Source organism: Micromonospora sp. SYSU B005 (assembly GCF_055362685.1).
In genome coordinates this window covers 339,419-454,336 of the sequence record NZ_JAXCFU010000001.1, presented here as the reverse complement: position 1 = coordinate 454,336, position 114,918 = coordinate 339,419, and the positions used below count along the sequence as shown (strand labels likewise).

Genomic DNA, 114,918 nt, shown 5'->3' with positions numbered 1-114,918 from the left:
CGGCCCCGCCCGCGCCGTCGCGCGTCTAGGCTCGCCGGGTGAGACGGGGGCGGGTCTGGGCGGCAGGGCTGGTGGCGGTGGCGCTCGCGGTGAGCGGATGCACCGGCGGCGACGAGAGCGGGTTCCGGCCGGGCGCGGCGGACGCCGGTGACCCGTACGTGCCGGGAGCCGGCAACGGCGGCTACGACGTGGGCCACTACGCGCTGGACGTGCGCTACGACCCGGCGAGCGACCGGCTCACCGGCACCGCAAAGCTGACCGTCACCGCCACCCGCGGGCTGTCCCGGTTCCAGCTCGACCTGGCCGGGCTGGACGTCGAGCGGGTGCGGGTGGACGGCGAGGCGGTGAAGCACCGCCACGACGGCGCCGAGCTGATCGTCACCCCGTCGGGCGGGCTGCCGTCGGGAAAGCGGTTCACCGTCGAGGTCGCGTACGGCGGGGTGCCGCAGCCGCTGCCGAACGCCGAACTGGGCGACGGCGGCTTCCACGCCACTGCGGACGGCGCGATAGCGCTCGGTCAGCCCGAGTCGGCGAGCACCTGGTACCCGGTGAACGACCACCCGTCGGACAAGGCCACGTACGACCTCGCGGTCACCGTGCCGGACGGGCTCGCCGCGCTGTCCAACGGCGTGCCGGAGGGCCGGACGTCCAGCGGCGGCTGGACCACCTGGCGCTGGTCCGAGCGCGCGCCGATGGCCAGCTACCTGAGCACGCTGGTGATCGGCGACTACCGGGTCAGCAGCGGCACCCACGCCGGCAAGCCCATCGTCACCGCCGTCGCCGCGGCGCTGCCCGCGGACGGTCCGGCCGCCGCGTCGGTGGCCCGCACCGGCGAGGTCGCCGACTTCCTGGCCGGGCACTTCGGGCCGTACCCGTTCGAGGCGTACGGCGGCGTGGTGGTCGCCGACGAACGCATCCGGTACGCGCTGGAGACGCAGAGCCGTCCGGTCTACGGGCCGGCGTTCTTCCGCGGCGACCGGCCGAACACCGAGGTGGTCGCGCACGAGCTGGCCCACCAGTGGTTCGGCGACAGCGTCTCGGTGGCCCGGTGGAGCGACATCTGGCTCAACGAGGGCTTCGCCACGTACGCCGAATGGCTCTGGGCCGAGCACGACGGCGGGCGAACCGTGGCGCAGACAGTCGCCGAGCGGTACGCGGCCACCGACTGGTCGAAGCCCACAGTCGACCCGGGCCGGGCCGGGATGTTCGGCGACGCGGTCTACCAGCGGGGCGCGCTCGCGGTGCACGCGCTGCGCCGCGCGGTGGGCGACGAGACGTTCTACCGCGTGCTGCGGGGCTGGCTGGCGCAGCACCGCGACGGCAACGTCACCACAGCGGATTTCGTCGGGTACGCCGAACGCACGTCGGGGCGGCCGCTGCGGGCGCTGCTGGACGCCTGGCTGGTCGGCGGCACGCCGCCGGGACTGCCGTGACGCACGCGTGACCGCCGCTGGGTAGGCTGCCGCGTCGGAGCGGCCCGTGGGCGGGGGCCGCCGAACGGCCCCGGGAGGGATCGAGGCGATGACGCGGCGCGGCGCACGACGACGGATCGGGTTGCTGACCTGCGGCACGCTGCTGGTGGCCGGCTGCGGTTCGGCCGAGCCGGACCCGGGTCCGTCGACCCCGGCCGGCCCGGCGCCGGCGACCTCGCGCAGCTTCGCACCGGGCGCGGCCGGCGCCGGCGATCCGTACTTCCCGCGCTACGGCAACGGCGGGTACGACGTCGCGCACTACACGGTCAAGGTGCGCTACGACCCGGAGACCGACAAGCTCAGCGGCACCACCACGCTGCGGGCCACCGCGACCGCCGACCTGTCCGCGTTCAACCTGGACCTGGCCGGGCTGACCGTCCGCTCGGTCACAGTGGACGGCGCCGCCGCCCGGCACAGCCGCACCGACGACGAGCTGGTGATCACCCCGGCCATCGGGCTGACCTCCGGCAACGGCTTCACCGCCGAGATCCGGTACGACGGCCGGCCGGAGCCGCTGCGGAACGAGGCGCTGGGCGAGGGCGGCTGGCTGCACACGACCGACGGGGCGATCGCGCTCGGTCAGCCGGAGTCGGCGAGCACCTGGTTCCCGGTCAACGACCACCCGTCGGACAAGGCCACCTACGACATGGAGATCACCGTCCCCAAGGGGCTGACGGCGGTCTCCAACGGTGTGCCGAAGGGTAGGTCGACGAGCGGCGCCTGGACCACCTGGAAGTGGTCGGAGACCGCGCCGACGGCCAGTTACCTGACCACCGTGGCGATCGGGAAGTTCCGGGTCACCACCGGGGAGCACAAGGGACGGCCGGTCTACAGCGCGGTCACCACCCAGGTGGCGCAGGGCGCGCCGGACCGGTCCCTCGCGCGCACGATCGAGGTCGCCGACTACCTGGAGAGCGTCTTCGGGCCGTACCCGTTCGACTCGTACGGCGGCGTGGTGATCGACGACGAGCGCATCCGGTACGCGCTGGAGACGCAGAGCCGGCCGGTCTACTCGGCGAGCTTCTTCCGGCAGGGCGACAACACCGGCGTGGTCGCGCACGAGCTGGCCCACCAGTGGTACGGCAACAGCGTGTCGATCCAGCGCTGGCAGGACATCTGGCTCAACGAGGGGCTGGCCACGTACGCCGAGTGGCTGTGGGCGGAGCACAGCGGCTCGACCACGGTGCAGCGCACGTTCGAGCAGAAGTACGCGAACGCCGGCGGGCAGGTGTGGCGTACGCCGCCGGGCAAGCCGGGCGTGGCGAACCTGTTCAGCCGCTCGGTCTACGACCGGGGCGGGATGACTGTGCACGCGCTGCGCGTGGCGGTGGGCGACACCGCGTTCTTCACCATCCTGCGCACCTGGGCCGCGGAGCGGAAGAACGGCAACGCCACCACCGCCGACTTCGTGGCGCTGGCCGAGCGGATCACCGGCAAGAAGCTGGCGAAGGTCTTCGACCCGTGGCTGTACGGCACCGAGCGCCCGCCCGCCCCGAAGCCGCTGTAGCGCGTCAGTTCTTGACGCGCAGCGACGGGTGGGCGGCCAGGAACGCGTCGGCCCGTCCGCCGCGCAGCGCGGTGAGGAAGTCGCGGCCGAGCGGCTTGAGCTGCTCACCCCGGTAGGCGCCGCCGCTGCTCACCCCGGCGCCGGGCAGCACGACGAGCGTGAGCCGGTCGGCCGGCAGGCCACCCAGGGCGTACGCGAAGTCGATGAGCTTCCGGCCGCCACCGGCGTACACCAGGGTCTTGCCCAGCGCGGCCACCACCTGCTCGACCCGCTGCGGGTCGCGGGCGGTGCCCTGGTCGAGGATCTTGCGGGCCAGCGCCCGGAGCAGTTGCTGCTGGTGCCGCTGCCGGGTGTAGTCGCCGCCCGCGGTGTAGCGCTGCCGCGCGTAGTCGAGCGCCTGCCAGCCGGTCAGGTGCCGGGTGCCCTTCTGGTAGACCATCTGCGGCCCGGTGTAGCCGCCGCCGGTCAGCGTCCGCATGGTGCCGTCCGGGCGGCGGTGCCGGGAGGCGACCTGCTGGTCGACGTAGAGGTCCACCCCGCCGAGCGTGTCCACCAGCTTGTCGAAGCCGCCGAACGTGATCACCGCGCCGGCGTCGATGCGCAGGCCGGTGTAGCGGGAGACGGTGGTGCGCAGCAGCTCGTACCCCTGGGCGGTGCTGGGGTTGCGCTTGTCGCCCGGCACCCGGCTGCCGTAACTCATCGCGTGGGTGAGCTTTGTGTGGCCGCCCGGGTAGCGGGCCTTCGGGTAGGTGGGGATGTCCACGACCAGGTCGCGGGGGAGCGAGAACAGGTACGCCCGGTCCAGCCCGGCCGGTACGTGCAGCAGCAGTACCGCGTCGGCGTGCGGCTCCCAGCCGGGGATGCTGACCCGGGTGTCCACGCCGACGAGCAGCAGGTTGAGCGGGCCCTTCAGGTCGGCGCCGGGCGGGGGTGTCGGGCTGGCGGTGGTCGGGGCGGGCGTCGGTGAGGCCGGCGGCGCGGTGCTCGGGCCGGCGACCGGGGCGGCCGGGCGGTTCGCCACCAGCCGGGTGGTCACCACCGCTCCGGTGGCCACCAGCAGCGCCGCCACCAGTGCGGCCAGGCCCAGCAGGCGTCGTCTCGTCACGTTCGTTCCTCCCCGTGGTGTTCGACGCGCCGGGAGCCGCCGGAGGTTGCAGCGGCGGGAATCCCGGCGAATCGAGCGCTCTGCATGATCTGCGAAAAACACTCGCTGGCGCCATAGCTACCGGTCGGTAATGATGCGTTCATGCGTTACGACGTGCTCGTCATCGGTTCGGGCTTCGGCGGCAGCGTCACCGCGCTCCGGCTGGCCGAGAAGGGCTACACGGTGGGCGTCCTGGAGGCGGGGCGGCGCTTCGCCGACGACGAGTTCCCGCGTACGTCCTGGCGGGCGCGACGGTTCCTCTGGGCGCCCCGGCTCGGCTGCTTCGGGCTCCAGCGGATCACGCTGCTGCGCTCGGCCGACCGTAAGGCCGGCGGCGGCGTGCTGGTGCTCTCCGGCGCCGGTGTGGGCGGCGGCTCGCTCGTCTACGCGAACACGCTCTACGAGCCGCTCGACGCGTTCTACGCCGACCCGCAGTGGCGGGACATCACCGACTGGCGCGACGAACTGGCCCGCCACTACGACCAGGCGAAGCGGATGCTCGGCGTCACCACGTACCCGATCGACACCCGCGCGGACCAGGCCGTCCGCGCGGTGGCCGAGCGGATGGGGGTGGCGCACACCTACCACCCGACGCCGGTCGGAGTGCACATCGGGCGGCCCGGCGAGCGGGTGGCCGATCCGTACTTCGGCGGGGCCGGACCGGACCGCACCGGGTGCAGCCACTGCGGGTCGTGCATGACCGGCTGCCGGCACGGCGCCAAGAACACGCTGGTGAAGAACTACCTCTGGCTGGCCGAGCGGCTCGGCGTGCAGGTGCACCCGCTGACCACGGTCACCGCCGTCCGCCCCGACCCGGCCGGCGGGTACGCGGTGCACACCGAGCGCACCGGCGCCTGGCTGCGCAAGCGGCGCGAGGTGATCCACGCCGACCAGGTGGTCTTCGCGGCCGGCGCGCTCGGCACCCAGCGGCTGCTGCACGAGATGAAGGCGACCGGCGCGCTACCGGCGCTCTCGCCCCGGCTGGGCGAGCTGACCCGCACCAACTCCGAGGCCATCCTCGGCGCCTCGGTGGCGCCCGGCGCGGCCCGGAAGCGCGGCCTCGACTTCACCGAGGGGGTGGCGATCACCAGCTCGTTCCACCCCGACCCGCAGACCCACATCGAGCCGGTCCGCTACGGCAAGGGCTCCAACGCGATGGGCCTGCTCCAGTCGCTGCTCGTCGACGGCGGTCCCCGCCGCGCCCGGCGCTGGCTGGGCAGCATCGTCCGGCAGCCCCTGCTGGCGGCGCGGATGCTGTCGGTACGCCGGTGGTCCGAGCGCACCGTGATCGCACTCGTCATGCAGTCGGTCGACAACTCGCTGACCACCCGCTACCGCCGGGGACGGCTGGTCTCCGGCCCCGGCCACGGCGCGCCCAACCCGACCTGGATCCCGGCCGGCAACACCGCGGCCCGGCTGCTCGCCGAGGAGATCGGCGGCACGCCCGGCGGAGCGGTCACCGAGCCGTTCAACATCCCGGTGACCGCGCACATCCTCGGCGGCGCGGTCATCGGCGCCACCCCGGACGAGGGCGTGATCGACCCCTGGCACCGGGTGTACGGCCACCCGGGGCTGCACGTGGTGGACGGCGCGGCGGTCTCGGCGAACCTGGGCGTCAACCCGTCGCTGACGATCACCGCGCAGGCCGAGCGGGCCATGTCGTACTGGCCGAACAAGGACGAGGCGGACCCGCGTCCGGCGCTCGGGTCGGCGTACACCCAGGTGGAGCCGGTCCCGCCGCGGCGGCCCGCCGTCCCCGCGCACGCCCCCGCCGCCCTGCGGTGAGGAGGCCGTCGCAAGGTTCACCCCGCCACACCGCCGGGGCGCGTCCGCGCGGCCGGTGACTGTCGGTAGGCTTTGCGCACATGAGCACGCCTCGCCCCGTCCTCGTGGTGGACTTCGGAGCCCAGTACGCCCAGCTCATCGCGCGCCGTGTCCGCGAGGCGAAGGTCTACTCGGAGATCGTCCCGCATTCCATGCCGGTGTCCGAGATGCTGGCGAAGAACCCGGCCGCGATCATCCTGTCCGGCGGCCCGTCCAGCGTCTACGCGCCGGGCGCCCCGCAGATCGACGCCGGCATGTTCGAGACCGGCGTACCGGTCTTCGGCATCTGCTACGGCTTCCAGGCCATGGCCCAGGCGCTCGGCGGCACCGTCGCGCGCACCGGCAACCGCGAGTACGGCGGCACCCCGCTGCGCCCGCGCCTGACCGAGCCCGGCGTGCTGCTGCGCGACCTGCCGGCCGACCTGCCGGTCTGGATGAGCCACGGCGACTGCGTCACCGAGGCGCCGGAGGGCTTCACCGTGACCGCCGAGTCGGCGGGCGCCCCGGTCGCCGCGTTCGAGGACCTGGCCGGCCGCCGGGCCGGCGTGCAGTTCCACCCCGAGGTCGGGCACACCGCGCACGGCCAGGAGATGCTCACCCGCTTCCTGTACGACATCGCCGGCATCGCGCCCACCTGGACGCCGTCGAACATCATCGACGAGCAGGTCGCCCGGATCCGCGAGCAGGTGGGCGACAAGGAGGTCATCTGCGCCCTCTCCGGCGGCGTCGACTCGGCGGTCGCCGCGGCGCTCGTGCACCGCGCCGTGGGCGACCAGCTCACCTGCGTGTTCGTGGACCACGGTCTGCTGCGGGCCGGTGAGGCCGAGCAGGTCGAGAAGGACTACGTCGCGGCGACCGGCATCAAGCTCAAGGTGGTCGACGCGCGGGAACGGTTCCTCGGCGCGCTCGCCGGGGTGACCGACCCGGAGCAGAAGCGCAAGATCATCGGCCGCGAGTTCATCCGCGTCTTCGAGGCCGCCGCGCGGGAGATCGCCGCGCACGGCGACGTGGAATTCCTCGTGCAGGGCACGCTCTACCCGGACGTGGTCGAGTCCGGCGGCGGCACCGGCACCGCGAACATCAAGAGCCACCACAACGTCGGCGGCCTGCCCGAGGACCTGAAGTTCTCCCTGGTCGAGCCGCTGCGCACGCTGTTCAAGGACGAGGTCCGCACGATCGGCCTGGAGCTGGGACTGCCCGAGGCGATGGTGTGGCGGCACCCGTTCCCCGGCCCGGGCCTGGCCATCCGGATCATCGGCGCGGTCGACGAGGAGCGCCTCGCCGTGCTCCGCAAGGCCGACCTGATCGCCCGGCAGGAGCTGACCGCGGCCGGTCTGGACCGGGGCGTCTGGCAGTTCCCGGTGGTGCTGCTGGCCGACGTCCGCAGCGTCGGGGTGCAGGGCGACGGGCGCACCTACGGTCACCCGGTGGTGCTGCGCCCGGTCTCCAGCGAGGACGCGATGACCGCCGACTGGTCCCGGCTGCCCTACGACGTGGTGGCCCGGATCTCCACCCGGATCACCAACGAGGTCGCCGAGGTCAACCGCGTGGTCCTGGACGTCACCAGCAAGCCGCCGGGCACCATCGAGTGGGAGTGACGCGGCTCAGGCCGCCGGCGGCGTCTGCGGTCCGGCCTGCGGCCCGCCCGGCGTCCGCGGCTCGGCCGGCGTAGCCGGCGGGACCGGCCCGGCCGGCGGGACCGGCGGCCACCCGGGCGCGGTCCCCGGCGGGTGCGGCCAGGCGGGCGCGCCGGCCGGCTCCTCGGGCATCAGGAACCACATGATCGGGTACGCGAGCGCGGCGAGCCCGCCGGTGAGCACCGTGGCGGCCGCGAAGATCACCCGGATCAGCGTGGGGTCGGCGGCGAAGTAGCGGCCGAGGCCGCTCGCCACACCGGCGATCATGCGGTCGCTGACCGGTCGGCGGAGCTGCTTGTACGGGGCCTGGGAGGGGTTCGGGAAGGTCATGTGTCAACGGTCCCGCGCGCCGCGGCGGCCGACCTCGGTGACCGCCCGGACGCCTACCCTGAACCGTCCCTGAGACGCCAGCGAAGAGTCAGGAATCTGACTCTTTTCGATGTCGGTAACCCGCTCCGGGGAGAATTTGCTCCCGTGACCACCTCGCTGGAGCCGCTCCGCAGGATCGCGGCATACGCAGTTTGTGCTGATTCAAACGGCCGAGTGTTGCTGGTCCGCGCATCGGAGCGCTCCGGCACCCCCGGCACCTGGTCGCTCCCCGGAGGCGCGGTCGACCACGGTGAGGACCCCAAACACACAGTCGTCCGGGAGACCGCGGCCGAGACCGGGCTCTCGGTGGCGGTCGCCGGCCTCCAGGACGTGCTCGCCGACATGCGGGCGCTGCCCGAGCGGCGCATCACGATCCACACCGACCGGCTGCTCTACACCGTGTCGGTCCGGGGCGGGACGCTCACCGAGCGGGTCGACCGGCCGACCGACCTGGCCCGCTGGTTCACCCTCGACGAGGCCCGGGAGCTTCCGCTGCGGTCGTTCACCGCACGTGCCCTGGGCCTGCCCACCTCCACCGACGACATCGTGCCGGAGGAGGTGCCCGAGTTCCCCTCGTTCTACGCCGTCCCCGGCCCGGACGGGCTGCACCGGGCGCAGCGCTTCGCCGCGTACGCGGTGGTGACAGACCCGGAGGAGCGCGTACTGCTGACCCGGGTGTCCGACGGCTATCCGGGCGCCGGCTGCTGGCACCTGCCCGGCGGCGGCACCGACTACGGCGAGCAGCCGGGCGCGGCGCTGATCCGCGAACTGGTCGAGGAGACCGGTCAGACCGGCCGCCTGGTCGAGCTGCTCGGGGTGGCCAGTCACCGGGACGCCGCCTCGCTCGGCCCGGAGGGCTACCCGATCGACTGGCACGGCGTACGCGCCTTCTACCGGGTGGTGGTCGACCAGCCCGCACCGCCCACCGTGGCCGACGTCGGCGGCTCCACCTGCGAGGCCCGCTGGTTCCGCCGCGAGGAACTCGGCGCCCTCCCCACCGACCGCCTCACCGAGGTGACGGCCGAAGCAGTCCAGGCCGCCCACCTCCTCTAACCTCCCACCCCGGGCCTCCACCCGGCCCCCACCCCGGCGATCATGAAGTTGACGGCGCGAAATGTCCGCCTCGGTACCGCTAACCTCATGATCGACGGAGTGGGGCGCTCGGGTGCGGGGGAGTGGTGCGGGGTGGAACAGCTGCGGCGGGTCGGGGCCTACGGGGTGCTGCGGGACTCCGAGGGGCGGGTGTTGCTGGCGCGTGGCTCGGCGAAGTGCCCGTACCCGGGGGTGTGGCAGCTGCCCGGTGGCAGCGTCGAGCACGCGGAGCACCCGGCCGACACCGTGGTACGCGAGTTCGCCGAGGAGACCGGCCTGACCGTGGCGCCCGGCGCGATCCGGGCCGCGGTGGCCGACGTGGCCGCGTTCGCCGACCTGGGGATCGCGCTGCACACCGATCGGCTGATCTTCGAGGTGGAGGCGCGCGGCGGGCGGCTGCGGCCCGAGCCGGCCGGTGGCAGCGACGAGGTCGGCTGGTTCGCCCCCGAGGAGGCCGCCACCCGGGCGCTGATGCCGTTCACCGCCGAGCTGCTCGGCCTGCCGGTGACTCCGCTGCCGACCGGCCTGCCCCGGGCGCTGCCCGGCGGACCGGCCGGGCCGTCCGTCGACCGCCGGCAGCGCTTCGCCGCGTACGGGCTGGTCACCGACCCGGCCGACCGGGTGCTGCTCACCATGATCGCCGACGGGTATCCGGGCGCGGGCCGCTGGCACCTGCCCGGGGGTGGCACCGACCACGGCGAGCAGCCGGCCGCCGGGCTGCTGCGCGAGCTGGTCGAGGAGGCCGGGCAGCTGGGCCGGGTGGTCGACCTGATCGCCGTGGACAACCTGCACAACCCGGCCGCGCTCGGCCCGGAGGGCCGCCCGCTGGACTGGCACGGCGTCCGGGTGATCTACCGGGTACGGGTGGACGCGCCGACCGACGCGGTGGTGACCGAGCTGGCCGGCGGCTCGACCGCGCGGGCCGCCTGGTTCGCCAGGGAGCAGGTCGCCGGTCTGTCGATGACCGACGTGGCGGCCCGGGCCACCGGGCAGCGGGTGAGCTGAATCGCTCGCCGAGCCGCCCTGGGTGACCTCCGGTACAGTCGGAAGTACGGCTGACCGACGAAAACGGGCGTTGAGGCCCGAGATGGGAATGAGTGGGCGGTTCGCGCGGTTAAGGGAGATATAAGTACCGCCGGCAGCTATCGCCAAGCCCCTGTCCCCTGTGCAATGGTGTACTCCGCAAAAGGGCTGCCGGACCCGAAAGGTCCGGCACGAGACAGCCGGACACCCGCCCCGCCGTGGGCGGCCAGCCGATCCGGTGATGGAGGAAACGTGCCGAGAGCCCCATGGCGCCGGCGTCGTACGACTGACAGTCCGCGCCCCGCAGGGCGTCGCTGGGCGGGCAGGTTGCGCCGCAGCAGCACGTTCGCCCGCCAGGTGCTGCTGGTCCGGGTGGGCCGCCGGGACGGCGCGGCCGTCTCGGGGACCGACCTGGTCACCCCCGACCACCGTTACTCCGACCGTCAGCGCATCCGCTACGGCCGGCTCGACACCGACATCGAAGCGGTACGCCCGGTGAGCCCGGCGCTCGCCCCCGCCGCCCCGGTCGACGACGAGTCCCCGGCGATGTCGATCCCGCTCCTGCCGGGTGAGCGCACCGCCGCCCGCCGGGCCAAGTTCGCGCTCGTCAACGCGTGCACGCTGAGCAGCCTCATGCTCGGCATGCTGGCCATCTTCCTGGCCATGCGCGGTGACGTGCAGCTCGCCGCGATCTGCCTGATCGCGTGCGTCGCGTTCGACGGCCTCGACGGTGCGCTGGCCCGCAAGCTCGGCGTGGCCAGCCCGTTCGGCGCGCAGATGGACTCGCTCGCCGACATGTGCTCGTTCGGCCTCGCCGCGCCGGTAGTGGTCTACGCCTCGCTGGCCGGTTCGGTGCCCCCGGCGGCCGCCGCGGTCTCCTGCGCGCTCGTCGCCGCCTGCGCGGCGATCCGGCTCGCCCGGTTCAACGTCTCGCCGAAGGACGGCCGCTTCTTCTGCGGCGTGCCGACCACCATGGCGGCGGCGGTGCTCGCCCTGACCGTGGCGATCGGCGTGCCGGTCCCCGGCCTGGTCATGGTGGCCGGCGTGGCGCTGCTCGCCTTCGCCATGGTGTCCAGCTTCCCGTACGCGAAGCTCGCCCGGCTGCTGAAGCTGCCGCCGTGGCTCTGGCTGGCCCCGGTGATCGGCGCGCTCGTCGACATCCGGCTCACCTTCGCGTTCGTGGTGGTGGGCTACCTGGTCAGCGGGCCGCTGCTCTGGCTGCACCAGCGCCGTACCGCCTGATCCGAGAACGACAGAAGGGGCGCCGCTGCAGCGGCGCCCCTTCTTCGTGTCCGGCGCTCAGCGCCAGCGGGCGATCACCGTCGCGCCGCCGACCACCTTGTCGCCCGGACCGACCAGCGGGTCCGCGGCGTCGGCCGGCAGGTAGACGTCGGTACGCGAGCCGAACCGGATCAGGCCGAAGCGCTCACCCCGGGCCAGCAGCGAGCCGACTGGCGCCCGCTGCACGATCCGGCGGGCGATCAGCCCGGTGCGCTGCGCCACCACGACGGTGCCGTGGTCGGTGTCCAGCACCGTGTACGCCGCCACGTTGTGCTCGGCGTCCGGCTTCATGGCGTTGACGAAGCCGCCGTCGGCGACGAAGTAGTCGACCACCTTGCCGGCCACCGGGGAGCGGTTGACGTGCACGTCCAGCACCGACAGGAACACCGCGATCCGCAGCCACTCGCCGTCACCGAAGCGCTCGTCCTGCAGGCGCTGCACGGACAGCACCTGACCGTCCGCCGAGGCGACCACCGCCGACGGGTCCTCCGGCACGTCCCGCTCCGGGTCGCGGAAGAACGCGGCCACCGGCGCGGCGGCCAGCGCCGGCAGCAGCCAGAGCTTCGACTTCGGCCGCGCGGCCCGGGCCAGGGCGGCCAGGCCGAGCGTGATGCCCGCCGCGGCCACGCCGTTGGAGTCGATGTGCATGCCCCGGGTCAGCGGCACGCTCGACGGCCGGTACGCCGGGGACAGCGAGGCCGCGAGCGCCACCGGCGCCGGGGTGAACCGCAGGTGGTGCACGCGTACCGGCGGGGTGTTGCGCAGCACCAGGTCGCTGCGTACGCCGTGCAGCACGCCCTGCCGGTCCAGTTCGCCGTCGGCGCCCCCGGTGCGGAACAGCGGCGCGGCGACGCTCAGCACCGCGCCCTCGGCCAGGTATTTCGCCAGCCCGTCGATCGCGACGCGCGCCTCGTCCGCGGTGCCGGTGAACGGCTCGGCGACGACCACCACCGCGGCGGCGTCCGCCTCGGCAAGGGTGTCGACCACGCGTACCCGGTCGGCGACCCAGCGGCCCTGCGCGGTGACGTGGTCGCGCAGCGCGGCCGCCGCGGCGCCCTCCGCCGGCACCACGGTGAGCCGGTCGCCGGGCAGCAGTGCCTCGATCGCGGCGGCCAGCACCGCGGACTCCGGGGTCGCGCCGACCAGCAGGCCGGCCTTCGGGTCGTTACGCCGGGCGAACTCGCTGACGAGCGTGCGGGCGGCGCGCTCGCCGATGCGGACCGCACCGGTGGGACCGGTGACACGCACGGCGGGGGACTGGGTCATGTCGGACGGGCTCCTGACGAGATAGCGAACGGACGGGGCGGCTCCGGCGACCCGACCGGCGGCTCCGGCATGGTCGGGGGCGGGGCCGGCCGGCGGAGGCGAGATCTCCGCCGACCAGCATAGGCCGCGTCCGAAGGGCGCCGCAGTGGCGCGGTCAGGCCGGATCCCCCGGTGTACGGCGTTGTGGAGCCGCCTCGTCGGCCGGTGGATCGAGCGCCGGCAGTTCGCGGGTGGCCGGTTCCGCGGAGTCCGTGGTGGCCTCGGTGGCCCACTCGTCGGCGCCGTCGGTCGTCCCCGTGCCGTCGGGCGTCTCCGGGCCGGCGGCGGGGGAGCCGTACGGCGCCGAGACCGTGACGTCCGGCGTGGGCGGCGTCGCGGGTTGCTCCGGTGCGCGACCCGAGCGCAGCGCGCCGATCAGTCCGAGGAGGCCGATCAGCACCAGCCCACCAGCCAGGAACCAGCCGACCGGGGGTACGGAGAGACCGAGGATCCGGGCCAGCAGCCACCAGACGGACAGACCGAGGAAGACGAGTCCGAAAGCGAACGACACGACGTCGGTACGGTGTGCCTTCACCGGGTCACCTCCAGCTTGCCGGCGTTCACGTGGACGAAGAGGCGCAGCTTGCCCCCACCGGGACCGTCGGCGCCGACGTCGGTGGTCTCCCACTGACGACCACCGAGCCCGCCGCTGCTCCGGCCGAAGACGGTGGCGTCGCCGGCGTTCACGTCGGCCACCGTGGTCACGTCGACGTCCGGCGGTACGACCACTGTCGCGTTGCCGAGGTTCACGTCGACCGTCACCTGCACGTCCTGCTTGTCGAAGTCGATCCCGCGCAGGTCGAGCGTGGCGTCACCGAGGTTGTTCTCGTACCGGTTCGCCAGGTCGCGCAGGTCGGTCGGGGCCCAGGTGACGTTGCCGTCGATGCCGCGTACCCGGTCGTAGGACTCGGCGACCGTGGCGATGCCGAGCGCCGCCGCGGTCACCAGGCCCAGGGCGATCAGCCAGCGCGCCCGGCCGAACCAGGTGCCGACGAGCAGGCCGAGGCCGATGGTCGCGAGCACCGCGGCGAAGTAGCCGGCGGCACCGACCGGGAAGACGTCGAGCAGGTCGAGCATCGCCACCACGCCGAGCGCCAGGAAGATCAGCGAGAACGTGATCGCGCCGAGCGCCGAGCGCTCCTTGGGCCGCTTCGGCGGTCGCGGCGGCCGTACCGGTGGCGGGACGGGCGGCGATCCGGCGTAGGGGCCGTGCGGGGCGAACGGCGGCCGGTACCCGCCGGGCGGCAGCGGTGCGCCCACCGGCGCGGGCGGCGGCACGGCGGCCGGCTCGTCCAGCCGGGCACCGGCGTCGCGCGCGCCCGGCCAGGCCGGGTCTCCGCCGTACGCGGGCCAGGCGGCGGTGTCGGCGACCGGCCCGGTCACGTGCCGCATCCCTACCGTCGTCGGCTCGGACGGGCCCGGCCGGGTGCCTGCCGCGGCGGGCCAGCCCGGCGCCGGCAGCGTCGGGTAGCCGGTAGCGGGCCCGGAGGGGCCCGGCTCGCGCTCCGTGTCGGATGTGACCGGGTGCCCCGGCTCGGAACCGGGCTCGGGCGAGGACGCCGGGGGGTAACCGGGCTCGGGCGAGGACGCCGGCGGGTAGCCCGGCTCGGCGGCGGGCGCCGGGGAGGCGGGCGCCGGGGGATAGCCCGGCTCGGGCCGGCCGGCCGGGGGGTAGCCGGGCTCGGCGGGCAGGCCGCCGGACGGCGCTGCCCCAGGGTGTGCCGGTCCGGCGGGCGTGCCGGTCCACGGTGCCGCGGGGGGAGCCGCGGTCCACGTACCCGGCGCCGGGGCCGGCGGCGCGGGCCAGGCCACCGGCGGCACCGGACCCGGCGGGGGACCGTGCGGCGGCACCGGCTGAGCCGGCCGCTGCGCCGGGCCGCGCTGCTCGCGGTTGAGCAGGAGCGCGCCGCCGATCAGGATCACCGCGCCGAGCAGGATCGCCCGGAACCCGTCCGTGACCACGTAGGCGAAGCCGAGCGCCACCACGATGCCGAGCACGATCACCGTGATCGGCGACATGCTGGAGCGGCCCCGGCCGAGCATGGCCTCCACCGGGGAGGCGGTGTCGCCCTCACCGGGGATGATCAGCCAGCCGGCGACGTACACGATGATGCCGATGCCGCCGAAGAAGCCGAGCACGGCCAGCAGCACGCGCCACAGCACCGGATCGGTGTTCGTGGCCCGGCCGATGGCGGCGCACACCCCGGCCAGGTAGCGGCCCTCGCGGGGGCGTACCAGGCCGTACCGGGTGGTGAAGCCGGCGGCGCCGGGCGGTGGGGCGTACCCACCGGGTGGTGGACCGGCGAACGGCGTGCCGCCGCCGGGCGGCGGGCTCGCCTGGTCGGTGGTGGGCGCCGCTCCCGGCGGGGGCGGCGGCGGGGCGTCCTGTGCTGCCGCCCAGGGGCGGGGCGGACGGGCAGCGTCCTCGTTCATGCCTTCGATACTGCTGCCCCGGCCGCCCGAGCAGCCTCCGGACCCGACCCTGACCCCACCCTGAGATCCACCGCCGGTGAAACTCCGGGGCGTCCCCGTGGTCCGAGGCGTCGTAACCGTGTGACGATCTGAGCGTCGGCGCGCCGCCGGCACATCCGCCTCGACCTGGGAGCCTCCGATCAGCAGCACCCCCGCCCCGCACGCCCCGCGTCTCTACCGGGCCACCGAGCACCGGCTGGCCGCCGGCGTGGCCGCGGGCATCGCCGAGCACCTGGGCATCCCGGTGCTGCGGGTCCGCGTGGCGTTCATGGTGCTGCTCGGGCTGAGCGGGCTCGGGCTGCTGCTCTACGCCGCCTTCTGGGCGGTGGTCCCGCCCCGCCCCGGCGACACCGCCGCCCCGCCCCGCCGCGACCTGGCCCAGCTGCTGCCGTTCGTGGTGATCGGGCTCGGCGTGCTGCTGCTCCAGGTGGTGGCGTTCAACTCGGTGGGCGCGGCCGGCACCGCCGGCTGGCTGGTCGCGATCATCGCGGTCGGCGCGGGCGTCATCTGGCACCAGGCCGCCCCGGAGCGCCGCCGGCAGTGGGGCGACTCGGCGGTGCCCTGGCTGGGCGCGGTGGTGGAGGAGAGCGACAGGCGCGCGTTCGTGCTGCGCTTCATCGGCGGCGGCGTGCTCGTCGCGGTCGGCATCATCGGCGTGGCCGCCGTCTACTCGCCGTCACAGAACTTCGACGCGGTGCTCAACGGCGTGATCTTCGCGCTGGTCGGGCTGGCCGGCGTGGGTGTGGTCACCGGTCCGGTGCTCTGGCGCACCTGGAACCAGCTCCGCTCCGAGCGGGAGGGCCGCATCCGGGAGCAGGAGCGCGCCGAACTGGCCGCGATGGTGCACGACCAGGTGCTGCACACGCTGGCCCTGATCCAGCGCAACGCCAGCGACGTCAAGACGGTGCAGCGGCTGGCCCGCGGTCAGGAGCGCTCGCTGCGCAACTGGCTCTACAAGCCGACCGCCTCGCCCACCGAGCGCTTCGCGGCCGCGCTGGAGCAGGCCGCCGCCGAGGTGGAGGACACGTTCGCCATCACCGTCGAGGTGGTGGTGGTCGGCGACCGGGAGACCGACGAGCGGGTGGGCGCGATCGTGGCCGCCGGCCGGGAGGCCCTGGTCAACGCGGCCCGGCACGCCGGTGTGCAGACCGTCTCGCTGTACGCCGAGGTGGAGCCGGAGCAGGTGAGCGTGTTCGTCCGGGACCGGGGCAAGGGCTTCGACCCGGATACGGTGGAGAATCACCGGCACGGCGTCCGGGGCTCGATCATCGGACGGATGAAGCGGCACGGCGGCCGGGCGGAGATCCGGTCCGAGCCGGGGGAAGGGACCGAGGTCCGGCTGATCCTGCCGATCAGCGGCTCCGGCTCCACGGCGGAAAGGGACAAGTGACATGTCCGAGCAGGAACCGGTCGAGGGTACGGCGCCGCGCGGGCCGCTGCGGGTGTTCCTCGTCGACGACCACGCGATGTTCCGGGCCGGCGTCCGCGCCGAGCTGGGGGCGCGGGTGGAGGTGGTCGGCGAGGCCAGCTCGGTGGCCGAGGCGGTGACCCGGATCGCGGCCACCGCGCCGGACGTGGTGCTGCTCGACGTGCACATGCCCGACGGCGGCGGCCGCGCGGTGCTGGAGGCGATGCGGCGTACCCACCCGCAGGTGCGGTTCCTGGCCCTGAGCGTGTCCGACGCGGCCGAGGACGTGATCGGCCTGATCCGCGCCGGTGCGCGGGGGTACGTCACGAAGACGATCTCGCCGGAGGAGCTGACCGACGCGATCCGGCGGGTGGCCGACGGCGACGCCGTGTTCAGCCCGCGGCTGGCCGGGTTCGTGCTCGACGCGTTCGCCTCCCGGCCGGACGCGCCGGTGGCCGATCCCGAGCTGGACCAGCTCACCAACCGCGAGCGCGAGGTGCTGCGGCTGCTCGCCCGGGGGTACGCGTACAAGGAGATCGCCAAGGAGCTGTACATCTCGATCAAGACGGTCGAGACGCACGTCTCCAACGTGTTGCGCAAGCTCCAGATGTCGAACCGGTACGAGCTGTCCCGCTGGGCCGCCGACCGCCGGCTGGTCTAGGACTCCACGCCGATCCCCGGGGGCGGGGCCTCGGCGGCCTCGTACCCCAGGGGCCCCGCTGGTGCCCGCTCAGTCGGCATGGCATCATCCGGACGGACAAAAAACGCCGCAGTCGTGCGCCCGTGAGAGACGCCGAGGTCGGCGCGGTGAACGTCACAGCCCTGCGCGTCGCAGGGACGTCTGTCGACCCCTCTGTGCCCGTCTTGCCTGTTCAGGGCCCTATCGTCCGTGCGCTTTGTGATCTTTTCTCAAGTATCGGCAACGTGGCGACCAACTAACGGCTTGATAACGGCACCTTCACGGAAAGGGCCGGTTGGTGTCACAGTGGCAGCACCTCACCCCCCGGTGTGAGGCATCTCGACGGGCCTGCCGACCACGTGACGCCGCCATCAGCGCCGCTACGTGGCCGACGGCCCTGCGCGATGTCTCGTCCAGGGTGTGGCGCCCGGCGGATCGGTACCCCTGGGGTGTCCCGAATTCCTCTGCGGTAAACCGGCGTCCTGCGGTTCGGGTCGCCGGTGGTGTCACCCCCAAAGACGTGCGTGAAACTCACGACGGAACCAGGTTAGAAAGAGGAGGCCCCTCGGAATGAGAGTCTCGAAGCGGGCGAGCGGCGCGCTCGCGGTGGGCGCGGCATTCGCGCTCGTCGCGTCCGGCTGCTCCAGCGGGAACAACGACGGTGGCGACGCCGGCGCCAGCAAGGACGGCGCCATCGTCATCGACGGCACCCAGCCGGAGAACCCCCTGGTTCCGGCGAACACCACCGAGACCGGTGGCGGCAAGATCATCGACTGGGTGTGGAGCGGCCTGGTCGAGTACCCCAACAACGGTGGGGCGCCGCAGAACCTGCTCGCCGAGTCGATCGACACGAGCGACTCGAAGGTCTTCAAGATCAAGATCAAGCAGAACACCAAGTTCCACGACGGCACCACCGTCAAGGCCGAGAGCTTCGTCAAGGCCTGGAACTGGGCTGCCTACGGCCCGAACGGCGCGCAGAACGCCTCCTTCTTCTCCGACATCCAGGGCTTCGACGAGGTCTACACCGAGGACCCGGACGGCCCGGACGGCCCGAAGAAGGCCCCGGAGCCGAAGGCCAAGGAGATGTCCGGCCTGAAGGTCGTCGACGAATGGAACTTCGAGGTCACGCTCTCCGCGCCGACCGCCGTGTTCCCGACCAAGCTGGGCTACAGCGCCTTCATGCCGCTGCCGGACGCGTTCTTCTCGTCCACCCCGGCGGACTTCGGCAAGAAGCCGATCGGTAACGGCCCGGTCAAGCTCGTCTCCTGGCAGGACGACGTCGAGATCAAGCTGACCCGCTTCGACGACTACAGCCTGCGCGACAAGATGAAGATCAAGGACGTCACCGTCAAGATCTACCAGGACGACACGGCGGCGTACAACGACCTGCTCGCCGGCAACCTGGACTTCCAGCAGCAGGTTCCGGTCTCCGCGCTGGCCGGCGACAAGTGGAAGACGGACCTGGGCGAGCGCGCGATCCAGACGACCATCCCGGCGTCCGGCATCATCGCCTTCCCGATCTACGACAAGCGCTTCCAGAACCCGAAGCTGCGCAAGGCGATCTCGATGTCGATCGACCGGCAGGCGATCACCGACAAGATCTTCTTCGGTAACCGCAAGCCGGCCGACAGCTGGGCCAACCCGCTGACCCCGGGTGCCGAGCCGGGCAACTGCACCGCCTGCAAGTTCGACGTGGCCCAGGCCAAGCAGCTCCTCACCGAGGCCGGTGGCTTCCAGGGCAAGCTGACCCTGTCGTACAACGCGGACGCCAGCCACAAGGAGTGGATGGAGGCCGTCGCCCAGCAGATCAAGACCAACCTGGGCATCGACGCGGTCGCCGTCGGCGTGCCGACCTTCGCGGTCTTCCGCGCCAACATCAACGCCTACAAGATGACCGGCATGTACCGGGCCGGCTGGCAGCAGGACTACCCGGACGTGGAGAACTGGATCAACCCGCTCTACGTCACCGGTGGTTCCTCGAACGACGGCAAGTACAGCAACCCGCAGGTGGACGCCCTCGCCAAGGAGGCATCCGCGGCCCCCAGCATCGAGGAGGCCCACAAGAAGTTCGCTGAGGCCGTCAAGCTGATCGACCAGGACGTCCCCTCCGTCCCGGTCTACTTCAACGGTGAGCAGTCCGGTCACTCGGAGAAGATCAAGAAGCTTGAGCTGACCAACGTCGGTGAGCTCGACATCACCTCGGTCGAGCTCTGATCCGAACGGTCTGACCCCGGGTCGGGCTCGCCTACCGGTGAGCCCGACCCGGGGCCGTTCCGCGAGGGGGTGTACAACGGACCCCTCGCTCGTTGTCGCTGCCGCGCCGGTTCACCCGGCGCTCCCTGTCTGGAGGACCACCCCATGGGCCGTTATCTCTTGAGACGGCTGCTGCAACTCGTGCCGGTGTTCATCGGCACGACGTTCCTGATCTACTGGCTCGTCTGGTCCGTGCCTGGTGACCCCTTCGCCGGTAAGTGCGGCGACCGTGGCTGCCCGCCGAACTACCGGGCCATGATGACCGAGAAGTACCATCTCGACGATTCGATCTGGGTGCAGTACGCCAGCTACATGAAGAACCTCGCGCAGGGGGACTTCGGTATCACGTTCGGCGGTCGCGAGATCAGCGACATCATCGCCACGTCGTACCCGAACACCCTGAAGCTGGCGGTGGTCGCTCTCGCCATCGAGGCCGTGATCGGCCTCGGCGCGGGTGTCCTGACCGGTCTGCGGCGTAACGGCTTCCTGGACAACCTGGTCCTGGTCTCCACGCTCTTCCTGATCGCCCTGCCGGTCTTCGTCATCGGCTTCGTGCTGCAGTGGCTGCTCGGCGTCAAGTGGGGCATCATCAACCCGACCGTGTCCAACGAGATGCGGTTCAGCGAACTGATCGTGCCCGGGTTCGTGCTCGGCAGCGCGTCGATGGCGTACGTGGCTCGGGTGGCGCGGACGAGCATCGCCGAGAACCGGCGCGCCGACTACGTCCGCACCGCGATCGCCAAGGGCCTCCCGATGCGCCGCGTGGTGGGTGTGCACCTGCTGCGCAACTCGCTGATCCCGGTGGTCACGCTGCTCGGCACCGACCTCGGCGCCCTGATGGGCGGCGCGATCGTGACCGAGGGCATCTTCGGCATCAACGGCATCGGCCGCCAGGTGCTCCGCTCGATCGTCACCAAGGAGAGCGCTACCGTTGTCGGCATCGTGGTGGTGCTGGTGCTGGTCTATCTCGTGATGAACCTGGTGGTCGACCTGCTCTACGCCGCCCTCGACCCGAGGATCCGCTATGAGTGACCGCCGCAGCGAACGAATCGTCCCAGCAGTCTGCGCGGGTAACCACGCCCGCGCCGAGCGCAGCGAGGTGCGGGCATGAGTGACCCGAGTTCCGCGTCGATCGTGTCGACGCCGCCCGCGACCATGCCCACCGAGGCCGGGTCGGGCGCGCCCACCAACGCCGGCCTGCCGGAGAGCGCGAAGCAGCAGAAGCCGCGCGGCCTGCTCGGCGACGCCTGGATCGACCTGCGGCGCAAGCCGCTGTTCTGGATCTCGGCGACGTTCATCCTGCTGTTCCTCGTGATGGCGGCCTTCCCGTCGCTGTTCACCTCCGGAGACGCGGTCAACGGCGCGCTGGAGCGCAGCCGGGTCGAGCCGTCCTCCTCCGCCTGGTTCGGCTACGACGTGCAGGGCCGCGACGTCTACTCCCGGGTCATCTACGGCGCCCGCGCCTCGATCGTGGTGGCCGTGGTCTCCACCCTCCTGACGCTGCTTTTCGGCGGCGCGATGGGCATCATCGCCGGCTACCGCGGTGGCTGGGTGGACGCGCTGCTGTCCCGTATCGCGGACATCTTCTTCGGCCTGCCGTTCGTACTCGGCTCGATCGTCATCCTGACCACGTTCAACGGGTCCGGCAGCGACAACGGCGAGTGGACGATCATGGGCCTGGTGATCATGTCCCTGAGCGTGCTGAGCTGGCCGGTGGTGATGCGGCTGATGCGCTCCTCGGTGCTCGCCACCAAGGAGGCCGACTACATCGTCGCGGCCCGCGCCCTGGGCGCGAGCACCGGCCGGATCATCCTCAAGCACCTGCTGCCGAACTGCCTGGCCCCGCTGCTGGTGTACGGCACGATCCTGGTGGGCTCGTTCATCGGCGCGGAGGCCACGCTCTCGTTCCTCGGCATCGGCCTGAAGAACCCGGTGGTTTCCTGGGGCATCATGATCAGCGAGGCGCAGAACTACATCCGGGTCTCGCCGTTCCTGCTGTTCTTCCCCGCCGCGTTCCTCGTCACCGCCGTGCTGAGCTTCGTCATGCTCGGCGAGGCGGTCCGCGAGGCCCTCGACCCGAAGCTCCGATAGGGGAACTGAGTTGTCCGACATTCTCGTGTCCGAGCAGTCCGCGCCGGGCGCCGACGGATCCGGCCGCCCCTCGGGCCGCCTGCTCGAGGTCGACGACCTGCGGGTGGAGTTCCGCACCCGGGACGGCGTCGCCAAGGTCATCAACGGAGTCACGTACCACGTCGACGCGGGGGAGACCCTCGCCGTGCTCGGCGAGTCCGGCTCCGGCAAGAGCGTCACCGCGCAGACCATCATGGGCATCCTGGACACCCCGCCCGGCTTCGTCACCGGCGGTAAGGTCCGCTTCCACGGCAAGGACATGCTCACCATGTCCGCCGAGCAGCGGCGGCGGATCCGGGGCGAGGGCATCGCCATGATCTTCCAGGACTCGCTCTCGGCCCTCAACCCGGTTTTCACCGTCGGCTTCCAGATCGCGGAGCAGTTCCGCATCCGGCGCGGCATGAGCCGGTCGGACGCCAAGAAGCGCGCGATCGAGATGCTCGACCAGGTGAAGATCCCCAACGCCAAGGGCCGGTTCAGCAACTACCCGCACCAGTTCTCCGGCGGTATGCGGCAGCGCGCCATGATCGCCATGTCGCTGGCGCTGGACCCCGAGGTGCTGATCGCCGACGAGCCGACCACCGCGCTGGACGTGACGGTGCAGGCCCAGATCATGGACCTGCTGGGTGAACTCCAGCGGGAACGGCAGATGGGCATGATCCTGATCACCCACGACCTCGGCGTGGTCGCCGACGTCGCGGACCGGATCGCGGTCATGTACGCCGGCCGGATCGTCGAGGAAGCCGACGTCTACGACCTGTACCGCAAGCCGGGACACCCGTACACGCTCGGCCTGCTCAACTCGATCCCGCGGATGGACGAGAAGGGGCAGGAGCTCCGCACCATCAAGGGCCTCCCGCCGAACCTGATGAACATCCCCCCGGGCTGCGCGTTCAACCCGCGCTGCCCGATGGCGCAGCCGGTGTGCCGGGAGAAGGTCCCGCCGCTGCTGCAACTGGGCAGCGGCCGGGCCAGCGCCTGCCACTTCGCCGAGGAGCTGGTGAACCGTGACTGAACACATCATCGAGGTCCGTGACCTGGTCAAGCACTACCCCGTGACCCGGGGTGTGGTGTTCAAGAAGACCATCGGCCAGGTCAAGGCGGTCGACGGCGTCTCCTTCGAGCTCAAGGCCGGCGAGACGCTCGGCGTGGTCGGCGAGTCCGGCTGCGGCAAGTCGACGCTCGCCCGCGTGCTGATGAACCTGGAGAAGCCGACCTCCGGTCAGGTGCTCTACAAGGGCCAGGACATCTCCAAGCTCTCCGGTGGCGCGCTGCGGCGGCTGCGCCGGCAGATCCAGCTGGTGATGCAGGACCCGTACACCTCGCTGAACCCCCGGATGACTGTGGGTGACCTGATCGGCGAGCCGTTCGAGATCCACCCCGAGGTGGCTCCGCGCGGCAGCCGGCGCGGCAAGGTCAAGGAGCTGCTCGACCTGGTCGGCCTCAACCCGGAGCACATCAACCGCTACCCGCACCAGTTCTCCGGCGGCCAGCGGCAGCGCATCGGCATCGCCCGGGCGCTGGCGCTGCGGCCCGAGGTGATCGTCTGCGACGAGCCGGTGTCGGCCCTGGACGTCTCGATCCAGGCCCAGGTGATGAACCTGCTGGAGAAGCTCCAGGCCGAGTTCGGGCTGTCGTACGTCTTCATCGCCCACGACCTGTCCGTGGTGCGGCACCTCTCCGACCGGGTCGCCGTGATGTACCTGGGCAAGATGGTGGAGATCGGCACCGAGGACGAGATCTACGAGCGGCCGACCCACCCGTACACCCAGGCGCTGCTGTCGGCGGTGCCGGTGCCGGACCCGACCGTGCGCGAGAGCAAGGCGATCATCCGGCTCCAGGGCGACGTGCCGTCGCCGGTCAGCCCGCCCTCGGGCTGCCGGTTCCGCACCCGGTGCTGGAAGGCGCAGGACGTCTGCGCCCAGGAGGTGCCGCTGCTCCAGATCCGGCCGGGCTCGGACCACCCGAGCGCCTGCCACTTCGCGGAGAAGCGGGAGATCGTCGTCACCCACGAGGTGGCCTGATCCGTTCCGGACCGCCTGCCGGCGTCAGCTCGACGCCGGCAGGCGGTTCGTCGTATCCGGGGACGTCACCGCGTCACAGCGGGCCGCGGCCGGCGCGCAGCAGCAGGAGCGCGAGCTGCGTGCCGTCGGCGCCGAGCTCGGAGCGGAACCGCTCCAGGATCTCCCGCTCGCGGGAGAGCACCAGCCGGGTGCCGCCGGAGGCCATCCGGGTCGCGCCGACCTCCTGGGAGAGCGCGGCCCGCTCCTGCCAGAGCGCGATGAGGGTGCGGTCGATCTCGTCGATGCGCCGCCGGATCTCACCGATCCGCTCCGCCGCCGCCGCGTCGTCGGTGCCGGTCCGGGCCGCCGCGGCACCGGTCGGGTCGCCGCCGGCCGGCCGGCCGTTGCGCGCCGGGCTGCCGCTGGACTCCACCACGTCAGTCATCATCGTCGTCCCTCTCGGGGCTCGGGCCCGGTACCCGGATCCCGGAACGAAAACGCCCCGGGCTCTGAGGAGCCCGGGGCGTTTTCGTAGGTCTGTGATCAGGCGCGACCCACGGCTGCCGGACTCCCGGTGCCGTAGTAAAAAAAGGAGCGCTGATCGAACACGTCGTCGAGTATGCCGACCACCCGGGCGGGCGCGCAAGAAGACGCACCAACAGGTGAGACGTGACGGCGTGCGCGCAGCGGCGGCGCGGGCGGGGAAGTGTCCGCCCGGCGGCATAGACTCGGGCTGCGATGCATCCTCTCTTCGACATTCCCACATCCCCGCCCGCGCCGGAGTCCTCGCCCGCGCCGGAGTCCCGGCCGACCCCGCCGCGCCGTCCCGGGGGCGCCGGGTCGGATCCGGCCGCCCTCCTCGACGGCCTCAACGGCCCCCAACGGGACGCGGTGACCCACGCCGGCTCCCCGCTGCTGATCGTGGCCGGTGCCGGCTCCGGCAAGACCCGGGTGCTGACCAACCGGATCGCCTACCTGCTCGCCGCCCGCGACGTGCACCCCGGCGAGATCATCGCGATCACCTTCACCAACAAGGCCGCAGGCGAGATGAAGGAGCGGGTGGCCGCGCTGGTCGGCCCGCGAGCCCGGCTCATGTGGGTCTCCACGTTCCACTCCGCCTGCGTACGCATCCTGCGGGCCGAGCACGAGCACGCCGGCCTGAAGTCGACGTTCTCGATCTACGACGCGGACGACTCGCGCCGGTTGATGCAGATGGTCGCCCGCGAGCTGGACCTGGACCCGAAGCGCTACCCGGCCCGGGGCCTTGCCGCCCAGGTGTCGAACCTGAAGAACGAGCTGGTCGACCCGGAGGAGTTCGCCGGCCGGGCCAAAGGGCCGAACGAGCGGGCGCTGGCCGAGGCGTACACGCTCTACCAGCGGCGGCTGCGCGAGGCGCACGCGCTGGACTTCGACGACCTGATCATGACGACGGTGCACCTGCTCCAGTCGCACCCGCACGTCGCGGAGAGCTACCGGCGGCGGTTCCGGCACGTGCTCGTCGACGAATACCAGGACACCAACCACGCCCAGTACGTGCTGATCAAGGAGCTGGTCTCCGGCACCGAGGGGATCCCGCCGGCCGAGCTGTGCGTGGTCGGTGACGCCGACCAGTCGATCTACGCGTTCCGCGGCGCGACCATCCGCAACATCCTGGAGTTCGAGCGGGACTTCACCGACGCCCGCACGATCCTGCTGGAGCAGAACTACCGCTCGACCCAGACCATCCTCAACGCGGCCAACGCGGTGATCGACCGCAACACCTCGCGCAAGCCGAAGCGGCTGTGGAGCGACGCCGGGTCCGGCGAGCAGATCGTCGGGTACGTCGCCGACACCGAGCACGCCGAGGCCGACTGGGTGGCCCGGGAGATCGACCGGCTGGTCGACGACGGCGAGACCCGCCCGGGCGACGTGGCGGTGTTCTACCGCACCAACGCCATGTCCCGCGTGTTCGAGGAGGTGTTCATCCGGGTCGGCCTGCCCTACAAGGTGGTCGGCGGGGTGCGCTTCTACGAGCGCAAGGAGGTCCGCGACGCGCTCGCGTACCTGCGCGCGGTGGTGAACGACGACGACACGGTGAGCCTGCGCCGGGTCCTCAACACCCCGCGCCGGGGCATCGGCGAGCGGGCCGAGGCGTGCGTGGAGGCGCTGAGTGCCCGGGACCGCATCTCCTTCGGCGCCGCGCTGCGCCGGGCCAAGGACGCGCCGGGCATCTCGACCCGGGCGGCGAACGGCATCGCCGAGTTCGTCGCGCTGCTCGACGCGGCGCGGGAGCTGGCCGACACCGGCACCCCGGAGGAGGTGCTGGAGGCGGTGCTGACCCGCTCGGGCTACCTCGCCGAGCTGGAGGAGAGCCTCGACCCGCAGGACGCCGGCCGGGTGGACAACCTCCAGGAACTGGTGAGCGTCGCCCGGGAGTACACCGAGCGGATCGAGGCGCTCGGCGCCGACGACGAGCGGGCCACGCTCGCCGGTTTCCTGGAGCAGGTGGCGCTGGTCGCCGACGCCGACCAGATCCCTGCGTCACCGGGCTCGGCGCCTGACGGCGCCGAGGCAGACGACGCCGCGCCTCATCAGGGCGTGGTCACGCTGATGACGCTGCACACGGCCAAGGGCCTGGAGTTCCCGGTGGTCTTCCTGACCGGCCTGGAGGACGGCGTCTTCCCGCACCTGCGCTCGCTCGGCGACACCCGCGAGCTGGAGGAGGAGCGGCGGCTGGCGTACGTGGGCATCACCCGGGCCCGCCAGCGCCTCTACCTGTCCCGCGCGGTGACCCGGTCCGCCTGGGGCGCGCCCGCCTACAACCCGCCGTCGCGGTTCCTGGAGGAGCTGCCGCCGGAGCTGGTCCGCTGGGAGCGCACCGAGGGGTCGTACACCTCGTGGGGTGGCGGGGGCGGCGGCGTCGGCGGCCGGGCGGACCGCGTGGGCCGTGGTGGCTTCGCCGGCGGCACGCCGAAGGCGACCGAGCTGGCGAAGCGGCTGGGCGTGGACGCCAGCCGCCTGGCCACCGCGAGCGAGCTGAAGCAGGCCCCGAAGGTCTCGGTGGGCGACCGGGTCAACCACCAGCGGTACGGCCTGGGCCGGGTGCTGGCGGTGGAGGGTGCCGGGCCGGGCGCCCGCGCCCAGATCGACTTCGGCGACCAGACCATGTGGCTGGTGCTGCGGCACGCCCCGATCGACAAGCTCTGAACGCCGGGCGGGCCCGGTCCGGCTCGTGGCCGGGCCGGGCCCTCCTCCTGTCGTGGCGCCCTCAGCAGGCCACGTCGATGCCCCGGGCACGCAGGAACGGCGCCGGGTCGATCTGGTTCCACATCGCGCCCTGGTGCACCTCGAAGTGCAGGTGCGGGCCGGTGGAGTCGCCGGTGGAGCCCTCGTACCCGATGACCTGACCGGCCTTGACCTTGTCGCCCACGGCGACGGCGAGCCGGCTCTGGTGGGCGTAGTGGGTCAGGTAGCCGTTGTGGTGGTCGATGAAGACCGAGATGCCGTAGCCGTCGCCCACGTCACCGGCCTTGACCACGGTGCCCGCCGCGGCGGCGTGGATCGGCGTGCCGGCCGGCATGGCGAAGTCGATGCCGGCGTGCTGGGTGCCCCAGCGGGGCCCGTAGCAGGACGTGATGTCGGCGCCCTTCATCGGCACGACCCAGGTGGGCTTCTTCGCCACAGTCGTCTTCTTCGGCTTCGGCTTGGGCTTCGCGGTCGCCGTCTTCTTCGGCGCCGGGGTGGTCGCGCTCGGGCTCGGCGACGGGCTGGCCGGTACGGCGGACGGGGTGACCGGCTCACGGGCCGAACGGTCGGCGCGGGCGGCGTCGTCGGCGCGGGCCGCCACGCCGAGGTCGACGGCGGCCGGGGTGGGGTCGGACGGGGCGGTGGTGACGACCACGCCACCGATGCCGAGGCCGAGCACTGCCACCGCGCCAGTGACCACGTAGACGGTGCGCCGGGCGCGGCGCGGGCGCCGGTGCCGGGCGGGAGCGTTGTCCGGGGTGGGGCTGCTGTGCTGCACGGGATCCTTCATCGGTTTCGAGGGGCACGTGACCTCGAAATACTGGTGTCGGTGCAGGTCGCAGCGGGTATGGGGGTGCGGAGGCGGTGGCGCGTGGCCGTCGCGGCGCGTCCGGTTTTCCACCGGCCGGCCGGTTCGGGCGAAGAGACGATCTTCGGTGCGTGTGCTCTCGGTCACACTCGTCGGTGTGACGTGGCAGACATCGGCACAGACGAAACCGCCCGGACCGTGCGGTCCGGGCGGTTAAGAGGCGTTACGGAGCGTCAGGACGCGGCTGCGTCGCTGTAAACCGCCTCGACTTCGAGCTGAATGTCCACTCCGCGATCCTTGAGGAACGCCACCGGGTCCTGCGGCTGGCCCTTGACATGGATCTCCAGGTGCAGGTGGGAGCCGTAGGAGTGGCCGGTGTTGCCGACCAGGCCGAGCTGGTCGCCGGCCTTCACCTCTTGGCCCTCCTTGACCGTCACCGCGGAGGAGTGGCCGTAGATGGCCTCGCTGCCGTCGGAGTGCTGGACGATGACGGCGTAGCCGTAGCCGCCGAACCATCCGGCCTTGGTGACGGTGCCGGCGTGGACCGCCTTGTAGGGCGTGCCTTCCGGGGCGACCAGGTCGATGCCGGTGTGCAGCTTGCCCCAGCGCATGCCGTAGGGGGACTTGAAGTCGTAGCCGTGCAGTGGCAGGAGCCACGGGTCCTGCTCGGCGGCCTTGCGGTCGGAGCGGTCCGAACGGGAGGGGGCGTCCGCGCTGTCGGCACGGGCGGCGGCGTCCTGGCTGGCGACCGAGGCCTGCCGGAGTTCGTCCAGGACCGACGGGTTGACGCTCTTGGCGTCGGGGAGGGCGTTCGCGCCGATGGCGACGATGCCGGCGCCGACGAACGCGGTGGTGACCACCGCGGCGTAGCGGCTCCGCGGGGGGGTGGGTACGCGGCGGCGGCCGCGATAGCGATCGGGCTCAGACGACAGGCGCTGGCGCACGCACACCCTCCGTTGTCGGGGATCCGATGCGACTCCGGACCGTTCGGTGAAGCTCTGTCGAACCTCCGGTGTCGCGTCATCACCCGTCCGTGGACCTGATGACAACCGTGGACACGTTAGCCAACAGCCACTCCTGTCACAAGCCGAAGCGCCGAAATGCTGATTCTTTATGTCCGATTCCATCCGGCCTTGTCATATCTCGTGCCGCCAGTCGGATGGTCCGTCGACTGCCCATTCGTCGCGGACAGTGACCGAACGGCGGAGGTGTCCGGCTTTCCGCGTACCCGAGCGGGCGGTAGGGGGGACGGCTCGTATGTGGGAAGGTCCGGCCCCGCTTCCCGCCTCCGGTCCGGCCGGGTTACCGTTCGTTCAGGTCAGGAGTGCCGGTGAAAGGTGTGCGCAGATGAGCTCTCGTATCCGGGTCGTCGTCGCGAAGCCCGGCCTGGACGGCCACGACCGGGGAGCGAAGGTGGTCGCCCGTGCCCTGCGTGACGCGGGGATGGAGGTCATCTACACCGGCCTGCACCAGACGCCCGAGCAGATCGTCGAGACCGCCATCCAGGAGGACGCGGACGCGGTCGGCCTGTCGGTGCTCTCCGGCGCGCACATGACGCTGTTCAAGCGCGTCGTCGAACTGCTGACCGAGCGCGACGCGACCGACATCGTGGTGTTCGGCGGCGGCATCATCCCCGAGGCCGACATCCCGGAGCTGGAGCGGCTCGGCGTCGCGAAGATCTTCACCCCGGGTGCCACCACCGGGTCGATCGTCGAGTGGGTACGGGAGAACGTCGCCCAGCCGGTCGGCTGACCCGCCGCGTCGCCGGCGCTCGCTGTCCGGCCCCCGCGTTCCCGGCTCCGGGCACGGGGGAGGGGCCGGACGCACCCCTCACACGCCCGGCCCCTCTATGCACGATGCCCCGCCGCCACCCCTCGACCGACAGGGCATCGGCCGCTCCCGTCGCCGCGCTTGACCAGCGCGCCGACATCACACTCAACGACGCCCCCGACGGGCGGTTACGCCCCGGTCCGGAGATCCCCCGGACGGCTTACGCCCGCGCCCGCCGGTGCGGCCGTGCCCGGACCGGCCGGACGACGGCCTGTGCATTACCGCACACCCCGCACCCGCTCGGTTGCCGCCCGTTCCCATCTCGTTAGGCTGCGGCAAATGGCCTGTCTCATCTGATGACAGGCGTCAAACTGATTTTCCGAAGCTGGTGGCGGCGCGACGGCGCGCCGCGGAGACGGGACGGGACGCGCAATCGTGGACCTGTACGAGTACCAGGGGCGGGACCTGTTCGAGCGGCACGGCTTGCCCGTGCTCGCCGGCGGCGTCGCCACTACCCCGGAGGAGGCCCGCGCGATCGCCGAACGCCTCGGCGGCCGGGTGGTCGTCAAGGCGCAGGTGAAGGTCGGTGGCCGCGGCAAGGCCGGCGGCGTGAAGCTGGCCGAGGGCGCGGAGGAGACGGTGGCCCGGGCCACCGACATCCTCGGCATGGACATCAAGGGTCACACCGTCCACAAGGTCATGATCACCGTGACCGCGGACGTGGCCGAGGAGTACTACTTCTCGTACCTGCTCGACCGGGCGAACCGCACCTTCCTCTGCATCGCCAGCGTGGCCGGCGGTATGGACATCGAGCAGGTCGCGGCCGAGACCCCGGAGCGGGTCGTGAAGGCGCCGATCGACGCCAACACCGGCGTGGACGAGGCCAAGGCGCGCGAGATCGTCACCGCGGCCGGTTTCCCGGCCGAGGTCGCCGACCAGGTGGTCGAGGTCGCGGTCAAGCTGTGGCAGGCGTTCGTGGCCGAGGACGCCACGCTCGTCGAGGTGAACCCGCTGGCGACCACCAAGGACGGCAAGCTGCTGCTCCTGGACGCCAAGGTCACCCTGGACGAGAACGCCGGGTTCCGGCACCCGGACCACGAGGCCCTGGTCGACCAGGCGTCGGTGGACCCGCTGGAGCAGGCCGCGAAGGCCAAGGACCTCAACTACGTCAAGCTCGACGGCGAGGTCGGCATCATCGGCAACGGCGCGGGCCTGGTCATGTCCACGCTCGACGTGGTCGCGTACGCGGGCGAGCGGCACGGCGGCGTCAAGCCGGCCAACTTCCTCGACATCGGCGGCGGCGCGAGCGCCGAGGTGATGGCGAACGGCCTGGAGATCGTCCTGTCCGACCCGTCGGTCAAGAGCGTCTTCGTCAACGTCTTCGGCGGCATCACCGCCTGCGACGCGGTCGCCAACGGCATCGTGCAGGCGCTGGCGCTGCTGGAGCAGCGCGGCGAGAAGGCCACCAAGCCGCTCGTCGTGCGCCTCGACGGCAACAACGCCGAGGCCGGCCGGGCGATCCTCGACGGCGCGGCCAACCCGCTGATCCAGCGGGTCGACACCATGGACGGCGCGGCCGAGCGGGCCGCCGAGCTGGCAGCTGCGGGGGTCTGACAATGGCTATCTGGCTGACCAAGGACTCCAAGGTCATCGTGCAGGGGATGACCGGTTCCGAGGGTTCCAAGCACACCCGGCGGATGCTCGCCGCCGGCACCAACGTGGTCGGCGGCGTGAACCCGCGCAAGGCCGGCACCACTGTCGACTTCGACGGCACCGAGCTGCCCGTCTTCGCCTCCGTCGCGGACGCGATGAAGGAGACCGGTGCCGACGTCACCGTCATCTTCGTGCCGCCGCAGTTCACCAAGGCCGCCGTGGTCGAGGCGATCGACGCCGGCATCGACCTGGCCGTGGTGATCACCGAGGGCGTGCCGGTGCACGACACCGCCGCGTTCTGGGCGTACAACAAGGCCAAGGGCGAGCGCACCCGGATCATCGGCCCGAACTGCCCGGGCATCGCCTCACCGGGCGCGTCGAACGCCGGCATCATCCCGGCCGACATCACCGGCTCCGGCCGGATCGGCCTGGTCAGCAAGAGCGGCACGCTGACCTACCAGATGATGTACGAGCTGCGCGACATCGGCTTCTCCACCTGCGTCGGCATCGGCGGTGACCCGATCATCGGCACCACCCACATCGACGCCCTGGCCGCCTTCGAGGCGGACCCGGAGACCGACGCGATCGTCATGATCGGTGAGATCGGTGGCGACGCCGAGGAGCGGGCGGCCGAGTTCATCAAGGCCAACGTCACCAAGCCGGTGGTCGGCTACATCGCCGGCTTCACCGCCCCGCCCGGCAAGACCATGGGTCACGCCGGCGCGATCATCTCGGGCTCGGCGGGCACCGCCGACGCCAAGAAGGCGGCGCTGGAGGCGGTGGGCGTCAAGGTCGGCAAGACCCCGACCGAGACCGCCAACCTGATGCGGGAGCTCATGTCCGGCCGCTGAGCGGCCGAGCGACACGCGAGGGGCCGACCGGGCAACCGGTCGGCCCCTCGCGTTCAGCGGTACCAGTACGGGTAGTACGAGTTGCCCCGGGCGCGCACGATGGCGCTGGCGACGATGTTGATCACACCGAACGCGATGCCCAGCCAGCCGAGCAACTGCGACCTGCCGTTGCGCCGGGCGTCGCGGATCGACAGCGCGCCGAAGACGATGCCCAGGATGCCGCAGCAGAACAGGCCGAAGACGATGCCGAGGACGCCCCAGAGCGTGGTCCGGTCCCGGCCGACGGCCGGTGGTGGCGGGGGCGGCGGATACGGAGCGTGCACGGCTTCCTCCGAGCGGTCGGCACCGCGACGGGAACGGTCGCGTCTGAGGCCGAGGCTAGACCGGAACACCGCCGTGGGACCGGGGTTCGGCGAACTCGCCAGGCAACCGGCCCGGTATCGGACTGCCGTCCTTCCCGCGGCGTGCCAGAGTAGACACGATGTCACGCGTCACCCCTGACCAGCCCCGCCGTCCGGCCACCGGTCCCCCCGCCGGTGCCCGGCCGCCCGGCCGTGCCCGCCCGGCCGCGCGCGTGCCCGCGCCCCGATCGGGTGCCGAGCCCCGCAGCCGGGCGCCGCTGCCGGTCGCCGCCGGGGTGGCCGCGCTCTGGGCGGCGCTGACCTCCTGGCTGCCGGTCTCCGCCGTGCTGGGCCTCGCCCAGCTCAGCGAGGACGCCGGATCGCCCGGTGGCGCGCTCCGCGCCGGCCTGGCCGGCTGGCTGCTCGGCCACGGGGTGCCGCTGCAGACCACCGCCGGTCCGCTCGGCCTGGCGCCGCTCGCGCTCAGCGCGCTCGCCGTCTGGCGGCTCACCCGCGCCGGGGTGCACGTCAGCCGGGCCGTCGGCGCGCGCGGCGCGGGCTCGCCGCGCCAGGCGCTCACCGTCGCGGTCGCCGTCGGCATCGCGTACGCGCTGCTCGGCGCACTCGCCGCGTTCGCCGTCGACGCCGGCGGCCTGCGGGTCTCCCCGGTCACCGCCGCGCTCACGTTCGCCGCGTTCGGCGTGTCCGCCGCCCTGGTCGGCGCGCTGCGCACCACGGGTGTCTGGGCGGTGCTGGCCGAGCGCTGCCCACCGCCGGTGCGCGACGGTCTGCGTACCGGACTGGTGGCGGCGCTGCTGCTGTGCGGCGCGGGTGCCGGTGCGGCCGGGCTGGCGGTGGCCACCGGTGGCGGCGACGCGGCCGACATGATCGGGGCGTACCGGACCGGGGTGGCCGGTCAGGCGGGCATCACACTGGTCAGCCTCGCCTACGCGCCGAACGCGACCGCCTGGTCGGCGAGCTACCTGCTCGGGCCCGGGTTCGCGGTCGGCACCGACACCGCCGTCCGGACGAGCGAGGTCTCCGTGGGTGCGCTGCCGGCCGTACCGCTGCTGGCCGGCCTGCCGCGGGGCCCGATGGACGGGCTGGGTGGCGCGCTGCTCGCAGTGCCGGTGCTGGCCGCGATGGCGGCCGGCTGGCTGCTCGCCCGGCGGCTGCTGCGCGCGGCGGCCGAGGAACGGGCCGAGGTGGGCTGGCCGGCGCTGCTGCTGCCGGCCGCGCTCGCCGGACCGGTCGCGGGCGCGCTGCTGGGGCTGTTCGCGGCGGCCTCCGGCGGGTCGCTGGGCGGCGGCCGGCTGGCCGAGGTCGGGCCGTCACCGTGGGCGGTGGCCGCGGTGGCCACGCTCGTGACCGGGGTGGGCGCGGTGCTCGGCGCCGCCGCCACCCGCACGCTGACCCGCACCCGCTGACGCGCCGCCTCGGGGGCCCGCAGACGCGTCAGGGGCGCCCACCGGAAGGTGGACGCCCCTGGACGACGGACGATCAGGGCTGGGCGGGCAGGCTGACGTTTGCGACGATGCCCAGGATGATCAGGATGATGCCCAGGCCGGCGCCGATCGCGCCGCAGATCAGACCGGTCTTGGCCTGACCGTCGTTGTTGGCGAGCCCCTGCGCGGCCTTCTGACGGCCCAGGTAGCCGGTGACCGCCGCCGCGATACCCAGCGGGATGCCGAGGTAGAAGCAGCAGACCATCGGGATCGAGGCGATACCGAGGATCATGGACACGAGGCCCAGCGTGTTGTTCGGGGCCTGGCCCGCCCCGGCCGGGTAGCCGGCACCCGGGTACTGCGGCGCGGCGCCGTACGGCTGCTGCTGCGCGTACGGGTCCTGGCCGTAGGCGGGCTGACCCGAGGTGGGCTGGCCGTACGGCTGACCCGAGGTGGGCTGCTGGCCGTACTGCGGCTGCTGCCCGTACTGCGGCGGCTGGCCGTACTGCGGGGCCTGCGGCGGCTGGGCGTACGGGTCGTGCGGCTGCGCGGTCGGGTCCTGGTTCGGCTGCTGGCCGTACGGGTCCTGTCCGGGGTAACCGGGCTGCATGTCTGGGTGCTCCTCAGATCGGTTCGGGTTGTCCGTCAGTTTGTGCTGCTGCCGCCGACGAGACCAGCCAGGCCGCCGAAGAGGCAACACACCACGATGAGGCCGATCCAGACCAGGCCGACGATGAGGGCCCACTTGGACCACTTCTTGGACTCGGCCGCGGCGGCCTGGGCGCCGGCGTAGTCACCCTGCTGGATCAGCGGGTTGACCTTCGACGCGTTGATGATGGCCGGGATCGCGAGCGGCCAGAACAGGAAGATCGCGACGATGGACATCGTCATGTTGTTGTCGATCTGCTGCGGCTGCTGCGGGGGGTATCCGGGCTGCATGGAGGTACTCCTCGGTCCGACGGCACGCGGCGTGCCGGATTCTTCGTGGGGGTGCGGGCCGGGCGCGAGGCCGGACACCGGGCGACCGGCAGCGTACCGCGATCACGCCACCCGGGAGGTCAACCGATGAGCCGCCGCCCCGCGGCCGGGCCGCCTGACCTGCCCGATAGGGTTGCCCGGTGACCGAGCCCGCGTCCGTCGCCCGCCTCGTCGTCCTCGTCTCCGGCTCCGGCAGCAACCTCCAGGCGCTGCTGGACGCCACCGCCGACCCCGGGTACGGCGCCCGGGTGGTCGCGGTCGGCGCCGACCGGGACGGGATCGCCGGCTTGGACCGGGCGGCCGCCGCGAGCGTGCCGTCCTTCGTCGAGCGGGTCAAGGACCACCCCACCCGCGCCGACTGGGACAAGGCGCTCACCGCGCGGGTCGCCGAGCACCGGCCCGACCTGGTCATCAGCGCCGGCTTCCTCAAGCTGGTCGGCCCGGAGTTCCTGGCCGCGTTCGGCGACCGCTACCTCAACACGCACAACACGCTGCTGCCGGCGTTCCCCGGCATCCACGGCCCCCGCGACGCGCTGGCGTACGGCGTGAAGGTCACCGGGGCCACCCTGTTCTTCGTCGACGCGGGCATGGACACCGGCCCGATCGTGGCCCAGGTCGCCGTGCCGGTGCACGACGACGACGACGAGGACACGCTCACCGAGCGCATCAAGTCCGCCGAGCGGCGCCAGCTCGTCGAGCAGGTCGGCCGCCTGGTCCGTGAAGGTTGGACGATCACCGGCAGAAAGGTCACCATCCCGTGAACGCCACTGAGGACGCCGGCCGCCGCCCGATCCGGCGCGCGCTGGTCAGCGTCTACGACAAGACCGGCCTGGCCGAGCTGGCCCGCGCCCTGCACGAGGCCGGCGTGGAGATCGTGTCGACCGGGAGCACCGCGTCGACGATCTCCGGCGCCGGGGTGCCGGTGACGCCGGTCGAGCAGGTCACCGGCTTCCCGGAGATCCTCGACGGGCGGGTCAAGACCCTGCACCCGAAGATCCACGGCGGCCTCCTCGCCGACCTGCGCAAGGACGCGCACGCCGCCCAGCTCGACGAGCACGGCATCGCCGGCATCGACCTGCTGGTCTCCAACCTGTACCCGTTCCAGGCCACCGTCGCCTCCGGCGCCGACACCGACGAGTGCGTCGAGCAGATCGACATCGGCGGTCCGGCGATGGTGCGGGCCGCGGCGAAGAACCACGCCTCGGTGGCGGTGGTGACCGACCCGGCGGCGTACCCGGCGGTGGTGGCGGCGCTCGCCGAGGGCGGCTTCACGCTGGCCCGGCGCCGCGCGCTGGCGGCCCGCGCGTTCGCCGACATCGCCGACTACGACGTCGCGGTGGCCGACTGGTTCGCCAGCACCGTGTCGCCGGCCGAGGACGGCTGGCCGGAGTTCGCCGGGCTGGCGCTGCGCCGCCAGGCGGTGCTGCGGTACGGCGAGAACCCGCACCAGGCGGCGGCGCTCTACACCGATCCGGGCGCGCCGGCCGGGCTGGCCCAGGCCGAGCAGCTGCACGGCAAGGAGATGTCCTACAACAACTACGTCGACGCGGACGCCGCCTGGCGGGCCGCGAACGACTTCCCGGACCAGCCGGCGGTGGCGATCATCAAGCACGCCAACCCGTGCGGCATCGCCGTCGGCGCGGACGTGGCCGAGGCGCACCGCAAGGCGCACGCCTGCGACCCGGTCTCCGCGTTCGGCGGCGTGATCGCGGTGAACCGGCCGGTCGACGCGGCGATGGCCGGCCAGGTCGCGGAGATCTTCACCGAGGTGCTGGTGGCGCCCGGCTTCGACGAGGACGCGCTGGAGCTGCTGCGGGCCAAGAAGAACCTCCGCCTGCTGCGGGCGCCCGCGTTCGCCACCCGGCCCGCCGAGTGGCGGCAGGTCAGCGGCGGCGTGCTGGTGCAGACGCGGGACGCCGTCGACGCGCCGGGCGACGACCCGTCCGGCTGGACGCTCGCGACCGGCGACCCGGCCGACGAGGCGACTCTGCGCGACCTGGCGTTCGCCTGGCGGGCGGTCCGCGCGGTCAAGAGCAACGCGATCCTGCTGGCCCGCGACGGCGCCACAGTCGGTGTCGGCATGGGGCAGGTGAACCGGGTGGACTCGGCGCGGCTGGCGGTCAGCCGGGCCGGTGACGAGCGGGCCCGCGGCTCGGTCTGCGCCTCGGACGCGTTCTTCCCGTTCGCCGACGGCCCGCAGATCCTCATCGACGCCGGGGTACGGGCGATCGTGCAGCCGGGCGGCTCGATCCGGGACGAGGAGACCATCGCGGCCTGCAAGGCGGCCGGCGTGACCATGTACCTCACCGGCACCCGGCACTTCTTCCACTGACGAGTCCGGCCCGCGACCGTCCGGGTGCGTCAGTCGTCCACACGACCGGCGCACCCGGACGCCGGGCCGTTGCCCGCCGCGGGAGGCGGTTGCTAGCGTGTGCGCGGCGACGATCGAGCGTCTCCGCTGTCTGTGAGCCCGGCAGGTGTGCCATGCGCGTTCGCGACCGGTTGACCGCCGTCGTCGTCACGCTGGCGTTCGTCCTGGCCGGACTCGGAGCGGCAGCCGCACCCGCCGTCGTCGTACCGGCCGCCGCCGCGCCGACCGCCGCCTCAGCGAGCGGGACGAGCCCGGCCGCGCTGCGTACCGCGTACCCCGGAATCTCCTGGTCGGAGCTTGCCGCCGGGCCGTGGCACGACCACGGCGGCGGCCTCGGCTACGCCGACGGGCCGGACGACCTGGCCCCGGCCGCGCTCCCGCGCGTGGCCGGCCCGGCCGTGCCGGGGCCCGTCGTACCAGCGCCCCGGCCGCCGGTCGTGCCGCTGCCGCCGCGCGGCCCGCTCGCCGCGCGCGCCCCGCCGGCCGCCTGAGCCGCACCGAACCCGCAGCCCGCACCGGCACGCGCGCTCGCGCCGCACCGGACACCGCCGCGTCGACCCGGCGGTCTCCGCCGCGAGCTGCCGTCCACCGGTACGGCGGCGCGCCTCACGCCGCCGGGCCGCCTCGGGTTCGTCCCGGGTCCGCCGTCCGCACGCGTGCCCGCATCGGAGGCCCCGCCCCCTCTTCCTCCGGGGGACGGGGCCTTCGTCACGCTCACGCCTCGGTGCGCACCTCGGCGAAGTGGCAGGCGCTGGGGTGCGGGTCCGCCGCGCGGGGTACCGCCTGCGGGTCCTGGGTCGCGCAGACCTCCTCGGCCTTCCAGCAGCGGGTCCGGAAGTGGCAGCCGGACGGCGGCTCGGCCGGGCTGGGCACGTCGCCGGTGAGCCGGATGATGGTCCGCCGGTCGCGCGCCTCCGGGTCGGGCACCGGCACCGCCGACAGCAGCGCCTGGGTGTACGGGTGGGTCGCGCGCTGGTAGATCTGCTCCTCGGTGCCGATCTCCACGATCCGGCCCAGGTACATCACCGCGACCCGGTCGGAGATGTGCCGCACCACCGACAGGTCGTGGGCGATGAAGATGTACGACAGCCCCAGCTCGTCCTGGAGCTGTTCGAGCAGGTTGATCACCTGGGCCTGGATGGACACGTCCAGGGCGGACACCGGCTCGTCGCAGACGATGATCTCGGGCCGCAGCGCGAGCGCCCGGGCGATGCCGATGCGCTGCCGCTGACCGCCGGAGAACTGGTGCGGGTAGCGGTTGACGTGCTCCGGGTTGAGCCCGACCACGTCCAGCAGTTCCTGCACCCGCTGCCGCCGGCTGCGCTTCGGTGCCGCCTCCGGGTGGATCTCGAACGGCTCGCCGATGATGTCGCCGACCGTCATGCGCGGGTTCAGCGAGGTGTACGGGTCCTGCATCACCATCTGCATGTTCCGCCGCAGCCGCCGCAGGTCGGCACCGGTGGCCCGGAGCAGGTCGCGCCCCTCCAGCGTGACCCGCCCGGCGGTGGGCGTCTCCAGGCGCATGAGCAGCCGCGCCAGCGTGGACTTGCCGCAGCCGGACTCGCCGACCACACCGAGCGTCTCACCGCGCCGCAGTTCGAACGAGACGCCGTCGACGGCCTTGACCTGGCCGATGGTCTTCTTGAACAGCACGCCCTGGCTGATCGGGAAGTGCTTGACCAGCTGGTCGACGGCGAGGATCGTCTCGCCGCGCACCTTGGCGGGTTCAGCCGTCGCGGTCATCGTGCACCTCCTGGGCGAAGTGGCACGCGCTGGTCCGCCCGTCGGCGAGCACCAGGTCGTGCGGCACCTCGTCCACGCAGACCGGCTGGACGTACGGGCACCGGGGGTGGAACGGGCAGCCGGACGGGATCGCCATCAGGTTCGGCGGCAGGCCGCGGATGCTGGACAACGCCTGGCCGCGCACGTCCAGGCGCGGGATCGACTCCAGCAACCCCTTCGTGTACGGGTGGGCCGGCGCCCGGTACAGCGCGTGCACGTCGGCGTGCTCGACGATCCGGCCCGCGTACATGACCGCGATCCGGTCCGCCACACCGGCGACCACGCCCAGGTCGTGGGTGATGAGGACGAGCGCCATGCCGAGATCCCGGCGCAGGTCGGCCAGGAGGTCCATGATCTGCGCCTGCACGGTCACGTCCAGCGCCGTGGTGGGTTCGTCGGCGATCAGCACCTTCGGGTCGAGCGCCAGCGCCATCGCGATCATGACGCGTTGCCGCATGCCGCCGGAGAACTGGTGCGGGTAGTCGCCGAGCCGCTTCGCCGCGGCCGGGATCCGCACCAGGTCCATCAGCTCGACGGTGCGCCTGCGCGCGTCGGCCCGCGACATCCCGGCCCGCTCGCGCAGCGACTCGCCGATCTGCCAGCCGACCGGGAAGACCGGGTTCAACGCCGACAACGCGTCCTGGAAGATCATCGCGATCTCGGCGCCACGGATCTGCCGGCGTTCCTCCTCCGGGCGGGTGAGCAGGTCCCGCCCCTGGTAGAGGATCTGCCCGGCGCGCACGTACGCGGGCGGGGTGTCCAGGATGCCCATGATCGCCTGGGCGGTGACGGACTTGCCGGAGCCGGACTCGCCCAGCACCGCGAGCGTCTCACCGGCGTCCAGGTGGTACGTCACCCCGTTGATCACGCGCGCCACGCCCTCGCGGGTACGGAACTCGACGTGCAGGTCCCGTACCTCCAGCAGGTGCCCGCCGGGCGGCGTGGGTGAGGCCGGCGTGGGCCGGACCGACGACTGGGTCATGGGTTGTCACCGGAGCTTCGGGTCGAAGGCGTCGCGGATCGCGTCGCCGAGCATGATGAAGGCGAGCACGGTCAGGGCGAGGAACGTCGACGGCACGATCAGCGGCGTCGCCGACTCCCGCATGTGCACCCGGCCGGCGTCGATGTCGATGCCCCAGGAGATGGTCGGCGCCTTCAGGCCGATGCCGAGGAAGCTCAGCGTCGCCTCGGCCGCGATGAACGACCCGAGCGCGATGGTGAGCACCACGATGGCCGGGGCGAGCGCGTTCGGCAGGATGTGCCGCCACATGATCCGGCCGTTTCCGGCCCCGAGCATCCGGGCCGCGGCCACGTAGTCCTGCTCCCGGGCGGTGATCACCGAGGAACGGACCACCCGGGCCGCGGTGGTCCACCCGAGCAGCGCCAGGACGAGGATCACCGCGAACAGGCGTACCGTCTCGCCGCTCGTGCTCACCCGCTTGAGCAGCACGATCGCGGCGAGCAGCAGCGGGATGCCGAGCACGATGTCGATCACCCGGGACAGCACCGCGTCGACCCACCCGCCGAAGTAGCCGGCGAGCATGCCGACGACGAGGGCGATCACGCCGGTGATCAGCGCGGAGAACGCGCCCACGAGCAGCGAGGCGCGGGCGCCGTAGACCGCCCGGGCGAACGTGTCGCAGCCCTGGAAGTCGTACCCGAAGATCGCTCCGCCGGACGGCCCGGCGTGCTGCCGCGACAGCACGCAGTCGCGCGGGTCGTTGGCGGCGAACAGCCCCGGCGCCACTGCCATCGCGGCGACCAGCACCACCAGGAGCAGGCTGATCCAGAAGACCGGGTTGCGGCGCAGGTCCCGCCATGCGTCACCGGCCAGGCTGCGGGCCCGGTCCGGCCGTCCGGCCCGGCCGGGCGTGCCCGGTTCGCCGGAGACGCCGCGCCGCGCGGCCTGGTTCTCCGTCGCCGCCACCGTCTCGAAGTCACTCATAGCGGATCCTCGGGTCGAGTACGGCGTAGAGCACGTCCACCACCAGGTTGGACAGCAGGTAGACCACGACGAGCACGCTCACGATGCCGACCACCAGGGGGCCGTCCTCGGTGCGGATGCCGCGGAACAGGTTGAAGCCGACGCCCGGGACGTTGAACACGCCCTCGGTGATGATCGCGCCGCCCATCAGGTTGCCCAGCTCGACGCCGAGGAAGGTGACCACCGGGATGAGCGAGTTGCGCAGCACGTGCACGCCGACGATGCGGCGCCGCCGCAGGCCCTTGGAGCGGGCGGTGCGGACGTAGTCGGCGCGCAGGTTCTCGGTCACCGAGGTACGGGTCAGCCGCAGCGCGGTGGCCAGCGACAACGAGCCGAGCACGAGGCCGGGGAGCAGCAGCGCGTAGAAGGAGGGTTGCGCTCCGGCGGTGGGCGGGAAGACCGGCCAGCGTACGCCGAGGAAGTACTGCGCCAGCGGGGCCAGCACGATGGTGGGGATGCCGAGCACCAGCAGCGTGAGCACGAGCGTGGCGTGGTCGAACACGCCGGAGCGGCGGATCGCCGCGATCACGCCGGCGGTGACCCCGAAGATCACCGTCACGGCCATCGCGATCACGGCGAGCTTCACGGTGACCGGCCAGGCGGCGGCGAGGATGTCGCTGATCTGCCGTCCGGTCAGCGACTGCCCGAGGTCACCCTGGACCAGGCCGCCCAGGTAGTCGAAGTAGCGGTAGAAGAAGCCGCCGACACCCGTCGCGTCCAGGTGGTACTTCTCGGTCAGGTAGGCCCGCTGCGCGGCGGTCACCGGCCGCTCCCCGGCGAGGGCCTGGATCGGGTCGCCCTGCCCGGCGAACATCAGCGCGTAGACGATCAGCGTGGTCCCGAAGAAGGCGAGGACCATCTGGAGCAGTCGCCGCAGGATGAAGCGGAGCATGCTGGCAAGTTTGCCGAAACTGGGCGAAATGCGTGCCAATGCGAGGGCCGGGCCACCCGGTGGGGGTGGCCCGGCCCGTCAGCGGGGTGTCAGGCGCGTTCGATCTTCAGCAGGTCCACCCGGTCGAAGAGGTCCACGTGGACGTTCTTGACCTTGGTCGAGTGGCCGAAGTTGTTCTGCCCGTACCGCAGCGGGATCACCGGCATGTCCTGCGCGAGCAGGTCCTCCGCCGCCTGGTACTTCTTGATCGCCTCGTCCTCGGTCGCCGCGCGGGCGCCCTCGGCGAGCAGCTTGTCGAACTCCGGGTTGCTGTAGCCGTAGTAGTTCGACGAGCCGGTGGTGCTGTACAGCGGGCCGAGGTAGTTCTCCATGGACGGGTAGTCCATGACCCAGCCCATCCGGAACAGGCCGACCGGCTGCTTCTGCTTGAGCTTGGTCAGCAGGTCCGCGAACTTCGGCTCGGCGGTGCCGACGCACTCCACGCCCAGGTTGGCCTTGAGCTGGTTGCAGGTGGCGTCGATCCAGTCCTTGTGGCCGCCGTCGCCGTTGTAGGACAGCTCGATCTTCTTCGGGCCTCCCGCGGCCTCGTACATGGCCTTGGCCTTGACCGGGTCGAACGCGCCCGCCGTGCCGATGGTGTTCTCCCGGTAACCGGCGACCACCGGCGAGACGAACGAGCGGGCCGGCTGCTGCGAGTCCTTGAAGATCGACTTGGTGATCTCGTCCCGGTCGATCGCCATCGAGATCGCCTTGCGCACCTCGGGCTTGCTGAACTCCTCCTGGAACGTCGGGAAGGCCAGCACCTGCAGCGACGACGCCGGGCTCTGCTGGAAGCGGTCGCCCAGGTCGGTCGCGGCGGTCGACAGGTTCTCGGTCGGGATCGTCTTGATCACGTCGAGGTTGTCCGACAGCACGTCCGCGTACGCCGCGGTCGGCTGCTGGTAGATGCGGAACTCGACGCCGCCGACCTTGGGCTGCTGACCCGGGAACGCGTCGTAGCGCTCCACCTCGACCTTGGCGTCGTGCTGCCAGCTGCCCTTCATCTTGAACGGGCCCTGGCCGATCGGTGCCTGCTCGTAGCCCTCGGCGAGCACGCCCGGCGCGGAGAAGGCCGCCTTGGGCAGCGGGTAGAAGGCGGTGTAGCCGAGCATGGACTTGAAGTCCACGTACGGCTGGCTGAGCGTCACGGTGAAGGTCAGGTCGTCGACCTTCTTCAGCCCGCTCATCGTCGTCGCCTTCGGGCTCTCGCCCTGGAGGTCGTCGTAGCCGGCCACCTTCTCGAAGAAGTAGCTGGAGTTCTGGCCGTTCGGCGCGTACGCGCCGTAGTTCCAGGCGTCGATGTAGTTGTCGGCGGTGACCTTCTCGCCGTTGTGGAACGTGTAGCCGGGCTTCAGCTTGATCGTCCAGACCTTGTTGTCGGACGTCGTCACCTTCTCGGCTGCCACCTCGTGCGGCTTGTTCGCCTCGTCGTAGTCGACGAGCGGGCTGAACAGGGCCGACAGGACCTGGGAGCCGCTCGTCTCGTTGGTGTTTGTCGGCACGAGGTGCTGCGGCTCGGCGATCTCGATCCGCACGGCCGCGTCGGAGTCGCCGGCACCGCCGCCGCCACCGCCCGAGCCGCAGGCCGTCAGGCCCAGCGTCACCGCGAGCGGGAGCGCGGCCCAGGCCGCGAGCCTACGAACACGCATTGGGGGTCTCCTCATCTCCTCACGCTGCGCGGTCGTCCCGACGCTGGGTGACTCTGCGCAACGAGTGGTAACGGTAGGTCGCGATCCGGCCCGCCGACAACTAGTGCGTGGTCAACTGATGACGGATCGTGTTCGGCGAGCCTTGTCGCTGCTGTCCGTGCGTGCTAAACCCCGCTTCTAGCTGGCCTTTTATTCACCCTTGATGGTCCGTTCGAGGCCCGGTCGAGCGCGTCTGCGACGTCCGGTCCGCCTGTCCGGTCCCTGCCCGTCCGGGTGTGTCCGGGCCGCTGTGTCGCAGTGATTGGTCACTCTCCGTGAGTTAGGGCACGTTGCGGAGCGTGATCGTCCGCCGTCGTCGTCCGGGCTCGCCCGCGGGCGTGAGACGATCACGGCGTGACGGCGACGATCCTGGACGGCAAGGCCACCGCGGCGGAGATCAAGGACGAGCTACGAGCCCGGGTCAAGGCGCTCGCGGAACGCGGCATCACCCCCGGCCTCGGCACCGTGCTGGTCGGGGAGGACCCCGGCTCCCAGGCGTACGTCAACGGCAAGCACCGCGACTGCGCCGAGGTGGGCATCGCCTCGCTGCGTGTCGCGCTGCCGGCCGACGCCACCCAGGAGCAGCTCGACGCGGCGCTCGCCGAGCTGAACGCCGACCCGGCCTGCCACGGCTACATCGTCCAGCTCCCGCTCCCCGGTCACCTCGACACGCAGCGCGCGCTGGAGTCGATCGACCCGGACAAGGACGCCGACGGGCTGCACCCGGTCAACCTGGGCCGGCTCGTCCTCGGGTACGACGCGCCGCTGCCCTGCACCCCGCGCGGCATCGTGGAACTGCTGCGCCGGCACGACGTGCCGCTGCGCGGCGCGAACGTGGCAGTGGTCGGCCGGGGCAACACGGTCGGCCGCCCGCTGGGCCTGCTGCTGACCCGGCGCAGCGAGAACGCCACCGTGACGCTCTGCCACACCGGCACGCTCGACCTGGCCGCGCACACCCGCGCCGCCGACGTCGTCATCGTCGCCGCCGGCGTGCCCGGGCTGCTCACCGCCGACATGATCAACCCGGGCGCGACGGTGGTGGACGTCGGGATCACGCGGGTCATCGGCGAGGACGGCAAGGGCCGCTACACCGGCGACGTGGACCCGGAGGTGGCCGAGGTCGCCGGCAAGCTGGTGCCGATGCCCGGGGGCGTCGGTCCGATGACCCGGGCGATGCTGCTGACGAACGTGGTCGAACGGGCCGAGCGGACCGCCTGACACCCACCCAGGTCATAACCGTCCGCCCCTGACCTGATCGGTGCCAGGATGGCTGATACGGTCCGGAAAACCGACTGGTATCAGGGAGTGGGACGACCATGGGTAAGAAGGTCACTGTCGTCGGCGCCGGCTTCTACGGCTCGACCACCGCACAGCGCCTGGCCGAGTACGACGTCTTCGACACCGTTGTGATCACCGACATCGTGGAGGGCAAGCCGGCGGGTCTCGCGCTCGACCTCAACCAGTCCCGCGCGGTCGAGGGCTTCGAGACCAAGGTCGTCGGCGTCACCACCGGCCCGAACGGCGAGGGCTACGAGGCCATCGAGGGCTCGGACGTCGTCGTCATCACCGCCGGCCTGCCGCGCAAGCCGGGCATGAGCCGGATGGACCTGCTGGAGACCAACGCCAAGATCGTCCGGCAGGTCGCCGAGAACGTCGCCAAGTACGCCCCGAACGCCGTCGTCATCGTGGTGTCCAACCCGCTCGACGAGATGACCGCGCTGGCCCAGCTCGCCACCCAGTTCCCGAAGAACCGGGTGCTCGGCCAGGCCGGCATGCTGGACACCGCCCGCTTCACCAACTTCGTCGCCGAGGCGCTGAGCGTACCGGTGAAGTCGGTACGGACCCTGACGCTCGGCTCGCACGGCGACACCATGGTCCCGGTGCCGTCGAAGAGCACCGTGAACGGCAAGCCGCTGCGTGACGTCATGCCGGCCGAGCAGATCGAGGAGCTGGTCGTCAAGACCCGCAACGGTGGCGCCGAGGTCGTCGCGCTGCTCAAGACCGGTTCGGCGTACTACGCCCCGTCCGCCGCCGCGGCCCGGATGGCGAAGGCCGTGGCCGAGGACTCCGGCGCCGTCATGCCGGTCTGCGCCTGGGTCGACGGCGAGTACGGCATCTCCGGCGTCTACCTGGGCGTCGAGGCCGAGATCGGCGCCGAGGGCGTGAAGCGGGTCGTCGAGACCGACCTGGACGCCGACGAGCTGGCCGCGCTGAAGGAGGCCGCCGAGGCCGTCCGCGCCAAGCAGGGCGACGTCGCCAGCATGTGACGCCCGACCACTGCATCGAAGGCCCGCCGGCACGCGCCGGCGGGCCTTCTGCCGTCCCGTCCGCGGTCCTCCCCGTTCTCCCCGTCGATCATGAAGTTGACGGCGGAAATGGAGATCGACCAGGCGGTCAACCTCATGATCGACGGGGTGAGGGGTGAGGGGTGAAGGGGGCGGTCAGGTGGGGGGTGGCCAGGGTGGCGGGGGAGAGGGTCGTCAGGAGGCTCGTGCGGGAGCGTCGGGCCGTTTCCGGGTCCTCCTCGTGGGCGTACGCCAGCTCCGGTTCGACCAACTGGATCGTGTGCACCAGCAGGTCGCCGGTGATCAGGAGGCGCTCGTCGTCCGCCTCGACCAGCACCGACTGGTGACCCGGCGTGTGGCCGGGCGTGTGCAGCAGCCGTACCCCCGGGGTGAGGGGCGTCTCGCCGTCGACCACCCGCAGCCGGCCGGCGGCGCGCAACGGCGTCAGCAGCCGGGCCGGCAGTTCCGGGTGGAACAGCTCCAGCGCCTCCACCTCGGCGCGCTGGATCAGGTGGTCCGCGTTCGGGAACAGCGCGCCGGCCCAGCCCACGTGGTCGGTGTGCAGGTGGGTGAGGACCACGGTGCGGACGTCGGCCGGATCGACCCCGGCGGCGGCCAGCTCGGCCGGCAGCCGGCCCGGCACCGGCGCCCAGCTCGCGGCGAGCGAGTCGGCCGGGCCGATGCCGGCGTCGACAAGCGTGACCGGTCCGTCGCCGGACCGCACCGCGAAAGCGCGGAACCGTAGCCACCACCTGCCGTCGTCGGTGACGGCGCCCGGATCGAGCCGGTCGGCCGCCGCCCAGTGCGCCTGGGTGGCACCGGGAAACGCCTCGCCGCGGGGCTGGAAGAAGGGCCCCTCGCCGTCGGAGAGCGCGGTGACCGTGATAGACCCGATGGTGCGGCTGCGCGGCATCGGACGATGATGCCAGCGGGCCGAGGCGCGGCGCAGCCCGCTTTCCGGCGGTCCACCCGGGCCGCCTGGGGACTGCCGGTCAGTTTCCAGTACGCTCGTACTGCTTGAGCACGTGTCCCCCGAGAGGAGCGCCGGCCGATGGCGAAGATCAAGGTAAACAACCCGGTCGTGGAGATCGACGGCGACGAGATGACCCGGATCATCTGGAAGCAGATCCGGGAGCAGCTGATCCTGCCCTACCTCGACGTCGACCTGCACTACTACGACCTGTCGATCCAGCACCGTGACGCCACCGACGACCAGGTCACCGTCGACGCCGCCAACGCCATCAAGGAGCACGGCGTCGGCGTCAAGTGCGCCACCATCACCCCGGACGAGGCCCGGGTGGAGGAGTTCGGCCTGAAGAAGATGTGGCGGTCGCCGAACGGCACCATCCGCAACATCCTCGGCGGCGTGGTCTTCCGCGAGCCGATCATCATGTCGAACGTGCCGCGGCTCGTCCCGGGCTGGACCAAGCCGATCATCATCGGCCGGCACGCGCACGGCGACCAGTACAAGGCCACCGACTTCGTCGTCCCCGGCCCGGGCACGGTGACCATCACCTACACCCCGGCCGACGGCGGCACCCCGATGGAGATGGAGGTCGCCAACTTCCCCGGCGGCGGCATCGCCATGGGCATGTACAACTACGACGAGTCGATCCGGGACTTCGCCCGCGCCTCGTTCCGGTACGGCCTGGACCGCAACTACCCGGTCTACATGTCCACCAAGAACACCATCCTCAAGGCGTACGACGGCCGGTTCAAGGACATCTTCGCCGAGGTGTTCGAGAACGAGTTCAAGGCCGAGTTCGACGCCGCCGGCCTCACCTACGAGCACCGGCTGATCGACGACATGGTCGCCGCCGCGCTCAAGTGGGAGGGCGGATACGTCTGGGCCTGCAAGAACTACGACGGTGACGTGCAGTCCGACACCGTCGCGCAGGGCTTCGGCTCGCTCGGCCTGATGACCTCGGTGCTGCTCTCCCCGGACGGCCGCACCGTCGAGGCCGAGGCGGCGCACGGCACCGTCACCCGGCACTACCGGCAGTACCAGAAGGGCGAGAAGACCTCGACCAACCCGATCGCCTCGATCTACGCCTGGACCCGGGGCCTGGCCCACCGGGGCAAGCTGGACGGCACCCCGGCGGTCACCGAGTTCGCGAACACGCTGGAGAAGGTCATCGTGGACACCGTCGAGGGCGGCCAGATGACCAAGGACCTCGCGCTGCTCATCTCGCGGGACGCCCAGTGGCTGACCACCGACGAGTTCATGAACGCGCTCGACGAGAACCTGGCGCGCAAGCTCGCCGCCTGATCACTCCCGTCGATCACCACGGAGCCCGTCGGCACGCGCCGGCGGGTTCCGTCGTGTCCGGGCCCGGTGCGTCACCGGCTCCGGGCCGGGCTCGTTGTACCGGGTGGACGCGATGCCAGTCTCGTCCAGCCGTCCCTTCCCTTGCGGGGGGCCCTGTCCCGGGCCCCCCGCGCCCTGTTGTGCGGCGTGCGCTCCCGCTCAGGCGGCCCGCCCCGCTCAGGCCGCGGCGGCCGGCTCAGGCGGCGCGTAGCAGCTCGGCGGCTCGCTCGGGGGCGATGTCGTTGATGAACACGCCCATGCCGGACTCCGACCCGGCCAGGTACTTCAGCTTGTCCTTGGCCCGCCGGATGCTGAACAGCTGAAGGTGCAGGTGGCCCAGTTCCCTGTCGATCCGTACCGGCGCCTGGTGCCAGGCCGCGATGTACGGCATCGGCAGGCCGAACAGCCCGTCGAAGCGGCGCAGCAGGTCCAGGTAGAGCGGCCCGAAGGCGTCCCGCTCGGCGTCGTTCAGTGCCGGGATGTCCGGCACCGGCCGGTGCGGCGCCACGTGCACCTCGAACGGCCAGCGCGCGGCCGCCGGGACGTACGCGGTCCAGTGCTCGTTGCTCGTCACCACCCGCTCCCCGGAGGCGCGTTCGGTGGCCAGCACGTCGGCGTAGAGGTTGCCCCCGGTACGGTCGGCGTACCGCCGGGCGGCGGCAAGCATGGTGCGGGTGCGCGGCGTGACGAACGGGTACGCGTAGATCTGCCCGTGCGGGTGGTGCAGCGTCACCCCGATCTCCACGCCCCGGTTCTCGAACGGGAAGACCTGCTCCACGCCGGGTAGCGCGCTCAGCGCCGTGGTGCGGTCGGCGAGCGCGTCGAGCACCGTCCGGACCCTGCGTGGGGAGAGCCGGGCGAACGAGGCGTTGTGGTCGTCGGTGAAGCAGACCACCTCGCACCTGCCGCGCCCGGGGCGTACCGGGGTGAACGGCGTGATCTCGGCCGGCTCGTCGGCCACCCGCTGGCTCAGCGACGGGAACCGGTTCTCGAACACCACCACGTCGTAGTCGGACGCGGGGATCTCGCTGTGCCGCTCACCCCGCGACGGGCACAGCGGGCACTGGTCGGCCGGGGGCAGGAACGTGCGGGTCTGCCGGTGCACCGCCACCGCCACCCACTCGTCGGTCAGCGGGTCGTACCGCAGCTGCGAGGCGGGCGGGGGAGGGGGCAGATCCCGCCGGTCCGGCTGGTCGCGGACCGCGTCGTCCCGCTCGTCGAAGTAGATCAGCTCGCGGCCGTCGGCCAGCGCGATCTGCGTACGCTTCACTCCGCCCCCCTCGTCGTGGGCACCGTCACCAGCTCACCCACCCTGTCGTCGAGTACCCGTCGGGCCTCGGGTGCCAACCGGTCGTCGGTGACCAGCACGTCCGCCGCCTCCAGCGGCACGATCGACGAGATGCCGACGGTGCCCCACTTGGTGTGGTCGGCGAGCACCACGAGCCGGTCCGCCGCGGCCACGAGCGCCCGGTTCGTGTCCGCCTCCATCAGATTGGGTGTGGTGAAACCGGCCCGTTCGCTGATCCCGTGCACGCCCAGGAAGAGCAGGTCCAGGTGCAGCGCGGCGATCGCGGCCACGGCGAGCGGACCGACGAGCGCGTCCGACGGTGTGCGGACGCCGCCGGTGAGCACCACGGTCTGGTCCGGCCGGCCGCCGACGTGCAGGGCCTCCGCCACCGGCAGCGAGTTGGTGACCACAGTGAGGCCGGGCACGTCGACCAGCCGCCGGGCCAGCTCGGCGGTGGTGGTGCCGGCGGAGAGCGCGATGGCGGCGCCGGGCCGGACCAGTCCCGCGGCGTGCTCGGCGATCGCGGCCTTCTCGGCGGACTGGCGGACGGATTTGGCGTGGAAGCCGGGCTCGTCGGTCGAGCCGGGACCGGCCGGTGTCGCGCCGCCGTGCACCTTGGCGAGCAGGCCCGCCTCGTGCAGCGTGTCCAGGTCGCGCCGGATGGTCATGTCGGAGACGCCGAACTCGGCCGCCAGCTCGGTGACCCGGACGCCACCGGCGCGGCGCAGTCGTTCCAGGATGGCCGTCTGCCGCTGCCGCGCCAGCATCCCCGGCTCACCTCCGCGCCTCACCGACCGCGCGGACACTCCACGCGGTCGAACGTGTTCCAACAAAGACGAACACTACCGCGCAGCGACGGCGATGCGAAACCGCCGCCGTCCGGAAGGCCGGACGACGGCGGTCGAGGTGCGCGCAGGGCCGGACACGTCCGGCGGCCGGAGGTCAGGCGGGCTGGAGGCGGGGCTCCACCCAGCCGGTCTCGGTAAGGTGCTCCATCACCTTCCCGATGGCCTCCTCGACGCTGAGATCCGAGGTGTCCACCACCAGGTCGGCGTCGGTGGGCTCCTCGTACGGGTCGTCGATGCCGGTCATCCCGGTGATCAGGCCGGCCCGGGCGCGGGCGTACAGGCCCTTGCGGTCGCGCTGCTCGCAGACCGCCAGCGGCGTCGCCACGTGGACCAGCAGGAACCCCGCCCCGGCCGTCTCGGCCATCTCCCGGGCGGTGGCGCGAGCCGCCGCGTACGGCGCGATCGGGCAGCAGATGCCGACGCCCCGGTGCCGGGCGATCTCCGCCGCCACCCAGCCGATCCGGCGTACGTTGAGATCCCGGTCGGCCTTGCTGAACCCCAGCCCGGCGGAGAGTTCCCGCCGCACCACGTCGCCGTCGAGCAGCGTGATGGTGCGGTCGCCCTGCTCGCGGAGCACGTCGGCCAGCCCGCGGGCGATGGTCGACTTGCCCGAGCCGGACAGGCCGGTCAGGAAGATCACCAGGCCCCGGTGCCGCCGCGGCGGGCGTGCCCGGGACAGTTCCTTCGCCACCGCCGGCGGCGTGTGCCACTCGGGCAGCGGGAACCCCCGGTCCAGCAGGTCGTCGATCTCCCGCGTGCTCAGCGCCAGCCGCCGGTTGCGCGGCGGGATGTCCTCACGCCAGCGCCACTGCCCGTCCCGGTTGTCGTAGGCCAGCTCGCGGGGCACCAGCACGCGCAGGCCGGCGCCGGAGAGCATGCCCTCGGTGGACAGCAGGTGGGTCACCCCGTAGGCGGCGGCGACCCGGGCCCGCAGCAGCGCGTCGCTGATCTCGTCGCGCCGCCGGGCCAGCGGCACCGCCACCAGCGTCGCCGGGGGCATCCGGTCGCGCGCGGCGAACACGCTGCGCACCAGCGCCTCGGCCGGCAGTCCGGCGATCGACTCCTCGCCAATCGGGATCATCACCAGCAGGTGCGCGCCGAGCGTACGGGCCGCATGCGCGATCTGCGCCAGCTGCGGCCGGTGCAGCGGACGGTCGGCGAACACGCCGAGCACCCGGCCCGGCGGCAGCAGTCCGCGTACCTCGTCGGGGCCGCGCCGGAGCCGCTGGAACGGCCCGTGGCCGCCGTCGCCCAGGCGGCGCACCGCGCCACCGACACCCACCATGCCCTCGCGGCCCGGCCAGACGTCGGTCACGTCCATCGCCGCCACCGGTGCGCCCTCACCGTCGGTGAGCACCACCGCCCGGCGGGCCGGGTCGGCCGGGTCCAGCCCGTCGGCCAGCGCCGCCGGCACCTGGAGCGTCACCGGCACCGGCCACGGCGTGCCGTCGGCCAGTCGGCCGCGCCGGTTCAGCGAGGCCAGGTCGGCCCGGCTCATGAAACCGGTGAGCGGTGCGTACGCCCCACTCAGCAACAACTGGAGATCGGCCAGCTCAGCGGGTCTGGGCGCGTACGACGGCGCATCCCGCAGAACGTCCTCGGGCAGCAGCCACCCGTTGCTCATCGAACCCCCAACTCGCCGGCCGGCACACAGTTTCGCAGCCCACCGGCGATCGGTCGAGAGCGCCACCCGCCTCCCGGTGATCGCGTGTCCGGCGACCGAGCCGAGGACGAACCGGGGTCACCGAATCCTTACCGGTGTGCCGCCGCCGGTCGATCGTGCGAACGGCTGCCGGAGCGCGCCGACCGGCCGAGCGCGCGGTCCCGGATCCGACGGACCGCGCGACGGATCCGGGACGGGAGCCGGCGCGAGTCCTCCACCCGGGGCGGGCCGCCGTCGGCTGCGCAGCGCACCACGAGCGGCAGGCGGACGTCCGGCGCCCAGCCGGCCTGGATCACCCGGGCCCGAACCTCCCAGGTGCCCCGGGTCCGGCCACCGTTGAGTTCCGCGAAGTCGACGGTGGCGGTGCTGCGGTGGCGCACCTCGCCGGTGTCGACATGTTCGGTGGTGGCGGCCACCGGCAGGAAGAACTCCTCCCGGGTCTCCCGGCGGCGGACGACGACGTCGGTCCGCGCCCCGCCGGCCCGCATCACGACCCCGGCCGGTGCCGCGTCGGCCACCGGGAGCACCGGTAGCCCCTGTTCGTCGAAGCGCAGCGGCTCGTCACCGGCGCGCAGGTGGGCGTCGACGGTGATGGTCAGCGTCCGCCCCTGGACCCGCCATCCGCCGACCGAGGCGTGGGCCCGGACGCTCACCTCCCACTCCGCCAGCCGGCGCAGGTCCGCCACCCGGCCCCGCGCGGCGAGGTGCGCGATCACCTGGAACATCGGCGGCAACCCGGCGACCGCCTCCGGCGTGAAGCGCTCCTCGACGAGCCGGCCCACCTCGCCGGCCACCTGGTCGGCCCACTGCTCCGGCGCGCTCAGCAGGGTCTGCCCGCGCAGCCGGCTCAGCATCTCCTTGCGCAGCCAGCGCCGCTGCAGGCGGAGGCGGGTCGCGGCGGGCGACCGGTTCGCGTCCACGATGTCCAGCGCCTCCCGCAGCGCCGCGTAGTACTCGGCCGGGTCCATCCGGGTGGCGGTGACGTTGCCCGCGTCCGCCCGGCGGATGTGGTGGTAGCAGGGGTGATCGGCCAGCACGCAGACGCGCCCGGCCAGCAGGTAGGCCGCCGCCATCAGCCGGTGGTCCTCCAGGCGGCGCGGGTGGCCCTCCGGGAACCGCAGCCCGTGGCGGTCCAGGAAGGACCGCCGGAACAGCTTGTGGCAGGTCATGCTGTCGGCCAGCGGCGCGTTCGCCAGCGTGACGCCGAACCGGTTCTCCCGGAACAGCTCCCGCGGTACGCCCCGCCGGTGCCCGATCATCCGCCCGATGACGATGTCCGCGTCGTGTTCCCGGGCGCAGGCGTGCAGGCGGGCCAGCGCCTCGTCGCCGAACCAGTCGTCGTCGTCGGCGAAGAAGACGTACTCGCCGCGCGCCTGCTCCAGCCCTCGGTTGCGTGGGTGCGACGGCCAGCCCGAGTGCTCCAGGTGCAGGACCCGTACGTGCGGGTCGGCGGCGGCCAGCTCGTCCAGGCGCTGCGGGGTGCCGTCGGTCGACCCGTCGTCGGCGAAGATCACCTCGTACGAACCGGGCGGCAGCCCCTGCTTCGGCAGCGACGCGACGAGCGGATCGAGGTTCGCGCCGCAGTTGTACGTGGGCACCACCACGCTCACCATCGTGCGGTCCGTACCGTCGGTCATGCCGCCCCCCGTCGAGTCGCCTCACCCGGTGGCAGCATCCCGGAGCGGTCGCCACCCCGCTACCCCGTTCCCGCCACCTAGGGGCTGCGAGGGCCGAGGATCAGGGGATCGCAGGGGTCAGGAGCGGCTCCGGCGAGGCGCCGGAGTTCTACGCTGAACGGCGTGACACTGCTCGCGACCGAGTCGCTGACCAAGACGTACGGAGGCCGGGTCACCGCGTTGGCCGACCTCACCGTGTCGGTCGAGCCGGGGATCATCGGGCTGGTGGGCGCGAACGGCGCCGGCAAGTCCACTCTGATCAAGATCCTGCTGGGTCTGCTCCCGCCGACCAGCGGCCGGGTGCAGGTGCTCGGCCTCGACCCCACCACCGACCCCGCCGCGGTCCGTGCCCGGGTCGGCTACATGCCCGAGCACGACGCCCTCCCGCCCGACCTGTCCGCCGCCGAGCTGGTCACCCACCTGGGCCGGATCAGCGGGCTGCCGCGCACCGTCGCCCGGGAACGGGCCTCCGAGGCGCTGCGCCACGTCGGTCTGCACGAGGAGCGGCACCGGGCCGTCGGTGGCTACTCCACCGGCATGAAGCAGCGGGTCAAGCTCGCCCAGGCGCTCGTACACGATCCCGATCTGCTGTTGCTCGACGAGCCGACGAACGGCCTCGACCCGGCCGGCCGGGACGCCATGCTCGCGCTGATCCACCGGATCGGCACCGAGTTCGGCATCTCGGTGGTGGTCTGCTCGCACCTGCTCGGCGAGGTGGAGCGGATCTGCGACACGCTCGTCGCCATCGACGGCGGGCGGCTGCTGCGCGCCGACCGGGTGTCCGCCATGACCACCGCCACCGACGTGCTCGCCGTCGAGGTGAGCGAGGGCACCGAGGAACTGGCTGCCCGGCTCACCGCGCTCGACCTGCCGGTGACCCGCGACGGGCGGCTGCTGCTCGTCCCGCTCGCCGACGACGCCACCTACGACCAGATCCTCGGCGCGGTCGCCGAGCTGGACCTGCCGCTGCACCGGCTGGACCAGCGACGGCACCGGGTGGCCGAACTCTTCGCCGCGAGGGAGCCCAGCCATGTCTGACGCGACCGGGGTCATCCACGACATCGGCTACCAGCGCTACACCGGCCCGCGGCTCGGCCGCCGGCAGGTCTTCGGCGCGCTCTACCTGCACGGCGTGCGTACCGTCTTCGGGCTGGGCCGCAGCGCCAAGGCCAAGATCTTCCCGTGGCTCGTCGTCTCCGTGGTGACCGTGGTGGCCGCCGGGGTGACCGCGGTGCGCAGCCAGATCGGCGAGGTGGTGATGACGTACGCCCAGTTCGCCGACGCGATGAGCTGGCTGGTCATCTTCTTCGCCGCGGTGGCCGCGCCCGAGCTGGTCTCCCGCGACCTGCGCAGCGGCGTGCTGCCGCTGTACTTCTCCCGCCCGCTGCCGCGCGGCGACTACGCCCTGTCCAAGCTGCTGGCGCTCGTGACCGCGCTGTGGCTGCTGCTCGGCGGCCCGCAGCTGGTGATGTTCCTCGGCGCCGCGTTCACCACGAAGCGGGGTATCGGCGGGGTGTGGGACGAACTGCTCGACCTGCTGCCCGGGCTGCTCTATGCCGGGCTCTGGGCGGTGGTGTTCGCCTCGATCGCCCTGCTGGTCGCCTCGCTCACCGGCAAGCGCGCGTTCGCCGCCGGCGGCATCGTGGCGGTCTTCCTGATGACCACGCCGGTCGTGGGCGTGCTGTCCATCCTGCCGTCGTCCACTGTCAACGAGCTGGCCTTCCTCGCCTCCCCGCCGACGCTCGTCGGCGGCGTGGGCAACTGGGCCCTCGGCGACCGGCTGACCCAGGGACGGGGCGGCATGCCGATCGGCGACTTCGGGCCGGTCTACGCCGTGGTCGCCGTGCTGCTGGTCGCCGCCTGCGTCAGCCTGCTGCTCCTGCGATACCGGAAGGTGGCCGCCCGATGACGGCGATCAGCACCCAGTCGACGGCCGGTACGCCCGCCGCCGCGACGAGCACGCTCGACCTGGCCGGTGTCTCCCGCTGGTACGGCAACGTGGTGGCGGTCAACGACGTCACCATGCGGCTCGGCCCCGGCGTGACCGGCCTGCTCGGCCCCAACGGCGCCGGCAAGACCACGCTGCTGCACATGATGGCGGGCTTCCTGTCCCCGTCGCGCGGGACCGTGACGCTGGACGGGGAGCCGACCTGGCGCAACCCCGCCGTCTACCGGCGGCTCGGCCTGGTCAGCGAGCGCGAGGCGGTGCACACGTTCCTCAGCGCGTACGAGTTCGTGCTCGCCAGCGCGAAGCTGCACCGGCTGCCCGACCCGGAGGCCGCCACGAAGCGGGCGATCGAGCTGGTCGAGATGGAGGACGCGCAGACCCGCCGGATCGGCACCTACTCCAAGGGCATGCGGCAGCGCACCCGGGTCGCCGCCGCGCTCGTGCACGACCCGCAGGTGCTGCTGCTCGACGAGCCGTTCAACGGGATGGACCCGCGCCAGCGGCTGCACATGATGGCGCTGCTGCACCGGCTCGGCGACGCGGGACGGACCATCCTGTTCAGCTCGCACATCCTGGAGGAGGTCGAGCAGGTCTCCGGCACGGTCCAGGTGATGGTGGCCGGCCGGCTCGCCGCCTCCGGCGACTACCGGACCATCCGCCGCCTGATGACCAACCGGCCGCACGTGTTCGCGGTCCGCTCCACCGACGACCGTGCGCTGGCGGTGGCGCTGATGGGCGAGGCGTCGGTCTCCGGCGTCGAGCTGGACCGTACCGGCCTGACCGTCAAGGCCGGCGACTACGGCGCGTTCACCCGGGCACTGCCCCGGATCGCGCTCCGGCACGGCATCCGGGTCCGGCAGCTCCTGCCGGAGGACGAGTCGCTGGAGAGCGTCTTCTCGTATCTGGTGGAGGCATGATGTCGACAGTCACCTGGATCACCGCGCGCGGGCTGTTCGGCCGGAGCCGGTTCCTCATGCTGCTGCCGTTGCCGCTGGTCCTGATCGGCCTGGCGGTGCTCTGCCGGTCGCTCGGCGTCGACCCGGGCCAGTGGGGTCCGCCGGTGCTCGTCGGCCTCGGCCTCGCGGTGGTGCTGCCGGTGGTGGCGCTGATCGTGGGCACCGGCGTGCTCGGCGCGGAGATCGACGACGGCACCGTCGTGCACATCCTCACCAAGCCGCTGCCGCGCTGGCAGATCGTGCTGCCGAAACTGGCGGTCGCGGCCGGCGTCACAGCGGTCACCGTCGGCGTCCCGATCTACGTCGCGGGCGTGCTCGCCGATTCGGTACGCCTCGGACTCGCGCTGGTGGCCGCCTCGGCGGCGGGCGCGCTGGCGTACTCGGCGCTGTTCCTGGCGCTGAGCCTGGTGACCCGGCGGCCGGTGCTGCTCGGCCTGGTCTACGTGCTGATCTGGGAAGGGCTGCTGGGCCGGTTCGTCGGCGGCACCCGGGTGCTGTCGATCCAGCAGTGGGTGATCGCCCTGGCCGACCGGATGGCGCCGACGCCGCTGCTCGGCACCACCGTCTCGGTGCCGGTCGCGGCGGTGCTCACCGGGCTGGTGGCGGTCGGGTTCACCGTGCTGGCGATCGACCGCCTGCGCTCGTTCAGCGTGGCCGGCGAGACGAGCTGAACCCTCGGGGCGGAACCCGTTTTCCGGCACGAGCGGCGGAAAACGGGTTCTGCCCTGCCGTGTCCGGTCTGTTAGTTTGCGGCGGCTACGCACACCGACACGGGGAGAACACCTTGCGTTCAGCTCGCCTCGCCCTGCTGGCTCCGGCCGCGGTCGCGATGATCGTCATGTCCGGCTGCGGCGACGACGACAAGCCCTCGGCCGGACCGGCGGCGCCCTCCGCCCCCGCCGCCACCTCCGTGCCGCCGGTGACCCCGGCGCCGGCGGGCCTCGACGAGGCCACCCGGAAGACCTGCGCGACGGCGGAGAAGGACATCACGGCCGCCCTGAAGGAGGTGGCCGAGGCGGAGAAGATCGGCCCGCCGGCCGGCCACTCGGCGGTCAGCGCCCAGTACTCGGCGGGCGCGGCCACGCTCTACACGCACGCCTTCACCAGCAGCGATGAGGTGAACGCCGCGGTGAAGGGGGTCGCCACCGCCATGACCGACCTCGCCGACACGTGGGCCAAGGCGCCGGGCAAGTCGCCGAGCAAGGCGGATCTGACCACCGCCCGGGACAAGCTCAAGGCGGCCTGCGCGGCCGACTGAGGCATGCACCGCCGAGGGGCGGCCGGCGTCACGCCGGCCGCCCCTCGGCGTACCTGACGGATCAGAAAGCGCAGGCGACGACCAGTTCGGTGGTGCGGTCGGGCAGCAGGTCCAGCTTCGCGATCCGGCCCGCCGCGCGCAGGTCGTCGGCGACCATGCCGAGCTGGTCCAGCACGGCTGCCGGTCCGAGCGCCTCGGCCAGCGGCACGTCCGCCTTCATCGACAGCTTCCGTTCCGACTTGGCGCGTCGCACCTGACCCAGCGCGTCAGCGGCCAGCCGCAGCAGCTCCGGGTCACCCGGCGCCTCCATCGCGCGGCCCACCTCGTACGTGGTCGGCCACGGCGCGCGGTGCACCGACCCGTACCGCCACCACGACCAGACCTCCTCGGTGACGAACGGCAGCACCGGCGCGAACAGGCGCAACTGCACCGACAACGCGGTCGCCAGCGCCGCCCGGGCCGAGTCGGCCGCCGGCCCGGTGCCGTAGGCGCGCTCCTTCACCAACTCGATGTAGTCGTCGCAGAACCGCCAGAAGAACGCCTCCGTCGCCATCAGGGCGGCCGTGTGGTCGTACCCGTCGAAGGCGGTGGTCGCGGTCGCGACCACGCCGGACAGTTCGGCGAGCATCGCGGTGTCCAGCGGTTGGGTCGCCGCGGCCCGCAGCGCGTCGGCGGCGCCCAGCCCGAGCGCGAACCGCGACGCGTTGAGCAGCTTGGTGGCCAGCCGGCGCCCCACCTTGACCTGGGCCGGGTCGAAGGCGAGGTCCATGCCCGGCTTGCCGTTCGCGGCCCAGTAGCGGACCGCGTCGGACCCGTTCTGCTCCAGCAGCGCCATCGGCGTGACCACGTTGCCCTTGGACTTCGACATCTTCTTGCGGTCCGGGTCGAGGATCCAGCCGGAGAGCACGGCGGTGTGCCACGGCAGCGCGCCGTGCTCCAGGTGGGAGCGGGCCACCGTGGCGAACAGCCAGGTCCGGATGATGTCGTGCCCCTGCGGGCGCAGGTCCATCGGGAAGACCCGGGCGAACAGGTCCGGGTCGGTCTCCCAGCCGCCGACGATCTGCGGGGTCAGCGACGAGGTGGCCCAGGTGTCCAGCACGTCCGGGTCACCGGTGAATCCGCCCGGCACGCCGCGCTGCGACTCCTCGAATCCGGGCGGCGGCTCGCTGCTCGGGTCGATCGGGAGCGCCGCCTCGTCCGGCGTGAGAGGGTGGGACCAGTCCGGCTCGCCAGTGTCGTCGAGCCGGTACCACACCGGCACCGGCACGCCGAAGAACCGCTGCCGGCTGACCAGCCAGTCACCGGTGAGACCACCCACCCAGTGCTCGTACCGGTGCCGCATGTGCTCCGGCACCCAGCGCAGCTCCCGCCCCCGGGCCAGCAGTTCCTCCCGCAGGTCGGTGTCCCGGCCGCCGTTGCGCAGGTACCACTGCCGGGTCGAGACGATCTCCAGCGGCCGGTCGCCGCGCTCGTAGAACTTCACCGGGTGGGTGATCGGCCGCGGCTCGCCGACCAGGTCGCCCGCGTCCGCGAGCAACTCGACCAGCGTCCGCCGGGCGCCGTTCACCGTCTGCCCGGCCAGCGCCGCGTAGGGCTCCGCCGGCACGCCGGCCGGCGGCTCCGGCAGCAGGCGTCCGTCCCGGCCGATCACCACGCGGGTGTCCAGCCGCAGCTCACGCCACCAGGTCACGTCGGTCAGGTCACCGAACGTGCAGACCATCGCGATGCCCGTGCCCTTGGCCGGGTCCGCCAGCGGGTGCGCGCGCACCGGCACCTCGACCCCGAACACCGGGGTACGCGCAGCGGCGCCGACCAGGTCCGCGTACCGCTCGTCGTCGGGGTGGCAGACGAGCGCCACGCAGGCCGGCAGCAGTTCCGGCCGGGTGGTGTCGATCAGCACCTCGCGGCCGTCCGGGCCGGTGAACCGCAGCCGGTGGTACGCGCCGGGCCGCTCCCGGTCCTCCAGCTCCGCCTGGGCGACGGCGGTGCCGAACCCGACGTCCCACAGCGTCGGCGCCTCGGCCTGGTACGCCTCGCCCCGGGCCAGGTTGCGCAGGAACGCGCGCTGGCTGGCCGCGCGGGCCGCCGACCCGATAGTGGTGTACGTCAGCGACCAGTCCACCGACAGCCCGAGCCGCCGCCACAGCGCCTCGAACGCCTTCTCGTCCTCGACAGTGAGCAGTTCGCACAGCTCGATGAAGTTGCGCCGGGAGATCGCCGTCGGGTTCTTCCGGGCCGCGTCGTCCACGGGTGCGGCCGGCGGGCGCCAGTCCTCGTCGTACGGCAACGCCGGGTCGGGACGCACGCCGTACACGTTCTGCACCCGGCGTTCGGTGGGCAGCCCGTTGTCGTCCCAGCCCATCGGGTAGAAGACGGTGCGCCCGCGCATCCGCTGGAACCGGGCCACCGTGTCGGTGTGGGTGTACGAGAAGACGTGTCCCATGTGCAGCTCGCCCGACACGGTCGGCGGGGGAGTGTCGATCGCGTATACGTCCGACCGCTCCTTCGTGCGGTCGAACGCGTACGTGCCGTCGGACTGCCAGCGGCGGGCCCAGGTCTCCTCGAGGCCGTCCAGGCTCGGACGCTCGGGGACGCCGCCGCGGGCGCTCCTCGTGGTGTCGGTCATCAGCCGATGGTAGGCAGCCCGGCTGCCGCACTCCACGACTTTCCCCACCCCGCGCGTCCTCGCCTGTCCCCGCCCCTGTCCCCGTCGATCTTGCGCTTGCTGCCCCGGCGTAAGCCGCTTATCGGGTATCCCGTGGGCGCCAAGTGCAAGATCGGCGGGGGTGAACGGGCTAGAGGAGGGAGTCGCGCCACTGGCGGTGCAGGGCGGCGTAGCGGCCGTCGGCGGCGATCAGCTCGGCCGGTGGGCCGTCCTCCACGATCCGTCCGTCGTCGAGCACCAGCACCCGGTCCGCGGTCTCCACCGTGGAGAGCCGGTGCGCGATCACCAGCGCTGTGCGGTCCCGCAGCACGTTGTGCAGGGCCCGCTGCACCAGGCGTTCGGTCGGCACGTCGAGCGACGAGGTCGCCTCGTCGAGGATCAGCACCCGGGGATCGGCGAGGAACGCCCGGGCGAACGCCACGAGCTGCCGCTGCCCGGCGGAGAGCCGGCCGCCGCGCCGGTGAACGTCCGTGGCGTACCCGTCGGGCAGCGCCGCGATGAAGTCGTGCGCGCCGATCGCCCGCGCGGCCGCGACCACCGCCTCGTCGTCGGCGTCGGGACGGCCGAACCTGATGTTGTCGGCGACGGAACCGCTGAACAGGTGGGTCTCCTGGGTCACCAGCACCACGGCCCGGCGCAGCTCGGCGTCGGCCAGGTCGCGCAGGTCCACCCCGTCCAGCCGGACCGCGCCCGCGTCCGGGTCGTGGAAGCGGGCCACCAGCTTCGCGACTGTCGACTTCCCGGCGCCGGTCGGCCCGATCAGCGCCACCGTCTGCCCCGGCGGCACGGTCAGGTCGAGGCCGGACAGAATCGGCGTCCGGCGGCGGTAGCCGAAGTCGACGGCACGGAAGGTCACCGCCCCGCGCGGCGGCCCGGCCGGCAGCGGCACCGGCTGCGCCGGTTCGGCCACCGCCGGGCGCTCGTCGAGTACCCCGGCCAGCTTCTCCAGCGCGGCGGTCGCCGACTGCAGCGAGTTGTAGAACTGGCTCAGCTCCTCCATCGGCTCGAAGAACCGGCGCAGGTAGAGCAGGAACGCGGCGAGCACGCCCACCTCCACGCCGCCGCCCAGCACCCGCCAGCCGCCGTACCCGAGCACCACCGCCGCGGTGAGGTTGCCGATCAGCCGGATGCCCGGCGAGTAGATCGCGATCAGCCGGAACGCGCTCAGGCTGGAGCGCCGGTAGTCGTCGTTCACCGCGCCGAAGATGTGGTCGTTGCGGTCCTCCCGTCGGTACGCCTGCACGGCCCGGATGCCGCGCAGCGACTCGACGAAGTGCACGATGACGAGCGCCACCGCCTCCCGGGTGCGCCGGTACGCCCCGGCCGACGCGCGGGCGAACCAGCGCGACAGCACGAACAGGAACGGGAAGGCGAGCAGCGTCACCGCCGCCAGCGGCAGGTCCAGCCAGAGCAGGATGCCCGCCACCGACAGCACTGACAGCCCGGCCATGACCAGCTTGTCGATGCCGCCGTCGACCAGCTCGGCGATCGACTCCAGGTCGCTGGTCAGCCGGGACACCATCCGGCCGGACGTGTAGCGCTCGTGGAACCCGACGTCGAGGCGAAGGAAGTGCCCGTACACCCGGCGGCGCAGGTCCAGCAGGACGGCCTGCCCGATCCGGGCGGCGAGGGTGAGGAACGCGCGCCGGGCCGCGTACTCGACAGCGGTGGCGACCACGAACGCGGCGGCGACGGCGATCAGCGGGCCGGGATCACCGGCCCGCAGCGGCCCGATGCCCCTGTCGATGCCGAGCATGACCAGGTACGGCCCGGACATCGCGGCGGCGTTCTGCGCCAGCAGCAGTGCCACCGCCAGCCCGAGCGCCCGCCGGTGCGGGCGCAGCAGCCGGCGCAGCAGCAGCCGGCTGCGGGCACGCAGCCGGGTCACCGCCTCCGGGGACGAGTCCTCGGCCCGGCTGCGGTCGGCGTCCGGGTCGGTGGCCTGCCCGCGCCAGCGCGACAGGTCGTCACCGTCGCCGTGCCGCGCGCCGGTCGACCCGTCACCGCTCCGCGCGTCGCGGGGCCTGGGTACCCGCGGCGCGCGGCCGGTCACGAGCGCACCAGGCCGACGCCGTCGCTCCGGCGCTCGGGCTCGGCGGACAACACCGCCCGGTAGGCGGGCACCCGGGCCAGCAGCTCCGAGTGGGTGCCGACGGCGACGATCCGGCCGTCGTCGAGCAACGCCACCCGGTCCGCCAGCGCCACCGTCGACGGACGGTGCGCCACCAGCAGGGTCGTGGTCGCGGTGTCCCGCAGCACTCGGCGCAGAGCCGCCTCGACGAGCGCCTCGGTGTGCACGTCGAGCGCGGAGAGCGGGTCGTCGAGCACCAGCACCGCAGGCCGGCCGAGCACCGCACGCGCCAGCGCGAGGCGCTGCCGCTGGCCGCCGGACAGCGACAGCCCCTGCTCACCGACCCGGGTGGCGAGCCCCCACGGCAGCTCGTACGCGAAGTCCGCCTGGGCGAGCGTCAGCGCGGCGCGGACCTCGTCCTCGCTCGCGTCCGGCCGGCCCAGCGTGAGGTTCTCCCAGATCGACATGGAGAACAGCGTCGGCTCCTCGAACGCCACGGCGACGAGCCGGCGCAACGAGTCCAGCCGCAGGTCACGCACGTCGTGCCCGTCGAGCGTGATCCGGCCGCCGGTCACCTCGTGCAGCCGGGGGACCAGCGACAGCAGCGTGCTCTTGCCGCAGCCGGTGGCGCCGACCAGCGCCATCGTCTCGCCCGGCTCGACTGTCAGGTCGAGGTCGCGCAGCACCGGGCCGGACGTGCCGGGGTAGCGGAAGCCGACCGCCTCGAAGCGGAGCCGGCCGCGCACCTCGCCCCGGTCGAGCGACCGGGCGTGCGGAGCGTCCACGATGGTCGGCGGTGTGTCCAGCACCTCCTGGATCCGGTCGGCGGCGGTCGCGGCCTCCTGGCCGTTGGCGATGATCCAGCCCAGCGACTGCACCGGCCAGATCAGCATGAGCTGGAGACTGACGAACGCGACCAGCTCCCCGATGGACAGCGCGCCGTCGGCGACCGCTGCGGCGCCGGCCACCAGCACCGCGCCGAGCGTCAGGTTGGGCACCAGGTCGAACAGCGCGGAGGTCCGGGCGAGCAGCCGCGCCTTGCCGATCCCGGTGTCGTGCAGCCGGCGCGCGCCGACGGCGAACCGGGCCGCCAGTTCCGGCCCGCGCCCGTACGCCCGCATGGTGCGCAACCCCAGCGCGGTCTCCTCGACCAGTGTGGCGACGTCGCCCTGCTGGTCCTGCATGCGACGCGACGCCGCGTGGTAGTGCCGGGCGAAGCAGCGGCTGATCAGGAACAGCGGTACGGCGCTGGCTGCCACCAGCAGCCCCAGCCACTGGTGCAGCCGGATCAGCAGCGCCACCACCGCCGCGTAGGTGACCAGGTTGAGCACCAGGAACAGCAGCCCGAAGGAGAGGAACCGCCGGATCACCGAGAGATCGCTGGTGATCCGGGACAGCAACTGGCCGGACTGCCAGCGGTCGTGGAAGCCGGCCGGAAGCCGTTGCAGGTGGGCGTAGATGTCGGCGCGGATGGCGGCCTCCATGCCGACCGAGGACGACGACTGCGTCCAGCGGCGGATGAAGATGAGGACCGCCTCGGCCACGCCGAGCAGCAGCGCCAGCGCGCCGAGCCGGAGCAGCCCGGCCTCGTCGTGCCGGGCCACCGGTCCGTCGACCACCCGCTGCACCACGAGCGGAACGGCCAGGCTCGCCGCGGTGGCCGCAAGCGCCGCGATCAGCAGCCAGGCGAACTCCATCGCGTACGGGCGCAGGTAGGGTCGCAGCCGCCAGAGGTTGCGCAGCGGCTGGGACCGGGCGCCGGTATGCGCCGCGGGGTTGCCGTCGCTGGACGCGGGCACTACCCGACGGTAGCCGCCGGGGGTGACAGTCCGGCTGTCAGCTAGCCGTCACCCGTCCCTCATGCCCGAGAAGCCACTTCTTCACGTCCAGCCCCCAGCGGTATCCACCCAGCGTGCCGTCGGTGCGCAGCACCCGGTGGCAGGGCACGAACAGCGCGGCGGCGTTGCGCGCGCAGGCCGCCGCGGCGGCCCGGATCGCCGCCGGTCGTCCGGCCAGCGCGGCGAACCCCGTGTAGGTGACCGGATCACCGGGCTTGACGTCGCGCAGCACCTGCCAGGCGTGCGTCAGGAATGCGCCGCCGGTGTGCTGCTCCACAGCTACCGCATCGATGGCGGCCAGGTCACCGTCCAGATAGGCCCGAACAGCGGCGGTCACCGGACCGAGGTCGGCCCGTTCCCGCAGCTCGCCGCGCAGGCTCGGGTGGATCAGCGGCAGCAGGACCGCCGGGTCGGCGGTGAAGCCCGCCGCGCGTACCGCCCCGCCGGGGCCGGCGAGCACGCTCAACGGGCCGGCGGGAGTGTCGATGACGGTGCTGTCCACAGTGCTCATGCTGCTCTCCAGAGTCGGATGGTCGCGTACGACCGCCAGGGGCGCCAGCGGTCGGCGTACGCGGACAGGGTCTTCGGGTCGTCGGACAGGCCGAGCGCTGCTGCGCCACGGCGTACGCCCAGGTCGGTGGTGAGTGCGACATCGGGGTCGCCGAGTGCGCGCATGGCCAGGTAGCCGGTGGTCCACGGGCCGATGCCGGGCACCGCGGCCAGGAGCCGGACCGTCTCCTCCCGGTCGCCTCCGGGTTCCAGGTCGAGTTCGCCGTCGGCGACCGCGCGGGCCAGCGCGCGGAGCGTCTCGCGGCGTGCCGCCGGCATCCGGAACGCCGTGTCCGGCGCCGCGAGCACCTCCGCCGGACCGGGGAACGCCACCAGGCCGTCCGCCGGGTCGTCGGCGGCCGCCCCGCTCGCCGCCCGGGTGGCGGAGAGCAGGCGGGTGAGCGTGGTTCGCGCCGAGGCCAGCGAGACCTGCTGGGTGGCGACGGCGCGGACGGCCAGCTCGAAACCGTCGACCGCGTGCGGCAGCCGGACGCCGGGCTCGGCCGCGACGGCCGGTGCCAGCGCCGGGTCGGCGGCCAGGGTGGCGTCCACCGCTACCGGGTCGGCGTCCAGGTCGAGCAGGCGGCGGCAGCGGGCCACCGCGGGGGCCAGGTCGCGCATGTCGGCCAGCCGCAGCGTCGCGTCGATGTGGCCGGCGGCGGGGGTCAGCGCCACCGTGGCGGGACCGTGCGGCAGGCGCAGCCCCCGGTGGTAGGTGCCGTCGCGGACCACTTCGATGCGGGGCAGCGCGCGCAGCGCGAGGAAGTCCAGCAGCGCGCCCGCGTGCAGCGGGGGCCGGTATGCCAGCCGCAGCGAGAGCGTGCCCGCACCGGTGGCCGCCGTCGGGCCACGACGGCCGGCCCGCAGCTCGGAGGGGGTGCCGCCGTAGACCTCGCGGACCGTGTCGTTGAACTGCCGGACACTGCCGAACCCGGCGGCGAAGGCCACCTCGGCCAGGCCGAGGCCGGTGGTCTCGATCAGGATCCGGGCGGTCTGCGCGCGCTGGGCCCGGGCCAGCGCCAGCGGGCCGGCACCCAGCTCGGCCCGGAGCATCCGGTGCAGGTGCCGCTCGGTGTAGCCCAGCCGGGTGGCCAGCCCGGGCACGCCGTCCCGGTCCACCACGCCGTCGGCGATCAGCCGCATGGCGCGGCCGACCAGGTCGGCCCGGACGTCCCACTGGGGCGAGCCCGGTGCCGTGTCCGGCCGGCACCGGCGGCACGCCCGCAGACCGGCCCCCTGCGCGGCGGCGGCGGACGGGAAGAACCGGACGTTGCGCCGCTTGGGCGTCATCGCCGGACAGGACGGCCGGCAGTAGATCCCGGTCGACGTCACACCGGTGTAGAACCAGCCGTCGAACCGCGGGTCGCGGCTGTCGACGGCTCGGTAGCACCGCTCGAAGTCCAGTTCCATGCCACGATCCTGCCTCGCAGCTCCCGGGCTCGGCTGGCGGGATTCAGACATGACGTGCGGCGGTCGCGCCAGGTCGGGGAAGTGGCGGTATCCCCGGCCCCGGGACACCGCCACTCCGCCGAGGTGGCGTGGATCATGACCGGCGGACCCGAGAAAGTGTCGTAAGTGGTCGGTAGCGTCCCGCCACCAACTCAAGAAGAGGTGCGGGGCATGGCGAGCGTGGCCGGGCGGGGTGTCCGCTGATGCGATCGGGGCGAGCACCGTTGGACGCCGCGGTGGTGGAGGGCTTCTACGAGCGGATGCGGGTGGTGGCGCCGGCCGCGTACGGCGCGATCGAGCGTGATCGGGCCGGTGACCCCGGTCGCCCCTTCGCGGACACCGCCTGCGGGCGGCTGGCCGGCTCCCTCGACCCGGACGGGCTGCGCGCGCTCGGCATGTGGGCGCACCACTGGTGCATGCGCTTCTACGACGACGACACCCGGGTCGGCCTGCGGCTGGTCCGCGAGATCGCCGCGCGGTCCGGCCTCGGCTGGACCGCCGACGAGGTGCGGTGGCTGCTCGACCGGTCGTACGCGGCCGGTCCCGCCGCCGCGCACCGGTTCACGCTGCCGCTCGCGGCAGCGGCGCAGCTACCGGCCGGTGTGCTGCCCGAGGGCGTCGCCGCCGAGGCGTGGCCGGACGACTGGCGGCGGCTGCGGGCCGGCTGAGCGCCGGGTGGGATCGCCGCCCGGTCCGGCATCTGGGCCAGCACCATCGCCCCCACTGCCACCGCGAAACCGGTGAGCTGGACCGGGTCCAGCGCCTCACCGAGCACCACCCAGCCGAGCGCCGCGGCGGTGAGCGGGCTCAACGCGCCCAGCACCGACACGCGGGACACCGGCAGTCGCGCCGCGCCGCGGAACCACAGCACGTACGCCAGCGCGGTGCCGGCCAGCCCGAGCCACGCGTACCCGAGAAGGGCCGGCCCGTCGGGCACTGGTGGCGCGCCCTCGACGGCGGCGGCTACCGGCACGATCATCAGGCCACCGGCGACGAGCTGCCAGCTCGTGGCGGCGAGGACGCCCACTCCGGGCGGCCGGCCCCAGCGGCGGGTGAGCACCAGCCCGGCGCCCATCGACACGGCGCCGGCCAGCCCGGCGGCGACGCCGAGCGGGTCGAGGCCGGCGCCCGGGCGCAGCACCACGAGGGCGACGCCGAGCGGGGCGGCGACGGCGGCGACCAGCGCCGGCCGGGTCGGGCGGTCGCGGAGCAGCGCGACTGTCAGCACCGCCACCAGCAGGGGCTGCGCGGCGCCGAGGACGGCGGCGGTGCCGCCGGGAAGCCGGTACGCGGCGAGGAACAGCAGCGGGAAGAACACCCCGATGTTCAGCGCGCCGAGCACTGCGGCCCGCCCCCACCAGAGTCCGTGTGGTCGTCGGCGGGTCAGCGCGAGCAGCAGCAGACCGGCCGGGAGAGCGCGGATCGCCCCGGCCCAGAGCGGCCGGTCCGGGGGAAGGAGTTCGGCGGTGACCAGGTAGGTGGTGCCCCAGGTGACGGGTGCGGCGGCGGTGAGCGCGACGTCGGTCCAGCGGCGGTTCATAACGGCCTCTCCTCAGCCCTAAGTATCTTAGGGCTGAGCTAATCAGCCCCGAGCGAAAAGGGGAAGTGGGACGTGCGGCACAATCGGCAGCCGTGACAGGCGACGAGGTGGACGCGATCGTCGAGCAGTGGCGGCGGGAACGACCAGGTATGCGGCCCGAGCCGATGGCCGTGTTCGGCCGCATCTACCGGCTGGCCCGGCTGGTCGGCGACGGCCAGGAGAAGGTGTACGCGAGCTGGGGCATCGGCCGGGGCGAGTTCGACGTGCTGGCGGCGCTGCGGCGCTCCGGCTCGCCGTACACGCTGGCGCCGAAGGCGCTCGCCGCCTCGCTGATGCTCACCTCCGGCGGCATGACCGGGCGGCTCGACCGTCTGGAACGGGCCGGCCTGGTGCGGCGCTCGCCGGATCCGGCCGACCGGCGGGCGCTGCGGGTGACGCTCACCGACACCGGCCGACGGGTGGTGGAGGAGTCGGCCGAGGCCGGGCTCGCCGTGCAGCGGCGGATTCTCGACGCGCTGCCCCCGGCCGACCAGGACCGGCTGGCCGATCTGCTGCGCGCGTTGCTCGCGGCAGCCGAGACCGGGCCCGCGGATCCGGCACAATGATCAGCACCGCCGCCGCCCGGAAGGACGCCCGTGCCCGCCACCGAACCGACGATCGTCGCCACCAGCATGGGCTTCACCAGCCGTCGCCGTGGCCCCTGGGACGCGCGGCCCAGCTCCCTGTTCGACCTGATGGCCGACCTGGCCGGGGCCGGTGACGCGCCGCGCGTCTGCTATCTCGGCCAGGCCACCGGCGACCAACCGACCGGGTTCACCGTCTTCTACGGGGCCTTCGCCGGCACCCGGTTCCGCACCTCCCACCTGGCGCTCTACCCGATGCCCAACGTCGAGGACATCCGCGCGCACCTGCTCGCGCAGGACATCGTCTGGGTCGGCGGCGGCAGCGTGGCGAACCTCTGCGCGGTCTGGCGGGTGCACGGCCTGCCGGAGATCCTGCACGAGTGCTGGCAGGCCGGAGTGGTGCTCGGCGGGGTGTCCGCCGGCTCGATCTGCTGGCACACCGGCGGCGCCACCGACAGCTACGGCCCGGCGCTGCGGCCGTTCACCGAAGGGCTGGGCTGGCTCCCGTACGGCAACGGCGTGCACTACGACAGCGAGGAGCAGCGCCGCCCGCTGATGCACCGGCTGGTCGCCGACGGCACGCTGCCCGCGAGCCACTGCACCGACGACGGGGTGGGGCTGATCTACCGGGGCACCCGCCTGGCCGAGGCGGTGGCGGACCGGCCCGGCGTGGCCGCGTACGAGCTGGTCCGCGCCGAGGACGGCACCGTCCGGGAGACCCGGATCGAGCCACGCCTGCTGTCCGCCGCGCCGTAGTGACCGGCTTCGCGCACCTGCCTGCCCGGCGGTGTCGGCGAGGCGCGTAAGCTGGTTCGTCGTGAGTCTCACCATCGGCATCGTCGGCCTGCCCAACGTGGGCAAGAGCACCCTGTTCAACGCGCTGACCAAGAACGACGTGCTCGCCGCGAACTACCCGTTCGCCACCATCGAGCCGAACGTCGGCGTGGTCGGGCTGCCCGACGAGCGGCTGACCAAGCTGGCCGAGATCTTCTCCTCGCAGAAGGTGCTGCCGGCGCCGGTCTCGTTCGTCGACATCGCCGGCCTGGTTCGGGGCGCCTCCAAGGGGCAGGGGCGGGGCAACGCGTTCCTCGCCAACATCCGCGACGCCTCGGCGATCTGCCAGGTGGTGCGCGCCTTCTCCGACCCGAACGTGGTGCACGTCGACGGCAAGGTCTCCCCGGCCGACGACATCGAGACGATCAACACCGAGCTGATCCTGGCCGACATCCAGACGCTGGAGAAGGCGCTGCCCCGGCTGGAGAAGGAGGCCAAGCTCCGCAAGGACCGGGCCGCCGCCGTCGAGGCCGCCAAGAAGGCGGTCGAGGTCCTCGACAACGGCGTGACCCTGTACGCGGGCGCCGCCGCCGCGAAGGTCGAGCTGGAGCACCTGCGTGAGCTGCACCTGCTCACCACCAAGCCGTTTCTCTACGTCTTCAACGTCGACGAGGCCGAGCTGGGCAACGAGGAGTTCCTCGACGAGCTGCGCGGCCTGGTCGCGCCCGCCGAGGCGATCTTCATGGATGCCAAGATCGAGTCCGAGCTGGTGGACCTGCCCGAGGACGAGGCCCGCGAACTGCTGGAGTCGATCGGGCAGTCCGAGCCGGGCCTGAACCAGCTCGTCCGGGTGGGCTTCCGGACGCTCGGGCTCCAGACGTACCTGACGGCCGGTCCCAAGGAGGCGCGGGCCTGGACCGTCCCGGTCGGCGCGACCGCGCCGGAGGCCGCCGGGGTGATCCACAGCGACTTCCAGCGCGGCTTCATCAAGGCCGAGGTGGTCTCCTACGACGACCTGGTCGAGGCCGGATCTATGGCGGCGGCGAAGGCCGCCGGCAAGGTCCGGATCGAGGGCAAGGAGTACGTCATGCAGGACGGCGACGTGGTGGAGTTCCGCTTCAACGTCTGAATCGTGATTCGACAGTTGATGTGCGACAGGTGCCCCAGAACCAGGCGGCCCTCCGCACGATTGGCGGATCATCCACGGCTGTCCGCTACCGTGCGGTCATGCTCATCCCCGGCTACCAGGATCGATTCCCCGAGGACGTCGACGTCACCGCGCTGACCACGGACGGCTGGCATCTCGCAGTGCGGCCCGGGTTCTGGGCCCAGTACTGGCGGGAACTCCTGCTTCCCGACGAGGACGACCTGCTCTCCGAGGTTTGGGGAGCCGCCGGCGACGACCTGGGCGGGCTTCTCGACGCGGAGTCCTGGCAGGTGCTGCGAGTGGGCCTGGGCGGCGGAGCCGAGCTCGCCGTGGTGTTTCGTAACCTCGACGAGGACCGCGGGGTCGACTTCCTGGTCCTGCCTGGTGGCGGCCGGGACGCCATTGAGATCGCCGCACTGGACGGGCACCAGACCGGCCCCGGACTTTCCTGGACGGATCTGGTGGCCGTCGCCGGACGCCAGCCCGACCCGGTCCGGCGTGCGCAGACCCTGATGCTTCTCGCCCCTGCGTTCGGCGACAAGGCCGCAGACACCCCGGACGCAGTGGTCTTGCTCGCCGCGGCGATGCGCACGCTCGGCGCAACCGGAGACACTGAGCGAGTGGCGGCGGCCGCGGTCTCGGACGAGGTGCACTTCTGGGGACACGTGCTGTGGGCGGCGGGCGTGCCTGGCTCGGAGTATGCGCCACGCAACCCGGAAAGCGTGTTCGCCCTGCCGGAAGCCTCCCGGTGGCTGGTCACGCAGCTGCTGGCGCCGTGATCCCGGTAGCCTGCCCTGACCTGCTGGCCGCGGGCCGGAGTGCTTCGGCCGGACGGTGCCGGAGCAGCCGTGTCAGCGGGTCTGCTCCCTACTCCTCTTGGACGTCGACGGGGTCCTGACCCGTTCGGGGCCGACCGATGGGCACGAGACGACCACCGGCGTGATGGTCAGGCAGCCCGATCCCGATGAACTGGAGGCTCCCGCAGGTTGCCGATGGGAACTAGTTTCACGGTGTGGCTCGCCCCGCCAGGATACGGCTGTCTGTCGGTCTGCCGCTCACGACGAGGGTGCTTCTCGGTTGTGTGGGCCTGATTCCGTTGCTCGTTGCGGCGTTCCTGGTGCTCATGGGCGCCCTCGTATGGCGGCAGTTGGATGGGCCGTGGTGGCAGCAGGTCCTCGCCGGCGTCTTCATCTACGGGCCGCTCGTCGTCGCGATCCATATTCTTTGCGTCGGCGCGTTCTACGCGTTTGCTCACGTCACATACTCCGGTTGGCTGCGGGGATCGATGATGACCCTTCTCGTCGCTTATCGGAGAGAGCAGGTCGACCTCAGCCTCGCCACGGTCCGCTACGACGACCGATCGTCGGTCCTGACTGCCACTGACCCGAGGTCCGGTAGAGAGCTGACGCTGTACATCGACGAGTTCGGGGATGCCATGCTTCCGGCCGCCCCGTTGACCGCATTAGCAGATGCGATCTCCGGCGGCCGGGTCCGTAGAGGACACCCAGCAGGATGCCCTCGCTGTGGCACGGAAGCTACGCACTCTCGCGAAGGTGGCGGGTGGGGCGGGCCGCGCCCTGGCAGATCCTCGGCCCGAAGACACCCGGTCGTAGCTACAGGTGGGCGACAAGCTGGGCGGGGCCGGGGCAGCGATGCCGTGCTCTACTGGTCCGATGCGTAGGCGACGCCTCATGTACCTGCTCTTGGCTATGGTCGGTGCGCTGATGGCGGTCACCGGGCTCGCCATGACCTGGCCGTACGTGGCCGAAGCTGGTTGGCCTTTGTCTGCTCCGACCTTGTGCGCAGTTGGCGGGGGATTGACGGGCGCGGGCATCCGAGGCGCCAGGAAGTACCAACGTCCCGAAAACCAATTGCCGGGTCCTGGGGCACACACGGGGCACAAGACAGCGTGAGACGTCGGCAACCAGCGATCAATGGCGTGAGCCCGAGATGGGCCCGCTCAGCTCATCCGACCCGCATTCGGACGCGGGACACCCGTGGGCCGGCGCTCGGCGTGGCCTGACCGATGGTTTCCCGGCGCCGTGCTGGTCTGTACGTCGAGTATCGACCCACGGGAGGCTGGCACGATGCGCAAACTGACCTTCGGCATGAACGTGAGCCTGGACGGCTACGTCGCCGCGCCCGGCGACGATCTCAGCTGGGGTGTGCCGAGCGACGAGTGGTTCCAGTGGTGGTCCGACCGGGTGGCGGAGACCGGCACGGCGCTCTACGGGCGGCGACTGTGGGAGGCGATGAGCTCCCACTGGCCGACCGCCGATCAGCAGCCGGACGTCACACCTGCGCACGCCGAGTTCGCCCGCCGCTGGCGGGACATGCCGAAGGTGGTGTTCTCCTCGACGACCAGACCGGTCGACTGGAACACCCGACTGGTCACCGGCGACGCGGTCACCGAGATCAGCCGGCTGAAGGCCGAGGACGGTGGTCCGATGGACATCAGTGGCGCCACCCTCGCCGCGGCGGCCATGCGGGGCGGGCTGATCGACGAGTACGTGCTCGTCACCCATCCGGTCCTGGTGGGTGGCGGTAAGCCGTTCTTCGCGACCCTCGACAACTGGGTGAACCTGGCTCTGGTGGAGACCCGGACGTTCCCTGGCGGCGTGCTCCTGACGAGGTACGAGACCAGGCGCTGAGAGGTCTACCACCATCGCACGAACGACCGCCGGCCTGCGTCTCGCGGGCCGGCGGTCGCCGTGTGCGTACCGTCAGGCGTTCGCCCGCCGGATGGCCGCCATGCCGCCGAGCGCGGCCACCGCGGCGATCAGGGCGGGCCATCCCACCAGCAGGCTGGCCTGGTGCTGGCTGCTCAGCCACTCCCAGATGCCGCCGAACCAGTCCTGCCAGATGACCAGCGCGACGAGCAGGCCGGTCACCAGGATCAGGGCCGCGCCGGCCCCGAGCAGGCCGTTCATGCCGAACCGGACGTACCAGACGGCGACGAAGATGGAGACGAAGTTCAGGAACAGGAACGGCACCGCGTAGACGGCGATCTGCAACAGCCCGTTGTCGACGTCGATGTACGGGATCCGGAAGAACCGTAGTTCGATCCCGAAGCCGCCGGTGGCGCCCTCGATCAGGTTGAGCAGGTAGAGCAGGACGCCGTAGACGACCGCCTGCACCACGTTTACCAGCATGGTGGCGAGGTAGAAGGTGCGTCTGGTGACGCCCATGCCGAGGGCGAACGGGAACACCTGGCTGATCGAGGCGGCAGCGACGATCGCGCAGACGATGTAGAGGCTGGCCAGGCCACCCGTGGTGTTCTTGCCCGGCGCCGCCTCGTCGATCGAGGCGAAGATCAGCAGGTTGACGCCGAGTGAGATGGCCATGATGCCCCACGGCCAGGCCAGCTGGCCGATCCAGGCGATGGTGTGCATCCGGGCGACGTCGAGGATGCGAGTCATCGGGTCTTCGTCCTTTCCGTCGTCAGGCGCACCACTGCCTGCTGGAGCGACACCGGCGCCAGGTCGATGCCGAGCTTCTTGGCGCGCATCCGTTCGGCGTTGTCGAACGACCCGCGCAGCGACGCGCGGACCGCGCCGCCGAGCTGTTCGCGGTGCAGCACCCGGTACGCGGCGGCGAACTCGTCCACCACCGCGGCCGGGCCGGACGCCTCCATCACCTCGCCGCGCAACTCGTCGCTGGGCGCGTCGAGCAGCAGCTTGCCGTGATCGAGCAGCACCACGTGCTCGATCAGGTCGGCCACCTCGTCGATGAGGTGTGTGGAGAGCACGACGGTGCGCGGGTTCTCGGCGTAGTCGGCCAGCAGCCGGTCGTAGAAGAGCTGCCGGGCGACTGCGTCGAGTCCCAGGTACGGCTCGTCGAAGAAGGTCAGCGGCGCGCGTGCGGCCAGGCCGATCGTCACGCCCAGCGCGGACGTCATGCCGCGGGACAGCTTGCGGACGTTGCGCTTGCGGGGCAGCTCGAAGCCGTCCACGAGGGACTGCGCGAAGTCCTCGTCCCAGTTCGGGAACAGCCGCCGGGCCAGGCTCAGGACGTGCTGGACCTGGTAGACGGCCGGGTACGTCTGGCTCTCCTTGATGAAGGCCACCTGCGACAGCGCCCGTTCGTTCTCGTACGGCCGCTCGCCGAAGAGTGTCAGGTCGCCACTGGAGACGCTCTGCTGGCCGGTGATCAGCTGCATCAGCGTCGTCTTTCCGGCGCCGTTGCGGCCGAGGAGGCCGTAGATCTTGTTCCCCGTCAGGGTGAAGGTGACGTCGTCGAGAGCGGCCACGTCGCCGTACCGCTTCGTGAGGCCGGCAGCCGCCACGACGCTCATCGTTGTTCCTCCCATGTCTCGATGAGCTTCTTCAGCTCCTCGGTGCCGATGCCCAACTTGCGTGCCTCCTCGATGAGGGGTCGCACGTACTGGTCGGAGAACTCGTGCCGACGGCGCTCTCGGAGTGTTTCGCTGGCCCCCGTTGCCACGAACATTCCGATCCCCCTGCGCTTGTAGAGCAGCCCGTCATCGACCAGGCGGTTGATCCCCTTGGCGGCGGTCGCCGGGTTGATCCGGTGGAACGCCGCCAGCTCGTTCGTCGACGGCACCTGGGTCTCCTCCGCGTACGTCCCGTCGATGATCGAGTTCTCGATCAGCTCCGCGATCTGGACGAAGATCGGCCGGCCGTCATCCATCCCGGTTCTTTGGTTCATTACTCATGTAACTAACCATCGCACCTGGGCGGCAGAACCGTCAAGTCCTCGCTAGGGTTCGCGCCGTGACACTGAGGATCGGGCCCACATCCGCACCGACGGCGCGACGGCGGCCGTCTACTTCGCGAGCTGCTACCACCACGACGGCGTGCACGAGGTCTGGATCGACGCGATCCTGGGCAGCTGGGGCCGCGACGACTTCGACGACCACGTCACGTTCGGCTGCCGGCTCGGGCCGGTGGCCGGCTCGCCGGGGCCGGCCGCGACGCTCGTCAACGGTGGTGAGGTCGCGGATGACAGCCCGGTCTTCGGCCGCAAGCTCAGCCGCGAGGAGGGCCTGACCCATCCCCGGATCGCCGAGTTCTGGCAGATGATCGACCTGGTCCTGGAGCGGGACGCCCTGGTGCGCCGTCACCTGGTCGGCGCCTGACCGACCCGGTGACCAAGGGGTCAGATTCGGGGACTGCGGCGCTCGATCAGGGTCACGTCGCGCCAGGTGCCGTGGTGGCGGCCCACCCGCTCGCGGGTGCCGACGACGCGGAAGCCGCACGCCGCGTGCAGCGCGAGACTCGCGGTGTTCTCCGGGAACACGCCGGACTGGATGGTCCAGATCCCGGCCGCCTCGGTGGAGGCGATCAGCGCCTCCAGCAGGGCCCGGCCGACCCCGCGTCCGCGCCCCCGCGGGTGCACGTAGACGGAGTGCTCGACCACCCCGGCGTAGACGCTGCGCTCGGAGACCGCCGAACAGGCCGCCCAGCCGAGCACGTCGCCGGCCTCGTCGAGCGCCACCCAGCGGTGGCCGGGCATCCGGGTGGCGGTGAACCGCGCCCAGTCCGGCGGCGCGGTCTCGAACGTGGCGTTGCCCTCGTCGATGCCGAGGCGGTAGATCTCCAGCACGGCGTCGGCGTGCGAGTCGTTCATGGCGACGACGGTGACTGTCATCGGTTCCCCCTGTCCGGACCGGCGGTGGTCAGCGTAGTCGCGCGGCCGAAGGGCCGGGACGGGATGCCCGGCCCCTCGGTGTGAGCGCTACCGCCGCCGGTAGACGGAGATGTGCGAGCGGCTGTCCGCGTCGAACGGCGACCGGTCCCAGTCGGCGTACCGCTCGGTGAGCCGCAGCCCGGCCCGCTCCGCCAGTTCGTCGATCTGCTCCGGCCAGGCGTACCGCATGGCGAACGGCTTGAGGTGAACGCCGGCGGCGTCGAACGTGACGGTCTGGCGCACGAACGTCTGCGCCGCCCGGTCGTACCGATGCATGCGGATGATGGCCGAGTCCTCGGTCACCTCCCGCACCTGGACCTGCTCGTCCCGGTCGAAGTCCGCCGGGTCGGGCACGAAGGTCTCGATGACGAACGCCCCGCCGGGCGCGAGCACCCGGGCGACGTTGCGGAAGCACGCCGCCTGGCGCTCCTCGGAGACCAGGTTGAACAGCGTGTTGAACACCAGGAACACCAGACGGTACGGCCCGGGGACCGGGACGTCCGCCATGTCGCCGACGGTGACGGGCATGTCCGCGCCGCCCGGCTTGGCGCGCAGGTGCGCGACCATCTCCGGGGACGCCTCGACGCCCTCCACGGTCAGGCCGCGCTCGGCCAGCGGCAGGGCCACCCGGCCGGTGCCGATCGCCAGTTCGAGCACCGGGCCGCCCTCGGCCAGCGGGGCGAGGAAGTCGACGGCCGGGGCCGGGTCGGGATTGCCGGGGCCGTCGTAGGTGGCGGCCCAGAGCCGGCCGAACAGGCCGGGATCGTCGAAGACGGACATCACGCGCCCTCCCGCCGGGCGGACGGGACGCGACGCGGCGCGAGGTCAGTGACCTCCGCCGGAATGGGGTACGACAACACGAAGCCTCGTTTCGGATGAGGTGACGACGGGTCGGGTGGGCTTCGCAGCGTGTGGCATGGTGATGCTCCCTCCGGTCGGCTTCGAGAGGCTCAGCAGATCAGCAGCCGAGCCGGCGGGACAACCGGATTACGCCCGCAGCGCGTCGTCCACTCCGGTCTCCCGGCGGCCGAGGTGCACCGGGTCACGCCCGGTGAGCACGTCCAGGGCAGCCTTCACACACGCCCCGTACTCCCGGACGGAGCTGATCCGCCACTGGCCCGCGTACCGGCGGGCGGTGTCGTCGCCGACGCCGACGGTGTCGATGCCGGCGTCCCGGCAGAGCGCCACCGCGCGCGACAGGTGGAACGACTGGGTGACCACAGTGGCCCGCCGCACCCCGAAGACGCGGTGCGCGCGCACACACGAGTCGTACGTGTCGAACCCCGCGTGGTCCAGCACCGTCTTCTCGGCCGGGACGCCCCGGTCGACGAGCCAGCGCCGCATCGCGTCCGGCTCGTCGTAGTCCCAGTTCATGTGGTCACCGGAGAGCAGCAGCACCCGGACCTTGCCGGCGGCGTACAACTGCCGGGCGATCTCCAGCCGCGCGGCCAGGAACGGCGCCGGCGTGCCGTCCGGCTCCACCTTGGTGCCCAGCACGAGCGCCACCGGCGTCTCGGGCGCGTCCGCGGCGTCGAACACGCGGCCCTCGGCGGCGTCGCGGACCCAGACCACGCTGGCGACCGTCGCGGCGCCGAGCAGCATCACGGCGGCGGTGGCGAGCACCAGGAGGCGGCGGAGCAGGCGTACGGCCCGCCGACGGTCGCCCCGCCAGGCCCGCCATCGCGCCGTCAGCCCTCGCATGGCGGCGATTGTGCCAGGCGGGTCAGGAGATGTATTGCAGGATCACGTTGTGCACGTGGTGGCTCTTCTGCGCGCCCCGGAACTCGACCTCGTAGGTGTGGGTGCCGACGTGCACCGCGATGGACCCGGTGGAGAAGAACGAACCACCCCAGGACTTGTTGCTCACCACGCTCACGCTGGTGATCTTCGAGTACGGGATGCTGGTGATCGCGTACCGCTTGCCGACGAAGGAGCGGTCCTGGACGATCACGCGCCGGTCGGTCAGGCCGATGAAGCCGGTGCCGGTGCCGATCGCGTCGTAGACGGCGATGATCTGCTCGCCGGGCAGCAACCCGCTCTGAATCTGCTGGAACTGTTCCTTGCGGTCGTACGTGGGGCCAGACATGCACCCGAGGGTAGGCGGGGCGTGCCAGCGGCTCAGGACTCGGTGACCGCGCGGACCGCGTCCTCGATGCGCGCGGCCAGCAGCACCTCGCCCTCGGTGAGCGGCTCACCGTCGTCGTGCCCGAGCCGGATCTGGGTACGGTCGGCCCGGCGGCTGATCTCGGGGCGCAACCGCAGCGCGTCGGCCACCACCGCCACCCGCTCGGTGAGCGCGGCGTGCTGGGTGTCGTCGAGGACGATGGTGCGGCGGATCTGTTCGCCCTCGCGCGTCCATCCGGACAGCAGGGCGAGCGCGTCGCTGAGGTAGTCGTGCTTCACCCGGCCGCTGAACAGCACGCGCATCACCGCACCTCCCAGGCGTCGTTGCCGGCTTGTGGCCAAATCGTCGCCATCCCGTGTCCCAGTCGACGCCCTCTAGTCTCTCGCCACTCAGATGGTGTGTCCACGCCCACACTTCCGTGTTCTGCTGACCTGACGGTCGACGCAGCTACCCAAACCGCCGATTGATCTGGCACGCTGGTGGCCCGTGCGGACCGAACGGGTAAGCGGAAGCGGGCAGGCCGACCGGCGGGAGCCGAAGGTGGTCGTCGGGGCGGCGATCATCGAGGGCGGCCGGGTGCTGGCGTGTGAGCGCTCCGCGCCCCCCGAGGTGGCGGGGCGCTGGGAGTTCCCGGGCGGGAAGGTCGAGCCCGGCGAGGCCGAGACCGACGCGCTGGCCCGGGAGTGTGCCGAGGAACTGGGCGTACGGGTGGCTGTCGGCGCGCGTGTCGGCCGGGACGTACGGATGGCGCACGGCCGGTCCGTGCTGCGCGTCTACGCCGCCCGCCTGCTGCACGGCGACGAGCCCAAGGCGCTGGAGCACGCCGAGCTGCGCTGGCTGACCGCCGCCGAGCTGGACAGCGTCGACTGGCTGCCGGCCGACGTGCCGATCGTGGCCGCGCTGCGCCCGCTGCTCGACACCGCCTGAACGATCGCGGCGCGAGCCGGGCCGTCCGGTGAACCGGACAGCCGGGCAGAAACGGGACGAGGGCCCGCGGCGTGTGCCGCTGGCCCCCGTCGTCGTCGCGCTGCTGTTCAGTGCTTCGGCTCGTCCTGCTGCGGGTGAGCGAAGTTGAGGTGCTCGGGCGGCAGCGGGAACGTCACGTCGTCGCCGAACGGCGACGGCGCGGCGGCCTTGTTGAACGTCAGTTCGGTCAGCGGCAGCTTGCCGTTGGCGTCCACCGCCGGGGCGGTCGGGTGCGGCACCTCGCGGTGCCAGTTGACGCCCTGCTGCGCCTGACGCTCGGCGGCACTGTCGTGCGAGCCGCCCGCGTGCGAGTGCACCCCGCCGGCGTGCGAACCGCCGCCGTGCGCGTGCGCCCCGCCGTGCGCCCCTCCGGACGTGACGGCACCGCTGGAATGCCCGCTGGTCGCGCTGGTCTGAGGCACCTGACCCCTCCGGAAGATCTTGTTACCGAGCCACACAAGGGGATCGTACCTGCGGTCGACGACCCGTTCCTTCATGGGGATGATCCCGTTGTCGGTGATCTTGATGTGCTCGGGGCAGACCTCGGTGCAGCACTTGGTGATGTTGCAGAATCCGAGGCCCATGTCCGACTGCGCGTACTCCCGGCGGTCGGTACGCGCGTCGAGCGGGTGCATGTCCAGCTCGGCCGCGCGGATGAAGAACCGGGGACCGGAGAACGCCGGCTTGTTCTCCTCGTGGTCACGGATCACGTGGCAGACGTTCTGGCACAGGAAGCACTCGATGCACTTGCGGAACTCCTGCGAGCGCTCGACGTCGACCTGCTGCATCCGGTAGTCACCGGGGGCCACGTCGGCCGGCGGCGCGAACGCCGGGGTCTCCCGGGCCTTCTCGTAGTTGAACGAGACGTCGGTGACCAGGTCCCGGATCACCGGGAAGGTGCGCAGCGGGGTGACGGTGACGGTCTCGGACTCCTCGAACGTCGACATCCGGGTCATGCAGCCCAGCCGCGGCTTGCCGTTGATCTCCATGGAGCAGGAGCCGCACTTGCCGGCCTTGCAGTTCCACCGGCACGCCAGGTCGGGCGCCTCGGTGGCCTGGAGCCGGTGGATAACGTCGAGGACCACCTCGCCCTCGTTCACCTCGACCGTGTAGTCCTTCAGGTCCCCGCCGGTCTCGTCGCCCCGCCAGATGCGGAACTGGCGCTTACTTCCCATCAGTTGTTCGCCTCCTCGTTGAGGGCGTCGAACTCGGCGAGTTCCTCGTCGGTCAGGTACTTGGCCAGCTCGGCCCGGTCGAACAGCCCGATCAGCTCCGGCCGCATCTTCGGCAGCGGCTTCTCGGTGAGCCGGACCGCGTCCCCGTCCAGCGAGCAGACCAGGTTGACCCGGCGCCACTTCGGGTCCATCGCCGGGTAGTCCTCCCGGGTGTGCCCGCCGCGCGACTCCTGCCGCTCCAGCGCCGCCATCGCGGTGCACTCCGAGACCACGAGCATGTTGCGCAGGTCCAGCGCCAGGTGCCAGCCCGGGTTGTAGCGCCGGCCGCCGGCCGCGCTGACCTTCGCCACCCGCTCCCGCAGCTCGGCCAGCCTGCGCATGGCGTCGGCGAGCTCGCTCTCCCGGCGGATGATGCCGACCAGGTCGCCCATCACCGCCTGCAGGTCCTGCTGGAGCTGGTAGGGGCTCTCGCCGGTGTCCCGCTGCAGGGGCGCCAGCGCCGTCTCCACGGCGGCCTCGACCGCCGCCACCGACACCGCCGGGCGGGTGGCGAGCTGATCGGTGTACGTGGCCGCGTGCCCGCCCGCGCGCTTGCCGAAGACCAGCAGGTCGGACAGGGAGTTGCCGCCGAGCCGGTTGGAGCCGTGCATGCCGCCGGACACCTCACCGGCGGCGTAGAGCCCGCGCACGGTGCCGTACGCCGCGCCGGAGTTCGGGTCCACCTCGACGCCGCCCATCACGTAGTGACAGGTCGGGCCGACCTCCATCGGCTCCTTGGTGATGTCGACGTCGGCCAGTTCCTTGAACTGGTGGTACATCGACGGGAGGCGGCGGCGGATCTCCTCGGCCGACTTACGGGAGGCGATGTCCAGGTAGACGCCACCGGCCGGCGTACCCCGGCCCTCCTTGACCTCGCTGTTGATCGCGCGGGCGACCTCGTCGCGGGGCAGCAGCTCCGGCGGACGCCTGTTGTTGTCCGGGTCGGTGTACCAGCGGTCCGCCTCCTCCTCGGTCTCCGCGTACTGCTTGCGGAACACGTCGGGGACGTAGTCGAACATGAACCGCTTGCCCTCGGAGTTCTTCAGCACGCCGCCGTCGCCGCGGACCGACTCGGTGACCAGGATGCCCTTCACCGAGGGCGGCCAGACCATGCCGGTCGGGTGGAACTGGAGGAACTCCATGTTGATCAGGGTGGCCCCGGCGCGCAGCGCCAGCGCGTGGCCGTCGCCGGTGTACTCCCACGAGTTCGAGGTGACCTTGTAGGACCGTCCGACGCCGCCGGTCGCGAGCACCACCGCGGGCGCCTCGAACAGGACGAACTCGCCGGACTCGCGGTAGTAGCCGAACGCGCCGGCGATCCGGTCGCCGTCGAGCAGCAGCTCGGTGATCGTGGTCTCGGAGAAGACCCGGATCCGCGCGTCGTAGCTGCCGAACTCCTGCTTGTCCTCCTGCTGGAGCGAGACGATCTTCTGCTGGAGGGTACGGATCAGCTCCAGGCCGGTCCGGTCGCCGACGTGCGCCAGGCGCGGGTACTCGTGGCCGCCGAAGTTGCGCTGCGAGATCTTCCCGTCCTTGGTGCGGTCGAACAGCGCGCCGTACGTCTCCAGCTCCCAGATCCGCTGCGGCGCCTCCTTGGCGTGCAGCTCGGCCATCCGGAAGTTGTTGAGGAACTTGCCGCCGCGCATGGTGTCCCGGAAGTGCACCTGCCAGTTGTCGCGCGAGTTCACGTTGCCCATCGCGGCGGCGGCGCCGCCCTCGGCCATCACCGTGTGCGCCTTGCCGAACAGCGACTTCGAGATGATCGCGGTCTTCTTGCCGGCCAGCCGGGCCTCGATCGCCGCGCGCAGGCCGGCGCCACCGGCCCCGATCACGACGACGTCGTAGTGGTGTCGTTCGATTCGCGTCTCAGTCATGTCCAGGCTCTCAGTTGATGAACCGCAGGTCGTTGATCCAGCCGGCGGCGACCGCCATCACGTAGAAGTCGGTGAGTGCCAGGGTGCCGAGGGTGATCCAGGCGAGCTGCATGTGCCGGACGTTCAACCAGGACACCCCGGTCCACGCCTTGTAGCGCATCGGGTGCTTGGAGAAGTGCTTGAGCCGCCCGCCGATGATGTGCCGGCAGGAGTGGCAGGAGATCGTGTACGCCCACAGCATCACCACGTTGCCGATCAGGATGATGTTGCCCAGGCCGAAGCCGAAGCCCTCGGGGGAGTGGAAGGCCAGGACCGCGTCCCAGGTGTTGATCAGCGAGATGATCGCGGCGGCGTAGAAGAAGTAGCGGTGCAGGTTCTGGCCGAGCAGCGGGAACCGCGTCTCGCCGCTGTACGACTGGTGCCCGTCCGGCACCGCGCAGGCCGGCGGCGACAGCCAGAACGACCGGTAGTACGCCTTGCGGTAGTAGTAGCAGGTCAGCCGGAACAGCAGCAGGAACGGCAGGGTGAGCGCCGCATCCGGGATGATCCACCAGCCGGGCAGGAACTGGCCGAAGTGCGAGGAGCCCTCGACGCAGCGGTCGGTGACGCAGGGGGAGTAGAACGGCGTCAGGTAGTGGTACTGCTCCACCCAGTACCACTTGTGCATGAAGACCCGGACCGTCGCGTAGATGACCCACGCGCTGAGCCCCACCACTGTGATCAGCGGGGCGATCCACCATCTGTCGGTCCGCAACGTCTTCGCCGCGATGGCGGCGCGTGCCCGCCCTCCCCGCGGCTGCGGTCTCGGCGTCCTGGCCGACGTAGTTGTCATTCGAGTCATCTCCCTGACGTCACTGTCACGTCCTGCGCACGCGCGAGGCCACACCGGCGAACCGGTGCGGCTAAGTGACACACGTTACGCCGATCTTCACGGCCCGGCCGCGCAACGCAGTGTCCCGTGTGTCCCGCAGCTTGGAAAGAGTCAGTTCATGATCAATGTGGCGGGTCGGCCGAACGGTGCGCCGACCGGTGCCGTGACGCGCCAGGCGGCGCGCCGGATCACCCGGACGCGCCGCCGGTGAAGTGCCAGGAGGCCAGCCGCAGCGCCGGGGTCTCGTACCAGGAGCCGTCGACGCGAGCGGGCTGGCGGACCGCCGTCCGGCCCAGGCCGAGCACCCGGCCCGGCCCCATCGCCAGGGGGTACGACTCGGTGAACCGGAAGTCGCGTACCGCCCGGGTCGGCACGCCGTCCTCGACCAGCCACACCCCGTTGCGGGTCAGCCCGGTGACCACCAGCTGCTTCGGGTCCAGCACCCGGGTGTACCAGAAGTCGCTCACCAGCAGCCCGCGCCGCATCCCGGACACCAGCGCGGCGGTGTCCGGGTCGCCCACCGCCCCGGTCACGCCCGCGCTCACCGCCGCGGCGGCCGACTCCGCGCCCGGGTCCGCGCCGGCCGCCAGCAGGCGGATGTTGTGCGGGATCGGCCCGAACGTCGCGCTCCCCGGCATACCGTGGCCGGTGGACCCGGTGCCCGCCTCGGCGCCGCCGCGCCTGTCGTATGCCACCGCCCCTGTGGTGCCCCGCTCCACCAGCGGCAACGCCCGCCGGGGCGTGCCCTCCAGGTCGAACGGCAGCGTGCCGGCGTGCAGCGGGTCGTCCACCAGCGTCACCGCCGGGTCGAACTGGGCGGTGCCCGGTTCGGCGAAGGACTGCCGTTCGGCGTACCGCTTGCCGTTGAAGCCGTACCAGGCCAGGTTCTGCAACAGGTCGGCGACGGCCGCCGGTTCGAGCACCACCTCGTAGTGCCCGGGCGGCAGCTCGACCGGGTCGGCAGCGGCGCGCGCCTTCGCCGCCGCACGGGCGCCGAGCGCCGCGCCGTCGAGATCGGCCAGCCGGTCCGCGCAGAGCCGCGCCACCCCGTCGGCGCCGCCGGCACGCGCGATGCCGTCCATCGCCGCCTCGGCCGCCCGGCCCACAGCCGTGTGCCCGGCGGAGTTGGCGAACGCCCCCGACCGGTACGCGGTGCGGCAGTAGCCGGCCGCCTCCAGCCCCTCCACCGCCTCGACGAACGCGCGTACCCGCTCGGCCCGCTCGTCCGGCGAGGCGAACGCGGTGGCCTCGTCCACGGCCGGGCCGGACGGCACGGGCACCGGCGCGGTGAGTCCCGGCCAGGCCGGGTCGGGCGGCGCGAGCCGGGCCGCGGCCCGGGTCCGCTCGACGAGCGCGGCCAGGCCGTCGGCGTCCACCCGGCTGCCGCTGCCGGTCACGGTCCGCCCGTCCACGTGCAACCGCAGGTGTACGGCGACGCCGGTCTCGGACACGTTCTGGTGGACGAACGAGTTGGCGAACCGGGTCAGCGCCAGGTCGGAGCGGGTCACCAGCACCTCGGCCTCGGCGGCCGGACCGGCCGTGTGCCGGACCAGGTCCACCACCCCGGCGGCGATCTCCAGTTCGGCACTCGTGCCGGCACTCCGCTTCATGCCCGCACCCCTACCCGGACGCCGCGGAACCGGGCCGGCGCGGCCGGGTGACCGGTGTGCCCGACCTGCCCGGGCTGCCCCTTCCCGCAGTTGGGCGTGCCCCAAGCGACTGTCTCCGAGGAGAGCATGTCCATCGAGCGCCAGAAGACCGGGCCGATGCCGGTGTAGGTCGGGTTGCGCAGCATCCGCCCCCGGCGGCCCTTCTTCACCTCCCAGCCGACCTCGCAGCCGAACTGGAAGTTGAGCCGCTTGTCGTCGATCGACCAGGACCGGTTGATGTCCATCAGCACCCCGTCGTCGGTGGCCGCGATGATCTCGTCGAGCGTGTGCGGGCCGGGTTCCAGGCCCACGTTCGTCATCCGCACCATCGGCAGCCGGGCCCAGCCGTCCGCCCGTACGCTGCCGCCGTGGTCCAGGCCGGCGACGGCGGCCGAGTCACGGCCGGCGAGCACCCCGACCCACCGCCCTTCGCGGACCGCGTCCCGGGCGACCGCCGGCGAACCCTCGTCGTCGTAGCCGAAGCTGCCCAGCGCACCCGGGATGGTCGGGTCGATCGTCACGTTCATCAGCTCGGAGCCGTAGCGCAGCGAGCCGAGCCGGGCCAGGTCGAGCCAGGACGTGCCGGCGAACGCCGCCTCCCAGCCGAGGATGCGGTCCAGCTCGATGGCGTGCCCGACCGACTCGTGGATCTGCAACGCGAGCTGCTCGCCGCCGAGGATCAGGTCGGTCTCGCCGGCCGGGCAGAGCGGGGCGGTGAGCAACTCCCGGGACTCCTCGGCGATGCGGGCGGCGTGCGCGGCCAGGTCGAGCGAGGTGACCAGCTCCCAGCCGGTGGTGCCGTACTGCCCGCGGTAGCTCGGGTAGGACCGCCGCTGCGTCTCGCCGTCACCGATGGAGGTGGCCGAGATGCCGCCACCGCACTCCCGGATGCGCTGGTCGATCCGGTGGCCCTCGCTGGAGACGAACCACTTCGAGGTGTCCCAGATCTGGTAGAGCCCCTCGGCCAGGTCGGCGCCGTGCTCACGCATCGTCGCCGTGGCGCGGGCCAGCAGGTCGCCCTTGTCCGACAGCGGCACGCCGAGCGGGTCGACCGCGCAGTCCGAGGCCCAGGTCGCCACCGTCGCCTCGACCGGCACCAGGTCGATCGGCGGGCCGGGCACCCGCGCGCTCGCGGTGGCGATCGCCGCGGCGCGCCGGCCGGCGTCGCGGGCCGCGGCGTCGGACAGATCGGGTACGGCGTGGAAGCCCCATCCCGATCCGACGAGCGCGCGTACGCCCAGCCCGATGCTCTCGTCCTGGCTCAGCTCCTCGACGTCGCCGTTGCGGGCCGACATCGACTCGTAGCGGCGGTGCATGACCCGGGCGTCCGCGTACCGGGCGCCCGAGTCGAGAGCGGCCTGGACGGCGGCGGTCGCCGCGTCGAATTCGCTCATGTCGGCACTCCGCTGCGCTGCGTGCCGGCATGAGGCACCTTCGCGCCGCCCCGATGATTCGCTCGCTGACGCTCGCTCATGCGCCCGACCCTAGGCGAGCGCGCCGACATCCGTCAGGGGACGAGATCCTCCGGCCGGATCGTGGCCCGGACGGGCTCGGCCAGCTCCAGCACGGAACCGGGCTTGGTCACCGACACCTCCCGGTAGTGCCGGCCCTGCCGCCGGTGGAGGTGCAGCGTGCCGGTCTCCTGCTCCACCAGCAGGTACCACTCGATGCCCGCGGCGGCGTAGTAGTGCATCTTGAGCACCTTGTCGGTCGCCGCGTTGCCGGGTGAGATGACCTCGCACACGAGCCGCACGTCCCGCGCCTCGATCATCGGCTCGTCGAAGTCGATCGACTCGGTGACGACCAGGTCGGGAATCGGTATGCGGCCTGGCCGGAGCCGGACGTTGACCGTCTCCAGCAGTTCCAGGCCGGCGTGCTGGGCCGCGGCCTCCAGCAGATTGCCGAGGTTCCGCTGGATTCGCTGGTGCCGCGGAGTCGGTGCCGGTGTCACGTGCAGGCTCCCGTCGAAGAGTTCGACGCGCTGCCGCGTCTCGCCGAGGGCGAGGTACTCCTCTTCGGTCCACGGGCCGTCGTGGCCGAACACCGCCGCGGTCATGGTCGCCTCCACCTCGTGCCGACAGGAATCGTCCCTTCGTCACCGGGACCATGGTCGCACCCCGGGTGCGACGACGAGGCCGAGATGCCCAATCGTGGCCGTGAATGTCCCAGGTGAGGGGCGTGCGGACGGGAGACCGAGTCGTTACGCTCTCACCGCTGACAGACCGCTCGATGTAGCTTATTTTCGCCTCCAAGGGTTTGCTGTAGGTTCTCTTCATCATCGAAGGGGAGGCGGTCAATGGGCAGGTCGGAGGCGGTGCCGTCCGGGGAGCCGGACCGCCCGGAGGTGCCGGAGCAGCGATCCGGCGACGGGCCCTATCTCCAGGTCAGGGATCTGCGGGTGCGGTTCGACACCGAGGACGGTGTGGTGCGGGCCGTGGACGGGGTGTCGTTCGCGGTGGAGCGGGGTCGCACGTTGGGGATCGTGGGGGAGTCCGGGTCGGGTAAGAGCGTGACGTCGCTGGCGATCCTGGGTCTGCACAACGCGAAGCGCACGGCCATCTCGGGGGAGATCTGGGTGGGTGGGCGTCAGCTGGTGGGGTTGGGTGAGGAGGAGGTGCGGCGGCTGCGGGGCCGGGACATGGCGATGGTCTTTCAGGATCCGTTGTCGGCGTTGCATCCGTATTACTCGGTGGGTCGGCAGATCGCGGAGGCGTATCGGGTGCATCACCCGAGGGCGGGTCGGCGGGAGGCGCGCACGCGGGCGGTGGAGATGTTGGGCCGGGTGGGGATTCCGCAGCCGGGGAAGCGGTTCGATCAGTATCCGCATGAGTTCTCGGGTGGGATGCGGCAGCGGGCGATGATCGCGATGGCGTTGGTGAACGATCCGGATCTGCTGATCGCCGATGAGCCGACGACGGCGTTGGACGTGACGGTGCAGGCGCAGATTCTGGATCTGCTCAGTGATCTTCAGGAGGAGTTCCGGTCGGCGATCGTGTTGATCACTCACGACTTGGGTGTGGTCAGTCAGGTGGCTGATGACGTGTTGGTGATGTATGCGGGTCGGGCGGTGGAGCACGGGAGTGTGGAGCGGGTGTTGCGGGCGCCGCAGCATCCGTACACGTGGGGGTTGTTGTCGAGTGTGCCGTCGTTGCACGGCGACGCGGACGCGGACCTGGTGCCGATCCCGGGTAACCCGCCGTCGTTGATCAACCTTCCGCCGGGGTGCGCGTTCCACCCGCGCTGCCGGTACGCCGACGTCAACGGCGACCGGTCCCGCACCGAGGTTCCGGAGCTGGGGCCGGCCGGGGCGCCCGGTCACCTGGTGGCCTGCCACCTGTCGGCGGCCGACCGGGAGCGGATCTACCGCGACGACATCGCCCAGGTGGGAGTGGCCCGATGAGCACCGAGACCGAGCCGTTGCTGTCGGTGCGGGGGCTGACGAAGCATTTCCCGGTGCGGCAGGGTCTGCGTGCCCGGGGTGCGGTGCGGGCGGTCGACGGCCTGGACTTCGACGTGCGTGCGGGGGAGACCCTCGGGCTGGTGGGGGAGTCGGGGTGTGGGAAGACCACGACCGGGCGGATGCTGGTGCGTCTGCTGGAACCCACCGCCGGCAGCATCACCTTCGCGGGTCGGGACATCACCCACGGTGGGCGTCGTGAGTTGCGGGCGTTGCGGCAGGACCTGCAGATCATCTTCCAGGACCCGTACGCGTCGTTGAACCCGCGCCACACGGTCGGGCGGATCGTGGCGATGCCGTTGCAGGTCAACCGGATCACCCCGCCCGGCGGGGTGAAGAAACGGGTGCAGGAACTGCTCGAACTCGTCGGGTTGAACCCGGAGCACTACAACAGGTATCCGCACGAGTTCTCCGGCGGGCAACGCCAGCGCATCGGCATCGCCCGCGCCCTCGCCCTCAAACCGAAACTCATCGTGGCCGACGAGCCCGTCTCGGCGCTGGACGTATCCATCCAGGCGCAGGTCATCAACCTGCTACGCGACCTGCAACGCGACCTCGACCTGGCATTCGTGTTCATCGCCCACGACCTCGCCGTCGTCCGGCACTTCTGCCACCGCGTCGCCGTCATGTATCTCGGCAAGATCGTCGAGATCGGTGACCGCGACACCATCTACACCCGCCCCCAGCACCCCTACACCCGGGCCCTGCTGTCCGCCATCCCCGACGTCACCGCCCTCGGACCCGCCGGACGCATCCGCCTCACCGGCGACGTGCCCACCCCACTCAACCCACCGTCGGGCTGCCGCTTCCGCACCCGCTGCTGGAAAGCCACCGACCACTGCGCCACCGAGGAACCGGCGCTGGTCACGCGGGACGGCGGCGGGCAGCTCACCGCCTGCCACTACCCGGAGAGCGGACCGGTCGGCGTGCCGACCGGCGAACCCGTGGAGGTGTCGAAATGAGCCTGTCGCCGGTCGAGGGTGTCGCGCTCGCCGAGATCGAGTCCCCCGGGCAGGAGCCGGACGAGAAGAAGCGGCTCGTCGGCCGCTCACCCGGCCAGCTCGTCTGGGCCCGGCTGCGGCGCGACCGCACCGCCATGGTCAGCGGCATCGTGCTGGCCCTGTTCATCCTGGTGGCGGTGGCCGCGCCGCTGATCCAGCGGCTCTACGGCGTGTCGCCGAACCAGCAGTTCGGTGAGCTGCTGGACGCCACCGGCATGCCGCTGGGCTACGTGGGCGGCGTCAGCGGCGACCACTGGTTCGGGCTGGAACCGGGCCTGGGCCGGGACATCTTCATCCGGATGATCTACGGCATCCGGACGTCGCTGCTGATCGCGCTCGGCGCCGCGCTCGTCACCACGACGATCGGCGTGGTGCTCGGGATCGTCGCCGGCTTCCTGGGCGGGGTGGTCGACTCGGTGATCAGCTGGATCACCGACGTCGCGCTGGCGTTGCCGTTCCTCATCTTCGCGCTCGCCGTGGTGCCGACGTTCTCGCTGCGCTTCTACGGCCCCCGGGACGCGGTGCCGACGTGGTTCGCGGTGACCACGCTGATCGTGGTCTTCGCCGCGTTCGGCTGGACCGGCACGGCCCGGCTCGTCCGCGGGCAGGTGGTCTCGCTGCGCGAGCGGGAGTTCGTGGAGGCGGCGCGGGCCAGCGGCGCCGGGCTCGGGCACATGCTGTTCCGGCAGTTGCTGCCGAACATCTGGGCCCCGATCCTGGTGGCGTTCTCGCTCGCCGTGCCGTCGTACGTCACGGGGGAGGCGGCGCTGTCCTTCCTCGGCGTCGGCCTGCCCGAGTCGGTGCCGAGCTTCGGCCGGATGATCTACCGGAGCATCGACTACCTGCAGACCGACCCGGCGTACGTCTTCTTCCCCGGCATCACCATCTTCGCGCTCGTGCTGGCGTTCAACCTCTTCGGCGACGCGCTGCGCGACGCGCTCGACCCGAAGTCGTCACGGTAAGGGGTTCGACGACATGGTGCGGTTCCTGCTGAAGCGGCTGCTGCTCGCCGTCTCGGTGCTGCTGGCGGTGAGCATCGTCAGCTTCCTCATGTTCTTCGCGCTGCCCCGCGACCCGGTGACCGGCATGTGCCCGAAGAACTGCAACGCCGAGCGGCTGGAGCGGGTGCGTACGGAGCTGGGGCTCAACGACCCGAAGCCGACGCAGTACGTCAACTACATGAAGGGCATCTTCGTCGGCCGCGACCTGGGCAGCGCGCAGGGCGGCAAGTGCGAGGCGCCCTGTCTCGGCTACTCCTACGTGAACAGCGAGTCGGTGACCGACACGTTCGCCCGGGTGCTGCCGGTGACGCTGAACATCGTGCTTCCGGCGGCGGTGCTCTGGCTGGCGCTCGGGGTGGGACTCGGGATGATCTCCGCACTACGGCGGGGGTCGCTGCTCGACCGCATCTCGATCGGGTTGACGCTCACGTTCGCCTCGCTGCAGCTCTACTTCGTCGGCGCCGTGCTGCTGCTGATCTTCGTGTACACGCTGAAGATCCTGCCGACACCCCGGTACGTGCCGTTCCTGGAGAACCCGGTGGAGTGGGCGCGCGGCCTGGTACTGGCGTGGGTGACGCTCGCGTTGCTCTTCTCCGCGATCTACGCCCGGCTGTCCCGGGCGCAGATGCTGGAGACGCTCTCCGAGGACTTCGTCCGGACCGCGCGGGCCAAGGGCGTGGCGAAACGCAAGGTGTACGGACGGCACGCGCTGCGCGCGGCGATCACGCCGATCGTGACGATCGCCGGTATCGACGTCGGCGCGGCGCTGGGCGGCACTGTCATCACCGAGACGACGTTCGGCATCCAGGGGCTGGGGCGTACGGCGGTGGAGGCGGTGCGCCAGGGCGACCTGCCGACCATCATGGCCACGGTCCTGGTGTCGGCGTTGTTCGTGGTGGTGGCGAACATCATCGTCGATCTGCTCTACGCGTTCATCGATCCCCGGGTGCGTCTCGGCTGACCTCGGCGTCGCCGGTGGTCGATCGTTGTGCCCCCGTTATCTGCTCGAAATTTACCGCGAGTGAAAGCTAGGCGAAGCTTTCCTTCATCGGACCCGAGGAGTTGAGTATGCGAGCAAGACTCGCCACCGCCATGGGCGGCGCGATGGCACTGGTGGTCGCCCTCAGTGCGTGCAGCAAGAACACCGGCGACAGCGGCGACAGCGTGGACACGAACAAGCCCCGCAGCGGCGCCATCGCGACCGACCCGAAGGACTCGCTCGGCCCCGCGGCCGAGGTGCCGGGCGCGGCCAAGGGCGGGACCTTCTACATCCTGCGGGAGAGCAAGATCTCCCACCTGGACCCGCAGCGGGTCTACTCGTTCGCCGGCCTGATGGGCAGCCAGCTCTACGCCCGCTTCCTCACCACCTTCAAGGACGACGGCAAGGGCAACGTCACCCTGGTCGGCGACCTGGCCGAGACGCCCGGCAAGAACGTGAACAACGACTGCAAGGTCTGGGAGTTCACGATCAAGGAGGGCGTCAAGTTCGAGGACGGCCGCCCGATCACCTCCAAGGAGATCGCGTACGGCATCGCCCGCTCGTTCGACCCGGACCTGACCGGCGGCCCCACCTACCTGCAGGAGTGGCTGGCCGACACCCCGCAGTACGACACCAAGTGGGACTTCAAGAAGAACAAGACCTCGCTGCCTCCGGGCCTGACCACGCCGGACCCGCGCACGCTGCGCTTCGAGTTCAACAAGCCCCGCTGCGACCTGCCGTTCGCGGTGTCGCTCCCGGCCACCGCGCCGCTGCCGCCGGACAAGGACACCGGCGTCAACCTGGACAACATGCCGTTCTCGTCCGGGCCGTACCGGTTCACCAAGATCCAGCCCGGTGTGGAGATGGTGCTGGAGCGCAACCCGAACTGGGATCCGGCCACCGACGCCGTGCGGCACGCGTACCCGGACAAGTTCGTCTGGACCCTCGGCGCGGACCAGAACACCCAGACCAACCGGGTCCTCGCCGGCACCGGCAACGACGCGGCGGCGGTGGCCAGCGGCGGCGTGCCGTCCGAACTGCTCGCGAAGATCACCGGTGACCCGGCGCTGAAGGCGCGGATGATCGTCGCCGCGACGCCGAACGTGTTCCGGCTGAGCATCAACACCACCCGCGTCACCGACCTGTCCGTGCGGCAGGCGATCAACTACGCGATCGACCGCAGCAGCATCACCAAGAACCTCGGCGGCCCGTACGGCGCCATGCCGCTGACCACGCTGCTGCCCCCGACCACGCTCGGGTACAAGAAGTTCGACGCGTACCCGGCCGGCGAGAGCGGCGACCCGGCGAAGGCGAAGGAGGCGCTGGGCGGCAAGTCGGTCAACCTGGTGCTCGGCACCGGGGACGAGACCTGGCAGCAGGAGACCGCCACCCAGGTCAAGAACGCGCTGGAGAAGGCCGGCTTCACGGTCACGGTCAAGCCGATCCCCGCCGACGGCTACCTCGACTTCGTGAAGAAGAAGGACAACCCGTGGGACATCTGGGTCGACTCGTGGGCTGCCGACTGGCCCAGCGGCGCCTCCGTCCTGCCGGTGCTCTTCGACGGTCGCGGCCTCAAGGCCGAGGGCAACAGCAACACCTCCCAGCTCAACAGCGAGGCGATCAACGCCGAGTTCGACCGGGTGCTCGCCCTCGACCCGGCCAAGCAGGCCGACGAGTGGAGCAAGCTGGACGAGAAGCTGATGAAGGAGTCGGCGCCCGCGGTGCCGCTCTACAACGAGGTGGTCTCCGTGGCCCACGGTGAGAAGGCCGGCGGCCTCTTCATCGGCAGCATCTTCGGCTGGCCCAGCTTCGTCAACGCGTACGTCAAGCAGTAGCCACACCTGTGGTTGACGGAAGGGCCCCTCGTCGAGGGGCCCTTCCTCACAGGTAGCGGCGCAGGAAGTCCAGCTCCAGCCGGAGCAGGCGCTCCGACACCCCACCGGCGGCCAGGTGACTCGCGCCGGTCAGCGGCAGCACCGCGTGCGGGCGGCCCGTCGCCAGCAGCGCCGCCGACAGCCGCAGCGTGTGCGCGGCGAGCACGTTGTCGTCGGCCAGGCCGTGCACCAGCAGCATCGGCCGGGCCTGCGCCGGGTCGCCGAGCGGCTCGGCCGCCAGCTCGACCAGCGAGTGGTGGGCGTAGACGTCCATCCCGTCGTCCGGCATGCCGAGGTAGCGCTCGCTGTACGCGGTGTCGTACAGCGCCCAGTCGGTGACCGGCGCGCCCACGATCGCGCACTTGAACAGCTCCGGGTGGCGCAGCACCGCCAGCCCGGCCAGCCAGCCGCCGAACGACCAGCCGCGCACCGCCACCCGCTCCAGATCCAGATCCGGGTGCTTGTCGGCGAGCGCCGTGAGCGCGTCCACCTGGTCGGTCAGGATCACGTCCGCGACCCGGCGGTGGATCGCCTTCTCGAACGACGGCGCGATGCCCGGGGTGCCCCGGTTGTCGATGGTGACCACCGCGAAGCCCTGCTCGGCCCACCACTGCCGTTCCAGCCAGACGCTGCGGGCCGCCACCACCTCCTGGTGGCCGGGCCCGCCGTAGATGTCCAGCAGCACCGGCAGCCGGGTGCCCTTGACGTGCTCGGCCGGGTAGAGCACCGCGCTGGGCAGCCGCCGGTCGGTCACCCGGACCATCGTCGGCCGCGGCGCGTACGAGCAGGTGGCGGCGAACGAGCGCAGCTCACCCACCTCGCGGTCGCCGTGCCACACCCGCCAGCGGACCCCGGCGTGCTCCAGCGACGCGATGCCGACCGCCAGTGTGGACCCGCCGATCGAGGCCGTGTGCCAGCCCGGGTCGCTGCCCATCCGGCGGGCGTCCATGCCGCCACCGATGGTGGTCCGGACCCGGTAGAGGTGCCGCTGGCTCGGCTCGCCCTCGCTCGCCTCCACCAGCAGGTCCGCCGCCGCGTTCGGGCCGTTCGGCAGCCGCCCGACCACCCGCCGCACGTACAGCGAGGGTGGGGTGAGCAGCGTGCCGTCGGCGAACAGGCAGCGCGCGTCGTACCCGTCGTGGGCCAGCTCGCCACCGACCAGCACCCGCCCGTCGGGCAGGTGCGCCGGGGTGCCGGGGATCGGCTCCACCCAGCGCGGATCGGCCAGCTCGGCGTGCACCTGCGTCTCCCCGGTGCGTGGGTCCACCGCGAGTACCAGGCCGTGCTGCTGCGAGCGGCGCAGCACTGTGATCAGCGGCCCGCCCTCGGTCCAGTCCACGGAACTCAGGTACGGATAGGTCTCGCGGTCCCAGTGCACGTCGACCCAGCCGCCGTCGAGGTCGAGCAGGTGCAGGCTCACCTCCGCGTTCGGCCCACCCGCCACGGGGTACGCGAGCGACGTCGGCGGGCTCGCCGGGTCGGCCGGGTCGTGCAGGTACCAGCGTTCCAGGCGTGATTCGTCGACCCGGGCGGCCAGCACGCTGCGCCCGTCCGGCGCCCACCAGTAGCCCCGGTAGCGGTGGAACTCCTCGGCCGCGATGTGCTCGGCCAGACCCCAGGTGACGCCGCTGTCCTCACCGGCGAGCAGGTTGTCCGTGCCGTCCGGCTCCACCACCCGCAACTGACCCCGGCGCACCCCCTCGGCGGCGTCGGTGACGTACGCCAGCCGCTCACCGGCCGGGTCGGGCCGCGGGTCGATCACCGGCCCGACCGCTGCCACCTCGATCACGTCGCCGTGCACCAGGTCGGCCCGGAACAGCCGCCCGGCCAGCGCGAACGCGGCGACCCGGCCGGCCGAGTCCAGCGCGTACGAGCCGATGCCGCCGGAGCTGAGCCGCAACCGCTCGCGCAGCGCCCGTTCCCCGGGGGCGAGGCGGGCCGGCTCGGCGTCCGTGCCCAGCAGCACCGCCGGGTCCGCGACCAGTCGTTCCTCGCCGCTGTCGACGTCGAGCAGCCAGAGCGCGTCGGCCGGGTCCTCCGGTCCCGCGGAACGCAGGAAGATCACCCGGGCGCCGTCGCCCGCGACGGCGACGGCACGCGGCGCCCCGTGGCTGAACCGACGGGTACGGGCGGCCAGCTCGGGAAAGTCCACGCCTGCAGAGTAGGCGGGCGCCGGGGGTGATGTGGCCGACCTGGGCGGACGCATCACCGTCGAGCGGGCAGGACCGCCGGTTAGAGTGACGGGCGTGACGACCCTGCCCGACCGACGCCTCCTGCTGGTCCACGCGCATCCCGACGACGAGTCGATCGGCACCGGCGCGACGATGGCGCACTACGCCGCCACCGGCGCCCACGTCACGCTCGTGACCTGCACGCTGGGCGAGGAGGGCGAGATCCACGTCCCGGCCCTGGCCCAGCTCTGCGCGGCCGAGGCGGACCAGCTCGGCGGCTACCGGATCGGCGAGCTGGCCGCGGCGTGCGCCGCGCTCGGCGTCACCGACCACCGGTTCCTCGGCGGCGCGGGCCGCTACCGGGACTCCGGGATGATGGGCCTGACCACCAACGAGCACCCGCGGGCGTTCTGGCAGGCCGACCTGGACGTCGCCGCCGGCTACCTGGTGGAGGTCATCCGCGAGGTCCGTCCCCAGGTGCTCGTCACGTACGACCCGGACGGCTTCTACGGCCACCCCGACCACATCCAGGCGCACCGGGTGGCGATGCGGGCGGTGGAGCTGGCCGCGGCCGAGGGGATCGCCCCGGCCAAGGTCTACTGGACGGCGATGCCGCGCAGCGTGCTCGACGCGGGCCTGGAGACGTTCACCGAGTCCTCGGACAACCCCTTCGCCGGCATCGAGAGCGCCGACGAGCTGCCGTTCGGCACGCCGGACGCGGAGATCGCCGCCCGGATCGACGGCACCGACCAGCACGCCGCCAAGGAGGCGGCGATGCGCGCCCACGCCACCCAGATCCCGGCCAACTCCTGGCTCTACTCGATCGCCGGCAACTTCGGTGGCGAGTTCATGGGCGTGGAGTACTTCACGCTCGCGGTCGGCGAGAAGGGCCCGGGCGCCGGCCCGTACGGCTGGGAGGACGACCTCTTCGCCGGGATCGCCCTGGACGGCACGCAGCGGTCCCCGGTCGCGGCGGCCGGTCTCCGGTGACGCTGCCGGCCGTACCCGTGTCGACCCTTCCCGAGCAGCCGCCGACGCCCGCGACGCCGAGCCCGGCGGAGCGGGTGCTCGACCGCGCGCTGCGGGTGGCCGGCGGCGTCGTCACGGTCTGGGCCGGCGTCCTGCTGGCGCTGCTCGACCTGATCTTCGCGACCTGGGCCTGGGAGACGGTGCAGGGCCGCTCCGGCGGGCTGCGGGCCCTTCTCGGTATCGGCCTGGTGGCCGCCGGCGTCGTCGCCGTGGTGGCCACGACGGTGCTGCTGGGCCGGTTCGCCCACCGGTCGACGGGTACGCGCTGGGCGGTGGCGCTCGGCGCGCTGCCGTGGTTCCTGGTGATCGTGGTGGGTGGTTTCCGGACCGTCGAGGGCGACCTGGCGCTCGCCGGTGACAACGTGCTCGGCCTCGCGTTGATCGTGGCCGGCGCGGTCACGTTCGCGGTACTGGGCTTCCGGCACCTGGTGACACCACCGGACGCACGGTGAGGTGCTGACGCCGCACAGCTCGCGGTGGTAGACATTCCTGCCAAGAGGCCCGCCGAGGGAGCGGGCGGTACGGCGGGAGGCGTGCGATGACTCAGCGGTGGCGTGCGGTAGGCGTGCTGGCGGCCGCGTTGTTCGGCGTGAACGTGGTGGCCCGGCTGGTCATCAGATTCGCGTTCCCGGACGACGACACCGCCTCCGGCCGCGTCTCGCTCGCCATGTTCCTGGTCATCGGGCTGATCCTGGCCGGCACCGCGTTCCGGTGGGGCGCCGACCGGCCGCTGGGCCGCTGGGCCGGCGACCTGGCCGCCGCCGTCGCGGTCGCGCTGGCGCTCACCGTGTTCGTCGGCCCGCTGCTGGTCGGGGAGAACCCGTTCGGCGGCGGTGCGGGCCTCTTCTTCGCCCAGATCTGGCTCTATCTCGCGGCCACCGCGGCGGGCGTGCTGGTCGGCTACCTGATCCTGACCGCGCTGGGCCGGGACTACCGGTCCCGCCAGCTCAAGCGGTACGCCGAGATGAAGCGCACCCGGCCTCGCAAGATCGTCCGGCGCTGACCGGGAGCGCCGCTCAGGCCGCCGGGGCGACCCGGGTCAGGTAGGTGTGGTGGGTGGTGAAGCCGAGCCGCCGGTAGAGCGCCACCGCCCCGGTGTTGCTCTGCTCGACCTGGAGGAACGCGTGGGTGGCGCCCTCGGCGGCGCCCCAGGCGGCCAGGGCGCGGACGACAGCGGCGGCGAGCCCTCGGCGGCGCGCCTGCGGCACCGTCTCCAGCAGGCTGACGCCGAGCCAGCGGCCCCCGCCGGTCACCGTGCCCCGCCCGACCGCGAGCAGCCGGCCGTCCTCGCGCAGGTCGGCGAAGCGGGCCCGGGGCGTCCCGGTGAGCACCTGCCGGGCGGCGTCCGGCAGCCCGCCTTTGCGGCCGGCGGCGATCGCCAGCCAGTCGTCGGCCGGCGCGTCCGCCAGCGTCACCGGCGGCACGTCGGCGGCGGCGTCGGCCGGCAGCGGGGCGTCGGCGGGTAGCGGTCCGGCGCCCGGCAGTGGGATGGCGGCCGGCAGGGGGACGGCGGGCGGCGGCACGGTCAGGGTGCGCAGCGGGACGGTCTGCACCAGCACCGGCGGCCGGGACGTCCAGCCGCGCGCGTCCAGCTCCGCGCCGACCGGGGCGGCGAGCGGCAGCGGGGTGTTCACCAGGGCGGGCCCGCCGCGCTCGGCGTACCAGCGCTGCACCGCGTCCAGCGCGGCGGGCAGCGGCCGGTCCGGGTCGCCCACCGGCAGCGCGCTGTTCGCCCGGCCGGTCCAGCCGTCGGCCCAGCGCAGCCGCCAGTCGCCGAGCCGTCCGCGTACCGGTGCGGGCCACGCCTCGTCGGCGGCCAGCTCCAGCGCCACCACGGCGGCGGCGGTGGGCCGCCGGGCCGGCGGCACCCGCTTGGCCCGGTGCACCTCGGCCACCGGTACGCGCAGCGGCCCGGCGTCGGTGGACAGAGTGATGTGGGTCTCGCTCAGCTCCACGAGCTCACCGAGCGCGTCGGAGAACAGCGTGCGGCCCTCGCGAATCCCCACAATCCGGCGGACCACGATCCGGTGTCCCACGTCCTGCTGTCGGAGCACGATCGACCCCCTCCCCGGCGAGATACTAGGCTCTTACCGTTGCGGTTGATCGCGACGAGTCTTGCGGAGGAGAAGACCGGTGACCTACATCATCGCCGAGCCGTGCGTGGATGTGCTCGACAAGGCATGCATCGAGGAGTGCCCGGTCGACTGCATCTACGAGGGCAACCGGATGCTCTACATCCACCCCGACGAGTGCGTCGACTGTGGTGCCTGTGAGCCGGTCTGCCCGGTGGAAGCGATCTTCTACGAGGACGACGTCCCGGAGCAGTGGAAGGACTACACCGGGGCCAACTACGAGTTCTTCGAGGACCTGGGCTCGCCCGGTGGCGCCTCGAAGATCGGCAAGGTGGAGAAGGACGCCACCTTCGTCGCCGCGCAGCCGCCGCGCGGCGAGGGCCACTGAACCGGCGCTCGCCGGTCTCGGCACGGCTGCCCGACTTCACCTGGGACACCCTGGACGCCGCGGCCGCCACGGCCGCGGCGCACCCGGGCGGTCTCATCAACCTGTCGATGGGCACGCCGGTCGACCCGGTGCCAGAGCTGATCCGCCAGGCCCTGGCCGACGCGTCGAACGCGCCGGGATACCCGCTGACCGCCGGTACGCCCGCTCTGCGGGACGCGATCGCGGCGTGGGTCGCGCGGGCCTGCGGCGCGGGCGTCGACGGCCTGGGTGTGCTGCCGACGATCGGCTCCAAGGAGCTGGTGGCCTGGCTGCCCACGCTGCTCGGGCTCGGCCCCGGTGACGTGGTGGTGGTGCCGTCGGTGGCCTACCCGACCTACGAGGACGGGGCCCGCCTGGCCGGCGCGACGACGGTACGCACCGACTCGCTGACCGCGCTGGGCCCGGATCCCCGGGTCCGCCTGGTCTGGGTCAACTCGCCCGGTAACCCGACCGGCCGGGTGCTGCCCGCCGCCCACCTGCGCAAGGTGGTCGAGTGGGCGCGCGAGCGCGGCGCGGTGGTCGCCAGCGACGAGTGCTACCTGCCGCTGGGCTGGGACGCCGAGCCCGTCTCGGTGCTCTCGCCCGAGGTGTGCGGCGGCTCGTACGACGGCGTGCTGGCGGTGCACTCGCTGTCCAAGCGCTCCAACCTGGCCGGCTACCGGGCCGGGTTCGTCGCCGGTGACCCGGCGCTGGTGGCCGAGCTGCTCAAGATCCGCAAGCACGCGGGTCTGATCGTGCCCGCGCCCGTGCAGGCCGCGATGGTGGCCGCGCTCGGCGACCAGGAGCACGCCGACGCCCAGCGGGAGCGCTACCGCGTCCGGCGGGAGAAGCTGCGCGCGGCGTTCACCGCCGCCGGCTTCACCGTCGAGCACTCCGAGGCCGGGCTCTACCTCTGGCTCACCCGGGACGAGGACTGCTGGGAGACCGTGGACTGGCTGGCCCGCCGGGGCATCCTGGTGGCCGCCGGTGTCTTCTACGGCCCGGCCGGCGCCCGGCACGTCCGGGTGGCCCTCACCGAGTCCGACGAGCACGTGGACGCGGTGGCCGGGCGGCTCGCCGAGGCCTGACGTGGCGGGCGGGCTGGCGCGGGCGGCGGTGGTCGGCACCGGGCTGATCGGCGGTTCCGTGCTGCTGCGGCTGCACTCCGCCGGGCTCGACGTCGCCGGTTGGGATCCCGATCCGGCGGCCCGCCGGCTGGTACGCGACCGGGGCGTCGACGCGCCCGACACACTCGAGGAGGCGGTAACCGGCCGGGACGTGGTGTTCCTCTGCGGCCCGCTGCCCACGCTGCCGGCGACACTGGCCCGGGTCGCCGCGGTGACCGACGACGACTGCGTGCTCACCGACGTGGGCAGCGTCAAGGCCGAGGTGAGCACCGCCGCCATAGTGCAAGGGCTCGGGCACCGGTTCGTGCCGGGGCACCCGATGGCCGGCGCGGACCGGGCCGGAGCGGGCGCGGCCGGCCCGGACCTGCTCGACGGCGCCGCCTGGGTGCTCTGCCCGGGGCCGGCCGGCCTGGGCGCGTTCCGGCGGCTGGCGGTGCTGCTGGTGGACGCCTTCCACGCCCGGGTGGTGCCGATGTCCGCCCCGGAACACGACGGCGCCGCCGCGCTCGCCTCGCACGTACCGCACGTGCTGGCGGGAGCGCTGGCCGGCACCGTGCAGCGGTCGGCGTTGCGGGACGCGGTGCTGACGCTCGCCGCCGGCAGCTTCTCCGACGGCACCCGGGTCGCCGGCGGACCGCCGGAACGGACCGCGAACATGCTGCTCGGCAACCGGGACCGCGTCCTCGCCGAACTGGACGCGCTCGGCGCGTTCCTGAGCGAGCTGACCGAGGCGCTGCGCGGTGGCGACGCCGGTGCGCTGACGGACCGGTTCGCCGAGGGGCGGGACGTCCGCGCGACGCTGCGGGCGCGTACGTTCACCACGCACCGGCGGGAGTTCCCGGCCGCCGCCGACCACGCTGGCGAGCTGGCGTACCTGCGGGAGCTGGGCGCGGCGGGCGGTCACCTGAGCGGGGTACGGGAGACGGCCGGCGCGGTCACCTACATGGGGCACCTGCCGGCCACCCCGCCGTTAGGCTGAGCGGCATGGCTGACGCACCGGTCGTGGCGGTACGCGGTGAGGCGTACCGGGAGGTGGCTCCCGAGTTGGCCCGGTTCACGGTGACGGCGACGGCGCGCGACCGGGACCGGGAGACCACGCTGACCCGGCTGGCCGAACGGGCCGCCGCGGTGCGCGCGCTGCTCGACGGGGCCGGGGCCGTGGTGGAGCGCCGGGAGACCGGCCAGGTCCACGTCCGGCCGGTGACGAAGCGCGCCGGCGAGCGGGTGGTGGCCTATCAGGGCAGCGTGAGCACCACCGTGACGACCACCGACTTCACCGCGCTCGGCGAGCTGATGCTCCGCCTGGCCGACCAGGAGCAGGTCGAGGTGGCCGGGCCGGTGTGGTCGCTGCGGCCGGACAGCCCGGCCTACCGGGAGGCGCGGCAGGCCGCCATCGCCGACGCGCTGGTCCGGGCCCGGGAGTACGCCGAGGCGCTCGGCGCCCGGGTGGTCGCGTTGCGCGAGCTGTCCGACACCGGGATGAGCGCCGCCCCGCCGATGATGGTCAAGGCGGCGTACGCGCGCTCCGGCGAGCCGGAGCGCGAACTGGAGCTGGACCCGGCGCCGCAGCCGGTGCACGCGGCGGTCGAGGCGCGGTTCACCATCAGCGAGCCGGTGCTGGGCTGATGCCGGCGGCGGAGGTGCTCGGGCTCGACGACCTGGTCGCCCGGGCGCGTGCGCTGGCCGAGGCCGGACCGCGTCAGCTGCTCGGCATCGCCGGCGCACCCGGTGCGGGCAAGTCCACCCTGGCGGAACGGATCGTGGCCGCACTCGGCCCGGTCGCCCGGCTGGTCCCGATGGACGGCTTCCACCTGGCCGGGTCCGCGCTGGCACGGCTCGGCCGGGCCGGGCGCAAGGGCGCGCCGGACACGTTCGACGTCAACGGCTTCGTCTCCGTGCTGCGCCGGTTGCGCCGGCTGGAACCGACGTCGGTGTGGGCGCCGGAGTTCCGCCGCGACCTGGAGGAGCCGGTCGCCGGGGCGATCGAGGTGCCGCCCGAGGTGCGCCTGGTGGTCACCGAGGGCAACTACCTGCTGCTGCGGGACGACCCGTGGGAGGAGGTGCGCACGCTCGTACACCAGATCTGGTTCCTGGATCTGGACGCGGAGCTGCGGCTGCACCGGCTCACCGCGCGCCACGAGGCGTACGGGAAGTCGCCGGAGCAGGCCCGCGCCTGGGCGCTCGGCAGCGACGAGGAGAACGCCCGGCGGGTGGCCGGCACGGCCGAGCACGCCGACCTGGTGGTACGCCTGGCCGATCCGCCGCAGGCGTGAGGCCGGGCGAGGTCAGCCGCCGGTCCGCTGCCGGGGTGACGGCACGGTGCGGCGCAGCAGCCGGGACACCACCGCGCGCTCGCGGGTGAACTCCACCGACTCGGGATAACCGCTGTGGCTGCGGATGGGCGGGTCGGCCACCTCGCCGCCGGACGGGTGCAGCGCTTCCGGGTCGGCCACCGGCACGTCGCGCTGACCGGCGCTGACCTGCCAGCCCAGCGGGTCGGTGTCCCGCCAGAAGTTCGTCCAGGCCACGTGCCCGCCGGGCCAGGTGAGCGCGCCGGCCAGCGCCCGCAGCGTTCCGGCCCGAAGTAGGACGGGAAGACCCGCCCGTAGAGCCGGGTGAGCTGGCAGCCGTAGGAGAAGAACCAGGTCCGTAGCCGCCACCGGCGGGGCAGTTGCAGCAGTACCGCGGCGCAGATGACGGTGCCCTGGCTGTGCCCGGAGAGGATGACGCCGTCCATCCGGTCGCCGTGGTGCGGCGGCAGCGCCAGCAGTCCGGCCACCCGGGTCTGGAGTTCCGGTACGGCGCGTTCGGCGTAGCTGGGCGGCGCGAGCGGATGCGCGGCCCGGGGCCAGAACGTGCACACGTCCCAGATCACGCCGACCGAGCGGCGTACCGAGTCGGTGCGGTAGACGAGCAGCCCGAGCGCCGCCATCACCACCGGCAGCCAGCCGAGCAGCGTGTCGCCGCGCTCGGCGGTCCAGTGGATGGCGTTCTGCCAGCCGGACGGGGACAGCGGGCTGGGCCGCTCGCCGGACAGCGCGGCGGCGCAGCAGAGGGTGACCAGGACGGCGCAGAACGCGGCATAGCAGCCCAGCAGCCGTACCGCGTGCTCGCCGATCAGCCGGTGCAGCGCCCGGTAGGTGCTGACGTCGCGGCAGCGCCGCAGGTCGTGCGCGGACAGGCCGGGTGTGGCGGCCAGCCGGGCGTACTCCACCCGGCGCAGCCGGTGCAGCAGGACGACGGCCCGGATCAGCATCCCGATCAGCGCGGCCAGGCCGATCGCGCAGGCCAGCCCGGCCCAGAAGACGGCCAGCGGCGGCACGACCCGGCTCGGGCCGCTCGGCTCGGCCGACGCGTCGAGCCGGTCGCTGACCCAGTAGAGCAGCCCGGCGCAGTACGCCACCGCCATCATCCAGCCGAACCCGGCGATGACCGCCGGGGCGCAGCCGCGCCAGGCGAGATCGGTGTACGCGCCGAGCGGCTGGGTCGGCACCGCCGGCCGCAGGCGGGGCAGGAACAGTCCGGCGGCGGCCAGCGCGACGGCCGGACCGACGAGCATCCAGGTGCGCAGCTCGCCCGGCGCGGCGGGCAGCACGGGCAGCCCGCGTTCGATCCACGTCGCGCCGAGCGGCAGCAGCACCATGCCGGCGACGGGGCCGATCAGCGCCCGGCGGCCGGAGCGGTTCGCCGCGGCGATGGCGAGCAGCAACAGCATCTGGTACGCGAGCAGCCACGCGACAGCCGTGTCGTACCCGGGCAGCGACCTGTCGGTGCGGCAGCCGGCGGTGGCCGGCTGCGCCGTGCACCCGTCCGGCGGCCGGTACGCCGACAGCGGCTGCCCGGCCACCCCCTCGGGGAGCAGCAGCAGGGTGAACGCCCCGGCCAGTCCGAGCGCGGTGAGCGCCACGACCGCCGCGCTCCACCGTCCGAGCGGGGTGGCGCCCTGCCGCCGGCTCAGCCACGGCCGGGCGACAGCGATCACGGCGATCACCACCACGGCGGCGAGCAGCGCCACTGTGGGCCAGGCGACGGCGGCCCGCACACCACGCGGCGGGTCCATGATCATCACGGCGGTGACCGGTACGGCGGCGGCGCTGACCGCCCCGGCGCACAGGTGCAGTACGGCGGCCCGGCGCAGTTGCCCCTCCCCGTTCCAGAACGTCGGGTCCTGGAGCGGGTTCCGCAGCGGCTCACCCGGGTCCGGCCGTCCGTCCGGCTCGCCGTCCTCCCGGGCCGGCGCGTGGTGGTGCGGGTCCGCGGGCATCTGCGCCTCGTACTGGTAGGTGCGGAATGCGACGAGCCCGATCCCGGCCAGCACGTGCAGTGGCAGCAGCAGGCCGAGCGCGAGCGTCCGGGTGCCCTCGCGCCACCAGGGGTCGCCGAGGAACTCCCACGGCCCGGGTATCCGGCCGAGGCAGTCCGCCTCGACGCACTGCCAGGCGATGAGGTCCACGCCCACGCCGGTCACCGTGACGACGAGCGTGCAGGTCAGGCTCAGGCAGAACAGACGGATGAGCCAGGCGGTGATGCCGGACCGGCTGGCCCATCGTTCCTGGTCCGGGTCGGGCGGGATGTCGGCGCGGGCGTGCAGCGCGACGTTCGCCAGCGCGAACGGGAGCATCAGCGTCCACAGCGCCCGTTCCACGTCCCGCCGGGTCCGCGCGCCGGAGGTCAACTGCCCCCAGCTGTACGCCTCGACCGTGATCGGGTCGTCCCGGCCCGCGGTGCTCGACCGGTAGAAGCCGGTCACCTGACCACCGGCGACCAGCGTTGGTTGCGCACCGTCACCGTTGACGCCGGCGGTCAGGCCGAGCAGCTGATCCGGCGGGGTGTTGGAGACCCCGTGCACCCGCAGTTCGAGGACCCGTTCCATCGTGCCTCCCGGTAAACGCCCTACTACCCAGAGTGCGCGAGAGGGCGGGAATCCGCATCCGCTGGAACGGTTGTTTCCGCAGCTCAGGACGGCTGTCCCAGGCTCCTGATCGGGCGAGCGGGGTTACCCACCGCCACCACGTTCGCCGGCAGGTCGCGCGTCACCACCGCGCCGGCGCCGACCACCGTGTTCTCACCGATGGTCACTCCGGCCAGCACGATCACCCCGCCGCCGAGCCAGACGTTGTCACCGATGGTGATCGGTTTCGCGGACTCCCACTTGGCCCGGCGCGCCTCCGGTTCCACCGGGTGGGTGGCGGTGAGCAGTTGCACGTTCGGTCCGATCTGGACGTCAGCGCCGATGGTGATGCGGGCGACGTCGAGGAACACCGCGTTGAAGTTGACGAACGTGCGCGCGCCGATGTGCGTCTGGTGTCCGTAGTCGCAGTACAGCGGCGGCCGGACCCAGGCGTCCTCGCCGAGCGAGCCGAGCAGTTCGCGCAGCGCGGCGAGGCGGCCCGCCGGATCGTCGGCGGAGCTGCGGTTGAAGCGTTCACTGAGCCGGGCCGCGCGCTCCAGGTCGGCGATGATCGCGGGATCGTCGGCGATGTACTGCTCGCCGGCGAGCATCCGGTCCTTCATGGCGGTCATCGTCCGATCGTCCCGGCCCGCTCCGGTGGGTGGTGGCGGTTCCGTCGGATCGGCGACTTCCCGATGCATACGCGGTATGTAATCCTGATACCCGCGTCGATGTGTCTCTCATCGATGAAACGTTCGACGAAGGAGGAAGGTTGCTCCGGAACCGCAGAAAGCTGACGGCGTTCGGCCTCGGCCTGACGCTGGCGCTCGGCCTGCCGGTGCCCGCGCTGGCCGCCGCGCCCACCGCGCCGACCGGCCCGTCCGCCCGAACCGGGCCGTCCGCCCCGGCCGGCGTCCACCCGGTCACCGTCACCCTGATCACCGGCGACCGGGTCACCGTCGCCTCGGGCGGCCGTGCCGCGGTACGCCCCGGCGCCGGCCGCGCCGGCATCCAGTTCCTGGTCGGACGCGAGCGCGACCGGCTCACCGTGATGCCGCAGGACGCGCTCCCGCTGGTCCGCGCCGGCAAGCTCGACCGGCGCCTGTTCGACGTGAGCGGGCTGATCGAGGCCGGGTACGACGACGCGCGGCGCGGCAGCGTACCGCTGCTCGTGACGTACCGGCCGGGGACGGCCCGGCGGACGGCGACCCCGCTCGCCGGCGCGCGGGTGACCCGCGACCTGCCGGCGATCGCCGGCGCGGCGGTCGTCGCCGACAAGGGTGACACCGGCGCGCTCTGGAAGGCGGTCAGCGCCGACCGCTCCGGTGCCCGGCTCGACGCGGCGGGGGGTGTCGACCGGATCTGGCTGGACGGCCGGCGGCGGCTGACACTCGACCACAGCGTGCCGCAGATCGGCGCGCCGACCGCCTGGGCGGCCGGCTGGACCGGTAAGGGCGTGCGGGTCGCGGTGCTCGACACCGGCGTCGACCTCAGCCACCCGGACCTGGCCGGCAAGGTCGCCGAGTCGCGCAACTTCACCGAGGAGGCGGACCCGGACGACATCGTCGGGCACGGCACGCACGTCGCCTCCATCATCGCCGGCAGCGGCGCCGCCTCGGGCGGGAAGTACCGGGGCGTGGCGCCCGACGCCACGCTGCTGTCCGGGAAGGTCTGCGAGGTCTACGGCTGCACCGAGTCGGCCATCCTGGCCGGCATGCAGTGGGCCGCTGCCGAGCAGCACGCCACAGTGGTCAACATGAGCCTCAGCGGCGGCGACACCCCGGATGTGGACCCGCTGGAGGAGGCGGTCGGGACGCTCACCGAGCAGCACGGGACGCTGTTCGTGATCTCCGCCGGCAATGACGGCGTAGACGGTTCGGTCGGCTCGCCGGCCACCGCCGACGCCGCGCTCGCGGTCGGCGCGGTCGACCGGGACGACGCGCTCGCCGACTTCTCCAGCCGCGGTCCCCGGGTCGGCGACGGGGCGATCAAGCCGGACATCACCGCGCCGGGTGTGGAGATCGTGGCCGCGCGGGCCGCGCACGGCCAGATCGGCGACCCGGTGGGGGACCGGTACGCCTCGCTGTCCGGCACGTCGATGGCCGCCCCGCACGTGGCCGGCGCGGTCGCGCTGCTCGCCCAGCAGCACCCCGGCTGGACGCCCGAGCGCTACAAGGCGACGCTGATGGCCTCGGCGAAGCCGCACCCGGAGCAGACCGCGTTCCAGCAGGGCGCGGGCCGGGTCGACGTCGCCCGGGCGATCACCCAGCAGGTGACGAGCGAACCGGCCTCCGTCTCGTTCGGTGTGGCGGCCTGGCCGCACACCGACGACAAGCCGATCAGCCGGACGGTCACCTACCGCAACGGCGGGACCGCCCCGCTCACGCTCGACCTGAGCACGCAGTTCACCGGACCGGGCGGGCGGACCGCGCCGGCCGGCATGCTGACTCTCAGCGCCTCCCGGCTCACCGTTCCGGCGGGCGGCAGCGCCCAGGTGACGGTGGTGATCGACACCCGGCTCGGCGGCGCCGACGGCTACTGGACCGGCCGCCTGCTCGCCCGCGCCGGCGACGCGGTGGCGGTGACGCCGCTCGCTGTCGACCGCGAGGTGGAGAGCTATGACCTGACCGTGACCCACCGCAACCGCTCCGGCGCCCTGACCGACGGCTACTACACCGTTCTGCTGGGGCTCGACGGCGGCAGCTACCGGGACCTCTACGGCGCCGGCGGCGAGACCCGGATCCGGGTGCCGAAGGGCCGGTACGGCGCGCAGAGCCTGATCTTCGTCGACGGTGACCAGGGCTGGTCGGAGGTCTCCTTCCTCGCCCAGCCGGAACTGGTGGTGGCCGGGAACCAGCGGCTCACGCTGGACGCCCGGCGGGCGAAGCCGATCCGCACCACGGTGCCGCAGCGCGGCGCGGCACCACTGCTGATCGACCTCACCGCGGCCTGGGGATTCGGCGACTACTACAACAGCTTCGGGCTGTGGACCGACCGGTTCGAGGGCCTCTACTCGGCCCAGATCGGCCGCACCGTCTCCGACAAGGTCTTCGTCGGCGCGCTCGCCAGCCAGTGGGCCGAGCCGACAGCGCCGGAGCGCAGTCCGTACTTCTACGGCCTGAACGACCTGTTCCCGGGCCGCTTCCCGACCGGCTTCGTCCGGAACTACCGGACCGCCGACCTGGCCACCGTCGCCAACCGGTTCGCCGCCGGCTACAGCGGGATGGACAACGAGCTGGTCGTCTACGCGGAGCCCGACTACAACATGGGCGGCTCGGCGGTCATCCTGCCCGTACAGGTGCCCGGCAAGCGGATCGACCACCTCACCACCACCCGGACCCGCTGGAGCGCCGAGCTGGCCTTCGGTGAGCGGGACGAGGAGGGCTGGTTGCAGCCGCGGGCGGTGCTGGAATCGGTCCCGACCCGTTACCGGTCCGGTCACACCTACCGCGACGAGTGGAACAAGGCCCCGTTCGGCCCGTCGTTCCCGCAGCCGCAGTGGCCGGAACAGGGGATCACACGGACCGGCGACACCGTCATCGTCTCGCTGCCGGTGCACAGCGACGCGGCCGGGCACCCGGGCGGCTCGCTCAACGACACCGAGCACACCCGGCTCTACCGCAACGGCAAGCTTGTCGACGAGTCGCCCTACCCGGGGTACGGCGAGTTCACCGTGCCGCCGGGAACGGCGAACTACCGGGTGGAGACCGTGGCGACGCGCGGCTTCACCGACCTGAGCACCGAGGTGTCGGCGAGCTGGACGTTCCGCTCCAAGCGGGTACCGGGTGACGTGCCGGCCCGGCTGCCGGCCATGGCGGTCCGGTTCACCCCGCCGCTGGCGGTGGACAGCTCCGCCCCGGCGGGCCGGACGTTCACCGTGCCGGTGACGGTGCAGCGTCAGCCCGGCGCGCCGTCCGGCCGGGTCGTGGCGCTCACCGTCGACGTCTCCTACGACGGTGGCAAGACCTGGCAGAAGGCGCCGCTGAAGAAGCAGGGCGGGGCGTGGACGGCCACCGTCCGGCACCCGGCCGGCCCGGGGTACGCGTCGCTGCGGGCCACCGCCCGTGACGACGCCGGCAACACCGTGACCCAGCGGATCATCCAGGCGTACCGCCTGCGGTGAGCCGGCCGTCCGGGTCCGCGCGGCGGTCGCCGTCGCGGACCCGGACGGGGGTACGGCTCAGTCGTTGGCGTGCAGCGCCGCGTTGAGCGTGATGCCCTGGCCGGTACGGGGCTTCGCCTCCAGCGCGCCGGTCACCGAGTTGCGCCAGAACAGCAGCCCGTCGACGCCGGACAACTCGCGGGCCTTGACCGTCCGGCCGTCCGGCAGGGTGATCTTCGAGGCGGCGGTGATGTAGCAGCCGGCCTCCACCACACAGTCGTCGCCCAGCGTTATGCCGACACCGGCGTTCGCGCCGACCAGGCTCCGCTCACCGATGCGCACCTTCTCCGTGCCACCGCCGGAGAGTGTGCCCATGATCGAGGCGCCGCCGCCGATGTCGGAGCCGTCGCCGACCACCACGCCCTGCACGATCCGGCCCTCGACCATCGAGGTGCCCAGCGTGCCGGCGTTGAAGTTGACGAAGCCCTCGTGCATCACAGTGGTGCCGGAGGACAGGTACGCGCCCAGCCGGACCCGGTCCGCGTCCGCGATCCGGACCCCGGACGGCACCACGTAGTCGGTCATCCGCGGGAACTTGTCCACGCCGTAGACGGACAGGTGACGACCGGCGGCCCGCTCGATGACACGCAGCTCGTCCACCCGCTCCGGCGGGCACGGCCCGGCCGACGTCCAGGCCACGTTCGCCAGCTTGCCGAAGATGCCGTCGAGGTTCAGCTCGTTCGGCCGCACCAGGCGGTGGGAGAGCAGGTGCAACCGCAGGTACGCGTCGGCGGCGTCCTTGATCGGGTCGTCCAGCGAGCCGATCAGCGTGGTCACCTCGACAGTGCGCAACCCGGGCAGCGTCCGCTCGCCGATCGCGCCCGGCGGCAGGTCGAGCACGTCGGCCCGGTCCTCGCCGGGCACCAGCGGCAGCTCGCCCAGGCCCAGCTTGCCGGTCGGGTACCAGGTGTCGAGCACCTGGTCCTGCGCGGTGACGGTGGCCAGGCCGATACCCCAGGCGGATGGTGCGGACGTCACGGTGACACCTCTCTGCTCCGGCGGCGGCGTCCGCCGCTGCTCGCGGCCGGGGGCGCAGCACGTGTCCCTCGCGCCCACCGAGGATGACGGTACCGTGCGAGACATGCAGAACCCGTTGACCCCCGAGGTCCTGGCCGATCCGGTGGCGCTGACCCGCGCCCTGGTCGACATCGAGTCGGTATCCCTCAACGAGAAGGCCATCGCCGACTGCGTGGAGGAGGTGCTGCGCGGTGTGCCGCACCTGACCACCTACCGGCACTCGAACACCGTGATGGCCCGTACCGACCTGGGCCGGGCACAGCGCGTGGTGCTCGCCGGCCACCTGGACACCGTTCCGCTCAACGGCAACTTCCCCTCGACCATGCGCGGCGACCTGATGTACGGCTGCGGCACCTCCGACATGAAGTCCGGGGTGGCGTTCGCGCTGCACCTGGCGGTGACGCTGCCCGACCCGCGCTACGACGTCACGTACTTCTTCTACGAGGCCGAGGAGATCGAGTCGAAGTACAACGGCCTCACCCTGGTCGCGCAGAGCCACCCCGAGTGGCTGGAGGCCGACTTCGCGGTGCTGCTGGAGCCGACGTACGGGATCGTCGAGGCGGGCTGCCAGGGCACCATGCGGGCGGTGGTCACCACGCACGGCGAGCGGGCCCACGCGGCGCGCTCCTGGCACGGGGTGAACGCCATCCACGGCGCGAGCGAGGTGCTGCGGCGGCTGACCACGTACGAGGCCCGCCGGGTGACGATCGAGGGCTGCGACTACCGCGAGGGTCTCAACGCGGTGCGGATCACCGGCGGCGTCGCCGGCAACGTCATCCCCGACCGCTGCGAGATCGAGATCAACTACCGGTACGCCCCGGACCGCGACCCGGCGGGCGCCGAGGCGCACCTGCGCGAGGTCTTCGCCGGCTTCGAGCTGGAGGTCACCGACGCGGCGGCCGGCGCCCCGCCCGGGCTGGAGAGCCCGGCGGCACAGGAGTTCCTGGCGGCCGTCGGTGCCGCGCCGATCGGCAAGCTGGGCTGGACGGACGTGGCGCGGTTCGCGGCCATGGGCATCCCGGCGCTGAACTTCGGCCCCGGCGACCCGAACCTGGCGCACCACAAGGACGAGCACGTCGAACTGACCAAGATCCGGGACGGTGCGGCGACGCTGCACCGCTGGCTGGCCCCGGCCTGACGCGCTGCGATCACCGGGCCCGCACCCGCCGCGCGGGCCCGGTGATCGTCAGACGGTCGTCGTCAGGGGTGCTTCCGCCTCGCCGGTCTCGCCGGTCAGGTCGGACCGGTGGGTCTCCATCATCCGGGCGCGGCGGCGCTCGGCCACCACGTCACGGATCCGCCGCTGCATCTGACGGCGGATCCGGATCATCTCGCTGTTACTGATCAACGCTGGCTCCTCCCCCGAAGGCGCGTCGCCCGGGGTATACCGGGTATGTGAATAGTAAGACGTACGTGCGACCGAATTAGTTGCCCGGATCCCAAAGATTTCTCCGGCTCCCGGGCCTGCGCGCCGGGCCGGAGCCGCTCCACTACGGTGACCTCATGGGCGAGAGCAGGGGAATGTCGGCCGGGGACGGCCGACGGGAGGAGCGGAACCGGGGGGAACGGCACCGCGGCGCGGTGACGCTGCGCAACCGGGCGATTCCGACGAGTACGGCCGATCAGCGGCTGCTCGACTCCCGGGGCCGCAGCGACTGGAAGACCAAGGACGCCTGGCGCGCGCTGCGGATCCTCTCCGAATTCGTCGAGGGCTTCGACACCCTCGCCGACCTGCCCCCGGCGGTCAGCGTCTTCGGCTCCGCCCGCAGCAAACCGGACAGCCCGGAGTGCCGGATGGCCGAGGAGCTGGGCGGTGCCCTCGCCCGCGCCGGGTACGCGGTGATCACCGGCGGCGGTCCCGGCGTGATGGAGGCCGCCAACCGGGGCGCCGGTGAGGCCGGCGGCCTCTCCGTCGGGCTCGGCATCGAGCTGCCGTTCGAGCAGGGCCTCAACGACTGGGTCGACCTGGCCATCGACTTCCGCTACTTCTTCGCCCGCAAGACCATGTTCGTCAAGTACGCCCAGGCGTTCGTGGTGCTCCCCGGCGGCTTCGGCACCCTGGACGAGCTGTTCGAGGCGCTCACCCTGGTGCAGACCGGCAAGGTGACCCGCTTCCCGGTCGTGCTGATGGGCACCGACTACTGGCGGGGGCTGCTCGACTGGCTGCGCGCCACCATGGCCGCCGAGGGCAAGATCGGCCCGGCCGACCTCGACCTGATCCGGCTCACCGACGACGTCAACGAGGCGGTCCGGCACATCGTCGAGGCCGAGGCGGTGCTCTCCGCCGAGCAGGAGGCGGTCCGCGAGGAGGCGGTCGCCCGGCTGGCCGACGACCAGCGCGCCGCCGCCGAGGCCGCCCCCGAGGGCCCGGCGGGACGGAGCTGACCCGTGGCGAACGTCTGTGTCTTCTGCGCGTCCTCCCGAACTCTCGACGCCCGCTGGCTGGCGCTCGCCACCGAGACCGGCGAGGAACTGGCCCGGCGCGGCCACACGCTGGTCAGCGGCGGTGGCTGCGTCGGGATGATGGGCGCCGTGGTGCAGGGCGCGCGGGCGGCCGGCGGTCGCACCGTCGGCGTCATCCCGCAGTCCCTGGTCGACCTGGAGGTCGCCGACCTGGACTCCGACGAGCTGCTGGTCACCGACAGCCTGGCCAGCCGCAAGACGCTGATGGACGAGAAGTCCGACGCGTTCGTGGCGCTGCCCGGCGGTCTCGGCACGCTCGACGAGCTGTTCGAGGTCTGGACCACCGCCACCCTGGCCCTGCACGCCAAGCCGATGGTGATCGTCGACGTGAACGGCTTCTACCGGCCGCTGCTCGACTGGATCCGCGGGCTCGGCGAGCAGCAGTTCCTCAAGCCGGCCGCGCTGGACCTGCTGCTGGTCGCCGACAGCGTCCCCGCCGCCCTGGACCTGATCGACACCCGTCTCACCTGACGCGCGCCCGGGTCGGCCCGTCCTTGTTCACCACCGTCTCGGCGGGCTTGATCGACGCCGCTTGGGGGCTTGATCGACACCATTTCGGGGAGGTGGTGGTGTCCGGGCTGGTGTGATGTGGCCATTTCCCCGAGGTGGTGTTGATCTAGGGGTGGGATGCCGCCACTACGCCGAGGTGGCGTGAACGCCTGAGAGACGGGTGTGTGGCAGAGCCGGGCAGTGGTGCACGCCGCGGTCAGGTGAGCCGGTGACGGGCGGGCCGGCGGTCGGTTTCCGGGTGTCGTACCGGCGTGGTGGGATGTCGGTGATGCAGGCGTACCGGTTGGTGCGCCGGCCCGGCGGCGCGGGGGCGGGGGTCACCCATGACGCCGGGGCGGGGCAGGGGGTGGGTCGGTCCGGTGGATCGGCCGATGCGGAGCCGCGATCCGGGGGGTCGGCGGGCGATGCCGCGCACCCGAAGACCGCCGCGCCGCCCGAAGGCGCTTCGCCGCAGAACGAGACCGGCGCGTCGCCACCGTCGGCTGCTTCGGCGGGGATCGGGGCCGGGGAGGGCACGAACGTTTCGCGCCCGGCCGATCCGGTGCAGGCCGAGGCGGTCGCGCACACCGACGGGCCGATGCTCGTCGTGGGCGGTCCCGGCACCGGCAAGACGACGACGCTCGTCGAGGCGGTCGCCGCCCGCGTGGCCGAGGGCGTCGACCCGGAGCGGATCCTCGTGCTCACCTTCGGCCGGCGCGGCGCCACCGAGCTGCGCCACCGGATCGAGGCGCGGATCGCCGGCGACGGACACCGGGTGGTGCGCGAGCCGCTGGTGCGCACGTTCCCGGCGTACGCCTTCGGTCTGCTGCGCCGCGCGGCGGCCGAACGCGGCGAGCCCTCGCCCCGGCTGCTCACCGGCCCGGAGCAGGATCTGATCATCCGTGAGCTGCTCGACGTGGTGGGGGAGGAACCCGGCGACGACCCGGTCGGCTGGCCGGAGGATCTGCGCCCGGCGCTGCGTACCCGGGCTTTCGCCCAGCAGCTCCGCGACCTGCTGATGCGTGCCGCGGAGCGCGGCGTCGGCCCGGTCGAGCTGGCCCGGCTGGGCGAGAAGCTGGGCCGCGCCGACTGGCCGGCCGCCGCGCGCTTCCTGCGGGAGTACGTCGCCGTGCTCGCCCTGCGCGACGTGAGCAACCGGGGCTCGGTGGCGTACGACCCGGCGGAGCTGGTGCGCGCCGCCACCGGCATGCTGCTCGACGACCCCGAGCTGCTCGCCGCCGAGCGCCGCCGCCTGACCCACGTCTACGTCGACGAACTGGCCGACACCGACCCGGCCCAGCTCGACCTGCTCGCCGTGGTGGCCGGCGGCGGGCGGTCCCTCGTCGCGTTCGCCGACCCGGACTCGTCCACGTACGCGTTCCGCGGCGCCGACCCGGCGGGCGTCGCCACGTTCCCGCACCGCTTCCGGACCGCCTCCGGTGCGCCGGCAGCCCAGGTCACGCTGACCACCTCGTACCGGGCCGGGCCGGAACTGCTGGCGGCCACCGCCCGGCTGGCCCGCCGGCTGCGCGGTCCGGCGGCGCACCGGCGGCTGCGCCCGCTTCCCGGCGCACCGGCCGGAACGGTGGAGGTACGGACGTTCCGTTCCGCCACCAGCGAGTCGGCGTGGCTGGCGCACGCGTTGCGCGAGGCGCACCTGCTCGACGGCGTGCCGTGGTCCCGGATGGCGGTGCTGGTCCGCTCCACCGGCCGGCAACTGCCGTCGCTGCGGCGCGCCCTGCACACCGCCGGCGTGCCGACCGTCGTGCACGGCGAGGACCTGCCGCTGCACCTCCAGCCGGCGGTCGCCCCGCTGCTGCTCCTGCTGCGCTGCGCGCTCGAACCCGACCGGCTGGACGAGGAGGCGGCGGTCGCGTTGCTGCACTCGCCGCTGGGCGGCGCCGACCCGCTGGCCGAGCGGCGGCTGCGCCAGGGGCTGCGGGCGCTGGCGCTGGCCGGCGGCGACCGCCGTCCGTCCGGGGAACTGCTGGTCGAGGCGCTGCGCGACCCGGCGGAACTGGCCACCATCGAGCGTCGCTGGGCGGCGCCCGCGCAGGCCGTGGCGCACCTGCTCGCGACCGCCCGGGAGACGGCCGGCCGGCCCGGCGCCACGGTCGAG

Annotated in this window: 101 protein-coding genes and 1 pseudogene (1 of these 102 running past the window's edge); 56 read left to right on the top strand and 46 right to left on the bottom strand. The window is 72.5% G+C overall.

Going from position 1 to position 114,918, the window contains the following annotated elements; genetic code table 11:
- The first annotated feature begins 38 nt into the window (after positions 1-38).
- Both SM452_RS02090 and SM452_RS02085 read left to right on the top strand, forming a co-directional pair.
- A complete protein-coding gene (locus tag SM452_RS02090; RefSeq protein WP_463839212.1) occupies positions 39-1,433 on the top strand; it encodes a M1 family metallopeptidase in 1,395 nt (464 codons plus the stop codon).
- A gap of 88 nt (positions 1,434-1,521) precedes the next feature.
- Positions 1,522-2,979, top strand: a complete 1,458-nt coding sequence (locus tag SM452_RS02085) for a M1 family metallopeptidase (RefSeq protein WP_463839211.1) — start codon at positions 1,522-1,524, stop codon at positions 2,977-2,979.
- Between the two features lie 4 nt (positions 2,980-2,983).
- Here SM452_RS02085 and SM452_RS02080 read toward each other — a convergent pair whose 3' ends face one another.
- Positions 2,984-4,084, bottom strand: coding sequence for an LCP family protein (locus SM452_RS02080; RefSeq protein ID WP_463839210.1), 1,101 nt, complete (start codon positions 4,082-4,084; stop codon positions 2,984-2,986).
- 141 nt (positions 4,085-4,225) lie between these two features.
- Here SM452_RS02080 and SM452_RS02075 point away from each other — a divergent pair, with 141 nt between their 5' ends.
- Together SM452_RS02075 and guaA are read left to right on the top strand one after the other, a co-directional pair.
- On the top strand, positions 4,226-5,908 hold the full coding sequence (locus SM452_RS02075; protein ID WP_355506283.1) for a GMC family oxidoreductase: 1,683 nt from the start codon (positions 4,226-4,228) through the stop codon (positions 5,906-5,908).
- An 80-nt stretch (positions 5,909-5,988) separates the two neighbouring features.
- Positions 5,989-7,545, top strand: a complete 1,557-nt coding sequence (gene guaA / locus SM452_RS02070; protein WP_355506285.1) for a glutamine-hydrolyzing GMP synthase — start codon at positions 5,989-5,991, stop codon at positions 7,543-7,545.
- Between the two features lie 6 nt (positions 7,546-7,551).
- Here guaA and SM452_RS02065 read toward each other — a convergent pair whose 3' ends face one another.
- A complete protein-coding gene (locus SM452_RS02065; RefSeq protein WP_355506288.1) occupies positions 7,552-7,914 on the bottom strand; it encodes a PspC domain-containing protein in 363 nt (120 codons plus the stop codon).
- Positions 7,915-8,058: 144 nt separating this feature from the next.
- Between SM452_RS02065 and SM452_RS02060 the strand changes: the two genes are divergently transcribed.
- The 3 genes from SM452_RS02060 (at position 8,059) to SM452_RS02050 (ending at position 11,310) form a co-directional block, all read left to right on the top strand.
- Entirely contained in the window at positions 8,059-9,006 is a 948-nt protein-coding gene (locus SM452_RS02060; RefSeq protein ID WP_091426217.1) for an NUDIX domain-containing protein, read from the top strand.
- Positions 9,007-9,138: 132 nt separating this feature from the next.
- Positions 9,139-10,050 carry an NUDIX hydrolase gene (locus SM452_RS02055; protein ID WP_402807976.1) on the top strand — a complete coding sequence of 304 codons (912 nt, stop codon included), beginning with the start codon at positions 9,139-9,141 and terminating at the stop codon, positions 10,048-10,050.
- A gap of 345 nt (positions 10,051-10,395) precedes the next feature.
- Positions 10,396-11,310 (top strand): CDP-alcohol phosphatidyltransferase family protein, encoded by a 915-nt coding sequence (locus SM452_RS02050; protein ID WP_262015825.1) that lies wholly within the window; start codon positions 10,396-10,398, stop codon positions 11,308-11,310.
- Positions 11,311-11,367: 57 nt separating this feature from the next.
- Here SM452_RS02050 and SM452_RS02045 read toward each other — a convergent pair whose 3' ends face one another.
- The 3 genes from SM452_RS02045 to SM452_RS02035 form a co-directional block, all read right to left on the bottom strand.
- Positions 11,368-12,615, bottom strand: a complete 1,248-nt coding sequence (locus SM452_RS02045; protein WP_355506291.1) for a phosphatidylserine decarboxylase — start codon at positions 12,613-12,615, stop codon at positions 11,368-11,370.
- A 154-nt stretch (positions 12,616-12,769) separates the two neighbouring features.
- Positions 12,770-13,189, bottom strand: a complete 420-nt coding sequence (locus tag SM452_RS02040) for a hypothetical protein (RefSeq protein WP_262015827.1) — start codon at positions 13,187-13,189, stop codon at positions 12,770-12,772.
- The gene (locus tag SM452_RS02035; RefSeq protein ID WP_463839209.1) at positions 13,186-15,087 is read right to left on the bottom strand and encodes a PspC domain-containing protein; all 1,902 of its coding nucleotides are present in this window, start codon (positions 15,085-15,087) and stop codon (positions 13,186-13,188) included. The genes SM452_RS02040 and SM452_RS02035 overlap by 4 nt, the downstream gene beginning before the upstream one ends.
- Before the next feature lie 178 nt (positions 15,088-15,265).
- On the opposite strand from SM452_RS02035, the gene SM452_RS02030 reads away from it, so the two are divergent.
- The 7 genes from SM452_RS02030 (at position 15,266) to SM452_RS02000 (ending at position 23,620) form a co-directional block, all read left to right on the top strand.
- Positions 15,266-16,516: an ATP-binding protein gene (locus tag SM452_RS02030; protein ID WP_262015874.1), complete on the top strand. Its 1,251-nt coding sequence runs from the start codon at positions 15,266-15,268 to the stop codon at positions 16,514-16,516.
- Position 16,517: 1 nt separating this feature from the next.
- Positions 16,518-17,195 (top strand): response regulator, encoded by a 678-nt coding sequence (locus SM452_RS02025; RefSeq protein WP_030501521.1) that lies wholly within the window; start codon positions 16,518-16,520, stop codon positions 17,193-17,195.
- A gap of 588 nt (positions 17,196-17,783) precedes the next feature.
- Positions 17,784-19,427, top strand: a complete 1,644-nt coding sequence (locus SM452_RS02020; RefSeq protein ID WP_463839208.1) for a peptide ABC transporter substrate-binding protein — start codon at positions 17,784-17,786, stop codon at positions 19,425-19,427.
- Between the two features lie 144 nt (positions 19,428-19,571).
- The gene (locus SM452_RS02015; protein WP_302905361.1) at positions 19,572-20,498 is read left to right on the top strand and encodes an ABC transporter permease; all 927 of its coding nucleotides are present in this window, start codon (positions 19,572-19,574) and stop codon (positions 20,496-20,498) included.
- Between the two features lie 75 nt (positions 20,499-20,573).
- On the top strand, positions 20,574-21,557 hold the full coding sequence (locus SM452_RS02010) for an ABC transporter permease (protein WP_302905360.1): 984 nt from the start codon (positions 20,574-20,576) through the stop codon (positions 21,555-21,557).
- Positions 21,558-21,582: 25 nt separating this feature from the next.
- On the top strand, positions 21,583-22,611 hold the full coding sequence (locus SM452_RS02005; RefSeq protein ID WP_463839382.1) for an ABC transporter ATP-binding protein: 1,029 nt from the start codon (positions 21,583-21,585) through the stop codon (positions 22,609-22,611).
- On the top strand, positions 22,604-23,620 hold the full coding sequence (locus SM452_RS02000; protein ID WP_135242002.1) for an ABC transporter ATP-binding protein: 1,017 nt from the start codon (positions 22,604-22,606) through the stop codon (positions 23,618-23,620). The genes SM452_RS02005 and SM452_RS02000 overlap by 8 nt, the downstream gene beginning before the upstream one ends.
- Before the next feature lie 73 nt (positions 23,621-23,693).
- Here SM452_RS02000 and SM452_RS01995 read toward each other — a convergent pair whose 3' ends face one another.
- Positions 23,694-24,047 (bottom strand): chorismate mutase, encoded by a 354-nt coding sequence (locus SM452_RS01995; RefSeq protein WP_135242001.1) that lies wholly within the window; start codon positions 24,045-24,047, stop codon positions 23,694-23,696.
- Between the two features lie 290 nt (positions 24,048-24,337).
- On the opposite strand from SM452_RS01995, the gene pcrA reads away from it, so the two are divergent.
- On the top strand, positions 24,338-26,785 hold the full coding sequence (pcrA, locus tag SM452_RS01990; RefSeq protein WP_262015831.1) for a DNA helicase PcrA: 2,448 nt from the start codon (positions 24,338-24,340) through the stop codon (positions 26,783-26,785).
- A gap of 61 nt (positions 26,786-26,846) precedes the next feature.
- On the opposite strand, the gene SM452_RS01985 is transcribed toward pcrA, so the two are convergent.
- Both SM452_RS01985 and SM452_RS01980 read right to left on the bottom strand, forming a co-directional pair.
- Positions 26,847-27,614 carry a M23 family metallopeptidase gene (locus SM452_RS01985; protein WP_262015832.1) on the bottom strand — a complete coding sequence of 256 codons (768 nt, stop codon included), beginning with the start codon at positions 27,612-27,614 and terminating at the stop codon, positions 26,847-26,849.
- Between the two features lie 251 nt (positions 27,615-27,865).
- Positions 27,866-28,576 (bottom strand): M23 family metallopeptidase, encoded by a 711-nt coding sequence (locus tag SM452_RS01980; protein ID WP_262015833.1) that lies wholly within the window; start codon positions 28,574-28,576, stop codon positions 27,866-27,868.
- A gap of 403 nt (positions 28,577-28,979) precedes the next feature.
- Between SM452_RS01980 and SM452_RS01975 the strand changes: the two genes are divergently transcribed.
- The 3 genes from SM452_RS01975 (at position 28,980) to sucD (ending at position 31,906) form a co-directional block, all read left to right on the top strand.
- On the top strand, positions 28,980-29,384 hold the full coding sequence (locus SM452_RS01975; protein ID WP_013288515.1) for a cobalamin B12-binding domain-containing protein: 405 nt from the start codon (positions 28,980-28,982) through the stop codon (positions 29,382-29,384).
- A 453-nt stretch (positions 29,385-29,837) separates the two neighbouring features.
- Positions 29,838-31,016, top strand: coding sequence for an ADP-forming succinate--CoA ligase subunit beta (gene sucC / locus SM452_RS01970; protein ID WP_135241995.1), 1,179 nt, complete (start codon positions 29,838-29,840; stop codon positions 31,014-31,016).
- 2 nt (positions 31,017-31,018) lie between these two features.
- The gene (sucD, locus tag SM452_RS01965; protein WP_262015834.1) at positions 31,019-31,906 is read left to right on the top strand and encodes a succinate--CoA ligase subunit alpha; all 888 of its coding nucleotides are present in this window, start codon (positions 31,019-31,021) and stop codon (positions 31,904-31,906) included.
- A 53-nt stretch (positions 31,907-31,959) separates the two neighbouring features.
- Here sucD and SM452_RS01960 read toward each other — a convergent pair whose 3' ends face one another.
- Entirely contained in the window at positions 31,960-32,229 is a 270-nt protein-coding gene (locus SM452_RS01960; RefSeq protein WP_135241993.1) for a DUF4190 domain-containing protein, read from the bottom strand.
- Between the two features lie 158 nt (positions 32,230-32,387).
- On the opposite strand from SM452_RS01960, the gene SM452_RS01955 reads away from it, so the two are divergent.
- Positions 32,388-33,674, top strand: coding sequence for a cell division protein PerM (locus tag SM452_RS01955; protein WP_463839207.1), 1,287 nt, complete (start codon positions 32,388-32,390; stop codon positions 33,672-33,674).
- A gap of 73 nt (positions 33,675-33,747) precedes the next feature.
- On the opposite strand, the gene SM452_RS01950 is transcribed toward SM452_RS01955, so the two are convergent.
- Positions 33,748-34,302 (bottom strand): DUF4190 domain-containing protein, encoded by a 555-nt coding sequence (locus SM452_RS01950; RefSeq protein ID WP_262015836.1) that lies wholly within the window; start codon positions 34,300-34,302, stop codon positions 33,748-33,750.
- Between the two features lie 35 nt (positions 34,303-34,337).
- A complete protein-coding gene (locus SM452_RS01945) occupies positions 34,338-34,631 on the bottom strand; it encodes a CD225/dispanin family protein (RefSeq protein WP_194801347.1) in 294 nt (97 codons plus the stop codon).
- A 179-nt stretch (positions 34,632-34,810) separates the two neighbouring features.
- On the opposite strand from SM452_RS01945, the gene purN reads away from it, so the two are divergent.
- The 3 genes from purN (at position 34,811) to SM452_RS01930 (ending at position 37,532) form a co-directional block, all read left to right on the top strand.
- On the top strand, positions 34,811-35,431 hold the full coding sequence (gene purN, locus SM452_RS01940) for a phosphoribosylglycinamide formyltransferase (protein ID WP_262015837.1): 621 nt from the start codon (positions 34,811-34,813) through the stop codon (positions 35,429-35,431).
- Positions 35,428-37,002 carry a bifunctional phosphoribosylaminoimidazolecarboxamide formyltransferase/IMP cyclohydrolase gene (gene purH / locus SM452_RS01935; protein WP_357209173.1) on the top strand — a complete coding sequence of 525 codons (1,575 nt, stop codon included), beginning with the start codon at positions 35,428-35,430 and terminating at the stop codon, positions 37,000-37,002. Before purN ends, purH begins: the two co-directional genes overlap by 4 nt.
- Before the next feature lie 152 nt (positions 37,003-37,154).
- Positions 37,155-37,532: a hypothetical protein gene (locus SM452_RS01930; RefSeq protein WP_262015839.1), complete on the top strand. Its 378-nt coding sequence runs from the start codon at positions 37,155-37,157 to the stop codon at positions 37,530-37,532.
- 223 nt (positions 37,533-37,755) lie between these two features.
- Here SM452_RS01930 and SM452_RS01925 read toward each other — a convergent pair whose 3' ends face one another.
- The 5 genes from SM452_RS01925 to SM452_RS01905 all read right to left on the bottom strand — a co-directional run bounded on the left by SM452_RS01925 (position 37,756) and on the right by SM452_RS01905 (position 43,387).
- Positions 37,756-38,784: an ABC transporter ATP-binding protein gene (locus SM452_RS01925; RefSeq protein WP_120573182.1), complete on the bottom strand. Its 1,029-nt coding sequence runs from the start codon at positions 38,782-38,784 to the stop codon at positions 37,756-37,758.
- Positions 38,768-39,805 (bottom strand): ABC transporter ATP-binding protein, encoded by a 1,038-nt coding sequence (locus SM452_RS01920; RefSeq protein ID WP_262015840.1) that lies wholly within the window; start codon positions 39,803-39,805, stop codon positions 38,768-38,770. Before SM452_RS01920 ends, SM452_RS01925 begins: the two co-directional genes overlap by 17 nt.
- Before the next feature lie 6 nt (positions 39,806-39,811).
- Positions 39,812-40,768 (bottom strand): ABC transporter permease, encoded by a 957-nt coding sequence (locus SM452_RS01915; RefSeq protein WP_030269431.1) that lies wholly within the window; start codon positions 40,766-40,768, stop codon positions 39,812-39,814.
- A complete protein-coding gene (locus SM452_RS01910; RefSeq protein ID WP_355506312.1) occupies positions 40,761-41,699 on the bottom strand; it encodes an ABC transporter permease in 939 nt (312 codons plus the stop codon). The genes SM452_RS01915 and SM452_RS01910 overlap by 8 nt, the downstream gene beginning before the upstream one ends.
- 89 nt (positions 41,700-41,788) lie before the next feature.
- On the bottom strand, positions 41,789-43,387 hold the full coding sequence (locus SM452_RS01905) for a peptide ABC transporter substrate-binding protein (protein ID WP_262015842.1): 1,599 nt from the start codon (positions 43,385-43,387) through the stop codon (positions 41,789-41,791).
- Between the two features lie 393 nt (positions 43,388-43,780).
- Between SM452_RS01905 and SM452_RS01900 the strand changes: the two genes are divergently transcribed.
- Both SM452_RS01900 and mdh read left to right on the top strand, forming a co-directional pair.
- Complete coding sequence (locus SM452_RS01900; protein WP_047894341.1) at positions 43,781-44,644, top strand: bifunctional methylenetetrahydrofolate dehydrogenase/methenyltetrahydrofolate cyclohydrolase; 864 nt, start codon at positions 43,781-43,783, stop codon at positions 44,642-44,644.
- Between the two features lie 98 nt (positions 44,645-44,742).
- Positions 44,743-45,693: a malate dehydrogenase gene (mdh, locus tag SM452_RS01895; RefSeq protein ID WP_013288499.1), complete on the top strand. Its 951-nt coding sequence runs from the start codon at positions 44,743-44,745 to the stop codon at positions 45,691-45,693.
- A 133-nt stretch (positions 45,694-45,826) separates the two neighbouring features.
- Here the strand turns inward: mdh and SM452_RS01890 are convergent, their stop codons facing one another.
- Complete coding sequence (locus SM452_RS01890; RefSeq protein WP_463839206.1) at positions 45,827-46,624, bottom strand: MBL fold metallo-hydrolase; 798 nt, start codon at positions 46,622-46,624, stop codon at positions 45,827-45,829.
- Positions 46,625-46,762: 138 nt separating this feature from the next.
- Between SM452_RS01890 and SM452_RS01885 the strand changes: the two genes are divergently transcribed.
- Entirely contained in the window at positions 46,763-47,980 is a 1,218-nt protein-coding gene (locus SM452_RS01885; RefSeq protein WP_463839205.1) for an NADP-dependent isocitrate dehydrogenase, read from the top strand.
- 235 nt (positions 47,981-48,215) lie between these two features.
- Here the strand turns inward: SM452_RS01885 and galT are convergent, their stop codons facing one another.
- From galT to SM452_RS01865, 4 genes are all read right to left on the bottom strand, one after another.
- The gene (galT, locus tag SM452_RS01880; protein WP_463839204.1) at positions 48,216-49,289 is read right to left on the bottom strand and encodes a galactose-1-phosphate uridylyltransferase; all 1,074 of its coding nucleotides are present in this window, start codon (positions 49,287-49,289) and stop codon (positions 48,216-48,218) included.
- Complete coding sequence (locus SM452_RS01875; RefSeq protein ID WP_262015845.1) at positions 49,286-50,074, bottom strand: DeoR/GlpR family DNA-binding transcription regulator; 789 nt, start codon at positions 50,072-50,074, stop codon at positions 49,286-49,288. The genes galT and SM452_RS01875 overlap by 4 nt, the downstream gene beginning before the upstream one ends.
- A gap of 175 nt (positions 50,075-50,249) precedes the next feature.
- Positions 50,250-51,779 (bottom strand): adenylyl-sulfate kinase, encoded by a 1,530-nt coding sequence (gene cysC, locus SM452_RS01870; protein ID WP_194801334.1) that lies wholly within the window; start codon positions 51,777-51,779, stop codon positions 50,250-50,252.
- Positions 51,780-51,907: 128 nt separating this feature from the next.
- The gene (locus SM452_RS01865) at positions 51,908-53,455 is read right to left on the bottom strand and encodes a glycosyltransferase family 2 protein (RefSeq protein ID WP_463839203.1); all 1,548 of its coding nucleotides are present in this window, start codon (positions 53,453-53,455) and stop codon (positions 51,908-51,910) included.
- A gap of 162 nt (positions 53,456-53,617) precedes the next feature.
- On the opposite strand from SM452_RS01865, the gene SM452_RS01860 reads away from it, so the two are divergent.
- From SM452_RS01860 to SM452_RS01840, 5 genes are all read left to right on the top strand, one after another.
- The gene (locus SM452_RS01860; RefSeq protein WP_013288493.1) at positions 53,618-54,532 is read left to right on the top strand and encodes an ABC transporter ATP-binding protein; all 915 of its coding nucleotides are present in this window, start codon (positions 53,618-53,620) and stop codon (positions 54,530-54,532) included.
- Positions 54,525-55,403: an ABC transporter permease gene (locus SM452_RS01855; protein WP_366621852.1), complete on the top strand. Its 879-nt coding sequence runs from the start codon at positions 54,525-54,527 to the stop codon at positions 55,401-55,403. The genes SM452_RS01860 and SM452_RS01855 overlap by 8 nt, the downstream gene beginning before the upstream one ends.
- A complete protein-coding gene (locus tag SM452_RS01850; RefSeq protein WP_366621850.1) occupies positions 55,400-56,359 on the top strand; it encodes an ABC transporter ATP-binding protein in 960 nt (319 codons plus the stop codon). The genes SM452_RS01855 and SM452_RS01850 overlap by 4 nt, the downstream gene beginning before the upstream one ends.
- On the top strand, positions 56,359-57,069 hold the full coding sequence (locus tag SM452_RS01845; RefSeq protein WP_262015876.1) for an ABC transporter permease subunit: 711 nt from the start codon (positions 56,359-56,361) through the stop codon (positions 57,067-57,069). The genes SM452_RS01850 and SM452_RS01845 overlap by 1 nt, the downstream gene beginning before the upstream one ends.
- A 158-nt stretch (positions 57,070-57,227) precedes the next feature.
- Entirely contained in the window at positions 57,228-57,656 is a 429-nt protein-coding gene (locus SM452_RS01840; protein WP_315985950.1) for a hypothetical protein, read from the top strand.
- Positions 57,657-57,717: 61 nt separating this feature from the next.
- Here SM452_RS01840 and valS read toward each other — a convergent pair whose 3' ends face one another.
- From valS to SM452_RS01815, 5 genes are all read right to left on the bottom strand, one after another.
- Positions 57,718-60,282: a valine--tRNA ligase gene (valS, locus tag SM452_RS01835; RefSeq protein WP_463839202.1), complete on the bottom strand. Its 2,565-nt coding sequence runs from the start codon at positions 60,280-60,282 to the stop codon at positions 57,718-57,720.
- Between the two features lie 169 nt (positions 60,283-60,451).
- A complete protein-coding gene (locus tag SM452_RS01830; protein ID WP_463839201.1) occupies positions 60,452-62,374 on the bottom strand; it encodes an ABC transporter ATP-binding protein in 1,923 nt (640 codons plus the stop codon).
- The gene (locus tag SM452_RS01825; protein ID WP_463839200.1) at positions 62,371-64,191 is read right to left on the bottom strand and encodes an ABC transporter ATP-binding protein; all 1,821 of its coding nucleotides are present in this window, start codon (positions 64,189-64,191) and stop codon (positions 62,371-62,373) included. The genes SM452_RS01830 and SM452_RS01825 overlap by 4 nt, the downstream gene beginning before the upstream one ends.
- 37 nt (positions 64,192-64,228) lie before the next feature.
- Entirely contained in the window at positions 64,229-64,741 is a 513-nt protein-coding gene (locus SM452_RS01820) for a methylated-DNA--[protein]-cysteine S-methyltransferase (RefSeq protein ID WP_262015852.1), read from the bottom strand.
- Complete coding sequence (locus SM452_RS01815; RefSeq protein ID WP_463839199.1) at positions 64,738-66,189, bottom strand: DNA-3-methyladenine glycosylase 2 family protein; 1,452 nt, start codon at positions 66,187-66,189, stop codon at positions 64,738-64,740. The genes SM452_RS01820 and SM452_RS01815 overlap by 4 nt, the downstream gene beginning before the upstream one ends.
- 242 nt (positions 66,190-66,431) lie before the next feature.
- On the opposite strand from SM452_RS01815, the gene SM452_RS01810 reads away from it, so the two are divergent.
- Complete coding sequence (locus tag SM452_RS01810; protein WP_262015854.1) at positions 66,432-66,896, top strand: hypothetical protein; 465 nt, start codon at positions 66,432-66,434, stop codon at positions 66,894-66,896.
- A 50-nt stretch (positions 66,897-66,946) separates the two neighbouring features.
- On the opposite strand, the pseudogene SM452_RS01805 reads toward SM452_RS01810, so the two are convergent.
- A pseudogene (locus SM452_RS01805) lies at positions 66,947-67,768 on the bottom strand (EamA family transporter); the annotation flags it as partial.
- Positions 67,769-67,860: 92 nt separating this feature from the next.
- Here SM452_RS01805 and SM452_RS01800 point away from each other — a divergent pair.
- The 5 genes from SM452_RS01800 (at position 67,861) to SM452_RS01780 (ending at position 72,963) form a co-directional block, all read left to right on the top strand.
- Positions 67,861-68,373 carry a MarR family winged helix-turn-helix transcriptional regulator gene (locus tag SM452_RS01800; RefSeq protein WP_252453074.1) on the top strand — a complete coding sequence of 171 codons (513 nt, stop codon included), beginning with the start codon at positions 67,861-67,863 and terminating at the stop codon, positions 68,371-68,373.
- Positions 68,374-68,403: 30 nt separating this feature from the next.
- A complete protein-coding gene (locus tag SM452_RS01795) occupies positions 68,404-69,147 on the top strand; it encodes a Type 1 glutamine amidotransferase-like domain-containing protein (protein ID WP_194801321.1) in 744 nt (247 codons plus the stop codon).
- 61 nt (positions 69,148-69,208) lie between these two features.
- On the top strand, positions 69,209-70,294 hold the full coding sequence (gene ychF / locus SM452_RS01790; protein ID WP_194801320.1) for a redox-regulated ATPase YchF: 1,086 nt from the start codon (positions 69,209-69,211) through the stop codon (positions 70,292-70,294).
- 98 nt (positions 70,295-70,392) lie between these two features.
- Positions 70,393-71,091 (top strand): hypothetical protein, encoded by a 699-nt coding sequence (locus tag SM452_RS01785; RefSeq protein WP_194801319.1) that lies wholly within the window; start codon positions 70,393-70,395, stop codon positions 71,089-71,091.
- A 1,308-nt stretch (positions 71,092-72,399) separates the two neighbouring features.
- Positions 72,400-72,963 carry a dihydrofolate reductase family protein gene (locus tag SM452_RS01780; protein ID WP_262015859.1) on the top strand — a complete coding sequence of 188 codons (564 nt, stop codon included), beginning with the start codon at positions 72,400-72,402 and terminating at the stop codon, positions 72,961-72,963.
- Between the two features lie 72 nt (positions 72,964-73,035).
- Here SM452_RS01780 and SM452_RS01775 read toward each other — a convergent pair whose 3' ends face one another.
- From SM452_RS01775 to SM452_RS01765, 3 genes are read right to left on the bottom strand one after another with little or no spacing between them, the layout of a single operon-like run.
- The gene (locus tag SM452_RS01775; protein ID WP_262015860.1) at positions 73,036-73,731 is read right to left on the bottom strand and encodes an ABC transporter permease; all 696 of its coding nucleotides are present in this window, start codon (positions 73,729-73,731) and stop codon (positions 73,036-73,038) included.
- Positions 73,728-74,606 (bottom strand): ABC transporter ATP-binding protein, encoded by an 879-nt coding sequence (locus tag SM452_RS01770; RefSeq protein ID WP_463839198.1) that lies wholly within the window; start codon positions 74,604-74,606, stop codon positions 73,728-73,730. Before SM452_RS01770 ends, SM452_RS01775 begins: the two co-directional genes overlap by 4 nt.
- The gene (locus tag SM452_RS01765) at positions 74,603-74,962 is read right to left on the bottom strand and encodes a GntR family transcriptional regulator (RefSeq protein ID WP_463839197.1); all 360 of its coding nucleotides are present in this window, start codon (positions 74,960-74,962) and stop codon (positions 74,603-74,605) included. Before SM452_RS01765 ends, SM452_RS01770 begins: the two co-directional genes overlap by 4 nt.
- Positions 74,963-75,128: 166 nt before the next feature.
- On the opposite strand from SM452_RS01765, the gene SM452_RS01760 reads away from it, so the two are divergent.
- On the top strand, positions 75,129-75,410 hold the full coding sequence (locus SM452_RS01760; RefSeq protein ID WP_194801315.1) for a hypothetical protein: 282 nt from the start codon (positions 75,129-75,131) through the stop codon (positions 75,408-75,410).
- Positions 75,411-75,430: 20 nt separating this feature from the next.
- Here the strand turns inward: SM452_RS01760 and SM452_RS01755 are convergent, their stop codons facing one another.
- The 5 genes from SM452_RS01755 to SM452_RS01735 form a co-directional block, all read right to left on the bottom strand.
- Entirely contained in the window at positions 75,431-75,922 is a 492-nt protein-coding gene (locus tag SM452_RS01755) for a GNAT family N-acetyltransferase (RefSeq protein ID WP_194801314.1), read from the bottom strand.
- Between the two features lie 87 nt (positions 75,923-76,009).
- The gene (locus SM452_RS01750) at positions 76,010-76,741 is read right to left on the bottom strand and encodes a class I SAM-dependent methyltransferase (protein WP_463839196.1); all 732 of its coding nucleotides are present in this window, start codon (positions 76,739-76,741) and stop codon (positions 76,010-76,012) included.
- A gap of 207 nt (positions 76,742-76,948) precedes the next feature.
- Complete coding sequence (locus SM452_RS01745; protein WP_269697632.1) at positions 76,949-77,662, bottom strand: SanA/YdcF family protein; 714 nt, start codon at positions 77,660-77,662, stop codon at positions 76,949-76,951.
- A 22-nt stretch (positions 77,663-77,684) separates the two neighbouring features.
- A complete protein-coding gene (locus SM452_RS01740) occupies positions 77,685-78,047 on the bottom strand; it encodes a PH domain-containing protein (RefSeq protein WP_135241958.1) in 363 nt (120 codons plus the stop codon).
- A 32-nt stretch (positions 78,048-78,079) separates the two neighbouring features.
- Entirely contained in the window at positions 78,080-78,388 is a 309-nt protein-coding gene (locus SM452_RS01735) for a 4a-hydroxytetrahydrobiopterin dehydratase (protein ID WP_262015867.1), read from the bottom strand.
- Between the two features lie 184 nt (positions 78,389-78,572).
- Between SM452_RS01735 and SM452_RS01730 the strand changes: the two genes are divergently transcribed.
- Positions 78,573-79,013, top strand: coding sequence for a (deoxy)nucleoside triphosphate pyrophosphohydrolase (locus tag SM452_RS01730; RefSeq protein ID WP_262015868.1), 441 nt, complete (start codon positions 78,573-78,575; stop codon positions 79,011-79,013).
- Positions 79,014-79,120: 107 nt separating this feature from the next.
- Here the strand turns inward: SM452_RS01730 and SM452_RS01725 are convergent, their stop codons facing one another.
- The 6 genes from SM452_RS01725 to SM452_RS01700 all read right to left on the bottom strand — a co-directional run bounded on the left by SM452_RS01725 (position 79,121) and on the right by SM452_RS01700 (position 86,716).
- Positions 79,121-80,227, bottom strand: coding sequence for a succinate dehydrogenase/fumarate reductase iron-sulfur subunit (locus SM452_RS01725; RefSeq protein ID WP_262015869.1), 1,107 nt, complete (start codon positions 80,225-80,227; stop codon positions 79,121-79,123).
- Positions 80,227-82,140, bottom strand: a complete 1,914-nt coding sequence (locus tag SM452_RS01720) for a fumarate reductase/succinate dehydrogenase flavoprotein subunit (RefSeq protein ID WP_463839195.1) — start codon at positions 82,138-82,140, stop codon at positions 80,227-80,229. The genes SM452_RS01725 and SM452_RS01720 overlap by 1 nt, the downstream gene beginning before the upstream one ends.
- 10 nt (positions 82,141-82,150) lie before the next feature.
- Entirely contained in the window at positions 82,151-82,972 is an 822-nt protein-coding gene (locus SM452_RS01715) for a hypothetical protein (RefSeq protein WP_121685313.1), read from the bottom strand.
- A gap of 227 nt (positions 82,973-83,199) precedes the next feature.
- Positions 83,200-84,621, bottom strand: coding sequence for a TldD/PmbA family protein (locus tag SM452_RS01710; protein ID WP_463839194.1), 1,422 nt, complete (start codon positions 84,619-84,621; stop codon positions 83,200-83,202).
- Positions 84,618-86,054: a TldD/PmbA family protein gene (locus SM452_RS01705; protein WP_450068443.1), complete on the bottom strand. Its 1,437-nt coding sequence runs from the start codon at positions 86,052-86,054 to the stop codon at positions 84,618-84,620. The genes SM452_RS01710 and SM452_RS01705 overlap by 4 nt, the downstream gene beginning before the upstream one ends.
- Positions 86,055-86,167: 113 nt before the next feature.
- Complete coding sequence (locus SM452_RS01700; RefSeq protein ID WP_128139080.1) at positions 86,168-86,716, bottom strand: Uma2 family endonuclease; 549 nt, start codon at positions 86,714-86,716, stop codon at positions 86,168-86,170.
- Between the two features lie 240 nt (positions 86,717-86,956).
- On the opposite strand from SM452_RS01700, the gene SM452_RS01695 reads away from it, so the two are divergent.
- The 5 genes from SM452_RS01695 to SM452_RS01675 all read left to right on the top strand — a co-directional run bounded on the left by SM452_RS01695 (position 86,957) and on the right by SM452_RS01675 (position 92,933).
- Entirely contained in the window at positions 86,957-88,060 is a 1,104-nt protein-coding gene (locus SM452_RS01695; RefSeq protein WP_355506364.1) for an ABC transporter ATP-binding protein, read from the top strand.
- The gene (locus tag SM452_RS01690; protein WP_355506366.1) at positions 88,057-89,079 is read left to right on the top strand and encodes an ABC transporter ATP-binding protein; all 1,023 of its coding nucleotides are present in this window, start codon (positions 88,057-88,059) and stop codon (positions 89,077-89,079) included. The genes SM452_RS01695 and SM452_RS01690 overlap by 4 nt, the downstream gene beginning before the upstream one ends.
- Positions 89,076-90,080, top strand: coding sequence for an ABC transporter permease (locus SM452_RS01685; protein WP_073828805.1), 1,005 nt, complete (start codon positions 89,076-89,078; stop codon positions 90,078-90,080). The genes SM452_RS01690 and SM452_RS01685 overlap by 4 nt, the downstream gene beginning before the upstream one ends.
- Positions 90,081-90,093: 13 nt before the next feature.
- Positions 90,094-91,080, top strand: a complete 987-nt coding sequence (locus SM452_RS01680) for an ABC transporter permease (RefSeq protein ID WP_120573221.1) — start codon at positions 90,094-90,096, stop codon at positions 91,078-91,080.
- A gap of 107 nt (positions 91,081-91,187) precedes the next feature.
- Positions 91,188-92,933 carry an ABC transporter substrate-binding protein gene (locus tag SM452_RS01675; protein WP_355506369.1) on the top strand — a complete coding sequence of 582 codons (1,746 nt, stop codon included), beginning with the start codon at positions 91,188-91,190 and terminating at the stop codon, positions 92,931-92,933.
- Positions 92,934-92,979: 46 nt separating this feature from the next.
- Here the strand turns inward: SM452_RS01675 and SM452_RS01670 are convergent, their stop codons facing one another.
- Entirely contained in the window at positions 92,980-95,124 is a 2,145-nt protein-coding gene (locus SM452_RS01670; RefSeq protein ID WP_355506371.1) for a prolyl oligopeptidase family serine peptidase, read from the bottom strand.
- A gap of 85 nt (positions 95,125-95,209) precedes the next feature.
- On the opposite strand from SM452_RS01670, the gene mshB reads away from it, so the two are divergent.
- From mshB to SM452_RS01655, 3 genes are all read left to right on the top strand, one after another.
- The gene (gene mshB / locus SM452_RS01665; protein WP_199733075.1) at positions 95,210-96,133 is read left to right on the top strand and encodes an N-acetyl-1-D-myo-inositol-2-amino-2-deoxy-alpha-D-glucopyranoside deacetylase; all 924 of its coding nucleotides are present in this window, start codon (positions 95,210-95,212) and stop codon (positions 96,131-96,133) included.
- A gap of 17 nt (positions 96,134-96,150) precedes the next feature.
- A complete protein-coding gene (locus SM452_RS01660; protein ID WP_463839193.1) occupies positions 96,151-96,624 on the top strand; it encodes a hypothetical protein in 474 nt (157 codons plus the stop codon).
- Positions 96,625-96,710: 86 nt separating this feature from the next.
- A complete protein-coding gene (locus tag SM452_RS01655; RefSeq protein WP_252453022.1) occupies positions 96,711-97,175 on the top strand; it encodes a hypothetical protein in 465 nt (154 codons plus the stop codon).
- Positions 97,176-97,188: 13 nt separating this feature from the next.
- On the opposite strand, the gene SM452_RS01650 is transcribed toward SM452_RS01655, so the two are convergent.
- Positions 97,189-98,226, bottom strand: a complete 1,038-nt coding sequence (locus SM452_RS01650; protein WP_435150022.1) for a GNAT family N-acetyltransferase — start codon at positions 98,224-98,226, stop codon at positions 97,189-97,191.
- 79 nt (positions 98,227-98,305) lie between these two features.
- On the opposite strand from SM452_RS01650, the gene fdxA reads away from it, so the two are divergent.
- Genes fdxA through SM452_RS01625 form a run of 5 tightly spaced genes read left to right on the top strand, consistent with a single transcriptional unit; the run spans position 98,306 to position 102,050 of the window.
- A complete protein-coding gene (gene fdxA / locus SM452_RS01645) occupies positions 98,306-98,632 on the top strand; it encodes a ferredoxin (protein WP_007464872.1) in 327 nt (108 codons plus the stop codon).
- Complete coding sequence (dapC, locus tag SM452_RS01640) at positions 98,629-99,738, top strand: succinyldiaminopimelate transaminase (RefSeq protein ID WP_402807967.1); 1,110 nt, start codon at positions 98,629-98,631, stop codon at positions 99,736-99,738. Before fdxA ends, dapC begins: the two co-directional genes overlap by 4 nt.
- 1 nt (position 99,739) lies before the next feature.
- Complete coding sequence (locus tag SM452_RS01635; protein WP_262013990.1) at positions 99,740-100,756, top strand: prephenate dehydrogenase; 1,017 nt, start codon at positions 99,740-99,742, stop codon at positions 100,754-100,756.
- Between the two features lie 5 nt (positions 100,757-100,761).
- Positions 100,762-101,403 (top strand): SIMPL domain-containing protein, encoded by a 642-nt coding sequence (locus SM452_RS01630; RefSeq protein ID WP_463839192.1) that lies wholly within the window; start codon positions 100,762-100,764, stop codon positions 101,401-101,403.
- Positions 101,403-102,050: a nucleoside/nucleotide kinase family protein gene (locus SM452_RS01625; protein WP_262013988.1), complete on the top strand. Its 648-nt coding sequence runs from the start codon at positions 101,403-101,405 to the stop codon at positions 102,048-102,050. Before SM452_RS01630 ends, SM452_RS01625 begins: the two co-directional genes overlap by 1 nt.
- A 2,683-nt stretch (positions 102,051-104,733) precedes the next feature.
- On the opposite strand, the gene SM452_RS01620 is transcribed toward SM452_RS01625, so the two are convergent.
- Positions 104,734-105,300, bottom strand: a complete 567-nt coding sequence (locus tag SM452_RS01620; RefSeq protein WP_355506389.1) for a sugar O-acetyltransferase — start codon at positions 105,298-105,300, stop codon at positions 104,734-104,736.
- 140 nt (positions 105,301-105,440) lie between these two features.
- On the opposite strand from SM452_RS01620, the gene SM452_RS01615 reads away from it, so the two are divergent.
- Positions 105,441-108,791, top strand: a complete 3,351-nt coding sequence (locus tag SM452_RS01615) for a S8 family serine peptidase (RefSeq protein ID WP_463839191.1) — start codon at positions 105,441-105,443, stop codon at positions 108,789-108,791.
- A gap of 57 nt (positions 108,792-108,848) precedes the next feature.
- Here SM452_RS01615 and dapD read toward each other — a convergent pair whose 3' ends face one another.
- Entirely contained in the window at positions 108,849-109,808 is a 960-nt protein-coding gene (gene dapD, locus SM452_RS01610) for a 2,3,4,5-tetrahydropyridine-2,6-dicarboxylate N-succinyltransferase (protein WP_262013984.1), read from the bottom strand.
- 103 nt (positions 109,809-109,911) lie between these two features.
- Here dapD and dapE point away from each other — a divergent pair, with 103 nt between their 5' ends.
- The gene (gene dapE / locus SM452_RS01605) at positions 109,912-110,985 is read left to right on the top strand and encodes a succinyl-diaminopimelate desuccinylase (RefSeq protein ID WP_030273854.1); all 1,074 of its coding nucleotides are present in this window, start codon (positions 109,912-109,914) and stop codon (positions 110,983-110,985) included.
- Between the two features lie 48 nt (positions 110,986-111,033).
- Here the strand turns inward: dapE and SM452_RS01600 are convergent, their stop codons facing one another.
- Positions 111,034-111,195, bottom strand: a complete 162-nt coding sequence (locus SM452_RS01600) for a hypothetical protein (RefSeq protein WP_013288426.1) — start codon at positions 111,193-111,195, stop codon at positions 111,034-111,036.
- Positions 111,196-111,368: 173 nt separating this feature from the next.
- Here SM452_RS01600 and SM452_RS01595 point away from each other — a divergent pair, with 173 nt between their 5' ends.
- The 3 genes from SM452_RS01595 to SM452_RS01585 form a co-directional block, all read left to right on the top strand.
- Entirely contained in the window at positions 111,369-112,232 is an 864-nt protein-coding gene (locus tag SM452_RS01595) for an LOG family protein (protein ID WP_402807964.1), read from the top strand.
- A gap of 3 nt (positions 112,233-112,235) precedes the next feature.
- Complete coding sequence (locus tag SM452_RS01590; protein WP_463839190.1) at positions 112,236-112,781, top strand: LOG family protein; 546 nt, start codon at positions 112,236-112,238, stop codon at positions 112,779-112,781.
- Positions 112,782-113,088: 307 nt separating this feature from the next.
- Positions 113,089-114,918: the start of an ATP-dependent helicase gene (locus SM452_RS01585; RefSeq protein WP_463839381.1), read on the top strand. Its footprint extends 1,860 nt past the window's final position; the window shows 1,830 of its 3,690 coding nt (coding positions 1-1,830); its start codon is at positions 113,089-113,091; its stop codon lies off the right edge, out of view.

Bases quoted from the DNA above. Each gene is read 5' to 3' on its own strand.
- SM452_RS02085 (WP_463839211.1), top strand. From the start codon at position 1,522: ATGACGCGGCGCGGCGCACGACGACGGATCGGGTTGCTGACCTGCGGC.
- SM452_RS02075 (WP_355506283.1), top strand. From the start codon at position 4,226: ATGCGTTACGACGTGCTCGTCATCGGTTCGGGCTTCGGCGGCAGCGTC.
- guaA (WP_355506285.1), top strand. From the start codon at position 5,989: ATGAGCACGCCTCGCCCCGTCCTCGTGGTGGACTTCGGAGCCCAGTAC.
- SM452_RS02065 (WP_355506288.1), bottom strand. From the start codon at position 7,914: ATGACCTTCCCGAACCCCTCCCAGGCCCCGTACAAGCAGCTCCGCCGA.
- SM452_RS02045 (WP_355506291.1), bottom strand. From the start codon at position 12,615: ATGACCCAGTCCCCCGCCGTGCGTGTCACCGGTCCCACCGGTGCGGTC.
- SM452_RS02035 (WP_463839209.1), bottom strand. From the start codon at position 15,087: ATGAACGAGGACGCTGCCCGTCCGCCCCGCCCCTGGGCGGCAGCACAG.
- SM452_RS02025 (WP_030501521.1), top strand. From the start codon at position 16,518: ATGTCCGAGCAGGAACCGGTCGAGGGTACGGCGCCGCGCGGGCCGCTG.
- SM452_RS02020 (WP_463839208.1), top strand. From the start codon at position 17,784: ATGAGAGTCTCGAAGCGGGCGAGCGGCGCGCTCGCGGTGGGCGCGGCA.
- SM452_RS02015 (WP_302905361.1), top strand. From the start codon at position 19,572: ATGGGCCGTTATCTCTTGAGACGGCTGCTGCAACTCGTGCCGGTGTTC.
- SM452_RS02010 (WP_302905360.1), top strand. From the start codon at position 20,574: ATGAGTGACCCGAGTTCCGCGTCGATCGTGTCGACGCCGCCCGCGACC.
- SM452_RS01995 (WP_135242001.1), bottom strand. From the start codon at position 24,047: ATGATGACTGACGTGGTGGAGTCCAGCGGCAGCCCGGCGCGCAACGGC.
- pcrA (WP_262015831.1), top strand. From the start codon at position 24,338: ATGCATCCTCTCTTCGACATTCCCACATCCCCGCCCGCGCCGGAGTCC.
- SM452_RS01985 (WP_262015832.1), bottom strand. From the start codon at position 27,614: ATGAAGGATCCCGTGCAGCACAGCAGCCCCACCCCGGACAACGCTCCC.
- SM452_RS01975 (WP_013288515.1), top strand. From the start codon at position 28,980: ATGAGCTCTCGTATCCGGGTCGTCGTCGCGAAGCCCGGCCTGGACGGC.
- sucD (WP_262015834.1), top strand. From the start codon at position 31,019: ATGGCTATCTGGCTGACCAAGGACTCCAAGGTCATCGTGCAGGGGATG.
- SM452_RS01955 (WP_463839207.1), top strand. From the start codon at position 32,388: ATGTCACGCGTCACCCCTGACCAGCCCCGCCGTCCGGCCACCGGTCCC.
- SM452_RS01950 (WP_262015836.1), bottom strand. From the start codon at position 34,302: ATGCAGCCCGGTTACCCCGGACAGGACCCGTACGGCCAGCAGCCGAAC.
- SM452_RS01945 (WP_194801347.1), bottom strand. From the start codon at position 34,631: ATGCAGCCCGGATACCCCCCGCAGCAGCCGCAGCAGATCGACAACAAC.
- SM452_RS01930 (WP_262015839.1), top strand. From the start codon at position 37,155: ATGCGCGTTCGCGACCGGTTGACCGCCGTCGTCGTCACGCTGGCGTTC.
- SM452_RS01925 (WP_120573182.1), bottom strand. From the start codon at position 38,784: ATGACCGCGACGGCTGAACCCGCCAAGGTGCGCGGCGAGACGATCCTC.
- SM452_RS01920 (WP_262015840.1), bottom strand. From the start codon at position 39,805: ATGACCCAGTCGTCGGTCCGGCCCACGCCGGCCTCACCCACGCCGCCC.
- SM452_RS01915 (WP_030269431.1), bottom strand. From the start codon at position 40,768: ATGAGTGACTTCGAGACGGTGGCGGCGACGGAGAACCAGGCCGCGCGG.
- SM452_RS01910 (WP_355506312.1), bottom strand. From the start codon at position 41,699: ATGCTCCGCTTCATCCTGCGGCGACTGCTCCAGATGGTCCTCGCCTTC.
- SM452_RS01905 (WP_262015842.1), bottom strand. From the start codon at position 43,387: ATGCGTGTTCGTAGGCTCGCGGCCTGGGCCGCGCTCCCGCTCGCGGTG.
- mdh (WP_013288499.1), top strand. From the start codon at position 44,743: ATGGGTAAGAAGGTCACTGTCGTCGGCGCCGGCTTCTACGGCTCGACC.
- SM452_RS01890 (WP_463839206.1), bottom strand. From the start codon at position 46,624: ATGCCGCGCAGCCGCACCATCGGGTCTATCACGGTCACCGCGCTCTCC.
- SM452_RS01885 (WP_463839205.1), top strand. From the start codon at position 46,763: ATGGCGAAGATCAAGGTAAACAACCCGGTCGTGGAGATCGACGGCGAC.
- SM452_RS01875 (WP_262015845.1), bottom strand. From the start codon at position 50,074: ATGCTGGCGCGGCAGCGGCAGACGGCCATCCTGGAACGACTGCGCCGC.
- cysC (WP_194801334.1), bottom strand. From the start codon at position 51,779: ATGAGCAACGGGTGGCTGCTGCCCGAGGACGTTCTGCGGGATGCGCCG.
- SM452_RS01865 (WP_463839203.1), bottom strand. From the start codon at position 53,455: ATGACCGACGGTACGGACCGCACGATGGTGAGCGTGGTGGTGCCCACG.
- SM452_RS01855 (WP_366621852.1), top strand. From the start codon at position 54,525: ATGTCTGACGCGACCGGGGTCATCCACGACATCGGCTACCAGCGCTAC.
- SM452_RS01850 (WP_366621850.1), top strand. From the start codon at position 55,400: ATGACGGCGATCAGCACCCAGTCGACGGCCGGTACGCCCGCCGCCGCG.
- SM452_RS01845 (WP_262015876.1), top strand. From the start codon at position 56,359: ATGTCGACAGTCACCTGGATCACCGCGCGCGGGCTGTTCGGCCGGAGC.
- SM452_RS01840 (WP_315985950.1), top strand. From the start codon at position 57,228: ATGATCGTCATGTCCGGCTGCGGCGACGACGACAAGCCCTCGGCCGGA.
- valS (WP_463839202.1), bottom strand. From the start codon at position 60,282: ATGACCGACACCACGAGGAGCGCCCGCGGCGGCGTCCCCGAGCGTCCG.
- SM452_RS01820 (WP_262015852.1), bottom strand. From the start codon at position 64,741: ATGAGCACTGTGGACAGCACCGTCATCGACACTCCCGCCGGCCCGTTG.
- SM452_RS01815 (WP_463839199.1), bottom strand. From the start codon at position 66,189: ATGGAACTGGACTTCGAGCGGTGCTACCGAGCCGTCGACAGCCGCGAC.
- SM452_RS01810 (WP_262015854.1), top strand. From the start codon at position 66,432: ATGCGATCGGGGCGAGCACCGTTGGACGCCGCGGTGGTGGAGGGCTTC.
- SM452_RS01785 (WP_194801319.1), top strand. From the start codon at position 70,393: ATGCTCATCCCCGGCTACCAGGATCGATTCCCCGAGGACGTCGACGTC.
- SM452_RS01780 (WP_262015859.1), top strand. From the start codon at position 72,400: ATGCGCAAACTGACCTTCGGCATGAACGTGAGCCTGGACGGCTACGTC.
- SM452_RS01775 (WP_262015860.1), bottom strand. From the start codon at position 73,731: ATGACTCGCATCCTCGACGTCGCCCGGATGCACACCATCGCCTGGATC.
- SM452_RS01770 (WP_463839198.1), bottom strand. From the start codon at position 74,606: ATGAGCGTCGTGGCGGCTGCCGGCCTCACGAAGCGGTACGGCGACGTG.
- SM452_RS01765 (WP_463839197.1), bottom strand. From the start codon at position 74,962: ATGGATGACGGCCGGCCGATCTTCGTCCAGATCGCGGAGCTGATCGAG.
- SM452_RS01755 (WP_194801314.1), bottom strand. From the start codon at position 75,922: ATGACAGTCACCGTCGTCGCCATGAACGACTCGCACGCCGACGCCGTG.
- SM452_RS01750 (WP_463839196.1), bottom strand. From the start codon at position 76,741: ATGTCCGTCTTCGACGATCCCGGCCTGTTCGGCCGGCTCTGGGCCGCC.
- SM452_RS01745 (WP_269697632.1), bottom strand. From the start codon at position 77,662: ATGCGAGGGCTGACGGCGCGATGGCGGGCCTGGCGGGGCGACCGTCGG.
- SM452_RS01740 (WP_135241958.1), bottom strand. From the start codon at position 78,047: ATGTCTGGCCCCACGTACGACCGCAAGGAACAGTTCCAGCAGATTCAG.
- SM452_RS01735 (WP_262015867.1), bottom strand. From the start codon at position 78,388: ATGCGCGTGCTGTTCAGCGGCCGGGTGAAGCACGACTACCTCAGCGAC.
- SM452_RS01725 (WP_262015869.1), bottom strand. From the start codon at position 80,227: ATGGGAAGTAAGCGCCAGTTCCGCATCTGGCGGGGCGACGAGACCGGC.
- SM452_RS01720 (WP_463839195.1), bottom strand. From the start codon at position 82,140: ATGACTGAGACGCGAATCGAACGACACCACTACGACGTCGTCGTGATC.
- SM452_RS01715 (WP_121685313.1), bottom strand. From the start codon at position 82,972: ATGACAACTACGTCGGCCAGGACGCCGAGACCGCAGCCGCGGGGAGGG.
- SM452_RS01710 (WP_463839194.1), bottom strand. From the start codon at position 84,621: ATGAAGCGGAGTGCCGGCACGAGTGCCGAACTGGAGATCGCCGCCGGG.
- SM452_RS01705 (WP_450068443.1), bottom strand. From the start codon at position 86,054: ATGAGCGAATTCGACGCGGCGACCGCCGCCGTCCAGGCCGCTCTCGAC.
- SM452_RS01700 (WP_128139080.1), bottom strand. From the start codon at position 86,716: ATGACCGCGGCGGTGTTCGGCCACGACGGCCCGTGGACCGAAGAGGAG.
- SM452_RS01695 (WP_355506364.1), top strand. From the start codon at position 86,957: ATGGGCAGGTCGGAGGCGGTGCCGTCCGGGGAGCCGGACCGCCCGGAG.
- SM452_RS01690 (WP_355506366.1), top strand. From the start codon at position 88,057: ATGAGCACCGAGACCGAGCCGTTGCTGTCGGTGCGGGGGCTGACGAAG.
- SM452_RS01685 (WP_073828805.1), top strand. From the start codon at position 89,076: ATGAGCCTGTCGCCGGTCGAGGGTGTCGCGCTCGCCGAGATCGAGTCC.
- SM452_RS01680 (WP_120573221.1), top strand. From the start codon at position 90,094: ATGGTGCGGTTCCTGCTGAAGCGGCTGCTGCTCGCCGTCTCGGTGCTG.
- SM452_RS01675 (WP_355506369.1), top strand. From the start codon at position 91,188: ATGCGAGCAAGACTCGCCACCGCCATGGGCGGCGCGATGGCACTGGTG.
- SM452_RS01655 (WP_252453022.1), top strand. From the start codon at position 96,711: ATGACTCAGCGGTGGCGTGCGGTAGGCGTGCTGGCGGCCGCGTTGTTC.
- SM452_RS01630 (WP_463839192.1), top strand. From the start codon at position 100,762: ATGGCTGACGCACCGGTCGTGGCGGTACGCGGTGAGGCGTACCGGGAG.
- SM452_RS01625 (WP_262013988.1), top strand. From the start codon at position 101,403: ATGCCGGCGGCGGAGGTGCTCGGGCTCGACGACCTGGTCGCCCGGGCG.
- SM452_RS01620 (WP_355506389.1), bottom strand. From the start codon at position 105,300: ATGACCGCCATGAAGGACCGGATGCTCGCCGGCGAGCAGTACATCGCC.
- dapE (WP_030273854.1), top strand. From the start codon at position 109,912: ATGCAGAACCCGTTGACCCCCGAGGTCCTGGCCGATCCGGTGGCGCTG.
- SM452_RS01595 (WP_402807964.1), top strand. From the start codon at position 111,369: ATGTCGGCCGGGGACGGCCGACGGGAGGAGCGGAACCGGGGGGAACGG.